At 67.7% G+C, this 115343-nt stretch carries 90 protein-coding genes and 12 pseudogenes (1 of these 102 running past the window's edge); 45 read left to right on the top strand and 57 right to left on the bottom strand.

Annotation, left to right across the window (positions count from 1 at the left end; genetic code table 11):
* Positions 1-35: 35 nt before the first annotated feature.
* Both ACQY0Z_RS32050 and ACQY0Z_RS32045 read right to left on the bottom strand, forming a co-directional pair.
* A complete protein-coding gene (locus ACQY0Z_RS32050) occupies positions 36-3506 on the bottom strand; it encodes a DEAD/DEAH box helicase (RefSeq protein ID WP_439813256.1) in 3471 nt (1156 codons plus the stop codon).
* Between the two features lie 68 nt (positions 3507-3574).
* Positions 3575-4468, bottom strand: a complete 894-nt coding sequence (locus tag ACQY0Z_RS32045) for a hypothetical protein (protein WP_439813255.1) — start codon at positions 4466-4468, stop codon at positions 3575-3577.
* Between the two features lie 185 nt (positions 4469-4653).
* Here ACQY0Z_RS32045 and ACQY0Z_RS32040 point away from each other — a divergent pair, with 185 nt between their 5' ends.
* Both ACQY0Z_RS32040 and ACQY0Z_RS32035 read left to right on the top strand, forming a co-directional pair.
* Positions 4654-4863 carry a hypothetical protein gene (locus ACQY0Z_RS32040; RefSeq protein ID WP_439813254.1) on the top strand — a complete coding sequence of 70 codons (210 nt, stop codon included), beginning with the start codon at positions 4654-4656 and terminating at the stop codon, positions 4861-4863.
* A gap of 49 nt (positions 4864-4912) precedes the next feature.
* Positions 4913-6185, top strand: a pseudogene (locus ACQY0Z_RS32035) (IS256 family transposase).
* 648 nt (positions 6186-6833) lie between these two features.
* On the opposite strand, the gene ACQY0Z_RS32030 reads toward ACQY0Z_RS32035, so the two are convergent.
* Positions 6834-7769, bottom strand: coding sequence for a hypothetical protein (locus ACQY0Z_RS32030; RefSeq protein WP_439813253.1), 936 nt, complete (start codon positions 7767-7769; stop codon positions 6834-6836).
* A gap of 608 nt (positions 7770-8377) precedes the next feature.
* Positions 8378-8569, bottom strand: a complete 192-nt coding sequence (locus tag ACQY0Z_RS32025; protein WP_439813252.1) for a hypothetical protein — start codon at positions 8567-8569, stop codon at positions 8378-8380.
* A 508-nt stretch (positions 8570-9077) separates the two neighbouring features.
* On the opposite strand from ACQY0Z_RS32025, the gene ACQY0Z_RS32020 reads away from it, so the two are divergent.
* The gene (locus ACQY0Z_RS32020) at positions 9078-9677 is read left to right on the top strand and encodes a sigma-70 family RNA polymerase sigma factor (RefSeq protein WP_439813251.1); all 600 of its coding nucleotides are present in this window, start codon (positions 9078-9080) and stop codon (positions 9675-9677) included.
* Between the two features lie 4 nt (positions 9678-9681).
* On the top strand, positions 9682-10386 hold the full coding sequence (locus ACQY0Z_RS32015; RefSeq protein ID WP_215188314.1) for a hypothetical protein: 705 nt from the start codon (positions 9682-9684) through the stop codon (positions 10384-10386).
* 610 nt (positions 10387-10996) lie between these two features.
* On the opposite strand, the gene ACQY0Z_RS32010 is transcribed toward ACQY0Z_RS32015, so the two are convergent.
* From ACQY0Z_RS32010 to ACQY0Z_RS31995, 4 genes are all read right to left on the bottom strand, one after another.
* Positions 10997-11491 (bottom strand): hypothetical protein, encoded by a 495-nt coding sequence (locus ACQY0Z_RS32010; protein ID WP_439813250.1) that lies wholly within the window; start codon positions 11489-11491, stop codon positions 10997-10999.
* 142 nt (positions 11492-11633) lie between these two features.
* Positions 11634-11954, bottom strand: a complete 321-nt coding sequence (locus tag ACQY0Z_RS32005) for a hypothetical protein (RefSeq protein ID WP_439813249.1) — start codon at positions 11952-11954, stop codon at positions 11634-11636.
* Entirely contained in the window at positions 11951-12337 is a 387-nt protein-coding gene (locus tag ACQY0Z_RS32000; protein WP_439813248.1) for a hypothetical protein, read from the bottom strand. The genes ACQY0Z_RS32005 and ACQY0Z_RS32000 overlap by 4 nt, the downstream gene beginning before the upstream one ends.
* Positions 12294-12527, bottom strand: a complete 234-nt coding sequence (locus tag ACQY0Z_RS31995; RefSeq protein WP_439813247.1) for a hypothetical protein — start codon at positions 12525-12527, stop codon at positions 12294-12296. Before ACQY0Z_RS31995 ends, ACQY0Z_RS32000 begins: the two co-directional genes overlap by 44 nt.
* Positions 12528-12683: 156 nt before the next feature.
* Here ACQY0Z_RS31995 and ACQY0Z_RS31990 point away from each other — a divergent pair, with 156 nt between their 5' ends.
* Positions 12684-13172, top strand: a complete 489-nt coding sequence (locus ACQY0Z_RS31990) for a hypothetical protein (protein ID WP_439813246.1) — start codon at positions 12684-12686, stop codon at positions 13170-13172.
* Between the two features lie 462 nt (positions 13173-13634).
* Positions 13635-13760, top strand: coding sequence for a hypothetical protein (locus ACQY0Z_RS31985; protein ID WP_285801605.1), 126 nt, complete (start codon positions 13635-13637; stop codon positions 13758-13760).
* A 660-nt stretch (positions 13761-14420) separates the two neighbouring features.
* Here the strand turns inward: ACQY0Z_RS31985 and ACQY0Z_RS31980 are convergent.
* Together ACQY0Z_RS31980 and ACQY0Z_RS31975 are read right to left on the bottom strand one after the other, a co-directional pair.
* On the bottom strand, positions 14421-15314 hold the full coding sequence (locus ACQY0Z_RS31980; protein ID WP_439813245.1) for a hypothetical protein: 894 nt from the start codon (positions 15312-15314) through the stop codon (positions 14421-14423).
* A gap of 292 nt (positions 15315-15606) precedes the next feature.
* The gene (locus ACQY0Z_RS31975) at positions 15607-16266 is read right to left on the bottom strand and encodes an HNH endonuclease family protein (protein ID WP_439813244.1); all 660 of its coding nucleotides are present in this window, start codon (positions 16264-16266) and stop codon (positions 15607-15609) included.
* Positions 16267-16479: 213 nt separating this feature from the next.
* On the opposite strand from ACQY0Z_RS31975, the gene ACQY0Z_RS31970 reads away from it, so the two are divergent.
* Positions 16480-16773, top strand: coding sequence for a DUF6207 family protein (locus ACQY0Z_RS31970; RefSeq protein ID WP_439813243.1), 294 nt, complete (start codon positions 16480-16482; stop codon positions 16771-16773).
* Between the two features lie 32 nt (positions 16774-16805).
* Here ACQY0Z_RS31970 and ACQY0Z_RS31965 read toward each other — a convergent pair whose 3' ends face one another.
* Positions 16806-17003, bottom strand: coding sequence for a hypothetical protein (locus tag ACQY0Z_RS31965; RefSeq protein WP_439813242.1), 198 nt, complete (start codon positions 17001-17003; stop codon positions 16806-16808).
* Positions 17004-17591: 588 nt separating this feature from the next.
* Between ACQY0Z_RS31965 and ACQY0Z_RS31960 the strand changes: the two genes are divergently transcribed.
* Positions 17592-21182, top strand: coding sequence for a LamG domain-containing protein (locus ACQY0Z_RS31960; RefSeq protein ID WP_439813241.1), 3591 nt, complete (start codon positions 17592-17594; stop codon positions 21180-21182).
* A 154-nt stretch (positions 21183-21336) separates the two neighbouring features.
* Complete coding sequence (locus ACQY0Z_RS31955) at positions 21337-27792, top strand: RHS repeat-associated core domain-containing protein (RefSeq protein WP_439813240.1); 6456 nt, start codon at positions 21337-21339, stop codon at positions 27790-27792.
* 59 nt (positions 27793-27851) lie between these two features.
* Here the strand turns inward: ACQY0Z_RS31955 and ACQY0Z_RS31950 are convergent, their stop codons facing one another.
* Positions 27852-28523 (bottom strand): hypothetical protein, encoded by a 672-nt coding sequence (locus tag ACQY0Z_RS31950; protein ID WP_439813239.1) that lies wholly within the window; start codon positions 28521-28523, stop codon positions 27852-27854.
* 242 nt (positions 28524-28765) lie between these two features.
* On the opposite strand from ACQY0Z_RS31950, the gene ACQY0Z_RS31945 reads away from it, so the two are divergent.
* A complete protein-coding gene (locus ACQY0Z_RS31945) occupies positions 28766-28975 on the top strand; it encodes a DUF6207 family protein (protein ID WP_439813397.1) in 210 nt (69 codons plus the stop codon).
* A gap of 203 nt (positions 28976-29178) precedes the next feature.
* Complete coding sequence (locus tag ACQY0Z_RS31940; RefSeq protein ID WP_439813238.1) at positions 29179-30459, top strand: MFS transporter; 1281 nt, start codon at positions 29179-29181, stop codon at positions 30457-30459.
* Positions 30460-30756: 297 nt separating this feature from the next.
* Here the strand turns inward: ACQY0Z_RS31940 and ACQY0Z_RS31935 are convergent, their stop codons facing one another.
* On the bottom strand, positions 30757-31350 hold the full coding sequence (locus ACQY0Z_RS31935; protein WP_439813237.1) for a hypothetical protein: 594 nt from the start codon (positions 31348-31350) through the stop codon (positions 30757-30759).
* A 309-nt stretch (positions 31351-31659) separates the two neighbouring features.
* Between ACQY0Z_RS31935 and ACQY0Z_RS31930 the strand changes: the two genes are divergently transcribed.
* Positions 31660-32220 carry an RICIN domain-containing protein gene (locus ACQY0Z_RS31930; protein WP_439813236.1) on the top strand — a complete coding sequence of 187 codons (561 nt, stop codon included), beginning with the start codon at positions 31660-31662 and terminating at the stop codon, positions 32218-32220.
* Between the two features lie 162 nt (positions 32221-32382).
* Here ACQY0Z_RS31930 and fxlM read toward each other — a convergent pair whose 3' ends face one another.
* Positions 32383-33588 carry a methyltransferase, FxLD system gene (gene fxlM / locus ACQY0Z_RS31925; protein ID WP_439813235.1) on the bottom strand — a complete coding sequence of 402 codons (1206 nt, stop codon included), beginning with the start codon at positions 33586-33588 and terminating at the stop codon, positions 32383-32385.
* Positions 33589-33601: 13 nt separating this feature from the next.
* On the bottom strand, positions 33602-33826 hold the full coding sequence (locus tag ACQY0Z_RS31920; protein WP_437003066.1) for a hypothetical protein: 225 nt from the start codon (positions 33824-33826) through the stop codon (positions 33602-33604).
* On the opposite strand from ACQY0Z_RS31920, the gene ACQY0Z_RS31915 reads away from it, so the two are divergent.
* Entirely contained in the window at positions 33819-34010 is a 192-nt protein-coding gene (locus tag ACQY0Z_RS31915; protein ID WP_439813234.1) for a hypothetical protein, read from the top strand. The genes ACQY0Z_RS31920 and ACQY0Z_RS31915 overlap by 8 nt on opposite strands.
* A 582-nt stretch (positions 34011-34592) precedes the next feature.
* On the opposite strand, the gene ACQY0Z_RS31910 is transcribed toward ACQY0Z_RS31915, so the two are convergent.
* Positions 34593-34778 (bottom strand): hypothetical protein, encoded by a 186-nt coding sequence (locus tag ACQY0Z_RS31910; RefSeq protein WP_439813233.1) that lies wholly within the window; start codon positions 34776-34778, stop codon positions 34593-34595.
* 163 nt (positions 34779-34941) lie between these two features.
* Between ACQY0Z_RS31910 and ACQY0Z_RS31905 the strand changes: the two genes are divergently transcribed.
* Positions 34942-35490: a TerB family tellurite resistance protein gene (locus tag ACQY0Z_RS31905; protein WP_019524906.1), complete on the top strand. Its 549-nt coding sequence runs from the start codon at positions 34942-34944 to the stop codon at positions 35488-35490.
* Between the two features lie 185 nt (positions 35491-35675).
* Here ACQY0Z_RS31905 and ACQY0Z_RS31900 read toward each other — a convergent pair whose 3' ends face one another.
* Positions 35676-35957: a hypothetical protein gene (locus ACQY0Z_RS31900; RefSeq protein ID WP_439813232.1), complete on the bottom strand. Its 282-nt coding sequence runs from the start codon at positions 35955-35957 to the stop codon at positions 35676-35678.
* Between the two features lie 6 nt (positions 35958-35963).
* On the opposite strand from ACQY0Z_RS31900, the pseudogene ACQY0Z_RS31895 reads away from it, so the two are divergent.
* Positions 35964-36023: pseudogene (locus ACQY0Z_RS31895) on the top strand (hypothetical protein); the annotation flags it as partial.
* Positions 36024-36148: 125 nt separating this feature from the next.
* Here ACQY0Z_RS31895 and ACQY0Z_RS31890 read toward each other — a convergent pair.
* Positions 36149-36628 (bottom strand): ATP-binding protein, encoded by a 480-nt coding sequence (locus ACQY0Z_RS31890; RefSeq protein WP_026243836.1) that lies wholly within the window; start codon positions 36626-36628, stop codon positions 36149-36151.
* A gap of 162 nt (positions 36629-36790) precedes the next feature.
* Between ACQY0Z_RS31890 and ACQY0Z_RS31885 the strand changes: the two genes are divergently transcribed.
* Positions 36791-37168 carry an anti-sigma factor antagonist gene (locus tag ACQY0Z_RS31885; RefSeq protein ID WP_019524903.1) on the top strand — a complete coding sequence of 126 codons (378 nt, stop codon included), beginning with the start codon at positions 36791-36793 and terminating at the stop codon, positions 37166-37168.
* Positions 37169-37468: 300 nt separating this feature from the next.
* Here the strand turns inward: ACQY0Z_RS31885 and ACQY0Z_RS31880 are convergent, their stop codons facing one another.
* The gene (locus ACQY0Z_RS31880) at positions 37469-38707 is read right to left on the bottom strand and encodes a PP2C family protein-serine/threonine phosphatase (protein ID WP_439813231.1); all 1239 of its coding nucleotides are present in this window, start codon (positions 38705-38707) and stop codon (positions 37469-37471) included.
* 669 nt (positions 38708-39376) lie between these two features.
* Between ACQY0Z_RS31880 and ACQY0Z_RS31875 the strand changes: the two genes are divergently transcribed.
* The 3 genes from ACQY0Z_RS31875 to ACQY0Z_RS31865 all read left to right on the top strand — a co-directional run bounded on the left by ACQY0Z_RS31875 (position 39377) and on the right by ACQY0Z_RS31865 (position 43238).
* Positions 39377-40528 (top strand): tyrosine-type recombinase/integrase, encoded by a 1152-nt coding sequence (locus ACQY0Z_RS31875; protein WP_439813230.1) that lies wholly within the window; start codon positions 39377-39379, stop codon positions 40526-40528.
* Positions 40525-40851 carry a helix-turn-helix domain-containing protein gene (locus tag ACQY0Z_RS31870; protein ID WP_439813229.1) on the top strand — a complete coding sequence of 109 codons (327 nt, stop codon included), beginning with the start codon at positions 40525-40527 and terminating at the stop codon, positions 40849-40851. Before ACQY0Z_RS31875 ends, ACQY0Z_RS31870 begins: the two co-directional genes overlap by 4 nt.
* A gap of 182 nt (positions 40852-41033) precedes the next feature.
* Positions 41034-43238 carry a site-specific integrase gene (locus tag ACQY0Z_RS31865; RefSeq protein WP_439813228.1) on the top strand — a complete coding sequence of 735 codons (2205 nt, stop codon included), beginning with the start codon at positions 41034-41036 and terminating at the stop codon, positions 43236-43238.
* A gap of 235 nt (positions 43239-43473) precedes the next feature.
* Here the strand turns inward: ACQY0Z_RS31865 and ACQY0Z_RS31860 are convergent, their stop codons facing one another.
* From ACQY0Z_RS31860 to ACQY0Z_RS31850, 3 genes are all read right to left on the bottom strand, one after another.
* Complete coding sequence (locus ACQY0Z_RS31860) at positions 43474-46404, bottom strand: tetratricopeptide repeat protein (protein ID WP_439813227.1); 2931 nt, start codon at positions 46402-46404, stop codon at positions 43474-43476.
* 256 nt (positions 46405-46660) lie between these two features.
* Positions 46661-47137 carry a trypco2 family protein gene (locus ACQY0Z_RS31855; protein WP_439813226.1) on the bottom strand — a complete coding sequence of 159 codons (477 nt, stop codon included), beginning with the start codon at positions 47135-47137 and terminating at the stop codon, positions 46661-46663.
* Positions 47138-47590: 453 nt separating this feature from the next.
* Positions 47591-48175 (bottom strand): DinB/UmuC family translesion DNA polymerase, encoded by a 585-nt coding sequence (locus ACQY0Z_RS31850; RefSeq protein WP_439813225.1) that lies wholly within the window; start codon positions 48173-48175, stop codon positions 47591-47593.
* A 567-nt stretch (positions 48176-48742) separates the two neighbouring features.
* On the opposite strand from ACQY0Z_RS31850, the gene ACQY0Z_RS31845 reads away from it, so the two are divergent.
* The 4 genes from ACQY0Z_RS31845 to ACQY0Z_RS31830 all read left to right on the top strand — a co-directional run bounded on the left by ACQY0Z_RS31845 (position 48743) and on the right by ACQY0Z_RS31830 (position 51599).
* Positions 48743-48946, top strand: a complete 204-nt coding sequence (locus ACQY0Z_RS31845) for a cold-shock protein (RefSeq protein ID WP_003974279.1) — start codon at positions 48743-48745, stop codon at positions 48944-48946.
* Positions 48947-49292: 346 nt separating this feature from the next.
* Entirely contained in the window at positions 49293-50789 is a 1497-nt protein-coding gene (locus ACQY0Z_RS31840) for a DEAD/DEAH box helicase (RefSeq protein WP_439813224.1), read from the top strand.
* Between the two features lie 46 nt (positions 50790-50835).
* Positions 50836-51240, top strand: coding sequence for a CBS domain-containing protein (locus ACQY0Z_RS31835; protein ID WP_215188984.1), 405 nt, complete (start codon positions 50836-50838; stop codon positions 51238-51240).
* Positions 51241-51287: 47 nt separating this feature from the next.
* Entirely contained in the window at positions 51288-51599 is a 312-nt protein-coding gene (locus ACQY0Z_RS31830) for an SCO5918 family protein (RefSeq protein ID WP_439813223.1), read from the top strand.
* Positions 51600-51744: 145 nt separating this feature from the next.
* Here ACQY0Z_RS31830 and trhA read toward each other — a convergent pair whose 3' ends face one another.
* Positions 51745-52374 (bottom strand): PAQR family membrane homeostasis protein TrhA, encoded by a 630-nt coding sequence (gene trhA / locus ACQY0Z_RS31825; RefSeq protein ID WP_439813222.1) that lies wholly within the window; start codon positions 52372-52374, stop codon positions 51745-51747.
* Between the two features lie 484 nt (positions 52375-52858).
* Between trhA and ACQY0Z_RS31820 the strand changes: the two genes are divergently transcribed.
* On the top strand, positions 52859-53506 hold the full coding sequence (locus tag ACQY0Z_RS31820; RefSeq protein ID WP_439813221.1) for a hypothetical protein: 648 nt from the start codon (positions 52859-52861) through the stop codon (positions 53504-53506).
* A gap of 502 nt (positions 53507-54008) precedes the next feature.
* Here ACQY0Z_RS31820 and ACQY0Z_RS31815 read toward each other — a convergent pair.
* On the bottom strand, positions 54009-54164 hold the full coding sequence (locus tag ACQY0Z_RS31815; protein WP_019522970.1) for a hypothetical protein: 156 nt from the start codon (positions 54162-54164) through the stop codon (positions 54009-54011).
* A gap of 117 nt (positions 54165-54281) precedes the next feature.
* Between ACQY0Z_RS31815 and ACQY0Z_RS31810 the strand changes: the two are divergent.
* Positions 54282-54491: pseudogene (locus ACQY0Z_RS31810) on the top strand (IS701 family transposase); the annotation flags it as partial.
* Positions 54492-54529: 38 nt separating this feature from the next.
* Here the strand turns inward: ACQY0Z_RS31810 and ACQY0Z_RS31805 are convergent.
* From ACQY0Z_RS31805 to ACQY0Z_RS31730, 16 genes and pseudogenes are all read right to left on the bottom strand, one after another.
* On the bottom strand, positions 54530-55771 hold the full coding sequence (locus tag ACQY0Z_RS31805; RefSeq protein ID WP_439813220.1) for an MFS transporter: 1242 nt from the start codon (positions 55769-55771) through the stop codon (positions 54530-54532).
* Positions 55772-56195: 424 nt separating this feature from the next.
* Entirely contained in the window at positions 56196-56534 is a 339-nt protein-coding gene (locus ACQY0Z_RS31800; RefSeq protein ID WP_215188398.1) for a MerR family transcriptional regulator, read from the bottom strand.
* A 494-nt stretch (positions 56535-57028) separates the two neighbouring features.
* Positions 57029-57523 carry a hypothetical protein gene (locus tag ACQY0Z_RS31795; protein WP_439813219.1) on the bottom strand — a complete coding sequence of 165 codons (495 nt, stop codon included), beginning with the start codon at positions 57521-57523 and terminating at the stop codon, positions 57029-57031.
* Positions 57508-58410: an urease accessory protein UreD gene (locus ACQY0Z_RS31790; protein WP_439813218.1), complete on the bottom strand. Its 903-nt coding sequence runs from the start codon at positions 58408-58410 to the stop codon at positions 57508-57510. The genes ACQY0Z_RS31795 and ACQY0Z_RS31790 overlap by 16 nt, the downstream gene beginning before the upstream one ends.
* Positions 58407-59150 carry an urease accessory protein UreG gene (ureG, locus tag ACQY0Z_RS31785; RefSeq protein ID WP_439813396.1) on the bottom strand — a complete coding sequence of 248 codons (744 nt, stop codon included), beginning with the start codon at positions 59148-59150 and terminating at the stop codon, positions 58407-58409. Before ureG ends, ACQY0Z_RS31790 begins: the two co-directional genes overlap by 4 nt.
* A 25-nt stretch (positions 59151-59175) precedes the next feature.
* On the bottom strand, positions 59176-59829 hold the full coding sequence (locus tag ACQY0Z_RS31780) for an urease accessory protein UreF (RefSeq protein ID WP_439813217.1): 654 nt from the start codon (positions 59827-59829) through the stop codon (positions 59176-59178).
* Positions 59830-59837: 8 nt separating this feature from the next.
* A pseudogene (locus ACQY0Z_RS31775) lies at positions 59838-61004 on the bottom strand (urease subunit alpha); the annotation flags it as partial.
* A 36-nt stretch (positions 61005-61040) separates the two neighbouring features.
* A complete protein-coding gene (locus tag ACQY0Z_RS31770) occupies positions 61041-62288 on the bottom strand; it encodes an IS256 family transposase (protein WP_439812191.1) in 1248 nt (415 codons plus the stop codon).
* 118 nt (positions 62289-62406) lie between these two features.
* Positions 62407-63129, bottom strand: a pseudogene (locus ACQY0Z_RS31765) (amidohydrolase family protein); the annotation flags it as partial.
* A 29-nt stretch (positions 63130-63158) separates the two neighbouring features.
* Positions 63159-63737, bottom strand: coding sequence for an urease subunit beta (locus ACQY0Z_RS31760; protein WP_439813216.1), 579 nt, complete (start codon positions 63735-63737; stop codon positions 63159-63161).
* A 10-nt stretch (positions 63738-63747) separates the two neighbouring features.
* Entirely contained in the window at positions 63748-64134 is a 387-nt protein-coding gene (gene ureA / locus ACQY0Z_RS31755) for an urease subunit gamma (RefSeq protein WP_189906831.1), read from the bottom strand.
* A gap of 677 nt (positions 64135-64811) precedes the next feature.
* Positions 64812-65215, bottom strand: a pseudogene (locus ACQY0Z_RS31750) (hypothetical protein).
* On the bottom strand, positions 65212-65514 hold the full coding sequence (locus ACQY0Z_RS31745; protein WP_439813215.1) for a hypothetical protein: 303 nt from the start codon (positions 65512-65514) through the stop codon (positions 65212-65214). The pseudogene ACQY0Z_RS31750 and the gene ACQY0Z_RS31745 overlap by 4 nt, the downstream one beginning before the upstream one ends.
* A gap of 380 nt (positions 65515-65894) precedes the next feature.
* The gene (locus ACQY0Z_RS31740; protein WP_439813214.1) at positions 65895-68075 is read right to left on the bottom strand and encodes a hypothetical protein; all 2181 of its coding nucleotides are present in this window, start codon (positions 68073-68075) and stop codon (positions 65895-65897) included.
* Positions 68076-68743: 668 nt separating this feature from the next.
* Positions 68744-69013 (bottom strand): hypothetical protein, encoded by a 270-nt coding sequence (locus tag ACQY0Z_RS31735; RefSeq protein ID WP_439813395.1) that lies wholly within the window; start codon positions 69011-69013, stop codon positions 68744-68746.
* Between the two features lie 97 nt (positions 69014-69110).
* Positions 69111-69459: pseudogene (locus ACQY0Z_RS31730) on the bottom strand (transposase); the annotation flags it as partial.
* 173 nt (positions 69460-69632) lie between these two features.
* Here ACQY0Z_RS31730 and ACQY0Z_RS31725 point away from each other — a divergent pair.
* The 5 genes from ACQY0Z_RS31725 to ACQY0Z_RS31705 all read left to right on the top strand — a co-directional run bounded on the left by ACQY0Z_RS31725 (position 69633) and on the right by ACQY0Z_RS31705 (position 79380).
* Positions 69633-71273 (top strand): TIGR02677 family protein, encoded by a 1641-nt coding sequence (locus tag ACQY0Z_RS31725; protein ID WP_439813213.1) that lies wholly within the window; start codon positions 69633-69635, stop codon positions 71271-71273.
* Positions 71270-72595 carry a TIGR02678 family protein gene (locus ACQY0Z_RS31720; RefSeq protein ID WP_439813212.1) on the top strand — a complete coding sequence of 442 codons (1326 nt, stop codon included), beginning with the start codon at positions 71270-71272 and terminating at the stop codon, positions 72593-72595. The genes ACQY0Z_RS31725 and ACQY0Z_RS31720 overlap by 4 nt, the downstream gene beginning before the upstream one ends.
* Positions 72592-76830 (top strand): TIGR02680 family protein, encoded by a 4239-nt coding sequence (locus ACQY0Z_RS31715; protein ID WP_439813211.1) that lies wholly within the window; start codon positions 72592-72594, stop codon positions 76828-76830. The genes ACQY0Z_RS31720 and ACQY0Z_RS31715 overlap by 4 nt, the downstream gene beginning before the upstream one ends.
* Entirely contained in the window at positions 76827-78098 is a 1272-nt protein-coding gene (locus tag ACQY0Z_RS31710; protein WP_439813210.1) for a TIGR02679 family protein, read from the top strand. The genes ACQY0Z_RS31715 and ACQY0Z_RS31710 overlap by 4 nt, the downstream gene beginning before the upstream one ends.
* Before the next feature lie 769 nt (positions 78099-78867).
* Positions 78868-79380 carry a hypothetical protein gene (locus tag ACQY0Z_RS31705; RefSeq protein WP_439813209.1) on the top strand — a complete coding sequence of 171 codons (513 nt, stop codon included), beginning with the start codon at positions 78868-78870 and terminating at the stop codon, positions 79378-79380.
* A 230-nt stretch (positions 79381-79610) separates the two neighbouring features.
* On the opposite strand, the gene ACQY0Z_RS31700 is transcribed toward ACQY0Z_RS31705, so the two are convergent.
* The 3 genes from ACQY0Z_RS31700 to glpX (ACQY0Z_RS31690) all read right to left on the bottom strand — a co-directional run bounded on the left by ACQY0Z_RS31700 (position 79611) and on the right by glpX (ACQY0Z_RS31690) (position 82390).
* The gene (locus ACQY0Z_RS31700) at positions 79611-80081 is read right to left on the bottom strand and encodes a ribose-5-phosphate isomerase (protein WP_019524887.1); all 471 of its coding nucleotides are present in this window, start codon (positions 80079-80081) and stop codon (positions 79611-79613) included.
* 121 nt (positions 80082-80202) lie between these two features.
* Positions 80203-81288, bottom strand: a complete 1086-nt coding sequence (locus ACQY0Z_RS31695; RefSeq protein WP_439813208.1) for an HAD-IIA family hydrolase — start codon at positions 81286-81288, stop codon at positions 80203-80205.
* Between the two features lie 115 nt (positions 81289-81403).
* Positions 81404-82390: a class II fructose-bisphosphatase gene (gene glpX, locus ACQY0Z_RS31690; protein WP_439813207.1), complete on the bottom strand. Its 987-nt coding sequence runs from the start codon at positions 82388-82390 to the stop codon at positions 81404-81406.
* 75 nt (positions 82391-82465) lie between these two features.
* On the opposite strand from glpX (ACQY0Z_RS31690), the gene ACQY0Z_RS31685 reads away from it, so the two are divergent.
* Positions 82466-82618: a hypothetical protein gene (locus tag ACQY0Z_RS31685; protein WP_439813206.1), complete on the top strand. Its 153-nt coding sequence runs from the start codon at positions 82466-82468 to the stop codon at positions 82616-82618.
* Positions 82619-82622: 4 nt separating this feature from the next.
* Here the strand turns inward: ACQY0Z_RS31685 and ACQY0Z_RS31680 are convergent, their stop codons facing one another.
* From ACQY0Z_RS31680 to ACQY0Z_RS31670, 3 genes and pseudogenes are all read right to left on the bottom strand, one after another.
* The gene (locus ACQY0Z_RS31680) at positions 82623-83600 is read right to left on the bottom strand and encodes a class I fructose-bisphosphate aldolase (protein ID WP_026243828.1); all 978 of its coding nucleotides are present in this window, start codon (positions 83598-83600) and stop codon (positions 82623-82625) included.
* A 98-nt stretch (positions 83601-83698) separates the two neighbouring features.
* Entirely contained in the window at positions 83699-84706 is a 1008-nt protein-coding gene (locus tag ACQY0Z_RS31675; protein WP_026243827.1) for a LysR substrate-binding domain-containing protein, read from the bottom strand.
* A gap of 415 nt (positions 84707-85121) precedes the next feature.
* Positions 85122-85367, bottom strand: a pseudogene (locus ACQY0Z_RS31670) (IS5/IS1182 family transposase); the annotation flags it as partial.
* A 528-nt stretch (positions 85368-85895) separates the two neighbouring features.
* Between ACQY0Z_RS31670 and ACQY0Z_RS31665 the strand changes: the two are divergent.
* Positions 85896-86981 (top strand): S-(hydroxymethyl)mycothiol dehydrogenase, encoded by a 1086-nt coding sequence (locus ACQY0Z_RS31665; RefSeq protein ID WP_439813205.1) that lies wholly within the window; start codon positions 85896-85898, stop codon positions 86979-86981.
* Positions 86981-87610, top strand: a complete 630-nt coding sequence (locus ACQY0Z_RS31660) for an MBL fold metallo-hydrolase (protein WP_189906816.1) — start codon at positions 86981-86983, stop codon at positions 87608-87610. Before ACQY0Z_RS31665 ends, ACQY0Z_RS31660 begins: the two co-directional genes overlap by 1 nt.
* Positions 87611-87865: 255 nt before the next feature.
* Here the strand turns inward: ACQY0Z_RS31660 and ACQY0Z_RS31655 are convergent.
* The 6 genes and pseudogenes from ACQY0Z_RS31655 to pqqB form a co-directional block, all read right to left on the bottom strand.
* A pseudogene (locus tag ACQY0Z_RS31655) lies at positions 87866-88669 on the bottom strand (integrase core domain-containing protein); the annotation flags it as partial.
* A gap of 112 nt (positions 88670-88781) precedes the next feature.
* Positions 88782-91304, bottom strand: coding sequence for an aminopeptidase N (gene pepN, locus ACQY0Z_RS31650; RefSeq protein WP_205526131.1), 2523 nt, complete (start codon positions 91302-91304; stop codon positions 88782-88784).
* 24 nt (positions 91305-91328) lie between these two features.
* Positions 91329-92453 (bottom strand): pyrroloquinoline quinone biosynthesis protein PqqE, encoded by a 1125-nt coding sequence (gene pqqE, locus ACQY0Z_RS31645; RefSeq protein ID WP_254587711.1) that lies wholly within the window; start codon positions 92451-92453, stop codon positions 91329-91331.
* A complete protein-coding gene (pqqD, locus tag ACQY0Z_RS31640; protein WP_019524876.1) occupies positions 92450-92725 on the bottom strand; it encodes a pyrroloquinoline quinone biosynthesis peptide chaperone PqqD in 276 nt (91 codons plus the stop codon). The genes pqqE and pqqD overlap by 4 nt, the downstream gene beginning before the upstream one ends.
* Positions 92725-93420, bottom strand: a complete 696-nt coding sequence (gene pqqC, locus ACQY0Z_RS31635) for a pyrroloquinoline-quinone synthase PqqC (protein ID WP_019524875.1) — start codon at positions 93418-93420, stop codon at positions 92725-92727. The genes pqqD and pqqC overlap by 1 nt, the downstream gene beginning before the upstream one ends.
* Positions 93417-94313: a pyrroloquinoline quinone biosynthesis protein PqqB gene (gene pqqB / locus ACQY0Z_RS31630; protein WP_439813204.1), complete on the bottom strand. Its 897-nt coding sequence runs from the start codon at positions 94311-94313 to the stop codon at positions 93417-93419. Before pqqB ends, pqqC begins: the two co-directional genes overlap by 4 nt.
* A 438-nt stretch (positions 94314-94751) precedes the next feature.
* Here pqqB and ACQY0Z_RS31625 point away from each other — a divergent pair.
* The 7 genes and pseudogenes from ACQY0Z_RS31625 to ACQY0Z_RS31595 all read left to right on the top strand — a co-directional run bounded on the left by ACQY0Z_RS31625 (position 94752) and on the right by ACQY0Z_RS31595 (position 103404).
* A pseudogene (locus ACQY0Z_RS31625) lies at positions 94752-95331 on the top strand (IS5/IS1182 family transposase).
* A gap of 279 nt (positions 95332-95610) precedes the next feature.
* Complete coding sequence (gene hxlA / locus ACQY0Z_RS31620) at positions 95611-96240, top strand: 3-hexulose-6-phosphate synthase (RefSeq protein WP_020700116.1); 630 nt, start codon at positions 95611-95613, stop codon at positions 96238-96240.
* Between the two features lie 355 nt (positions 96241-96595).
* Positions 96596-98665: a transketolase gene (gene tkt / locus ACQY0Z_RS31615; RefSeq protein WP_037954398.1), complete on the top strand. Its 2070-nt coding sequence runs from the start codon at positions 96596-96598 to the stop codon at positions 98663-98665.
* Between the two features lie 603 nt (positions 98666-99268).
* Positions 99269-99913 carry a 6-phospho-3-hexuloisomerase gene (gene hxlB / locus ACQY0Z_RS31610; protein ID WP_347224592.1) on the top strand — a complete coding sequence of 215 codons (645 nt, stop codon included), beginning with the start codon at positions 99269-99271 and terminating at the stop codon, positions 99911-99913.
* A 226-nt stretch (positions 99914-100139) separates the two neighbouring features.
* Positions 100140-101060 carry a class II fructose-bisphosphatase gene (gene glpX, locus ACQY0Z_RS31605; RefSeq protein WP_205526756.1) on the top strand — a complete coding sequence of 307 codons (921 nt, stop codon included), beginning with the start codon at positions 100140-100142 and terminating at the stop codon, positions 101058-101060.
* A gap of 209 nt (positions 101061-101269) precedes the next feature.
* Entirely contained in the window at positions 101270-102649 is a 1380-nt protein-coding gene (locus tag ACQY0Z_RS31600; protein WP_019527363.1) for an ATP-dependent 6-phosphofructokinase, read from the top strand.
* A gap of 152 nt (positions 102650-102801) precedes the next feature.
* Positions 102802-103404, top strand: coding sequence for a nitroreductase family protein (locus ACQY0Z_RS31595; RefSeq protein WP_019527362.1), 603 nt, complete (start codon positions 102802-102804; stop codon positions 103402-103404).
* A gap of 275 nt (positions 103405-103679) precedes the next feature.
* On the opposite strand, the pseudogene ACQY0Z_RS31590 reads toward ACQY0Z_RS31595, so the two are convergent.
* Positions 103680-103990, bottom strand: a pseudogene (locus tag ACQY0Z_RS31590) (IS30 family transposase); the annotation flags it as partial.
* Positions 103991-105301: 1311 nt separating this feature from the next.
* On the opposite strand from ACQY0Z_RS31590, the gene ACQY0Z_RS31585 reads away from it, so the two are divergent.
* The 3 genes and pseudogenes from ACQY0Z_RS31585 to ACQY0Z_RS31575 all read left to right on the top strand — a co-directional run.
* Positions 105302-105853, top strand: a complete 552-nt coding sequence (locus ACQY0Z_RS31585; RefSeq protein ID WP_026244199.1) for a manganese efflux pump MntP — start codon at positions 105302-105304, stop codon at positions 105851-105853.
* A 213-nt stretch (positions 105854-106066) separates the two neighbouring features.
* Positions 106067-108304 (top strand): catalase/peroxidase HPI, encoded by a 2238-nt coding sequence (katG, locus tag ACQY0Z_RS31580; RefSeq protein ID WP_439813203.1) that lies wholly within the window; start codon positions 106067-106069, stop codon positions 108302-108304.
* 969 nt (positions 108305-109273) lie between these two features.
* Positions 109274-109656 (top strand): annotated as a pseudogene (locus ACQY0Z_RS31575) (integrase core domain-containing protein); the annotation flags it as partial.
* 53 nt (positions 109657-109709) lie between these two features.
* Here ACQY0Z_RS31575 and ACQY0Z_RS31570 read toward each other — a convergent pair.
* Positions 109710-110003 carry a transposase gene (locus tag ACQY0Z_RS31570; RefSeq protein WP_254588152.1) on the bottom strand — a complete coding sequence of 98 codons (294 nt, stop codon included), beginning with the start codon at positions 110001-110003 and terminating at the stop codon, positions 109710-109712.
* Between the two features lie 50 nt (positions 110004-110053).
* Positions 110054-110554 (bottom strand): helix-turn-helix domain-containing protein, encoded by a 501-nt coding sequence (locus ACQY0Z_RS31565; protein WP_439813202.1) that lies wholly within the window; start codon positions 110552-110554, stop codon positions 110054-110056.
* Here ACQY0Z_RS31565 and ACQY0Z_RS31560 point away from each other — a divergent pair.
* Positions 110553-110864, top strand: a complete 312-nt coding sequence (locus tag ACQY0Z_RS31560) for a hypothetical protein (protein ID WP_051101727.1) — start codon at positions 110553-110555, stop codon at positions 110862-110864. The genes ACQY0Z_RS31565 and ACQY0Z_RS31560 overlap by 2 nt on opposite strands.
* Positions 110865-111269: 405 nt before the next feature.
* Here the strand turns inward: ACQY0Z_RS31560 and ACQY0Z_RS31555 are convergent, their stop codons facing one another.
* Both ACQY0Z_RS31555 and ACQY0Z_RS31550 read right to left on the bottom strand, forming a co-directional pair.
* Entirely contained in the window at positions 111270-112949 is a 1680-nt protein-coding gene (locus ACQY0Z_RS31555; RefSeq protein WP_019527358.1) for a PQQ-dependent dehydrogenase, methanol/ethanol family, read from the bottom strand.
* A gap of 16 nt (positions 112950-112965) precedes the next feature.
* Entirely contained in the window at positions 112966-113421 is a 456-nt protein-coding gene (locus ACQY0Z_RS31550) for an MSMEG_3727 family PQQ-associated protein (protein WP_019527357.1), read from the bottom strand.
* A 1277-nt stretch (positions 113422-114698) separates the two neighbouring features.
* Between ACQY0Z_RS31550 and ACQY0Z_RS31545 the strand changes: the two genes are divergently transcribed.
* Positions 114699-115343 carry the 5' portion of a DNA-binding protein gene (locus tag ACQY0Z_RS31545; protein WP_189906880.1) on the top strand. Its footprint extends 804 nt past the window's final position, so the window shows 645 of its 1449 coding nt (coding positions 1-645); its start codon is at positions 114699-114701; its stop codon lies off the right edge, out of view.

Genomic DNA, 115343 nt, shown 5'->3' with positions numbered 1-115343 from the left:
CCGCAGGCTGGAGACTGCATGCGGCAACGTCCGGATTACTGCTCCGCGGTCTGGTGGGAAATGTGCAGTCGGCCGTTGTGCAGGCGTGTCTCGATCACCAGGCCGCTGCGCAGGATGGCTTCAACGTCGGCGTGGTTGCCAGCGGTGATGCGGGCGATGGTGGTGCCCCGGGTGTCCGTGATGAGGATCTCTCGTGCTGGTTTGGCGTCGTGCCAGCTCAAGTGCACGCTGATGGGGGTGAGCGGAACCGGATGGCGTGGTTCGATACTGAGATCGACATGGCCGTCGGCGAGGAGGGTGCGCAGCGGGCTGCTTCGGCGTTCGCGGACGTACTCGATGAGATCGTCGATCTCCAGGGCGGTGGCCCGGTACCGCTCCTGCCATCCGGGGATGTGCTGGTTGGCCAGCCAGGCGCGGAGTCCGTCGGGGGCGATGCCGTTGGCGGCTGCTTGCTGGCCGATCTTGTAGGCGAGGGTGCGGGAGCGGACGCCGTGGATGAGCAGGTGCAGAGCCTGCTGGGTGTCCACCCCGTAGCGCAGGCACCAAGCGGTGGTGGCCTGTAGGCGCACTGGGGCGAATTCTCGGGTCAGCTGTTCGTTGATCATGTTGATGAGGGCGCCGAGTGTCCAGGACAGGTAGTGTTCGAAGGCAATGCTGATGTTGGAGACGGTCTGCTCCAGAGCCCAGTCGATAGCTGCGCCGGGTAGCCACCGGCGTGCCATCTCAGGAATGGGAGTGCCGGTGACCCAGTCGCTGATTGCCCGAGGAAGGTCGACGTCGACTATTTGGCGGTTCCTGCCTCTGCGGCGGTCGTAGAACCGCCAGGCGCCTTCGCGCTCGGGCATCTCCAAAAGGGCTTCGAAGACCTCTTCCTCCTTCAGGATGCGCAGTGTCCCGGCGAGAGGTATGTCGACGGGGCTGAGCTGGGCCCACACGTCGAGGTCCTCCAGGGACGCCTCGCGGGCCATGAGCCGTTCGGTGACCTGGCGGGCGAGCGCATCCAGCGTGCGGGCGCTGCGCAGGCTGGTGCCAGCACTGGTCCAACGCCGACGGGTCGCCGGGTCGGTGCGCTCGTAGCGCCGATGAGTGGTCTCGGCCAGGGCTTGCCAGCGTTCCTTGTCCGGTGATGGAAGCTGTTGCATGGCCAGCAGTTGGTCGACTGCGCTCAGCGGGTCGGGTATGCCGGCTTCCAGGTGGGCGTGGGCGTCGAGCACGAACCACACGAAGCTGATGAAGTCGGCTGCCATGCCATGGGCCACCGCCATGATGCCGTCGGCGCTGGATGCTACAGCCTCTTCTGCGGCTGCCAGGGCTTCCAGGGCTTTCTGATCGGCGAGGGCAGAGAGGACTTGCAGCTGTTCGCTGCTGGGGGAGAAGAGGTCGTAGTCCTCGACGCTGGTTTCGCGGTTGAGGGCGAGCAGTATCCACCCTTCGCTCTCCTGGCCGGCGCGTCCGGCCCGGCCGACTGCATTGAGGAGCCGTGCGGCGTTCAGCCCAGGCGTGTGGGTGGCGGGCTCCTGTGATCCGTCCTCGAGCTCCGCAGTTATCAACACGGTGCGCACCGGTAGGTTCACGCCGTCGGTCAGCGTGCTGGTGCTGGCCACGGCCAGGAGGCTGCCGCTGCGTAATGCGTCCTCAACTGCTTCCAGGACGTCGTTGGGCAGTGCGGCGTGGTGGAAAGCGACCCCGTGACGCGTGCAGCTCACCAGGGGATGTTCCTCGCCGAGCTGCTCGCCGAACAGCTCGGCCAGCTCCAAGGCCGGTTCGTGTTCTGGCAGGTGCTCGGCCATGGCCAGGGCGGTGGACTGGGCTCTGTCTCGCGTGCCTGCGACCACCAGCATGGCGCCTGCAGGCAGAAGCAGGGCCGCCGCGGCGGCGAACATCTTGTATGCCGCGGTGCTCTTGTTTTTGTCCTTCTCGCGTCTCTTCATGCTGTCCCTGGCGCCGTGCTTGATGACCAGCTCGCCGACTGGGTGAGTCGACAACCAGGTGGGGTGCATGGACTCCGCAGGACGCAGGCTGATGCCCATGGACAGGGGCACGCTGGTTTCCCAGGGCCAGGTGGCGGAGCGTCGGCTAACGGTGGTCTTCTCTTCCCAGGAGGCCGAAGTGGACAGCAGGCCGTGCAGGCGTCGTGGTCCTCGCCAGTCGGAGGTGTAAAGCACTTCGGGACTGTCTGGGTCGAGCCAGGAGGCCAGGGCCGCCCCATTGCCCACGGCGGCTGACAGCAGGACCAACCGAGGTGTATCGGGATGGGTCTGGCAAAACGCCAGGAGCCCCTCGAGGAGAAAGCCTCGTCGTCCCTGGGCGATGTGGTGGGCCTCATCCACCACGATCAATGTCACGTCCCTCAGCGCCTGCTCCGGGTTATTGCGCAAGGCGTGCATTAGACGCTCGGGCGTAATGACCTCGATGTCCGGCAGTTGCTCTTCCTGGCCCGGAAGCTCCCAGGGACCAGGGAACTCGGGGAGGTCCGCTCCCAGTTCACGATCCAAGATTCGCAGTCGGCCGCGCAGGGAGCGGCGCATCTCTCGCGTCAAGCTGCGCAGTGGGGAGACGTAGACCACGCGTCCAGGGACGGTAGCCAGGTGCGAGCACATGATCAGTTGGGATATCAGGCTCTTCCCAGCACTGGTAGGCACACTCACCAAGAGTCGGCCGGTCGCAGGATCCAGCGGATTGGCGGATCCGCGGCTGAGGAGTTCGCGCTGCGGCTGCCACAAGGTCAGAACCGCCGGCGAGGTGAGGGTGAAGGCCTGCGCCACCGCACGCCGTGCATCAGGCGGCAACAACTGGTGCAGGCTGCCCTCACTGAGCTCGCCCAGCAGACGCAGGAGGTGAGCCGCAACCCACTGCGCGTTGAGGTCACCTCGGCCGCTGCGTCCGCTCACCACCCGCTGCAGAGCCTGCTCTGCGCGCCGCAGCCGCTCACGCGCCCCGAAGACCAGGAAGTTCGTCATGTCCGCGACCGCGTTCACCACGTCCTGTGTCGGCCCGAACAACGTGCCCTGCAGGTCGTCCAGTTCGAGCAGGTTCTGCAGCTCGCGCAGCTGACCCCGCCAGTGCCGCAGCAGCTCCCACAGACGCCCGGTGTCAAAACCGAGGAATGCCACCCCTGCTTCGACGGCGAGTGTCTCAAAGGCGCCCACCGCCGGAGGCTGCTCATCCGTGTTCAGGCCGGTAGGAGCCGGGCCGTGGCACAGGCCAGCAACGCGACGCCAGACTGCCGTGGCGTTCGGCTCCTGATCCGAACGGCGGTAACCGATCTGGGCGGCAAAAGCTAGGGACAGACGCTCAGCGGCCACTCGATCCGTGTTCGCGAGCGCCAGGTCGAAGATATGTGCGCTGACTGCGAAGGCATGCCGCTGGCGGGTTGTGGTGTACAGCTCCGCAGCCTCCGGGAGCGCGGTCACACCGTGCAGGTACCAGGCAGTGCGCAGAACCGCGTCGTCGACTTCGAAGCGGTTCATCATTGCCCGAACCTCGATGTCGGCGATCAGACGCATTAGCTCCTCAGCGGTTGGGAGCAACGCTGAATCCAATGGCCCCAGCGCATCCCGTAGGACGGGCAGGCTTAGAGTGCGCTCCACAGGTACTCCTTCACCAGGTTGGCAAACGCAGCGAAGTCGTCCACAGCGACGATGATCCCCTGGAGCTGGCCGGGGTGCTTGAGCTGCGGAAGGTGGCCGGGCACCTGAGTGAAGGCAGCCTGCCGTGGCACAGAGTGTCTGCTAGTCGACACACTCACGCCGACACCGCCCCGCGGATCGGCCTGGGTCCACAAGTCCGTCAGTTGCGCCATGAATTCGCCAAGATCACCGGGCGCGTCTGCATGCACGCTGCAGATTTTCGCCAGGTACTCAAGGCCCCGATCATTGAGTTGGGAGGCGGCCTTGGTGATCGTTGCGTTGATGGAACCCGCACCAGTGAACTTCTTGATCTCCCAGAGCCGGAACAGCAGCGAGGTATCAGCACCGCCGGTGAGCCGGTGCACTACGAATCCGTCAGCGCCTCCTTCAGTGACGCTCCAGCCCGGCGGCTCAAGGAACGCGACTTCCCGGTCCTGCGGTTCTTCCTCGCGCATGAAGAGGTACCACAGCCACTCGCCCACGTATCCGGGTACATGGTCCTCGGCGTTCTTTGGGCGCGCTCGAGTCCCGAAGACTGACTGCATACAAGCAGCGACTTGGCGGGCTTCGTCTCCGGCAAGCCGTTCGCCTGTCAGCGCTGCGGATCTCCACCGGCCGTAAGCGGGAGAGCGGCCGCAACGTTGCTGCATGACCGCGTCCGCGACGATCCAGGCAACTGCTGCTCGCTCCTCCGTACCCTCGGGGGCTAGGGAAACTAGAGACCAGGGGCAGGCAGCATCTTCAGTGTGGGGCGTGCGCGTGAAGAAAGAAGACACCCGATAGTGCGCTTGGGCAGCGAGCGCATCGGCCAGTGCAGTTTCCTGGATGTTGATGGTCATGGCTGCTCGGACCCCCTAACCCGAGAGAAAGCAGATCATCTCACGGCCAGAACCTCCAAGTAAGCGGCTATTGGACGAGATCAGACACGGCAGCTGTAGTTCTTGATCATCAGTCTGCCCATGCTGGTCGGGTGGTCGCCGGGTATCTACGCGCAGAGGAACGGCCACCGTGATCATGATCGTTTGTGACGACGATCAAGGACCAGGTGGCCGCGGAGGCCGCGATAGCCGAGCGTGAGTGGATGGATGTCACAGGGGCGGCGATGGCCGCGGTGGCGGACTGCTTCACCCGGCGTGAACCCCGCGGGTTGGCACGGGGGATGTGCGAGGCGATGCTAACCTCGAAGTTTCGTGACGGGCCGCCGACGGAGTCGGTGGCCCGTTTTCGTGCGTGAGCGGGTCTGTCGGTGAGCGGTGTAACTGCCGAGCTGGAAGCGACAGTTGATGGCTGACGTGACGAGTGGCAGCGAGGCCGGGAAGGCCGCTGTGAGTGGGACGGGCGCCGTGGGTGACGGGCTGGTCGCCGAGCTGGTGGCCCGGGCCCAGGCCGGTGGGGTGAAGCTCACCGGGGAGGGTGGCCTGCTGCAGCAGCTGACGAAGCGGGTGTTGGAGTCCGCGCTGGAAGGCGAACTCACCGATCATCTGGGCCACGAGCGCGGTGAACGGGCCGAGGGCGGCCGGGAGAACTACCGCAACGGACACCGCTCCAAGACGGTGATCACCGAGTCGGGGCCGGTCGAGATCGCGGTGCCGCGGGACCGGGCCGGGTCGTTCGAGCCGCAGCTGGTCAAGAAGCGGCAGCGGCGGCTGGGCGGTGTGGACGAGATGGTCCTGTCGCTGTCGGCGAAAGGGCTCACGCACGGGGGAGATCTCCGCGCATCTCGCCGAGGTCTACGGCGCGGAGATCTCCAAGTCCACGATCTCCACGATCACCGACAGCGTGATGGCCGGCATGAGCGAATGGCAGAACCGTCCCCTGGCCAGCGTCTACCCGGTCGTCTTCATCGACTGCGTGAACGTGAAGGTCAGGGACGGGCAGGTCGCCAACCGGCCTGTCTACATGGCGGTAGCGGTCACCGCCGAGGGGCACCGGGACATCCTGGGCCTGTGGATCGGCGACGGCGGGGAGGGCGCGAAGTACTGGCTCCAGGTCCTGACCGAGATCAAGAACCGCGGCGCGGCCGATGTCCTGATGCTGGTCTGCGACGGCCTGACCGGCCTCCCGGACGCCGTGAACACCGTCTGGCCTGCGACGATCGTCAAGACCTGCATCGTTCACCTGCTGCGGAACAGCTTCCGTTATGCGGCCCGGCAGGACTGGGAGAAGATCGCGAAGGCGCTCCGGCCCGTCTACACCGCGCCGACCGAGGACGCCGCGCTCGAGCGGTTCGTGGAGTTCACCGACGCCTGGGGCGGGAAGTATCCGGCGATCGTCCGGCTCTGGGAGGCGGCCTGGGCGGAGTTCGTGCCCTTCCTCCGGTTCGACGTGGAGATCCGCAAGATCGTCTGCACCACCAACGCGATCGAGAGCATCAACGCGCGCCGCAAGGCCGTCCGGGCCCGAGGACACTTCCCCACCGACCAGGCCGCCCTCAAATGCGTCTACCTGGCCGTCATGAGCCTGGACCCGACCGGCACCGGACGCAAACGCTGGACCATGCGCTGGAAGGCCGCACTCCAAGCCTTCGACGGCCGGCTCAGCGCCGGACGCCGCTGAACAAATCCGACTGAGTTCCACCGTTCGCTACACAGACCCGTACCTGCCTGACTTCTGGCTCCCTGAGGTGGGAACATGGCTGGAGGTCAAGGGACCGAACACACCCCGGCGGGAGAAGGCGACAGAACTCGGCAAAAACCGCGCCTGCCATTGCAAGGGTGCCTGCAGCTGCCGGTGGCCCGGTGGCCAATTGGTCCTGCTGGGCTGGCCCTCACACCGCAGCCCGAACCGGCCTGGGTACCGCGCCCGTTACGGTCACGCATGGTGGGGCGCAGCATACGGTCCAAGCGCCTATCTCATCGAGTGCCCGTCGTACGTCCGCGCCCACTGGGTCACCCTGCGCAGGCCGTGGCGGTGCCGCGGTTGCCGCGCCAGCCTCGGCGCCACACCCCGTTTCTACAGCCCAGCAGAACAACTGATCCGATTTGGCGAAAGGGACTCGCTCGCGTCGGCTCTCCTCGAAGAGGACATGCGGCGGCTCGCGGAGAAAGAGCGGCTCGCGGAACTCGGAGACGATGGCGACTGGTGACCCCTGCGGCTTCCGCACGATCACCCTAGACGATCAGTGCATTCCTTCCAGCGCACCCGGAAGGAATGCGACTGCGGTTGCCGGGCGGATTCGGCCGGCAACCGCAGCAGAGCCTGGTTTCAGGCGGAAGGAAGTCCGGGAAGGGCGACGCCGGCGTATGTGGCAAGGACACTGCCCAGTGCCCCGCTGACTACGGGCGATTCGAGGATGCCAACGGCTTGGCTGCCCCAACGCCGGAACCTGCTGGGGTTGGGAGATTCGCTGACGGCTTCGGTTTCGAGACGCGTGGCGAGTTCGGTGAGCTCCTGAGCGTCGTCCTCCGGCAGACCCAGCACTGGGGCGGCCTGGCGCAGGGCGCGGGCGAGCATGACGACCGCGGCGGGGTCGATCCCGTCCTTGCTGGTCGTGGTGTTCATGGTGAAGTCACGGCTGTTGGCGGCGATGTTGCCCGTGTTCTCGCCGATGTTGAACGTTGTGTTGCCGCTGCTGTTCCGGCGTTCGTAGGCGCTGACGTCACCGTCGTAGTGCTCCACGCAGTCCTGCCCTTCCGCAGTGATCTCAGCCCGTACGGGCCCCTCGGTCTGACCGGTCTTGATACCTGTGATCAGTCCTTTGGACATCAGGTAGGCCCCGGCGCGGTCGAATTCGGCTGGTGTCAGTCGCTCCCCCGCGAAGAGTGAGAGCGGGGACTGGAGGATGGCCTCGACATTGGGGTGCCCCACACCGTCATTCTTCTGATGCCACAGCCACGTCAGCAGGCCTGTGCGCGCGGCTACGGCGCGCGCTTTGGGGTCAGCGCGCTGGCGTTGGCGTTCTTGCATCCACTGCAGTCCGCGTGGTGTCAGGTTGGCCGCCGGGTCACCCATCGTGGCGTAGTGATCGCTCAGCAGGCCCCATTCCTTGCACGTCTCCAGGAGCCGGAAGGACTGCTCCTCGTTGAGACCGTGTAGTTCACCGAAGGGGGTGATCGTCACGTACTGGGATGCATCCGCGGCCGTCTGGTCGTGGACCCATTCCACAAGCGGCTCATGTAGAGCAGCGAAGTCAATGGCCATGGACACACACTCTCCTTGCTCAGCGCGATGAGCTCATGAGCTTAAGGTGGACCACTGACAACGCTGGATGAGCGGCCTGCCCGCCCGGACGCGACGTGAAGGCCCCGGCGTTGAGCGGCGAGCTTGGACACGCCAGCGTGCATAGACCCCGGGCGGGTAGTTGCTCGGGGTCTCATGCTGTCTCGTCACGGCGAGGGGCCGCCTTCTCGCGGTGGATCAGCGCCGTTCGATGGTCTGTCCCCTGGCGACCGTCATGTGGCGCGGAGGTTTGCCTTCGTTCCTCTTCTCCGTGCCCACGAGAGCGGGATTGGCGAGGGAGTCAGTGAGGCTGGAGGGAGGCGGGGGCGGAGGAGGGGGAGGAGGAGACTGGTTCCCCTGGTTCTGTGCGTTTGCCATGGTCGCCGGTGTGCAGCACGAGACTGACAGCCGAGAGGAAGATCCCGGCGACAACAGCGATCAACGTGACCGTCGAGCTCTTGCGGCGTCATCGCCGGAGGCGGGGTTGGTGTGGCGGCCATCTGCCGATGATGCCTCACGCCTCTGACAGCCCGGCAACATGCTTGCTATGCCGTGCACCCTGGCTCCGTGGTCGCCCGGGTGCACGACAGTCAGACGGCCGAAGGGACAGGCATCCCCGGGAACGCGGGGCTGAGGCCGCTGCCGTTGCGGGACTGGAGATGCGTATGGCCGCCGGGTCCGGCGAAGAGGAGCGCGCGGTAGCCGTCGGGTTTCTGCTCGAAGGCCAGACCGCCCGGCAGCGCCCGCTCGGGCGGCAGCTCGGAGCGGGCCTCGGCAAGCATCGACTGGACCGGCGGAACCAGGAGGAGGTCCAGGTCTATGCCGACCCGTCCGGGAGCGCGACCGGTGCAGCTGCACCAGCGACAGGGGACCCGCTGCGGGCCACCACGGCTGAGGACTCGACGCCACGGTGGCCCGCGAGGGCGGGCGCGGTGTGCGTCCGTGAGGCTGCCTACCTCCCGGTCGTCAACCAGTTCCGCGTATTCCGCTCGTGCGTGTCACAGCCCAGCTCACACCCCCCCCACGCGCGCCGGTGTGAGCTGGGGCACAATCGCGGGGGCTCGATCCTCTCACCGTTCATATGGCTAATTGAAAACAGCAGATCACTGCGTGTTACCAGACGGTAGTTTAGTACTGAATGTCTTGCCCGTGATCATGAGGGCGGAATTCGCCTGCTCGTCCATGAGCGATCGGACGTTCGGCGCGCTTGAGTAGTCGTCATGTAGGCGCGGCCCAGGCGCTGTTGCCCGGGCAAGGGGGGCGCTATCTGTCCTCGCGCGAAGAGGAGACATGAACGACAACGAGTACGCAGAGCACGCCAGTGCTGGCAGCGGTGGTGACCCGATCGGCACCTACACCCACCTGCCCCTGAGCTACCAGGCGCTGTACCTGTCCGACCAGGAGGCCTTCCACGACTACGCCTTCGTCGTCCTGGAGGACGACGAGGCCGCCGAGGAGGCCGTGCACACCGCAATGACGCGGGTGCGGGACAACTGGGAAGAACTGCTGGTCGAGAGCAACATGCAGCAGCAGGTCTGGGCCATCATGCGCCAGACCGTGGAGGAGTACCGGCAGGCTGCGGAGGAGCGCGCCGCAATAGCCCGGAGCCTTCACACCTACCGGCAGGGCCTGGGCCGCCTCAACAGCGAGCAGGGTGTTTTCGAAGCCCTGGCCGGTCTCCCGCCCCAGCAGTTCGACGCCGTCGTGCTGCGCTACATCCTCCGGCTCTCGGCGCAGCGCATCGGCGGGTACATGGGCCTGAGCGAGCAGACAGTCAACTACCACTGCCGCCAGGGAAAACAGCGCATCGAACAGGCCGTGCCCACGCTGCTCAAGAAAGACAGCGACGCCATCACCGGCGATGGCAGCGAGACGGACACGAAGGACTGACGCCGTGAGCAGAGCAAAACTCAACCGATCCCGTCCCGCCGACACTGTCGAAGAGATCCTTGCCAAGGCCGGTGACGCCCTGCGTGCCCGCCGCCGCCCGTTCAACGAGGCCGACGGCCTGCGCCGACTTGCCCGCAAGTCCCCGCTCCCCCGCGCTCAGGAAACCGCCCTGGTTACGCGGGCCCGCCGCCAGCTCTCCGTCCTGACCCGCCTCTACCTCAAAGACGCCCAGGCGGCCCGGCATGTCGAGGAACTCGCCGCCAGCCTCGGCGACGACGGTGACGGCAACCGCCACCCGCCCTTTGAAGACCTCGACATCGACGGCGCCCAGCTCTTCGGCTGCATGCTCCACCTCGCCGGCCACCCCCAGAGCGCCCAGTTCTGGTGGGAGCTGGCAGCAGGTGCAGGCCACCTCGGCGCCACCTACTGCCTCCACCTGCATCACACCGCACAAGGAGCCCGCGCCCAAGCCATCCACTGGCTGGACCAGTTCCGTCTGCAGGCCATCGACCTCGACGAGGAGTTCCTTCTCGGCACCGCCCGCTTCACCCAGTGGATGCACGAGCACTGGCCCCCAACCGCGCACCCGTCCCTGCTCGACGAGGTCCTACGGCTGGCCCTGTACCACAGTGACGACCAGCCCCTGGTGTGCCGACCCGAACGGCAGATCGCCGACCGCCTCCACCACCTGGCGGACCATCGCGCCTGACCCGCACAGCAGACGAGGAGCCCTCCCCTCCGTCGCGCCACCCTGACCCGCTACCTGCTGCGCGGCGCCGCCTACAGCACCGGCTCCGGCATCATCGGCCTCCTCTTCTGGTCGCTACGCCTCTGGATGACCTAGAAGACGCCTCCCCCGACCGCTCACCAGGAGCCACGCGGCCGTGACCGGCCTGGAGCTGATGACCGCCCTGCACCCGCCGACGTGGCCTCCCCCAGGACGCGGGCGAGCTCCGCTGGCGAGAGCTGCCCGGTCTCACCCAAGTGCCGGGCGTCCAGCGCGTTCCAGCATCCTGCGCGCCCAGCGCGACGCCCAGCACGGCGCGGTCACCGGCGGCTCGACCACCATCGGCGAACACCCCGTCCCCGTACGATCGATTTCAGGCCGGCAGCCGGACGGTGGTGTCGCCTCTCAGGAGAAGACGACGGAGCACAGGAGCAGGCGGTCGGATGCGCCTGAGCCGGGCCCTTCCTGCCCTTGCCGTGCTGCCCGTCTCCAGGAACGGACCTCGTCGACAGGCCCCCTCGCCTACGGACGATTCCCGACGGCCGCGCGGGTGGACGTCGTGCCGGACCAGCCCGCGAACGTGCGCCGGCAGCTACTTCTTGTCCTTGATGGTGTCGTCGATGACGATCTGCGGTTCCGGGTCATCCGGGCTCGTAGCAGCTTCGATCTTGTCGATGGCCGGGGCGACGGCATCGTAGACACGGCGGGATGCGGCAGTGTTGTCTCTCTCGCCGTTCCACTTCGAGGGGTGGGCGTTGAAGTCCAGCTCCTTGAGGTAGGAGACGAGGTCGGTACCAGTCATGGTGACCCTCACCAGCCCACGGCCTGCGCGCGGGCCCGACGTTATCTCCGAGACCTTGGCCTTGACCTCATTGGCGCCCTCTGGCTTGGTCTCCTCCCACAGGCCCTTCGGGCACACGATGGTCACGCGTGCCAGGCCCGCAGCCTTACTGAGACGGTCATCATGTCCCGCCGGGGACTGGGTGCATGCGGTCAGCATCAGGGCGGCAACCAGCGCCCCAGCTCCGACAAAGGCCTGTGCAGGGGAAGTCAGTGGCAGTTTCACCCCGACATCCTTGAGCTGCACTGCCAGCCAGTATGCGTAGTGTGCAGATTTCGACCGAAAATGCTGCCGTCAGGCCGGGAGTTGCCCACCCGGGCCGTGCAGCGGCGGGCAGCAAGCCCGTGTTCGAGGGGTACGCCGCCTTCGTTGTCAGAGGACAGCGGGATCAGGGCTCGATGAACGGCAGGGCTACGGCGGACAGTTTGGTCTGCAGGTTGATGTCGCTGGTGGCGACGTACCACGCGGAGCCGGGGTGGCGGGACTGCAGCAGCAGGGTTGAGGCGACGAAGCGGTCGTCCGGCACGGTCAGGTCCAGCCAGTCGGGCAGCGCGTCAGACTTGGGTTCGATGTGCTCGAAGACGGCGTGGACGTCGCCGGCGACCCTGACGCCTCGGGTGACGTCGCCGTTGGTGCGTAGCCCCTTCAGGCGGCGGTCGGCCGTCTTGGCCGCATCGCGCAGGGTGTCGGTTCGGCCGGCGCGCTTCATGTCGTCCAGTTCACGACCGGCAGCAGGTGGGCCATGTAGCGGGGGCCTATCTGGCCGGTGTAGGCGGCGAGGTCGGGGTTGTCGATCAGAGCGTTTGTGTCGATCACCAGGCGCACCGGCCACGGGTCGGTCGGCAGCAGCAGGTCGGTCAGGCTCCGCAGCTGCTGGACTGACGCTTGCAGCAGCTTCACAGCCTCCGGCTTGTGCTGCGGGACGGACCAGTCGGACCACGTGCCCTCGCGAACCAGCCAGCGCTCCAGATGCTCCAGGCTCTCCTTGAGCTTCTTGGCTGCCTCGGGAGTCGGGGGCGGGAACAGCAGCCGGAACCGCGGCTCCCAGTCAGTCCCGCAGGCGCCGCAGCAGGTCCATCCGCTGGGACTCAAGCGCCGGGCCGCTCGGTGCCCATCCCCAGTCCGCGGCGCCGAGGATTATCAGGCTGTCTCCCGGGTGGTTCGGGTTCACGTACTGGATCTCGGAGGCCTCCAGCACGGCGAGGTAGTCCCGCTCGATCGCATCGAGCTGCTCCACCAGGCGTTCGGTATAGGTGGGCGGGAGGGGCTTCTTCTGCGGCATCCACCGATGATGGCTCACCCCACTGACATCGCGTCCCTGGCGAAGCGTCTCCCCTGTACCCGGCGCGCCTGGAAGGGTGGGCTCTTGATCGAAATAGTGGTCGGCGCCGCACTCGCCGTAGTGACAACGCTCTTGGGTACGGGGTTCGGTGCCTGGTTGACCCAGCGCCACCAGCGGGCCCTTGCGGCGACTGCGGAGCAGGAACAGCGGCGCGCGCAGATGCAGCAGCTGGTCATCGCCGTCTCCGAAGTGATGGCCGCGCGCGCCCTGTACCGGGAGACGTGGCTGAGCCGTACGACGCGGTGGCGCGTGGGCGGGATGGCCGCGATCGAGTTCTGGTCCGCATGGCGCGCGTTGGGCGGCGACTGGGAGGCCGCGGTGGCCGCGCTCGCGCCGTCGGCACGGGTGATCGAGCTGTGGCAGCGGCGCAGCGTCGAGGAAGCCGCCGCTCTGGCGCCGTACGCGGCCAAGGTCGCCGCGGCCGGCCTGCCGATGGGCATGGTCGGCGATCCGGAACTCGCTGCGGCCGCGCAGAAGCTCCTGGACGCCTGCCTCGAGGACCAGGGCGAGGACGCGGTGCGGGAGGCCATCACGGGGCTGCGCGCGGTGTTTCACGAGCCGGACCCGGAGCCGCCGACTTCGTGAACCCTTCAGCGGAAGTCCTCGAATGCCCTGTTCAGCGCCTTGGTACGCGCGGATCGTGTGACTCCCAGGGGTGTTTTCGCGACTCCTGCGGGTGCTGGATTGGCATTACCGCCGCAGGTGGGTGCAGGATGCGCAGCGACGGGTCCGACGTCAACTGCTGGTGCCGTTCGGCATTCTGGGCCTGTTTGCGGGGGGTGGCGGTCAGAGCCAGGGCACGTACCTCTCCGCCCGACCACGTGGTCCCAGTGCGCAAAAGGGGAGCCCCAACGGTCATGCCCGAGCTTTGGTCGGCGGAGGGCACAGCCGAGGACTCCCCGGTGTCGCGTTGAGATCGCACCAGCCCGAGTGAAATCACGAGAGATGAATCCTGCAGCGACACCTCGGAACGGTACACCAAGGGAAATGACGTCCCGCCTAACCCAGGTCGGACGGGTAGCACCTGCCCTCACCGCCCTCTTGGCCATGGTCGCCATTTGCCTCCTGGCCGCCCTCGGGCACCCGGAGCAGATCACTGCTGTGGCCTTGTTCGGCGGCGCCGTCTTCGCCGGCGGCACGATCGTCAACGTGACCGTCCATATCCGACGCTGAGCCCGGTGGGCAGGCGCGGCTAGCATGCGAGGCGCCCTGTCCCCGGCGCTGGAATGCCGGGGACAGGGCGTAATCACTGGTGGCCATCCGAGCCAGGTGATGGTGAGGACGGACAGGCGGCGCAGGGGCCGGTTCACCCAGTAGGTGAGGGAGAGCTGGCCAACGGAGGCGTGGCGCACCTCCTCGCCCTCGCGGTCGTCGGCGTTCCACTGCCCAAAGCTTTACGGATCGGCCGCGGCGGCGTCCAGGACGTCCCAGACCGTGTCTTGACGCCTGCACCGCTGCGCTGACACCCACTCAGGCCTTTCAGGCAAAAGCCTGGGTAGTGCCGCACGACGCGATACAGTGGGAATACCGGGAGCACTCGCCGACGCTGCACGTGCAGGGGGACGGCACTCCCGTATGGGCCGACCAAGCCTAGAAGCAGCCCGACCGGGGCGGCCAAGGCGTGGTCATCGCGGGCCTCGTATTGGTGATGTGGATTTGGCAGCGGGCCGCCGCCAGAGCACTGTATGGCGACCCGCCGGATACTGTGGCTGAGCACTGTAGGTGGTCAGTCTGAGCATGCCAGTTGGCCACGCCGCCTGACTTGCTCAAGCACTTCACAGCCGTGGCAGGTCCGCAGTCTCTGCCGTCACAACCCAGCGCCTCTCGAGAGCGTTACCCGGCCGCTCGCTGATCGATCACCTTTTCGCGCATCAGTTCCTCCAGCTCCGTGTCCGACAGTGGGTGCAGTGTGTGCAGAAGACGGCGCAGGCCGGGTTCGTCCAGCATCTTGCTGCTGACCGCCACCTCAGCGTTGCGGTAGCGGCGGGTGAGAGTGATGACGCCGCCGGGGAAATCGCGGAGCGTACGCATTTCGCCGTGTCCGTCCACCGTGCAGGTCATCTCCTTCTCCACGGGTTTGGGGCTTTGGAGTTTCGGCGTGAGCGGCGAGCGCACCGCGAGGGCCACGTACGCGTCCTGTTGAACGGAGTGGTACTCAACGTAGAAGGAGGCGGGACCGACCTCGGCACGAGCTACCCGCATGCCAGGCGGCGTAGCGATCACGTACAGCAGTTCCGGGTGCTCCCGGTACCGTGCGACCTCCGCTGCGTGCTGGCGCTGGCGTGACTGCGTCGGGCCGATGGAGCCTCCGTAGGCCACCGCGGCGGCGAGGGCGGCCACCGCCCCGAGCCTCACCCACCGGTTTGGTACGAAGAATGCCGCAGCCACCGCGTACGGCACCCCCGTCAGCGCGACTCGGGTACCAGCACTCCCCAGGTCGACGTCCCCGCTGTAGGCGGCCAGACCTGCCAGGACGCCGAGCGTGCCCAGGACGAACACCAGGACCGCCCAGCCGAGCCGCTGCGACACGGAGCCGCACAGTGGCACCACGGCCCGCACCGGTATGCCAGTTGTGGCCAGCAGGCCCACTGTCAGCGGCACACCCAACACCAGGGCCAGCACCACCGCCCCGGCCCCACCGCCCCAAGCCGTCACCAGCAGCCAGAAGCCGAGCGTCGGCACCGCGGCCACCATCGTCGCCCAGACCAGGAAGAGATGCAGGGCCATCTGCGCCCCTCTGCTGCTCGTCATACCGTGGAGCCTGCCAGCCAGTGTGCTGCCGCACATGAGTTTCTCTACTCAGTACGCCCTTGCCACTCTGCGGAAGGTGACGCCCGCCCTTGCCGAGGGACCGTCACCACATGGAATCAGCTGGCCGACCGGGGCGCTCAGCGTGGTCAGCTATCGCGTGGAGTGGCCAACTACGGCGCTCAGTCGCAATTGGGCCGAAGCATGAGATCTGTGACTGGCGGAGCCGAACGGACTGGCAAAGGTGCTGGGTCGAAGTGGCATGGTTGGGTCATGCTGCGGGTTCGTAGGTGACGGTCTGATCGGGGCAGTCGGCCGCCGTCTCGCGCAGGGCCGCCACCTCGGTCTCGTCGGCCGCGAGGCTCCAGCGTAGTTTCGTGCCGACCCACTCCGCGGCGTATCGGCAGTGCACCTCGGCCGCCGGCGGCAGCCACTGGGCGGGGTCCTGGTCGGCTTTGGAGCGGTTCGAGCGGGCGGTGACCGCGACCAGGCTCGTGGCCGATCCCTGGTCGTTAGCGTAGGCCTCACGCCGCTGTGCCGTCCATGCGGACGCCCCGCTGTCCCAGCTTTCCGCGAGGGGCACCATGTGGTCAATGTCCAGGCCGGAGGCGGATGTTACCCACACCTGGTCGTAGTACGACCACCAGCGCCCGCCCGACAGCCGGCAGCGGGGCCCGACCGTGGGTGGCTCGACGGCCTCGTCGAGCAGCACCTCCGCGCGTGTGTTGCAGCCGTCGGACGGATCATCTCCGGTGTTCCAATGGCGGAAGGCGTCGCGGTCGTAACCGTCACGGGACTCGGCCTCCACCGGCAGACGAATAACGGCCTCGGCCAGCGGGAGCGTCTCCACCGCATGAGCAGGCGCAGGAGCGGTGAGGGGCAGGAGGGCTAGGGAGGCGGCGGCCAAGCAGCGCAGTGCAGCGGTGAACATGAATCATTGGTAATGGCCCCTCAGGGGGCGCTGTCAGGCGTTCCTCGAGTGCGCCGCCCGTATGGGCGCAATAGTCGCACCGGAAACCGGGCTGCACGGCCTCCCCGCAGCCCTCACTCCGAGCGTGCCCTGCCCTGGCTCCCCCGACTTGCCTGAGGACAGCGGCCCTGGTTGGGCCCCGTAGGCCGGGTGGTTGGGTCGTGGAATGTCAGCATGTTCGGTCTGCCGTACCCGGTCCGGGTGACACTGCCCGAGCGGGAGAACTCCAGCAGGCAGCCAAGCGTCGTGCCGGGCATGAAACCGATCAACGACGCGCACGTGACGGAACCGGGACTCGCGGTGGTGGAAGTCGCGGCCGCGGACGACGAGACCGCCTTCGCCGTCCAGGAACTGCTCGCAACCCGGTGGGTAACCGCGCTGGCGGACCGCACGGTCCGTGAGCCGGGCGAGCCGGGCGTACGGCTGCGCTGCTACCTGGACTTGCGGCAGGCTGCCGCCGCCGCCTGACCCGGGACGCTGGCGTCGCCGTCTCGCCCGTGTCAGGCGGGAGGGGCGGCGACGCATTGCGCGGTCAGCCGCGGCGGCGGAACAGACCACTGCGGGGCTTGCCCGGCTCCCGGTCGTGCTCCGGCTCCGATTCCGATGGTGTGGCCCTGGCGGCCTGCTTCCTCGGGGACCTTCACCGTATTGTCGACCTGCGCCTTGGCGACGTCGGCGGACACGAACGCGAGGAGCACCAGGCCCTCCTGGCTGGTCGGCGGATAGATCCGCCCCCCAGCCGCTTCTCGTGCTTGACGTTCTCGATCGCGTCCAGCCGGGAGCGGACCAGGCGTGCACTGTGTGCTTGTCCGTTCCCGCGGCAGTATCTGGCCCCACTCTGGGGCGGTCTCGTCCTTGAGTTTTGAGCTCTTTGTCGAACACGGGACATCCGAGGTGCTGGCTCCTCCTTGTCGAGGCGGCCGGTTCGGACAGAAGACGGCTGATGTGCCCGTTGCCGTGTTTTTTGGCCGCTCTCTGCCGGTGTGTCAGGAAGCACGAAACGGCTGGTCAGGCCACATTCGGACATTTGTTTTGTTGCCTGCGTCACAACTATTGACCGGCTCTGTTATCACGTCTTTACTCTCTGCGTTCTATGTGAACGCTGTGGTCTGGGGATGGGGATTGTGAAAGCTTGGTGGGGCGGGGAGCCGTCGCAGTGGCTGCGAACACTAAGAGCAGGGGTTCTGGGGGGTGTAGCCACCTCACTGATCCTTACGGCGCTGCCTGTTCTGCCGGTATCGGCGACGGCAGTCAGTTCCGCAGCCGCGGCTGAGGCCTCCTCAGGAGTGGTGGACGAGGCCACGGCACTTGCCGAGGCGAAGGCCTCTGGGCAGCAGGTGGAGGTGACGGCGGCTCGCGGCGAGTACACCACGACGCACGCCAACCCCGATGGAACCCTCACGCTGACACAGTCCACAACTCCCCAACGTGTCAAGCAGGACGACGGCACCTGGGAGGCCGTCGACGCGACACTCGAGCGGCGTCCTGACGGGCGGATCGGTCCGAAGGGGGCAGTGGTCGATCTGTCGTTCTCGGGTGGTGGCCCCGGCGCAGGCATGTTGCACCTGGGTAAGAATGGTCGGTCCATTAGCCTGGGGTGGCCGGGTGCGCTGCCGGAACCAGTTCTTGAAGGCGCGACGGCCACTTACCCGAACGTTCTGGACGGCGTGGACCTGCAGCTGACCGCCACGGCTGAGGGCTACCGTGAGGTTCTGGTCGTCAAGACACCCGAGGCTGCCCAGCATCCGGAGCTGGAGTCGGTTGAACTCACAGCCCGCGGTGACGGGCTGACGGTGGTGCCGGGCGCCGGGGGCGGTTTGCGCGCCCTTGATGATGACGGCAACGCGATCTTCCGTGGGCCTGCCGGCCAGATGTGGGATTCCGCCGGCACGGCCGAGTCAGGCCCTCAGCCGCAACTGCTGCATACAGCCGCTGCCACCGAGGACGGCGAGGGCGGGGGCGAAGACTCGTCGGAGCCTGGTAAGGGCGACGCCAGCGCGATCCTCCCGGTGCGTGTGCAGGAGGGCTCTGTCATCGTGCAGCCCGACCTCGAACTCCTACGCGGGGCCGAGACCGTTTACCCCGTGTACATCGACCCGCCGATCGGCCTGGGCGCACAGGAACGCACGAAGATTTCATCCGATGGCGACCGTTTCTGGATGTTTGACGGTGACAAGGGTGTCGGCAAGTGCGGCACCGCGGACGGCTACTCCTGCGGCAGTGGATACGTCGACCGGATGTACTTCGAGTTCGCACCCACCGCGCTGGCCGGCAAGCAGATACTCGATGCCACCTTCCGTGCCCGCGAGACGTGGTCGTTCAACTGTGACGCCCACACCGTCGACCTGAAGCGCACCAACAACATCTCCGAAGCCACTCGCTGGCCCGGACCGTCAACGCTGGACCATCTGGGCGACCGCAAGGTCTCCGCGGGCCGAAGCACTCAGTGCTCCCCGAGTCAACCCGACGCCTGGGTTGAGTTCCACGACAACCCCAACGAGACCGACGAGAACCTTACTCCCACGGTTCGCTCCTTCGCGGCCGGCTCCTTCAGCCGCCTTACCCTAATGCTGCGCGCCAACGACGAGACCGAGCCCCGCGCCTGGAAGCGTTTCGACGACAACGCCGAGCTGCAGGTCATCTACGCGTACAAGCCAGGCGTGCCGACCAACGTCGGGATTATTCCGGGTACGGGCACGACGGCGTACTGCAGGACGTCCGCAGACCCCTTGGTGGTCACCATGGAAAAGCCGACGATTCAGGCTCGGGTCCAGACCCAGGTGCCCTCGACGTCGGGTGCTCTGCTGCAGGCTGAGTTCGCTCTGGAGCGGCGTGGCACGGACAACGTGTGGCGTCAGATCTGGGTCGGTGATGCGCCGGATTCTGGCTGGGATCCTGACAACACCCTTGAGCGAATGGCGACACCGCAGCTCGCAGATGGCTACATGTACCGGTTGAAGGCACGCACGCAGTCGCACTGGACATACCTGACCGTCCCCGATGACCTCTGGTCCGCCTACAGTTCCTGGTGCTACTTCAAGACGGACTCGGCCGCGCCGAAGGCACCGCGGATCACGTCGGTTTCGCCGTACACCCTGTGCTCCACCGTCTGTGAGGGCAATGGCGGCCCGGGAGTACCGGGAACGTTCGTCTTCGAGCCGAACACCGCAGACATCACCAATGGCACCACCGACATCACGGCCTACGAGTGGAAACTGCTGTCCACCGCAGCCCAGAAAGTGCCCCGCGGAACCACCCTCTCGACGACAGTGAACACCGTCAGCCCACCCCTCGCGGGAACCCAGGTGCTGTCCGTCAGAGCGAAGGACGTGTACAACCGATGGGGCGCTCCGCAGGAGTTCATCTTCAAGGTGGCCCCGGCAGAGGGAGCTGTCGGCCGCTGGCATATGGACGGTGTCCCCGGTTCCGGCACGACCACAGCTACTGACACGGCGGAAGCAGGCTCCACACGCAATCACGCCACTCTCGACGGAACCGGTACCGGGTGGTCCTCCCGGGCTCGGCGAGGCGAGGACGACTATTCGCTGCGGCTGAACGACTACACGGCAACGCCTACTCAGACCGGTTACGCGGCCACGTCCGCACCTGTCGTGAACACTCGGGACTCCTTCACTGTCTCGGCCTGGGTGCAGCTGACCGACGCGTCCGCCAATCGGGTTGTGCTGTCCGCCCCCGGGACGAACGGCAGTGCCTTCGCGCTGTACTACTCGAGTGCCTTGAAGAAGTGGGTCTTCAACCGGATCGACAAGGACGTGGCCGGCCCGGCCTACATCCGGTCGGTCGCGGACCAGGAAAGCCCACAGCTGAACGTGTGGACGCACGTCGCGGGGGTGTTCAAGACAGAGGGCGACGACAACCTCCCTGACACCGACCCCGCCAACGACACCATCCAGCTGTTCATCAACGGCCGTCCGCAGGGACAGCCTGTCGTCCTCCAACAGACGGCCGGCACCTATACCCCGTGGACCGCGACCGGTGGGCTGCAGTTCGGCCGCTTCAAGTCGGCCGGCGCCTACAGCTCCTACCACGTCGGCCTGATCGACGAGGTCGCTGCATGGCAGCGTGCGCTCTCCCCGGAAGACCTCCTGCAGGACGCTCAGGTTCTGCAGGACGGGGAACCTGCCAACGAACTCGTCGCCCACTGGGACGCCGCCACAGCCACGGGCACACAGATTCCGGAACGGTCGGCCTACCCGGTTCCCGCCATGACGGTGACCGGGACGACGGTCAGCGAGGAGGACAACGCGCTGGTGCTCGACGGTACAGCCGGCTACGCCTCCGCGGCGGGACCGGTGGTGGATGAGACGGGGTCGTTCACCGTTGCTGTCAGTGTCCGGTTGGACTCGGCTGCCCTTGCCGGCAAGCCGGCGGGGTATCGCGCGCAGGTGGCCGGGCAGCGTCTGGGCGGGGAGTCCTCGTGGGCGCTGTGGGTCAACAAGCTGGACGAGGGCGTGCACCTCTGGGAGTTCACACGAACGGCGGTCGGACCGGACGGGAAGGTGTCCCAGAGTGCCACTGTGTCCGACGACGCCCTGGCGGACATGGACAGCTTCGTGACGCTCACCGGAGTCTTCGACGCCCAAGAAGGCTGGGAGTCGATCTCAGACGACGGAAGCAGTGAAATCCGTTACGGAAAGCTCCATCTATACGTCCGTGAGGTGCTCAAGCCCGACGTTGAGAACGCAGGCTTCCCCCACCCTCAGCAGGGCAGCGGCGAGCTGAGCCTGGGGCGGGGAGCAGCGGCCGGTGCGGTGGGCCACTACCTGCCTGGCGCACTGGAGAGCCTGCGCGTGTGGACCGGTGCCATGACGCTTGACCAGGTCAGCTCCCAGGTTTTGGATCCGGCCGGCACCTGATCGACCTTTCACCCGCTGTGAGGGCGGTAGGCCTTCCGTGCCGCTTCCGCCCTCACAGCCCTCACCCTTCCGCGCCTACGTCGCGCGGAGATTTCCCGTCTCTCGTCCAAGACCAGGCACTGGTGCTGCCTGGTCCGAATCAGGAAGACATCACGTGAATCCCTTCGGCATACCCCGGCGAACCCCGGGCCGCGGGAGCGGAAGCAGCAGACGCTGGACCCGGCGCTTGGCCACCCTCACTGGCCTGTCCCTGCTCCCCGGCCTGCTCACCCCGGTCGCCTTCGCCGCTGACGAGCCCGATCCCCTGGGCCCTCCTACGCTGGAGGCGCCCCGCTCGGCGAAGGTGACCCCCTTCGTTGCGAAGGTGAACAAGAAGACCGCCGCTATCGTGAACGAGGCCGCCCAGGCTGATCGCACCGCGGCGAAGCGCGCCCGCCGAGACCAGCAGCACACCACGACCTGGCCGACAGCCGGCAAGGCAACTCTGCGTCTCGCGACACATGCGACAGCCCGGACGGAAGCAGGCGACCTGCCCGTCACAGCCACCGCCCCTGCCAAGGGCAACAAGGCACGCTCCCTCACGGTCGAGGTCCTGGACCAGAAGGGCGCTGCTGCGCTGGGCGTCAAGGGCGTCGTACTCAAGGTCGCCGCTACCGACGGCGGCCGAACCCGCGTCGGCGTGGACTATTCCGCCTTCGCCTCCGCCTACGGCGGCGACTGGGCCGGACGCCTGAAACTGTTCCGCCTGCCCGACTGCTCCGACACCACCCCTGCCAAATCCGCCTGCCGCACCCGCACCGAGCTCGGATCCACCAACAACCGCGCGGAGCAGAACGTTGCCGCCACGCTGAGCCTGCCGGCCGACGGCGCGCCGATGATGCTGGCGCTGGCCGCGGGTACCCAGTCGGGCGCAGGTGACTACAAGGCCACTCCCCTGTCGTCGTCGTCCACCTGGGAAGCGGGCGGCGGCTCGGGAACGTTCACCTGGAACTACCCCCTGCGTGTCCCGCCGGCTGCAGCGGGCCCGACGCCCGATCTTGCGATCTCCTACGACTCCGGGAGCATCGACGGCCGCACCGCCAGCACCAACAACCAGGGCAGTCAGGTCGGCGAGGGCTTCGACCTGACATCGTCGTACATCGAGCGGAAGTACGGCTCCTGCGACGACGACGGTCACGCGGACAAGTTCGACCTGTGCTGGAAGTACGACAATGCCTCCCTTGTCCTCAACGGCAGGGCCACCGAACTCGTCAAGGACGACACCACCGGCACCTGGCGGCTGAAGAACGACGACGCATCCACCGTCAGCCGCTCGACCGGCGCCGAGAACGGCGACGACAACGGTGAGCACTGGACCGTCATCACCGGCGACGGCACCAAGTACGTCTTCGGTCTGAACAAGCTCACCGGAGCGGGAGCCGACGACCGTACCAACTCCGTGTGGACCGTGCCGGTCTTCGGCGACGACGCCGGCGAGCCCGGCTATGCCGACGGCACCAGTTTCTCCGGCCGGGTCAAGACACAGGCGTGGCGGTGGAACCTCGACTACGTCGAGGACACCCACGGCAACGCCAGCTCCTACTGGTACACCGCCGACACCAACCACTACGACCAGCTCGGCGACGACACCATCGGCACCCCCTACGTGCGCGGTGGCTACCTCCGGGAGATCCGCTACGGTCAGCGCGCCGGAGCTCTCTTCGCCACCCCTGCCGCCTCCAACAGGGTCGTCTTCAGCTACGAAGAGCGCTGCCTCGCCTCCGGCACCGGCTGCGACTCCCTGACCGAGTCCACCCGTGACAACTGGCCCGATGTGCCCTTCGACGCGGTGTGCAAGGCCAACGTCAAGTGCACAGGCAACAACGGGCCCACGTTCTTCACCCGCAAGCGTCTGACCGCCGTCACCACCTCTGCCTGGAACGCGGCCGCCGCCACCCCGGCATACGAAGAGGTGGACACCTGGACGCTCGAGCACCTCTACCTCGACCCCGGGGACACCGGCGACTCCACCGACCAGACACTCTGGCTCGACGAGATCCGCCACACCGGCAAACGCGGCACCGACCTCGCCCTGGACCCGGTCAAATTTGGCCATGAGATGCTGGCCAACCGTGTCGACGGCCCCGACGACATCCTCCCGCTGCACAAGCCGCGGCTGAAGACCATCACCTCCGAAACCGGCGCCCAGACGACCGTCACCTACCTGCCCGCCGACTGCGCATACGGGCAGACCATGCCCAAGGTCGACACCAACACCAAGCGCTGCTACCCGGTGTACTGGGCACCCAACGGTGAAGACGAGCCGATCCTCGACTGGTTCCAGAAGTACCCCGTCAGCGCCGTCTCCGTCACCGACCCCCACGGCGGCGGCCTCGCTGTCCAGCACTCCTACCAGTACTCCTCCAGCGGCGGCGCCTGGCACTACAACGAGGACCCGCTGACTCCCGCCAAGGAACGCACCTGGTCCATCTGGCGCGGCTACGAGCGCGTCACCCACCTCACCGGCGTGTCCACCGGCACCCAGAGCAAGACCGTCACCGTGTACCTGCGAGGCATGCACGGCGACCGTGTCCTGGGCACCGACGGCAAGACACCCGACCCGACCGCCCGCAAGACCGCGACCGTCACCGGCGTCAAGGCCGCCCAGATCACCGACCTCGACCAGTACGCCGGCTTCACCCGGGAAACCGTGACCTACAACGGCAGCGCCGAAGTGGAAGGCACGGTCAACGATCCCTGGTCCAAGCGCACCGCGACCCAGCACAAGTCGTACGCGGACACCGAGGCCTACTACGTCCGTACCGGTGCCACACACACCCGCACCAACATCACCAGTGGCGTCACCCCCCGCGACCGGATCCGCACCGTCCGCACGACCTACGACGACTACGGCATGGCCGAAGCCGTCGAAGATGCAGGCGACGTCTCCGTGACGGGTGACGAGAAGTGCACCCGCAGCTGGTACGCGCGCAACGATGCCGCGGGTATCAACTCCCTCGTCTCCCGCAGCCGGACCGTGGCCAAGCCCTGCGCGACCGCGGACGCGAGCCTCGACCTGCCCGCCGACGCCGCTCGTCCCGGCGACGTCATCTCCGACATCGCCACCGTCTACGACAACCCCACCGCAACCACCTGGACCGCCACTCAAAAGCCCACCGTAGGGGAGGCGACCTGGACGGGTCGCGTCAAGGGGTACGGCACGGATGACTCCCCCGTGTGGCAGAAGGTGTCCACCGCCACCTACGACGCCCTCGGCCGCACCCTGATCGTCAAGGACACCCACGGCCAACTGGTCTCCCGCACCACCTACACACCGGCGGCCGCAGGGCCCTTGACGACCACGACCGTGGAGAACGTCAAGCTTCACAAGACGACCACCACGGTCGATTTCGCCACTGGTGCGACCACCAAGGTCACCGACCCGAACGGCAGGGTCACCGAGTCCGAATACGACAGCCTCGGACGTGTGACCAAGGTCTGGCTGCCGAACCGCCTCAAGATCCTGAACAAGACGCCCAACTACGTCTACGCCTACAACGTCACCAGCACCGGCATGTCCTGGGTGTCCACCAGCACCCTCAGAGGCGACGCATCCGCATACAACACCACCTACGCCTTCTACGATTCTCAGCTGCGTCCCCGGCAGACCCAGTCACCCACGCCTCAGGGCGGCCGCCTGATCACGGTCACCCTCTACGACACGCGCGGCATGGTGGTCAGCCAGCACAACGACATCTGGGACAGCACCTCCCTGCCCGCCTCGACTCCGGTCGCCACCTCCGGCGGTCAGGCTCCGATTCAGACGGACACCACCTACGACGGCGCCGGCCGCGCCACGAAGGCGGAGACCAAGGTTTACGGTGTCACCCGCTGGACGACCACCACCACCTACGCCGGCGACACCGTGTCCACCAGCGCTCCCGACGGCGGACAGGCCACGGCTGTGGTCACCAACGCCCTGGGCCAGATGACCGAGCGCCGCGAATACGCGGGCCCACAGCCCACCGGCACCGAGTTCACGCGCACCCGCTTCACCTACCACCCGGCCGGCCAGCAGAAGACCGTCACCGGCCCCGACGAATCGCAGTGGACGTACACCTACGACCTGTTCGGCCGACAGGTCGCTACCACCGACCCGGACAAGGGCAGCTCCGTCACCGAGTACAACGACCTCGACCAGGTCACGAGCACCACTCCCAACGCCGACGTCAACAAGAAGCTGCTGTACGAGTACGACGAGCTCGGCCGCAAGACGGGCATGTGGCAGAAGGACAAGACGGACGCGAACAAGCTGGCCGCCTGGACTTTCGACACCGCCGCCAAGGGACAGCCGTACGAGGCCACCCGCTTCGACGGCGGCGCCGCCACGGGCAAGGCGTACACCAAGAAGATCACCGCGTACGACTATCTCTACAACGCCACCACCACTGAACTGCTGCTGCCTGAGGGGGACTCGCTGCGGGCAGCAGGGGTAGGGCCTACGCTCACCTCCACGGCGGCCTACCGGATCGACAACACGGTGAGCCAGACCGGTTCACCGGCTGTAGGCGGGCTGCCGTACGAGGCCGTCGAATACAAGTACAACGCCACCGGCCAACAGATCACCACCAGGGGATCCTCCTACTACCTGCAAAAAGCCAACTTCTCCCCGCAGGGTGACCTCCGTGATCTCTGGCTCGGCACCGGCGAAAAGCTGATCTACGTCACCAACTCCTACGAGGAGGGCACCCGGCGCCTCACCGGAATCAAAGTGACCGACGATGTCAACAGCTTCCCGCTGCAGGACCTCGCCTTCACCCAGGACGACGCCGGCAACGTCACCTCGATCTTCGACACCACCACCCTCGGCGGTGCCGCCAAACCCGACCACCAGTGCTTCACCTACGACGGTTACAGCCGCGTGACCGAGGCCTGGACTCCCAAGACCGCAGACTGCGCACCGGCTGGACGCACCACCGCCAACATCGACGGCTCCGCCCCGTACTGGACCTCCTACACCTACAACGAGGCCGGCCAGCGAGCCACCGAAACCACACACACATCGACCGGCGACAAAACCACCTCCTACGTCTACAACGACACAACCAAGGACACCAAGCCCCACACACTCGACAAAACCACCGGCGCCCGCACCGCCGGCTACACCTACGACAGCAGCGGAAACACCACCTCCCGCCCCGGCCCAGCCGCGCAGCAGACCCTCGCCTGGGACGCGGAGGGCGAGCTGTCCAAGGTGACGGAAGGCACCGCGCAGACCGGTTACCTTTACGACGCTAACGGCGAACTGCTCATCCGTCGCGCCTCCGGCAACGGCGATACCATCCTCTACTTCGGCAACACCGAAGTCCGCCTCACCGTCAAGGGCACAACCAAAACCGTCAGCGGAACCCGCTACTACACCGCCAACGGCCAGACCATCGCCGTCCGCACCGCGGTATCGGGAACCTCAGGGACCAAGCTCAGCTTCCTGGCCGCCGACCACCACGGCACATCCAACGTCGCAATCGAAGCTGGCACCTTCGCCCCGACGAAGCGCTACACCACACCCTTCGGCGCCCCCCGCGGCCCGCAGCAGTACGGCCCCTGGCCCGACGACAAGGGCTTCCTCGGCAAACCCCGCGACACCAACACCGGCCTCACCCACATCGGGGCCCGCGCATACGACCCGGAAACCGGCCAGTTCATCAGCGTCGACCCCCTCCTCGAACTCGACAAACACCAAACCCTCAACGGCTACTCATACGCAGCCCAGAACCCCCTCACCCACTCCGACCCAACCGGAATGGGCCTTGCCTGCGGCGGAGCCGGCGGAGCCGGCGAAGCATGCCCCACGAACCCAGGCGGGGGCTCGAAGGGACAGCCGAAGATTGTCCGAGGCGCGGACAGCCGAGGTAGCGGCAACGGAAGCGCGAATGCCGATGGCACGGCGAGTTCAGGGTCCTCGCTAACCATCCTTGAGTACGACGATAACCCGAAGGGTGGATGCGAATGGGGCTTCCTGTCCGGAGTTTGTAAAGATGTCGGGGAAAGCTTCTACGGGCTCGTCAGTAACGTCCCCCATATGGCGGAGTACGCCGGATGGATCTTCGATGAAGATTGCCGAGACGGCGGCGGTCCAGGGTATGTCGGCTGTGACTACGGAAGTCAGTTCGACAACTGGATATCCAGCTACGGTTACGATGTTGGTGGCGATGAGTACCTAGTTCCTAGCGCCATCGTTGCCATCCTTGGGCACCGCGAAGGCGGAGGATGGTCCGGTAAGCCCAACACCAAGGGCGCATCGCTTAAGTCTCTCCCGAAAGACTGGTCTCGACGAACAGTAGGAATAATAGACGTCGGCGTTGAGCAGATCCCAGTCCTCAGCGGACCCGGCATGAAGCCCAGCAAGGTAAGGGTTCCTGGGCGAGTGAAGGCGAATGAGGATCACGTGGAAACTTACACAGCAGCATTCATGCGGCAGAATCCAGCCATCAGAAAGGCCGTGCTTTACATCGACAACGATGCAGGTACGTGCGGCACGTGCCGTCGAACTCTCCCGGATATGCTCCCCGAAGGGGTCAAACTTTGGGTGATTTCGCCGCGTAAGACTGAGGTTTTCGAAGGCGATTGATGCAGGGCGCCTAGCGGCCCGTCCGTCCCCGGACGGGCCGCTACTGCTGCATGGGGCGCCTACCAAGGTGGGTCTTCGGATGTCGTCGACGGTCGTGGGGCTACATAGGTTCGCCACTTGACCGAACCTGATCCCCGAACCCATTCCAGATGTTCCGGCGTCGTTGCCGCGATCATTAGATCGCATTCATCTTTCGAGTCGCCTGGATGCACCAGAGCGAGCCATTCCTCGCTCGCGAGGATCCGCGAATCACGTGTCGGCCAATTCCAAGCCACAAAGGGGATCTCGTGAGCTTGCGAGGAAATCCAGTTTACATCGACACCTTGGGCAACCTTCATCACGGGAGCTCCGAAGATTGCCTCGACCACTGTGGCATGCAGCAGAAATGTCGACAGTGATTCTCTAGTCGAAGTCCAAGGGTTACTCCGATTGGATGGATCCTTTTCGTAGACGAGGCGATTCTTGTCGGTTTGGTCAAAAGCCCACAGTCGACTTCCCTGACTCTCAACCCAGAATGGCACCTTCCCTTCCTTCGCCGCCAGCTCGCAAAGGGGGATGGCGTAGTTTTGCGTGGTTATTCCCCCATCCCATTGGCTTGAGATGTGGTGCCACTCAGTGAGTTCCGGAGTCAGCGAAGGGGTTGGTGTGACGTTAGGCGATGTGGGCGGCCCATACCACGCCCGCACGAAAGAACGCAAGTTCTTGTTGATCAATGGTTCTAGGTAGTTCATGAGAACCATTATGCCCCGCTGACTTGGATCTTCCAGATGAGATTACCTATCGGATTAGCCTCGATGTTTCGTGACGGTCCGCTGGCGGAGTCGTATGGGCGCAATGGTCGTACCGGAAATCGCCGCGGCACCACGCTCATCAGCTCCCGGCGGATGGTCAGCACGCCCCTCTCGCCGTACCCGGTTGGGTGACGCTGCCCGGACGCGCGAACCCCGGCAGGTGCGTGTGCGTCGTGCCGGGTATGAAGCCGATCAACGACGGGCACGTGGCCAAGCCGGGACTCGCGGTCGTGGAAGTCGCCGCTGCCGATGACGAGACAGCGTTCGCCGTCCAGGAACTTCTCGCCACACGGTGGGCGATCGCGCCGGCGGACCGCACCACCCACGAGCCCGGCGAACCAGGCGTACGACTGCGCTGCTACCTGGACCTCAAGCAGCAGCCTGAGACGTAGACGGGGAACCGGAGGTCGTGGCCAGGATCGTGCAGCTGCGCGGCCCAGGCCGCCCTCAACGAATCGATACGGCGTGTGCATCCAGCAACGACAGGACTGAGCAGGCTTGGGCCCTGTGACCGACCGGCTTTGATGGCCTGATCACGAGGTGGTCTCTGGTCCGACTGACTACGCTGAGCGCCCTCGCGCGTCGGGAGGTTCGGTTGGTACGGCGGAGTACGCTCGGGCAGGACTTCCGGCGGTTGTGGGGCGCCTATGCGGTCAGTACAGCAGGCAGTGCCGTCGGCATGGGGGCGTTGCCGCTGATCGCCCTTGTGGTGCTGGATGCCTCGGCGTTCCAGGTCTCTGTGCTGGCTGCGTTGTCTGCGGTGGCCAGTGCGGTGATCGCTCTGCCGCTCGGTGTGCGTATCGAGCACCAATACAAGCGGCCGGTCATGATTGCCGCCGATCTGGCCCGCTGCGTGCTGCTGACCAGCATTCCCCTCGCCATGGCTTTCGAAAGGCTCACCTTCACCCAGCTGTGCGTCGTCGGCGCTCTCCAGACGGCCGCGTCTGTCGCGTTCGACGCGGCCAGTGGAGCGCATCTGAAAGCACTCGTCCTGCCCGAGCACCGACTACGTGCCAACAGCCTCTTGGAGACGACCAACTGGATCAGCGTCAGTGCCGGCCCGCCCGTCGGCGGGCTTCTGATCGGGGCACTGGGCGCGGCGGCCACGATGGTGGTCGATGCTCTGTCCTTCCTCGGGTCGGCTGTGGGCATCCGTCGTATCCGGCAGCCCGAACCCGCACCACCGGCACGCGCCGCCGCCGCTCCCCTGGGCCGGGACATCGCGGCCGGCTGGCAGTACCTCCTGCGCCACCCAGGACTGCGGCCGCTGTTCTTCAACGCGCTGCTCTTCGGCGGATCCGTCATGATGGCCTCGCCGCTGATGGCCGTCCTCATGCTGGACGACCTCGGTCTGGCACCGTGGCAGTACGGACTCGCTCTGGGACTGCCGTGCCTGGGCGGTGTACTGGGCTCACGCCTGACTCCGCTCCTCACCCGGCGATTCGGACAGCGCCGCATCCTGCTGGTGTCCGGCGTTGCGCGCACAGTGTGGACGATCCTGCTGCCGCTGACGCCCTCCGGTGCCCTCGGCCTGTTCGTCATCGTGGCCGCCGACTTCGGGCTGCTCATCTCCGCCGGGATCTTCAACCCGTCGTTCACCACCTACCGCATGGAGGCCACACCGGACGCGTACATGTCCCGGGTCGGCACCTCCTGGTCGGTGGGCGCGAAGACATGCCAGGCGGCCTTCGTGGTCGCCAGCGGCCTCATCGCCACCGCCGCAGGCGTACGCGGCGCCCTGCTTGTCGCCGGCCTGCTGTGCATCGCGAGCGCGCTGCTTCTGCCATGGCGAAGGGCGCGCTTGTCCAGCGGGCATGTTCCCTTGCCTACGACAGGAGCGGTTGCGTCCCCGGCCACGGACAGCCCGGCCGCGTAGCAGCTTCTCTGGCTGCAGGGACGACTTCGTCAGCCCGGTCAGGCATCCGCGCCTTTGGTGCCGGCCCACGGGGCCACAAGCACACCATTCGACCAGTTCTGCAGGCGGCGCAGCGGCGGTCGCAGCAGGAGACTCGCCGACCTTACGGACCTTCCTCCATAGCCTTGCTCAGGGCCTCGGCACGCTTCCCTTTTTCCGCGCTTTGCCGATCAAGAAATCCACCAATGGCAGCTGCGGATCCCGTCGGCGGCTTGTGTCGCGCCGTCCCGAGCGAGGCCGTGACGGCGCGACTGGCCGTCACGCGACCAGGAAGGGCACGGTGGTGGCTGCGCCCAGGGCGGCGCCCGCCACGGTCTGCGCGATGGTGTGGTAGGCCAGGGCGACGCGGGACCAGCACACGGCCACGGTCAGGGCGTAGGCAAGCAGCCACCAGGGGGAGTGGACGCACGCGAGGATCGCGGGGACCGCGGAGGCGACAGCGCTGTCCACGCTGATCTTCCAGCGGCCGGCGTTGTTGACGGCGAGCAGTCCGATGGTCATCAGCCACAGCGCGAGCATGGCGACGAGAATGCCGGCGGGGGCGTTGCCCATGACCATGATGAGCGAGCCGATCCCGATCGACCCGAGGATGACGAAGAAGATGGGAGTGCGCTTCGCGCGGTCGACGACGTGCCGGTCCCCCCAGGTGCCGCGCTTGCGCTCCCACTCGATGTAGGTGGCGGGGATGAGCCCTGCACACAGGGCGGCGAGGAGTCCCCAGGGGATGCCGCTCCAGCCGCCCGCGGCGGCCCCGATTCCGGTCATGCCGACGAGGAGGACGTTGCGGGGCTGGAGCACGTCGGTGACGGTGCGGGCGGTTGGGTGGTCGGTGGCGGTGTTATGTGTAGTCATGCGAGGGCTCCGGCTGCGGCGAAGGCGTCATGCGCCTGAGTGAGGATGGTCTGCCTATACGCCCTGGCGACGCGGCGCAGCCAGACGACCGCCGTAGGAGTGGCTGGCCCGCTGCTGCTCGAAAGTCGCCACGGGGCCGGCCGGAGTGCGCCCTGCCTGCTTGGCGGAGACCACCGGCACGTTCCTGACACGGAGTTGGGCTGTCGGCGGTCATGTGCTGCTGAGTACGGCGGCTGCCCTTGGAGTACTCAGGCAGGGAGTTTCAAGGCGTCGCCCTCCAACTGGGGACGCACTCCCTAGGCTGGTTCTGTGACAGACGCAGACGGCCGAATCGGCGCGGAAATCAGCCCCTTTCCGCCTTTCCTGAAGATCACCACTACCGATGTTGGCGCGATCTTCCGGCGGCGTCGGCGCAGCATCACGCAGACCGGGCCATTTCTGATCATATCTGTGGATTCCGGCCTCGCGATGGACACGGCCTTCCGAACTGAGGACGGTTCGCATCCGCATCTGTGGACAGCACACGGTCAGGCTCATCAGTTGTGGCGGCTCATTCCCTCGGGGCATGAAGGCGAAGCACGCATCGTCTCACTCAGCAACAACTTGTTCCTCGACGGCCGCGGCAGCCACGAGGGGGACCACCCGCAGATGTGCGCTGAGACCAATGAGCCACGGCAGCGGTGGCGCCTCAAGCCGGCCCCCGGCCATCGCGCGCACTATCTTGAGAACGCCGCAACCGGTCTGGTGCTCGACAGGCCGCATGACGCAGAGCGCGGCACCTGGCCGGTACTGTGGAGCGAACACAGCGGCGTAAATCAACACTGGCTGCTCGTTATGCCCTTCGCCGCACCGTCAGACCGCACTGCCTGACGGGTTGGCCTGCGGAGAGGCAGACAGCAGCGAAGTCATCCAGGGCTCGAGAACTTGCTGCCCGCCGTTACATCCACGGCTTTTGCCCCCACTGTTGGGGCGCCAGGAGCGGTGGAGCAGGAGCATGGGCAACCGTCGCACGCAGCCTTGGTGCAGGCGGCGTCACGACTGGCCGTGCCTCATCAGGATGCGGCTCTCGGGCTTGCTGATCGCGTGGTTCGCGGTGGAGGCATAGTCGGCGGGTGTGACGGTCATCCGCGGTACGGCCAGGCGGTCGGAGCCCCAAGCGTCAATCTGCGCGACGAGGTCCCGTGCGAGCTCCTCGGCCCGCGGACCACAGGCAGCCGCGCCGAGGCGGAACGGGCGCTCTGCCTCGGCGCCCTCGCGCGTGATGGTCAGATAGGCCAGGGAGTTGCCCTCGACGAGGGCGGGGCTGCGGACGGGGACGGCGGGCATGCGGAGCAGTTCCTGTTCCAGGGCCCTCGGGGTGACTTCCAGTCGGCACACGCGGTCGTCGCCGGCCGTGGCGCGCAGCCACACCCCATCGAACGGCTCCTCGCCGCCGACCCGCTGGGCGAAGGGCACCTCGAGGGCGGACTTGCCCGTTTGCCGGGTGGCGGCCAGGCCGTTGGGGTCGACGTTCTGGTCCTCGTCGTAGTGCACGCGGAGGGTGTCGTCCGTGTTGAGGGGTGAGGTCTTCTCGCCGTTCTGCCCGATGACCGGGACGAATCCGCACAGCTCCATGCCGTCGGAGACCAGTTGGTCGCCGCGGCGGGTCAGCGCGACCGATCGGGTCTGTCCGCGCCAGCGCAGCGGCAGGACCAGGCGGCCGCCGTCCTTCAACTGGTCCCACCAGGCGGCGGGGATGTCCCAGACGCCGACCGCGGCGATGATCCCGTCGTACGGGGCGTTCTCGGGCGCGCCGAGCAGTCCGTCGCGTTCGATCACGGTGACGTGCTCGTAGCCGGTGGCGTTGAGGCGGGTTCGGGCGTGCAGGGCGACGTCGGGGTCGATGTCGACGGTCGTGACGCTGCCATGGTTGGCGATCTCGGCCAGGAAGGCGGCGGTGTAGCCGGTGCCCGCCCTGATCTCGAGGACATCGTCGGCCGCGCGGGCGTCGAGCTGCTCGAGCATCACGGCGACGACGGACGGCACGGAAGCGCAGGACAGTGGCAGGGGCTTGCCGGGGTTGTCCTTGATGGTCACGGCCTGGTCCGTGTAGGCGTTCTCGAGCTCGAGGCCGGGCAGGAAGGCGTCTCGGGGCACGGTGCGCATGGCCCGTTCCACGGTGGCGGGTACGCGCCGCTCGGCGAGGATTGCGTCGACGAGCCGGTTGCGGAGCTGGTCGGCCGTAGGGGTCTGGCTCACTGTCACATCGCTTTCATGGGGTGAGGAGTAGGCAGGTCTCCCACTCCGGATCAACGGGGCGGGCGGTGGTCAGGGTGTGCAGCGTGAGGAGCACGCCGGGGGCGCCGGTGAGCAGTCCGGTGTGCTCGGGCGCCGGATGGTGCCGGGTCCCGGTGGTGAGGCGGTCTCGCAGCGCAGGCAGGGCGTGGCGGAGGTCCGGCCGTGCCGCGTCGGCGGCAATGCGTTCGGTGGTGAGCACGAGCCCCGCCCCCCTGTGGCAGAGCGATGTGTCGGTGATCTGCCTGGTGTGCCGGGCCTACGGCACCCCCGGCATCGCACGCGCCCTGCAGCTCGCCGCCGTCGCCCTCAACGACAACACCGCGCGCCGCCTCGCCGAGGGAGTCCACGTCAGGCCACTCATCCGGACGGGCCCCGACGGGTAGGCCGGCGGCGTGCAGGACCAGCACGTAGCCGTGCCTGCGATAGAAGTTTCGGCTCATCAGCCGGTGTCCCTCCGGGAGGTACGCGGTGGTGCGGACACGGCATGCGTGCCCGCCCCACCGCAGGTCGGGTCAGCTCGAGATACAGGACGATGCGCAGGTGCTCTTGCAGCCGTCACCTCACCCGAGTCGCAGGCCTCGATGATCGGGACCGGCGACCTGGTGACGGTGGTGGTCAGCTCCCAGTCGACGGGGAAACCCTCGTCGTCGGGCTCGATCGGCTGCTGGGGCTGAGAGAGCGTGTTCAACACGGGTTGCTCCTTCGGTAGTTGGACCACCCCCGAGAGAGATGGTGGAGAGGCCCAGGGCCCCTGCTGAGGGCTGCTGGTCTTCGGCGCAGCCGACAGCGCAGGTGTCCCGCGCCGGAATGGATCGCTGGAGCCTGCCCGGGGCCGTGCGGGGATCGCCGAGTCCGACTCCGGAGGCGGTAACCGTCACGGGCGCGGCCAGCGAGCTTTCACCATCAACGGCGTCACGTACGGCGCTATCGGTCGGTCTGGACGTACAGGCCGCCGAGCACAGGCTTCATGCAGCGCGCTCCAGTTCGGTGAGGAGCTCGGCCAAGCTGAGCAGCCGGAAGGCGCCAATCCTGCGAACCATCTGCGACGCGAGAATGGTCGGCATCAGCGGATGGCCATATGGGACCGGCCCGGCGGGACGCTCCACGACCTGCACGCTTCCGTCGCGGACGCCGTAGCCGACGCCGTTCACCCCGATCACCGGGTGCGGGCAATCACCGTTTCGGGCGCCGGAGAAACAGGTGATGGAAAAGGTGCGCGTTTTGCGGAACCTTTGCCCGGGGGCGGGCGTTGGGCCAGTGAGCGCGCGGGAGCGGGTTCGCGAGATGACTTCCGACGATGACCGAGGTGACTCAATGGCAGTCTGGGACAAGCTCAAGGACCAGGCCAAGGCTCTTCAGCAGAATCAGGGCGGGCGTGGCGCCACCGGTGGGCGGAGCGGGGGGACGAGGTCCGGCGGTGGCAGCAAGGCCCAGCTGATCGGTGTGCTGAAGACGCAGCTCGGCTCGCTGAAGACCGAGTTGAAGAGTGGTGCCTACCGGGACGCGAGCATGGCGGTGTGCGCGCTGGTCGCGGCGGCCGACGGGCAGGTGGATCCGGCCGAGCGGCAGCAGGTCGAGTCGATGATCCTCAGCAACGATGTGCTCCAGAACTTCCCGCCGGAGCAGCTGCGGGAGCGTTTCAACAAGCATGTCGACCAGCTCACGATGAACTTCCAGCACGGCAAGGCCGAGGCCATGCAGGAGGTCGCCAAGGCCGCCAAGAAGCCCACCGAGGCCCGGGCCGTGATCCAGACCGGCATGGTCATCGCCGGTGCCGACGGCCACTTCTCTCAGGCAGAGGCGACGGTCCTGCGCGAGGCCTGCGCGACGCTGGGGCTGTCCCCGGCCGAATTCCAGCTCTGAGTCCCGGTTCTGATTCGACCCTTGGTTCCGCTCTGATCAGCGATCCGGCTAGGGCCTGTGTGAGGTCGTGATCCATGTCGGGTTTTGATCCCTTGCGGGGCAAGGCTCGGCACGCCCCGTGCGGCGCCGTGGTCGGGGGTCGCACTCGGCGTGGTCGACCTCATGGTCGGGGCGAGCACGCGGGCTCAGCGGCGGCGGAGTTCCTCAGCCCAGTTCTGAAGCGGTCCTTCGAGGACCAGGTTGTCTCCGCGGGCCACGGTCTGGAGCAGCTGGGCGCACACGGTCGCTTCAGCGGCGAGGCCGGCCGGACTGCCCAGCACGGGGAAGGCGGTACGGACGCGGGCGGCAGTGTCCGGCTGGAGCAGCGAGTAGGCGTAGAGCGTGGCGGCGTCGAACCCCTCCGGGGCCGTGCCCCGTCCTTCCCAGTCCGGCAGGCGCAGCGGTTCGGTGAGGTTCGCCCAGTGCACGTCCGCATGGGCTGTCGTCCAGCGGGAGAGGGCCGGTGCCGTCCGGTCACCCGGCAGCAGGCGATCGAGGCACTGCGCCAGCAGGTACCGGCGTGCGTCCGCTGCCGGCCGGACACGGCTCTGGGCATCTTGGACTGCTCCTGCGGCCTTGTTCCGCGGCCGACCGCCACCGGGTGCCCCAGGCGACGACGCTACAGAGGGCTGCGGCCAGTGATGGCCCCGCCAGGGTCGTCCAGCAAGGCGATGCGGGCGCTGATGCGCTTGCCGACCGGCTCCCGCTGGATTTCGAAGCCCTGGGCGACGGCCATCACGATCTCGAGCCCATGCTGCCCCACCCGTCCGGCGTCCGCGGCCCGGGCCACCGGCAGCACCGGATGGGAGTCCCACACCACCACCTCGACCATGTCGCCCACGATGCTCAGGTCCATCAGCACCGGGCCGGGCGCGTACTTGCGGGCGTTGGTGACCAGCTCGCTCACCACCAGCTGCGTCAGGTCCAGCGCACGCTGCGAGACTGGCAGGCCCTGTTCGGTCTGGGCCCGGGTGAGGAACTGCGTTGCCAGGTGACGGGCCTGGGCGATGACCGTGCCGTCACCTTCCAGGGCCACCGTGGTCTGCATGGCCTGCTCGCCTGGTGCGGTGCCGTCCTCATCCACAGGGGCTGATTCCATTACGGCCCGCTTTCGCTACCCCGTTCACACCCCCGCGCGTACCCGCGCCCGCGCGGCACACGCTCCACTCTCCTGCGCCGGCTCCCCATCGGCACAGCAGCATCGCCCGGACGTGCAGGGCAGCACCTCGGGCAGAAGGTCTTGGTGTGCCAGTATCACCGAATGGCCGAGGGACGAAGGACAGACACCGGGCAAGCCGAACAGGTCGGCGGGCTGTCGGTCGTGACCACCGCGACGGGCGGCGTGCGCGTGATGGCACTGGCCGGGGAGATCGACCACCACACCGGCGGCCAGCTGAGCCGCGCCCTGGACGTCGCCGGCGCAGAGCGGCCCCGCATCGTGATCGACATGCGCCAGGTCACCTGCATGGACTCCACCGGCATCAACATCCTCATCGCCGCCTACCAGGCCGTCACCGAAGTCGGCGGCTGGCTCCGCCTGGCCGGACCCATCGACTCCGTCCTGCGAGTCCTGCAACTCGTCGGCGTCGACGACATCGTCGAATGCCACCCCACCCTCCACGAAGCCCTGGCCGCCTGAGCCGCTCAGACACCATCACCAGCACCCGGGGGGCTGACGGGACACGGGGAAGGCATCCGGACATGTCCTGGAGGCTGCCCAAGCCCATGCTCGCCACGGCCGTGAACAGCCCTGACCTAACGCCGGGCTGGGCGGCCGAGCCGAAGTGGGACGGTTCTGCGGACACCTCGTGATGTCTCATTCGGTGAGGTCCCCGGGCACCCTGGCAGCGGGGCGATGTAAGAACTCAGGTTTGCGAGGAAGGGCGAGGTGCGAGAGTCGCGCACCGGTCGCCTTGCCCCGTCCAGGAGAGCGCCCGGGTCACCGCTCCTGCTTTGTGCGGCTTGCTGAAGCCTGCTGAGTGGCCGCGCCGGAGCTGACCTGCCGCAGGGTCTGCTGGGGGCCGTGCCAGTCCAGGCACATCACGGTTGCGTCATCCGCGAGCTGGCCACCGGCGGCGTCCCGGACAGCGGACGTCAGCGCCAGCGCAGCCTCCCGCGGGTGCAGATCGCGGGTGCGCTTCAGCAAGGCGGGCAGGTCGACCTTCTCCCCATGACGTTCGAGCATGCCATCGGTCAGCATGAGCAGACGGTCACCCGGGCGTAGGTCGATGTCCTGGACGCGGTAGGGGTGCGGCACGGACACGGACAGCCCGAAGGGGTGGTCCACCTCGCAGTTGATCGCTTCCGCAGTACCGTCGCGCATGCGTAGTGGCCAGGGGTGTCCGGCGTTAACGAGCTGGGCACGACCGGTGTGGAGGTTGATGCGCAGCAGTTGCCCGGTGGCGTGACCGTGGCCGTGGTCGGCCAGGGCCTGGTCGGCCCGGTGGGCCTGCTCGGCGAGGCCGGCTCCTGCTCGACGGGCGCCACGCAGGGCGCTCACCAGCACTGTGGCGGCCAAGGCAGAATCGATGTCGTGGCCCATTGGGTCGGTAATCGACACGTGCAGGAAGTCGCGGTCCAGCGCGTAGTCGAAGGTGTCGCCGCTGAGGTCTTCGGAGGGCTCCAAGTGCCCGCACAAGGTGAACTGCGCTGCCTCGCACGACAGTGACGGGGGCAGCATCTGGTACTGGATTTCGGCGGCCAGTGTGGGAGGCCGGGAGCGTTTGCCCCAGGTGTAGAGGTCGGTGAAGCGTCCGTTGGCGATCACCACGTATGCCAGGATGTGGGCGGTTTCTCCGACCTCGTCGAGAACCTCGCCGCCAGGATCGGCGGGTAGGAGCAGCTCCAGCAGCCCGATGGCGTCCCCCCGGTTGGTGACCGGCACGATTACCCGTTGTCCCTGGCCGCTGGCCTCCTGATACAGCCGCTGGGTGCAGATCACCTGCTCGTAGACGCTGCCGAACATCGGAATCCGCTCCGCTTCCCGCCCACCCTCCACCCCGGTGGCCGTAGCCAGCCGCGCCACCGCCTTCCCCGTCAGGTCCACGATGAGGAACGACACCTCCGTGGCTCCGAAACGCCGCCGCAGGTCCTCAGCGACCACCGCGACGGCATCCACCGGCGCTGCCCTCTCCACCGCGGTCAGCAGCTGGGAAAGGCCACTCTGCCTACCGCTCACGGCCACGGCCCCTTCCACCAGCCCCTTCTACAGCTTGGGGACCGGCACGGCAGGCGTCAATCCGTGCGTGATCACGTCCAGCGGCAAGCCGTACGTACACGCGTACACGGAGACGAATCGCCCTGGTTTCTGTTTGAGGGCGCCGTCGGGTCGCGCAACTCGACGAGGCGCTGAGGTATTCGGTCCTACTTCCGCAACCGCAGGTTCCAGTCATTTCGACGGGCCGCTGTCTCATGAGACACGGCAAAGTCTGGAGAACGACGGCTACCGTGTCCAGCTCGCCGTGCACGCTGACCGGCGGGTGCTGCTGCGCTCCAGGCAGGACACGGATATGACCGGCTCGTTCCCCTGATCCGGACTGTGGCCCTCACACAGCTACCGGCGGGCACCGGCCTGGACGGCGAACTGGTCGTGTGGGAAAAGGGCCGACTCGAGTTCGAGCGGCTGCAGCAGCGTCTCGCCCGGCGCGGGACCGGTGCAGCTGAGGCGGCGCGTCAGTGGCCAGTGCACTACGTTACTGGAGTACGCACGGGTTCCGGACTGGTGGATGAGGGCCTGAGCGAGGGAAGGCGACAGGTGGGCAACCCTTGTTCGAGGCGTCCCACGGCGGCGTGAGATTTCTGCAATCACTCGCAGATTCCAGGAGCAACGCTCGTAATCTGCCGGTTCATGGGGGAATCCGAAACCCGTTCCCTGCCTCCTGTCCGTGAGTCGGCCAGTCTGGCGGAGGTCTTCTCTCTCCACACCTATCGGTCGAGCCGCTCGGGGCAGCGGGATGAGCGGTCGTACTTCTTCGACACGCTGGCCGAGTACCAGTGGGCGAGGGATGCTGCCGGGCTGATGCCAGCCTCGATCGATCAGCTGGTCAAACCGGTGATCGAGGTGTGCGAGCACTACAACGTCGTGCCGTGGCAACTCACCCCGGCGGCCTTGGACCGGTACTTCGCCGGTCCGGGCAAGCGGGCTCGCTCAACGGTCCGCGCGAAGATCAACAAGATCGACGCGTATTTCGCGTTCCTTGAGCAGCGGTACGCCGGGGAGATCCACCGGCTGTTCGGCTCGGTGGTGGAGTCGCCGGTCGACCTGTTCAACCGGCCGCGTCACCGCGGTGACTTCGGGCTGCGGGTGCCGCCTTCACAGCGGGCGATGCGGGAGTTCTTCGCCGCGTGGCGAAATGCGCTGCCTCAGGCCCGCAAGGAGGCGGTGGCGTGCAGGGACTACGTCATGGGGAAGATCGCCTACCTGTCCGGGGTACGGGCTGCGGAGCTGTGCGGTGTGGCACTCGGGGACGTGCACTGGGAGTCGGGGCGCTGGGGCCGGTTCGTGGTTCAGGGCAAGGGCGCGCGGGGGTCAGGGCCCCGGCCGCGGGAGGCGTTCCTGTTTGCGGAGGGGCGCGAGCTGCTGTGGTGGTACGTGGAGGAGGTCCGTGGGCTGTTCCGGGATGACCCGGAGCACCCTGCGGCGCCCTTGTTTCCTTCCGAGCGGCTGCCGAAGCCGGTGGCGGCGCTGAACATGCCCATCGCGCCGGCGGTGGTCCCGGCGACGTTCCGCCGGGCGCTGAAGACGGCGTCGCGGTTGTATCTGCCCGGGCCGGTGATTGAGCTGTTTCCGCATCTGCTGCGGCACGCGTGCGCCACCCACAACTACGAGCGTGGGATGACGCTGTGGGAGGTACAGCGGCTGCTTGGGCACTTCTGGACGACTACGACGGTGAATTACCTGGCGACGGCCCAGGCCGATCCGGAGCAGGCGGATCGCTGGCGGGCGTCGGCGGCGCGGGCCGGGCAGCGGCTGGTCGCGGATAGGGGGAGTTTGCGGTGAAGTGGAATCTGCGCTGGGCGGCCGCCAAGCGTGACATCTGGCGGCCGGTCGATCTGCAGGCGGCGTTCGCGAAGGTGGGGTTCACGCCGTCGCTGAGCAAGGTCGCCGCCTTGTGGGGTGGCACGCCGGTGACGGTGCGGCTGGACGACCTGGACAAGATCTGTGCGGCACTTCAGTGCACCGTGGCAGACCTGTTGGAGGCCGAGCCCGTAGCCGCCGCGCAGAACTTGGAGGAACAGGATCGGGTAGTCGGCGGCGAGGCGGGTCCGGTGCGCCCGGTGCCAAGGCGGGAGGGTCCGCGTCGGCTGCGGCCGCCGAACTGATGGCGGTGGCCATGAGGGTAGTTCGGCAATGCCGGCTGTGTCTGGACTGGGGCGTACCCCGTCTGCGCGAGGGACTGTGCTGGAGCTGTTTCCACTGGCTCAAGCAGCGTCCCGGCCAGGCGGTTTGTGCCCGATGCCGTCGGACACGGCATGTGGATGGCGATGGCCTGTGCCGTCCGTGCGTGATCGCGGTACGGGAGGAGATCCGGTTGGGGATCGCTGCCGTCTTCCCGGCGCCGACCCAGCTGCACCTCTACGTACCGGGGCTCGGCCAGCAGGGCGGACGAAACCTCCCGCGCCCGCGCGGGGCAGCCAGCCCCTACCTTGGGCCGCACGCGGTACGGCGGCTGGTAGATGACCCGCGGATCTGCCCGGCGGCGATGCGCGGGCAGCAGACGCTGTTCCCCCTCCGTCGTCGCATCGAGCGCGAGCACGCCCGGCGGATCAGCGCCCGGACCTGGCCCGAGGAAGCAGCCCTCCACGCACTCGCCGAACAGCGGGCGGCGAAGGCAGGTTTGGCAGCGAACTGGCCGTACATGGTGATGCGGCTGATCCGGTGCGCGCTGGCGATCCGGGATACGGAGGGTGAGGCTTTGGTCGCACCAGAGATGCTCGACCAGGTGCGGCTGCCGCTAAAGGTGACCGCAGCCGAGATCCTCGCCGAGGCCGGTTTGCTGCGCCCCCGCACGGCTCCACCGCCCGCCTTGTGGCCGATAGGGGCATGCACGGACTGCGGGTGCTGGGGAATCACCAGGACTCGATGCGGCGGCTGCGGCGAGTGGCGGCACAATCCCAGCCTCTACCCGCCGGGCCGGTGTCCGCGCTGCTGCCGGGAGCACCTGCCTCTACACAAGGAGGGGCTATGCCGTGGCTGCCTGGCCTACGTGCGGGAGCGCGGCACGGAGCTGACTGCGGTGTCCTTCACACAGCTCGCCTTCGCCGGGGTGTTCGCGCACCAGCTGAAACGGCGGTCTGGCGAGCTGGGGTTCGTGGTGCACATGCGGTCCGGCCCCGTCAGCCGCGCACGTGATCGAGCCCGGACGACCCTGGCTTCCAAGGAACAAGTGACATCGGCGTTGATGCATCCTGGGCAGCTGACCCTGTTCACTATGCCTCGCACCTGGCAGCGTGAGCAGCACGCCACCACTGCCTTGTCCCCGCTGCCAGCCCCGGCGCAGAAGGTCTTGGACGCGTTTACCGCCGGGTATCCGAGGTCCTGGATTGGCGACAAGCACAGCGTGGTGGGCGGTGCGGCGCTGGTCCTGCATACCCTGTTGGCCCGGGTGGGGCCGCACGCGCCGATTCTTGAGCGGGATGTGCGCTCCCTGGCTGGGACGGTGGAGGCCGGCACCGCCGCGACCCGCTGCGTGATCTCGTTTCTCGACGGTCAAGAGCTGCTGGAGGAGGACGAACTCTTCGAGACCCCGGCCCAGTTGCTCACCGGTGTCCAGCGCCAGGTGCACCCTCGCGTCCCGGACTTGGGTACGGAGCGGAAGGACCGCCACGACGAACGGGCTCTGTACGAGCGGATCGCGCAGCTGCCCGAACCGATGGCTGACCAGGTACGAACCTGGGTGCGGGTCATGCGGGGCCGCGGACGGTTCCAGCATCCTCCGGTCGGCTACCGGCGCATCCGCCACTATCTGCGCATCGCCTGGCCCGCCCTGAACTCCTGGGCCGCGGCCGGGGCGCATCTGCGCCAGATCACCGCCGACGATGTCCGGGCTGAATTGGCCCGGCACCAGGGCAATGTCGCTCGCGGGCTGCTGAGCGTGCTACGCAGCATCTTCCGTGCCCTGAAGCAGGAGCAGCTGATCTTCCGTAATCCCACCGCCGGCATCCAGGCGTCCGCCGGAGTCCACTTGCCGTTGCCGCTGTCGAGCGACCGGCTGGCCGGGGTGCTGGACCGGCTGGATGGGCCAGCCTCTCGGCTCATCGTCGGCCTGGTCGCCATCCATGCCGTGCGCGCTGTGGAGGTCGCCCGCCTCGACCTGGCCGATGCCGACCTGGCCCGGCGGACGCTTGCGGTGCACCGCGGCGAGCACACCCATACCGTCTATCTCGACGACCTCAGCGCCCATCTCGTGGCCGACTGGCTGCGCGAGCGCAGACGCCGCTGGCCCCAGGCCACCAACCCGCACCTGATCATCACCACTCACTCCTACCGGCATCCGGCATCGCCGCAGCTCAGCTACTGTGCCCTGCGGTCCGCCTTCGACCAGGTCGAGCTGCTGCCCCGGCAGGTGTGGGCCGACCGCATCCTGTACGAGGCACAGGAGACCGCCGACCCGGTCCATCTCGTCCGGCTCTTTGGTATCCACCCCAATATCGCCGTCAAATACGTACACGCCGCACACCCGGACAAGGCCCTGCCAAAAATCCGCTGAACAGATGAACCAACTACCTCCCGCCCCTTCTGATGGCTGATGGCCGTCACGTTTTTCGCTCATCGCCGCCCTGGCAGCAGCTCCCGGTACAGCTGGTCGATCCGGTCTTGGTCGCCGAAGTCACGGTCGACGCGCCCTCGGACATGTCCGGACATGGGCGGCATCTAGTCTGCCTCGTGCGTCTTCGCGCCGATCTTGCGCCCACTGACACCCGCTCTTCGGCGATCAAGACTAGTCAGACCGACCGTGAGGTGGTCGCATCCCCGCCGTTCGCTGCACTCGCAGCACGCCAGTAAGCGAGGTTGTCGCGGGTGATCAACGTGTTTGGGTGGTCCGGGCCCAGCACCCGCAGTCGGTCCGCCAGCACATCTTCGAGCGCGGCTACTGCGCCGAGCGGATCCCCAGCCTCTCCCTGTACGAGGGCAAGACTATTGCGGGTGGTCAGCGTGAGGTGGTGGTCGGGGCCGAGTACCCGCAGAATATCGGGGAGCAGAGTCTCGAACGCGGCCACCGCGCCTGCTGCATCCCCAGTTCTTCCTCGCCAGTGGGCAAGGTTGTAGCGGGCGGTAAGAGTGCTGGGATGATCGGGTCCCAGCACCCGCAGTCGGTCCGCCAGCACCTCCTCGAATGCGGCCACCGCGCCGACCGGATCCCCGGCCCGTCCCCGCCATGAAGCGAGATTGCTGCGGACGACCATTGTTTGGGGGTGGTCGGGGCCGAGCACCCGCAGCATGTCGGGCAGCAGAGCCTCAAAGGCGGTAACCGCACCTTCTGCGTCCCCGGCCTCGCCCTGCCAGCGGGCGAGGTTGTTGCGAGTGAGTAGCGTGTGCAGATGGTCGGGACCGAGCACCCTCCGGGCGTCCGGGAGCAGCTTCGCATAGGCGGCTGCTGCACCGGCCGGGTCTCCGGCTATCCCTCGCCAGCGCGCGAGGTTGCCGCGAGTGGTAATGATGTCACGGTGGTGGGAGCCCAATACTCGCAGCTGGTCAACTAGCAGGAGTTTGTACGCGGCTTCCGCACCAGCCGGGTCTCCGGCCTCCCCCTGCCAGTGGGCAAGGTCGCTACGTGCAGTAAGGGTATCGCGATGGTCAGGCCCCAACAGGCGCAGCCGATCGGCCAGCACGCCCTCCAGTGCGGCCAGCGCGCCTCCCAACTGTCCAGACTCGCCCTGCCATCGGGCGAGGTGGAAGCGGGTGCGCAGCGTATCGGGGTGCTCTGGGCCGAACCGCCGCAATGATTGCTCAGCCATACGCGTGAAGTGCTGGGCCGCTGCATCCACTCCGCCGGCTGCGCCCAAGCTCTTGCCATGGATGTACAACACCTCATGGGCAGTGGGCTCCCAAAGCGTTCCCATCTCGACATCTGCTTCTTCAAGCGCGGCCGCATTTGCGCGCAGGCGCTGTGCGAGTGCTTGGGCGCCTCCAGTCTCAAGACTGTGCTCAGTGTCCTGCCACACCTCCACCAGTGCGTCCGCACCAGCCCGAACAGTTGCTGACGGGTCAGAGTCCGCCTCACGCACCGCTCGTTGGATGAGCTGGTGCATTCGCACCATGCGCTGCTCGCTCACCTCCCCGTCTGCACCATGCGCTGCGTCGATCGGTGCTTCAGCAGGGTTGATCAGGTTCAGCCGGTCCAGTACGGCAAGTGATGTGTGCATGTCCTCGGCGTCGACCTTCCGTATCGCGCCGTGGCCAGGGGTGCGGGCGGCCTGCAGGTAGGCCAACGCCGCTTCGCTCGCGGGCAGATGAGCCGGGATGCCTGATCCATCGAGGACGGACAGCAGTTGTAGTAGCGGTCGGGCCACGCCCGCGGGTTGCCGACTATCGGCCAGTGCGACTGACTCGTCCCACAGCGCCGCAACGGTGCGGCGCTGCTCGTCGGGCAGCCCGCCGATGTCCGGTGTGATCTCCCGCAGGTTCCTTGCCCGGTCCGCCAGCAAGTCCCGGTACGCGCGCACGCTGCGGCCGGTGTCCAGCAGGAACGCAGCCGCCTGCGCAAGAGCCAGCGGCAGGCGCCCGAGGTCTTCGGCAAGCCCCGCCAAATCCTGGTCGTCATCGGTGTGACTGGCCCGGCTGGGATCGTCCAATGCACGGCGCAGGTAGTTCAGGGCTTCGTCAGGGGTGAAGAGCCCGACGTGGATGAAGGTGCCGTGGTGAGTGAAGGCCGCCTCCCGGCTGCGGGTGGTCACAATCACCCGTCCGCGTCCCCCCGTGGATGGCCACCAGCCAGCCAGAACGCCGGGTTCCGGCACGTCGTCCAAAATCACCAGCCAGCGACGGGCGGTGGTCTGCGTCCAGGCCAGGAACCGGCGGGCGGCCTGCTCCTGTTCGTCGCCACCCCCGTTGCCTGCGGTGGGGGCGTCGAGGTCGGTAACGGCGGCAGCCTGCGCGAACGCGGAGATCACAGCTTGGCGGCTGCCTGCATCCACCCACACGAGCAGGTCCGCCCCGTCCACATTCTCGGCACTGCCTCCAGGGGTAGTGAGCCAGCCCGAGGCGCGGCGCACCGCAGTGGCATAGTGCGCGGCCAGCTGAGTCTTGCCGACTCCGCCGGTCCCTGCCACCACCTGCGCCCTGCTCCCAAGAGAGACCGAGTGCTGACCGAGAACGGCCTGCCGGCCACCGTCCAGGGCTCGGGCCAGAGTGTCCACCTCCGCGCGGTGCTGAAACAGTCCGCTAACTTGAGGGACCACCCCGACCTGCCGCGGCCAGTCCACCGTGGCGTCCCCAGCCTGCATCTCCTCGATCAGTGGCAGTCGGCCCAGCCCGCCATGGCGCTCCAGCAGATCCGTGAACCCCGGGTCCGTGAACAGCTCATCGACGGGTTCCGCGTATAGACGCCGCCACCCCAGTTTCGGCCCATCCTCCACCGCCACGCCCACCAGCCGGCCATGGCAGAACACCGCACTGCCCGATGCACCAGCCCACGGCCGCTCACCCCGACCACTAGTCGGCCACGCCCGCGTGTCCAGCACCCGCAGCCGGCCACCGGTGGCCACGGGTAGCAATTCTCCACGCAGATACTCGAACTCGGGCTCACCCGCCTCTCGCGCGAACAACGGAAAACCCGCACCCTCGTACCGCACCGGCTCCGTACCGCCTACCCTTCCCCAACGGACCGGCACCCCGTCGACCTCGACTGCCTCATGCAGCCACACCAGCGCCACGTCCGTACCTCCCGGCTCGGGTGGCTCTTGACGCGGATCAGGCCAGCACACCTCCGCGCTTCGCTCCACCGGCCCGTCCCCGTAGCGCGGATGTCCAACCCGCACAACCACGTGCGGCAAAAACCGGTTCTCCCCGTCCATCACGACATGTAAGGCGGTCAGCACTAGATGCGGGCCCACCAGGTACCCCGACCCCTGCGCTGACGGCGCAGCCGTCCACCCGGCCCGGATCAAGGCCACACGTGCAGGATCCATCTCACCGATCCCACGGCCGACGCGGCTGCATGGTCTCACTCTCCACTGGGCTGCCGCCCTGCGTCGGTTCCCCGGCATCTGATGCCCCTGGCTCCGGCATTGCGCTGTCGTCTGCGGTGAGCCCACCATCGCGCGAGCCCTGCTCGCTGTGGCGGATCCGAGCTCGCTGCCCCCCGACGGCTTCATCCAGGATGTTCAGCGTCAATGTCAACTTCTGCGTACTGGTGTGCTCGGCCCCTCCCCCACCCTCAACACCAGCTGGCCCAACCGACACCTTTACCTTGCCGGAGCCTTCTTTGCGGAACTGCACCGTCACCTCCAGCTCCGCCTTCTCCACTTCGAACTGAACCTGCTGCCCAGCCCCCGAGTCCTGCGCACGGTACAATTCCTCGCGCAGTTCCTTCAGTGCCTCCGACAGACTGATCGCCACAACAATCCCCTCCCCCCGGAACACCTCCGGGTGATCAAGCGACTTCAACCCAGCAGTGTGCCGCATCCCAGCGACTCAGTAGCTCAACATCGGGCGCTTACCGTGATCCAGTCCCGGCTGAGGCCGCGTTCCGGACCACACGAAGCGGTGCCCTGGTTTCAATCGCGCGCTGAGGCGTGTATCCGTGGCGAACTCACCAAGCCAGTCGGCGATCTGAGCAAAACGACACACAGGTTCGTCCAAGGACCCGTCCGAGAATCCGCGAACCCACGCGCTTCCGCCTTCGACCTGGTCCACCAAGGCGACACCGACCTGACCAGCTCGCCGTACGAGCGGCGGCGCACGGCGCTGGAGGCGCTGTTCGCCGACCATCGCCTGGAGGCACCGCTGACGTTGTGCCCGTCGACGACCGACCCAGCCGTGGCACGAGGGTGGCTGGAGTGGACGGCGGCCGGACTGAAGGGGCTGTGCTTCAAGCAACGTGTTCATCCCTGATCGGCCTCATGCTCTGGTCGACGTCCACGAACTGACGGCCGATTCATAGGGGACTGGGGTGTTCACCCGGCTGAGTGGCAATGGCCGACAACCGTCACGGAGTCGCCGCTCCAGTCGAAGCGGGCCGGGTTCAGGAGGCGCGGCGGGTGGCGGCCGGCCGATGATGCCGGGCCCGTACTTGTCGCGGATGCGGTCCATGGCGGCTTCGGCGGCCAGGCGGGCCTCGCGGGCGGTGTCCAGGCTGATCTGCTGGGCGACCTGGTCGGCGTCGACGAGGTCGTCGCCTTTCGGGGCGATGCCGGTGAGGCGGCCGCGTTGCAGGCCGACGGCGCCCATCAGCTGGTAGGCGAGGAGGCGCAGGTCGTCGTCGTGAGCGGACGGCTCGGTCAGGCGGCGCGTTTTCTCCCAGCCGGTGCCGCCGGCGAAGCGCAGGGTGAGGGTCAGGGCGCGGGCGGCCTGGCCGCGGCGGCGCAGCCCCCGCCCCAGCTGCACGACCAGTTCGAGGAGGCTGGCGCGGACGGTGGCGCCGTCCAGGGTATGGCGGTCGAAGGTGTGCCGGACGGTCGCGGAGGAGGGCAAGGCCCTGGGCACGACGGGGCGCGGGTCGATGCCGCAGGCCCGGTCGGTGGCCGTCCGGCCCGCTTTGCCGCCGAGCAGGCGCTGAATGGTGGCGGGTGAGATGGCGGCGAGCCTACCAACGGTATGGATGCCGTAGCCGTCGCCTGCGAGCTGTAGTCCTCGCTGCGGGCCTGTACGCCGATCACCGGCCAGGGCTCGCCGGTCAGCACCGGGTGCCGGAGCTCGGCCACCGGCTCCTCCGTGCCGCTGGGATCACAAAGGCGCAGGCACGTCAGACATGACGTCGCACGGGTATGTCAATATCTGTGCCCGCGGATTGAGATTTCAGCGGAACAGGCAGACAGATTATTTGCCGCAATAAGCCGAGAGGAATTCTCACCCCGCACTCGCCGCAGCGGTGTGCTACTGTCGATCTCAGTTGCAGTTGTGGTTCCCGAAACTTCGAGTGCTCCCAGTTGGCCATCGCGCCACTGGAAGCACTCTTGCGTATCCGGTTTTTTTCCGGGCGGGGTGATCATCGCGGCGACACGGCGTCTGCACGGTGCGGACTCCGATGCACTGCCCCAAAGGAGAAATGACATGGCTACTGGTACCGTGAAGTGGTTCAACGCGGAAAAGGGCTTCGGCTTCATCGAGCAGGACGGTGGCGGCGCTGACGTGTTCGCCCACTACTCGAACATCGCCGCTCAGGGATTCCGCGAGCTGCTGGAGGGCCAGAAGGTGAACTTCGACATCGCGCAGGGCCAGAAGGGCCCGACGGCTGAGAACATCGTTCTCGCCTGACGCTGACTGTCGCGTACTGGTAGCTGGGGCCCGCATCCCTTGGGGTGCGGGCCCCAGCTACATGCGTTTTCACAGCAGTTTGCCTGCGGAAGACAACCAGGACATCTGTAGGCTCACCGCACACAGATCGCCCTCCAGGTGAGTGCAGACGCACCCCTTCACAGCGCAGTGGACGCTACGAACATTGACCCTACATCGCGCCGCTTGATTCAGCGCTTGCAAATCCTGCGACGGTTAAAGCCGTTCGAGTGCAAGCCACCACCCCATCGGTTCATTCTTGCAATTCTCCGTGCGGCTCACCACTACGGGAATTCCTTGCTATGTGCCGTATCGAGGAAGGTTCCGTATGAACCGCACACGCAACAACGACCGATACGCCCGCACCCGTAATGGCAGTGCCGACTCCGGCAGGGGCGGCAGCCGCTTCGGTTCGCCGGCCCCGCGCCGGTCGACCGGCGCGAGCCGCTCAGGCGGTTACGGCCGTCGGCCCGCCGCCGTCCAGGGTGAGTTCGCGCTGCCCCGGACGATCACTCCCGCGCTTCCCGCCGTGGAGGGATTCGCCGATCTCGACATGCCCGGGGAACTGCTGGCCGCACTCGGCAAGCAGGGTGTGACCGCGCCGTTCCCAATCCAGGCCGCGACCCTGCCGAACTCCCTCGCCGGCCGCGACGTCCTCGGCCGGGGCCGCACCGGTTCCGGCAAGACCCTCGCCTTCGGGCTGGCCCTGCTCGCCCGCACCGCCGGGCGGCGCGCCGAGCCCAGGCAACCGCTGGGGCTGATCCTCGTACCGACGCGTGAACTGGCGCAGCAGGTCACCGATGCGCTCACCCCGTACGCCCGCTCCGTGAAGCTGCGTCTGGCCACCGTCGTGGGCGGGATGTCGATCGGCAGACAGGCGAACGCGCTGCGCGGTGGCGCCGAGGTCGTCGTCGCCACCCCGGGACGCCTCAAGGACCTCATCGACCGTGGCGACTGCCGGCTGAACCAGGTCTCCGTCACCGTCCTCGACGAGGCCGACCAGATGGCCGACATGGGCTTCATGCCGCAGGTCACCGCCCTTCTCGACCAGGTCCGCCCCGAAGGCCAGCGCATGCTGTTCTCCGCCACCCTCGACCGCAACGTCGACCTGCTCGTACGCCGCTACCTGACCGACCCCGTCGTGCACTCCGTCGACCCCTCGGCCGGCGCCGTCACGACGATGGAACACCACGTACTCCATGTCCACGGCGCCGACAAGCATGCCGCCACCACCGAGATCGCCGCCCGCGACGGCCGCGTGATCATGTTCCTGGACACCAAGCACGCCGTGGACCGGCTGACGCAGGACCTGCTGAGCAGCGGCGTACGGGCCGCCGCCCTGCACGGCGGAAAGTCCCAGCCTCAGCGCACCCGCACCCTGACGCAATTCAAGACCGGGCACGTCAACGTGCTGGTGGCGACCAATGTCGCGGCGCGCGGCATCCACGTCGACAACCTCGACCTCGTCGTCAACGTCGACCCGCCGACCGACCACAAGGACTACCTCCACCGCGGCGGCCGCACGGCCCGCGCCGGAGAGTCCGGCAGCGTCGTCACGCTCGTCACACCAAGCCAGCGCCGCGGCATGGTCCGCCTCATGGCGGACGCCGGGATCCGGCCTCAGACCACCCAGGTCAACCCGGGCGACGAGGCCCTCAGCCGGATCACCGGAGCGCAGACCCCGACCGGCATCCCGGTCGTCATCACCGCCCCGGTGGCCGAACGTCCCAAGAAGCGCGGCGCCACCTCTCGCGGCCGACGCCGCCCCGCCTCGGCAACCCGGCGTTCCGGCGCACTCCAGCCCACGGCCGCTGCGGCCGCATAGAACCGCCGTCGGTCCGAACACCGCCCGTCTGCGCAGGAGGCACCTTTTGACGCTGGGACAGTTGCAGGATCGCCCCGTAAGCCCTCGCCCATTGACCGGCACGGTGATCGACGTCATGGACGCGGCCGGCCCGCAGGTCTGGTACGACATGACCATCGAGGTGGCGCTGTCCGTGATAGCCGCCGCACGTGCGGAGCATCTGATCATCTGCGACGACGACGCCCGGTGCGTCGGCCTGGTCACCCAGGCCCGGCTCACCGCCGTCCGGGACAGCTCCGGATACACCGACCGGCTCCGCCTGGGTGACATCACCGACGATGGCGGGCCCTTCATCTCACCCTCGGCCACGAGGGAAGAAGCCGAGGACGCAATGCCTTTCGGGCGGCTCGGGCTGGTGCCCGTGGTCGACGAACACGGCAGCGCCCTGGGCGTCCTCGCTCTCTCCCGCTGAACCACCGCACGGCGGTCAGCCCCATTTCCTTTTGCCCGTGAGGCGCCATGCGCTGTGTCATTGCCCGCTTCCCGTTCGACCTGACCAAGAGCGGCGTACTGGAATCGATGAAGGGCATCAAACCCGAACCGGTCACCGGCGATTCCGTGATCATCGGACGACGCCACTACCCCCCCAAGCAGGTGGGCCAGGTCATCACCCGCCAGGACCGCCGCGACTTCAGCACCGGCGAAGTCCTCAGGGCCATGGCCCATCTCGGCTTCACCTGCCGCATCCTGCCCGAGACCACCCCCGCGCGCATCGAAAGTCCGTTGCAGCGGGCTTCCGCGATGCTCGGCGCCCCCCACCTGTCCGTCTGACCGACGCGACAGGCGCACGCCGACACCAGAACAGCAGTGAGGGCCCGGCCGGCGCGCGCCGGCCGGGCCCTCACTGCATACCGCACTCTCCGGTCGGTACAAGAGGCGACGGCCCCGTGACACAGGAGCGATTCCGCTGCTGGGGTCAGTAGACGGCGAGGGAAATGGCGATGTAGTGCGCGGTGAAGGCTGCCACGGTCAGAGCGTGGAACACCTCGTGGAAACCGAACCAGCGGGGCGAGGGATTGGGCCGCTGGACCGCGTACACCACCGCCCCGGCACTGTAGAGGAGACCACCGGTCACTATCAGGGTGACTACGGCCGCTCCACCGGCGTGCAGAAAGTCGGGCAGGTAACGCACCGGTGCCCACCCCAGGGCCAGGTAGCAGGGGGTGTACAGCCAGCGGGGAGCGTTGACCCACAGGACACGGAAGGCGACTCCGGCCAGCGCGCCCGTCCACACGATCCACAGCAGCAGAGCCTGCCGGTCAGATGAAAGGAGCACGGCCAAAGGCGTGCAGGTTCCCGCGATGATCAGGAAGATGTTGGCGTGGTCGAAGCGACGCAGAACGGCCTCGCCCAGCGGCCCCCAAGTACCCAGATGGTAGACGGCGCTCGTCCCGAACAGCAGCCAGGCAGTCACGGCGTACACAGCGCACGCCAGAACCGCCTGCCCGGTCCGGGCCAGGCAAACGAGGACAATGCCTGCGCTCAACGAAGCCGGGACCATCGCGGCGTGGAGCCAGCCACGCAGCCTCGGCTTGACCGGCTCCACCAGGTCCGCCGCCCACCCGGCAAGGTCGGCAACAGGACGAGAGTCATCCCCGACATCGCCACGGTGTGATCCGCCGAAGAGACCGGCTACAGCCTCCCCCTCCCCAACTCCCCGTACAGTCTCGCTCCTGCGGGGACCATCAAAAATCATCCGATCATGTTAGGGCCTGTATCGAAAGTGCTGGTCACAGCCACTCGTTGAGGACTGCGATCAGCACGGTCGCCTCGTAGCGGCGAGCTCGTATCTCGTGGCGACCGCGCGGTGGCGCTTGAGCCGGTTGATGCCGTCCTCGCTCGCGGTTGGGTGCGGGCGGCAACCTCGGGCACCACTCCGCCGAACCGAGCGTGCTCGTCCATGCTCGACTTGAGCGGTGCTCGCGGCGCTTTCGCATCACGGCCAGGCAGGGAAGCTCTCGACTCATCAGAACCACTGCCAGCCTCTACTCACTAGAGTCAGGGGCCTTGGAGAGTCAAGGGGGAGCTTCGTGACCTTAGCTGTGGGTTTCTTCGATCTGTTCACCTACGGGATACCAGGAGCACTGCACCTATCCTTGATCATTTACGTGCTCACACGCTTGCAGATCATCGATCTCACAAGTCTGGCCTCGGCACCGTCAGCGCTACAGGTGGTCGGAGTCGGCGTTGCCAGTTACCTGTTGGGGCATCTCGCCTATCCGCTGAGTGCCCTCCTGGACAAGGTGGCACCGCGTTGGAACTGGAGTGTCGAGGACGCTCGTCTTGATTTCGTGGCCAGAGTGCCCGAGTCCCGGGACCGAGCCTTCGTGCGCACTGACACATCTCTGCTGTTGGCTGCGGTGGAACTCCACGACAAGGAGGCAGCGGGCGAGATCACTCGGCTTCAAGGCGTCGCGTTGATGCTGCGGAACTCGGCCCTCGCCCTGGTGTTCGCGCTCTTCATCGCGGTGATCGAGATCGTCGTAGGATCCGATCGTGTGCTGGCGGGGTGCTGCGCGGCACTGCTACTCGTGAGCCTGACTGCAGCAGTCAGACACGGGCGCCGTGTGCGGCACTGGGACCGCCTGAAGACGTTGGAGCTGCTTCTGGATCCCAGACATCGACGACAGATTCAGCTCCAACCACCAGTGATCACAAGCGCGCATCCGCGGGCCTGAGGCTCCAACCTCAGAGCCTAGAGGCCTGCCCGAACCAGCCTTGCCGAAGGCCGAACTCCCATCGCCAGACCGGCATCGCCAGGCGGGAGCAGTACTGCCGTCAAGAACGCGCCACCCTTGCCCGCCTGCCACCGCTGGGTCAGTGAACGCCATGTAAGTCGGATGACCGACGAGGACACCTCGGTCGCCTTCGGCGAGCCCGTCCTTCACCACCTGCTCTGCACCCGGCAACGCACGCCAGGCAGGATGCCAACGACTCCTCCCTCGGTGATCTCGTGGACAGCCAGCAGACGCACCAGGCTGCGGAACGCGGCGCGCGGCCTCTTCCACCCTGAGCGGCCTCGACCTCGTCGCAGAGACCACTACCGCGCCTCCGCCCCAGGCAATTGACGCGTATAGGTGGCGCCATGCACCGGTGCGGGGTTCGTACGGCTGGTTCCGGTCATGGTCGACGCTCAGGAAAGCACTGGAGGATGATACGGGTTACCTGCGTTCGTACAGGTCAATCTTCCGGCATCTCGGCCCACACACGGGCGGCCATTGCCTCGGCCTCGTCCTGCGGTGTTCCCGCCCGCACCAAGATGATCCCGCGAGACTGGTCCGGGAACGTGACCTCCCGCATTGCCATACCCAACGGCCCCGTCGGATCGTCCGACATGGCACCTCCCAATCGGCAGCTGCCGCCCACGCTAAAGGGATGTCGCCCAAAAGACGAGGACCCTCGTCCAGACGGAGGACAGTCCCGGGTCGCGGACAGCATGGAATCACCTACCACCTGACGGACACCCAGCAGCATGAAGTCGGTTGCTGGGCTGATGAGTTGGAGTCGGTGTTCGCCCGGGTGGCGGGCCGGTTCGCTTGGGCTGATCTGCGGTGGCGGATGCGGGACTACGTCCGCGGTCTGCTGGGCCAGACTACAAGGAGGAACGGCTGGCAGCTCGCTGAATGGGCAGGCCACCGCACCTCCGACGGCTTCCAGCGGCTGTGGAAGGGGACCCTGGGTGCCCGGGCCGGGAGCCGGAGTCAGTCCGCGGTCTTCGTGAAGTCCAGGTCGGCATGGCGGACGGCGTGGGAGGCGGTGGAGACCGTGGCGCCGAGCATGCTGATGCAGCCGAAGAGGAGGAAGGTGGGGCCGGCGCCCCACCCTTCCACCACGAGGCCGAAGAGCGGGAACATCACTGGGGTGATGCCGACCGCGCTGAGCGCTTGGACGGAGGCGACCCGGCCCTGGAAGGCGAGGGCGGTGTTGGCCTGCATCAGGGCCAGGGCCAGACCGCCGCAGAGGCCGGAGACCAGGCCGGAAACGAGCGCCACGGCGACCGCGAGGGCGAGGTTCGGCATGACGCCGATCAGGCCGATGCCGGCGGAGGCGACGAGCAGGGCGATGTTGTGCCAGTGGCCGGCCCGAGGGAAGCGGCCGCGCACTACGAGCAGGAGCGAGGTCGTGCAGACGCCGGCGCTGAGGGCTGCGTTCACCCAGGCACCGCCGGAGGGGCCCCAGCCACGTTCCTCGGCGAGCACGATGACGCCGATCGCCATCGGCGGGATGCAGCCGAGCATGGAGAGCAGTCCGGAGAGGACGAGCGGGCCGACGACGGGCTCGTGGCGCAGGTAGACGATGCCGTCGACCAGGTCGCGGCGGGCAGTTGAGTCCGCGGCGGGCTGTTCCTCGGGCGGCAGCGGGGCGAGCCGGATCGCGACCAGGAGGAGCAGCGAGAAGGTGAAGAGGACGCCGGTCACGGCGAACGCGGCGGCGGGGCCGCCGAGTCCCATTGAGAACCCGGCGAGCGGCGGACCGGCGATGTGGCCGGACCGCTGCACCAGATTGCGCAGGCTCTGCAGCCGCATCAACTGGTCGCGGCCGGTGAGCCGGGGCGGCATCGCTCCGACCGCCGGCATGAACAGGGCGTCCACGACGCCGAAGACGAGGGCGAGCGCGACGAGCACCCAGAGGCCGGGCGTGCTGAACGCGAGCGCTGCGGCGGCCGCGAGGATCACCACAGCGCGGGCCGCGTCGGAGGAGATGACCACCCGACGCGGGCCGAACCGGTCGGCGATCACACCGCCGCCGAGCATGAGGATCGCCCGGGGTATCGCGCCGACCGCCATCACCAGGCCGACCTGGGCCGGTCCGGCCACCTTCTGCGCGGCCCAGCCAAGCGCCACGAAGTAGGCGGCGTCGCCGACCACGGAGAAGGTGTAGGCGATCAGCCAGCGCAGGACGTTGCCGTCCCGGTGCACCGGGGTGGAGGGGGTGACGGCCATGACGGGGACGGGCGGGGCCGCTTCGTCAATGGGTTCATCTGCTCGCGAGGTCACAAACGCGCATGATCTCCCACAACGTCGGCCCCTACAACGAAGTTTCCGGGCCGGATGCCATGACCCTCCGGCGGCGGACTGCGGCACCTCCCTGGTGACGTCCGAGGCAGGTCGCCCGCGCTCTCGCGCTCCGGGGCCGCCGCCGTCAGCCGCTACCAGCGGACAGGGATACTCCGGACGTCACGGATGAGGAGGCCGGGGATCTAGGGAAGCGGCGGTCACCCTCGCATCGTTCCTGCTCTGGGCAAGATCCGTTTGAAGACGGACCCTAGCCCGGACCGGGCGTAGCACATCGGCGCGGATGGCTGTCTCCTCGGTTACGGCACGAGCTTCCCGCCTGGCCTTTACCGACCGGCTGGCAGACGCGGTCTCAGCCGTCGGCCTGGTCCACAAGGCCGACGGGGTGCCTCTGCAGTTCCGCGTTGATGCGCCGTGCTTCTTCGAGCTGGTCCTCCAGGATGACGATGCGGCAGGCCGCCTCGACGGAGGTGCCCTGGTCGACGAGTTCGCGGGCGCGTGCTGCGATGCGCAACTGGTAGCGGCTATAGCGGCGGTGGCCGCCCTCCGAGCGGAGCGGCGTAATCAGCCGGGCCTCCCCGATGGCCCGCAGAAAGGCGGGGGTCGTGCCGAGTATCTCGGCCGCTCGCCCCATGGTGTAGGCGGGGTAATCGTCGTCGTCGAGACGGCCGTACGAATCGTCTGCTGTCATCTGCACCTCTCTGGAACGCATGGAGGGGCCCTGGTGCCATACGGCTCCAGGGCCCCGAAGGAACTACACCATCTGCCGACCCTGATACTGCGTCGGCCTTCTGTGTCCGCCCGCCCGGCCTGGATGCTGTCGGGGGCGCGGGGATCGCGGTTGCTTGACCGGAGACCACCTCACTATCGATGTCCTGCGGTACCCGGGCCAAGACTGCGCCCGGGCGATCCTGATGGCGCTTCGTTCCTCCGTTCTTCCCTCTGGTACTGCTCTACTACTGGTAACGCCGACGCCCTCATGGACCGGCTCCCCGAGAGCGAGCGGTCGGACACGTGACTGACGTACGGCGAGCAGAAGCACCACGTCCACCTCAGCCACGCCTTCACCACCCTCGGAGACACCCGCCTCGCCCGCATCAGCCAAGAGCGCGCCTTGGAGCTGTCCGCCCCGACCAGCACCATGACACGCACCTTGCTGAACATCGACGCGGCGGCGTGCTCCCATCACGACGCAATACCGAGCAGGCGTGCCGCCGTACGGTCGATGCCCTGACCGCGCTGCCCGTCCACTACCGCACCGGCCTGGTCCGCCGCCGCGCCCTGGACCTGTACGAGGCGATCCCCGCCCAGCACCCCCGCGAGCACGCCGTACGCGAGTTGCGAGACGTCCTGACGCCTGGTCGGCTGCGGCAAGGAGGCTGTTGATGCGGCGGGCGGACTCGTGGCCGGGCAGCGGGAGCTCGGTGTCGGGCTCGCGGAGGTAGCCGGCCCGGCCGTGACGGCCGTGGGGATGTAGGCCATGACGGTCAGTGCGTTGGCGTCCTCGCGTTCAGCCAAGGGCCGCAGCAGTTCGTCTCGGTCGGCCGGGAAGTTCGGGGAGCGAGTCGGTTCTCGCAGCCGCCCACCGCGCAGCATCGTCGAGGGGGCAGCGCCGATCTCGTCCGTTCCGAGAGGGGCCGCGTGTGGATCGATCTGCCATCCGGTCAGGGAGCGCAGCATGTCCCGGCACGGGGCCGCCCGGCCGCGGCGTCCACTGCGTCCACTGCGTCCACTGCGTCCACTGCGTCCACGGTTGGGCCAGTATCAGCTTCTCCGAGGCCGGTCTCCTCCTCTGCGTGACCCAGGTGCCGTGCGGCGTGTCGGTGCCGGTAGTCGCGCATGGCTTCCTCGCGCCAGGCGGCGAAGGTGGCGTCGCACAGCTGGTCACGGAATCGGCCGATTCCCATCCAGCGCAGTGCGGCCCCGGACCGGTCCAGGAGGAAGTAGGTCTCCCCGGGCCCGGTGGTGCCGGCCTCTGGTTCACCGGTTGGCACCGGTGTCCATCCCAGGGCGGTGACCGTGTCCATGGAACGCAGGTTTCCTAGGATGCCCGGCATCCGACGGGTCTGCTGCCCCAGGTTCAGGTGTTCCACCTGCAGCGGCCCGGTGTCGTCGCTCGCCTTCAGGGACATGCTCAGGTCCCCGCCCAACTGCCCGGCACGTCCCAGTACGACCTTCTCCTGCATCAGCACCTTGCCGGTGCCGTGCAGCCGGATCCGGGTCCTGCGGTGGGTGGCGATCTCGTCCGAGACCACGAACGGTTTGCCCGCCCAGGTCAGGACGGCTCCGTCGCCCACGGTGGCGTCGACCGTCCAGGACGACGGTGCCTCGCCTTCGTAGGCGACCGTGCCGGTCGTCTCCACGACGTCGAGCCAGGCGCCGGCAGCGACGTCCACCTCGATGCGGACGTCGTCGCCGGACAACAGCAGTGCCTGGGTGGCGAGCAGGCCCACCCTGGCTCCGTCCGCGTCCTGGTCCATGACCCGCACCGTGAGGTGCCCGGTCGTGTGGTGGACGCGGCTGCGGCTCCCCGTGGGGGCGACGCTCAGGCGGGTCGGGCCGGTCACGCGCTCTGCCCTGCATTCGCCGCCGCTTGGTAGTGCGCGTGGTCGGTGCCGTCGTCGTGGGTGTGCGGGTGACTGCCCTCGCCGTCCTGGTCGGCGTGGAAGTGCGGGGCCATGGGGCCGGGGTCGACGGGGGTGTGCTCGCCGGTGCGGTAGTGGGTGAGGGTGTCGCGGACCCAGCTGGTCAGCACCCGGATGGACGCTGCGTCGTGCCGGGACAGCGCCACCACCGGGGAGCCTCGGCGGGCTTCGCGGCCTTCGCGGGCCATGCGCTCGACGTCCACGCCCACGTAGGGGCCCAGGTCGGTCTTGTTGATCACGAGCAGGTCGGCGCGGGCGATGCCGGGGCCTCCCTTGCGTACGACGTCACCGCCGCCGGCGACGTCCAGGACGAACAGTTGGGCGTCCACCAGGGCCGGGGAGAAGGTCGCGGTGAGGTTGTCGCCGCCGGACTCGATGATGACCAGGTCCAGCGGGCCGAAGTCGGCTTCCAGGTCCTCGGCCGCCAGCAGGTTGGCGGTCACGTCGTCGCGGATCGCGGTGTGCGGGCACGCGCCCGTCTCCACCGGGCGGATCCGTTCGGGGTCCAGCACCCCGGCGCTCTTGAGGAAGCGTGCGTCCTCGTCGGTGTAGATGTCGTTCGTGATGACACCCAGGCGCAGTTCGCCGGAGAGTGCCTGGCACAGTGTCGCGATCAGCGAACTCTTACCGGTGCCGACGGGACCGGCTACGCCCAGACGCATGGCGCGGGTGGGGGCGGTGGTGTTCTCAGGCACTGAAGAGTCTTTCTGTGGTGGTGTCGTGGGTCTCGGCCCAGCGCTCGATGAGAGGAGCGCCGTGGGCCGGGATCTGTTCGGGGGTGTGCAGGGGGGCGACCTGAGCGGCCATCTCGTCGATGTCGGGCAGCAGGTCCTTCACCCACGCGGCGATGACCAGCGGATCCTGCGGCTCGAGTTTGAGCAGGGCCGCCGTCACGCTCTGGACGTCGTCGTACCCGACCAGGCGGGCCACGTCGGCGGGGGCCATCGCGGCGCGGTGGGCGAGCAGGCCCAGCACGACCGGGCGCGACCAGGTGCCTGCGCGGGCGTCGAAGGGGCCGGGCCAGAGCGTCTGCAGGACGCGCAGGTACCCGCGCCCCAGGCGCCGCCCGTTGGCCCTGAGCGCCTGACTGGGGGTCCGGGCGGCCCAGGCGGCCTCGACCTCGCCGAGGTCGCCGCCGCCCGCTGCCACGGCACGGGCAACGACGGCGGTCCCCGCCTCGACACGGATGACCGTACGAAGGCGGGCACGCAGATAGGCGGGAACCTGGGCAGCTGTCGTGCCGGCCCGCAGGGCCGGCTCCAGACCGGCGGACTGCGCGTGTCCCCCGGACGGCAGCCGGGCGTCGCCCAGGAGGGTGAGCAGGAGCGGGGAGGTGCTCACCGGGCGCCTCAGAACATCAGGTAACGCTGGGTGAGCGGCAGGTTCTCCGGCGGATTGGGCTGGTCGAGATACCAGAAGCCCACACGGCTCCTGTGCTTGGTGAGGCTGTGATTGTGTGTCGTGGCGAGACCCGGGATCTCCACCGCGATCTTGAATGTGGTCGGGTCGATGTCGATGCCGAACTGCCCGGCGTTGAAGACCATGTCCGCCTTCTTGACGTCCTTGACGGGCTTGGCGCCCTTCAGTTCACGCCGCAGACCGAGGGTGGCCTTCAACGAGTCCTTGAATACGCCTTGGCCGCCGACCGTGCCGTACGGGTCGGTGCCGGAGGGCGGGTTGAGGGCCTTGTCCGAGACGAACGAGTAGGACAGCTGGGAGGCGAGCGCGTCGGCCATCGCCGGGCGCAGGAATGTCGGCTGCGGCGTCGACACCGACCCGTTGGGATCGCCCAGGTTGCCGAGCACCATGGCGCCGCCCTTGATGACCATCTCGGGCCGTACGGCGAAGAACCGCGGGTCCCACAGCACCAGGTCGGCCAGCTTGCCCACCTTCACCGAACCGACGTACTCGTCGATGCCGTGGGCGATGGCGGGGTTGATCGTGTACTTGGCCACGTAGCGCAGTGCACGGGCGTTGTCGCCGGCTCCCCGCTCGGTCCGGTAGAAGAAGTGCGCGTCCTCGAAGGTCTTGTGGCTCCACTCCTTCATGACGTGGGCGACCTGCCAGGTGCGGGTCACGACCTCACCGATGCGGCCCATGGCCTGGGCGTCGGAGGAGGTGATGGACATCGCGCCCATGTCGTGCAGCACGTCCTCGGCGAACATGGTCGTGGAGCGGATGCGGGAGTCGGCGAACGCCTGGTCGTTCTTGTTGCCGAGGTCGAGGTGATGGGCGGAGGCCAGCATGTCGATGTGCTCGGCCACGGTGTTCCTGGTGTACGGCAGCGTCGGGTTCGTAGAGGCGGGCAGAACGTTCTCCTCGGCGGCCACCTTCATGATGTCGGGGGCGTGCCCGCCGCCGGCGCCCTCGGCGTGGAAGACGTGAACGCCGCGCCCCCCGATGGCATCGAGCGTGGTCTCGACGAAGCCGGCCTCATTGAGGGAGTCGGCATGCAGGGTGACCTGCAGGCCCCACTCCTCTCCGGCCTTCAGAGCGGCGTCCAGAACCGCCGGAGTTGGAGTAATTGTCAAGACTTGTGGGTGAGTTGAGTTTCAGGCGGCTTCGAGGTCCTCGACGAGGTGGCCGTTTTCGAAGCGGGCGCCGGAGCGGACGAGGGCGACGAGGTGGGGTGCGGTGACCGCCCGCCAGCGGGCCTGGGCGGCCTCGGCGAGCTTGAACACCATCGCCAGGGCGGCGGCCGGGCTGCCCGCTCCTCGGGTGACCTTCGTCCGCAGCCTGATCGTGGAGAACGTGGACTCGATGGGGTTCGTGGTCCGCAGATGGATCCAGTGCTCGGCGGGGAAGTCGTAGAACGCCAGGAGCTCGTCCAGGTCGTCGGTGATCTTCTTCACGGCCTTGGGCCACTTCGCCCCGTAGGTCTTCTCGAACGCGCGGGCCGCCTTCTCGGCGTGGGTGCGGTCCTCGGCGTTGTAGATCTCCTGCAGGGCCTTCTTCGCTCCGGGCTGCGTGGACTTCGGTAGCGTGTTCATGACATTACGGGTCTTGTGGACCCAGCACCTTTGGTGCCTGGCCTGCGGGAACACCTCCGCCAGGGCCCGCCACAGGCCCATGGCACCGTCGCCCACGACGAGGGCCGGATCGCGCATGCCACGCCGTCGGCAGTCCCGCAGCAGGTCGGCCCACGACTCCGTCGACTCCCGCAGCCCCTCGGCCAGCGCGATCAGCTCCTTGGTGCCGTCCAGACGCACGCCCATCAGGACCAGGACGCAGGAGTGGGCCTGGCCGAGGCGGACCTTGGGGTGGACGCCGTCGGCCCACACGTAGACGTAGTCGGTGCCGGACAGGTCCCGGTTCTGGAAGGCCGTGTGGTCGTCCTGCCACTGCTTCGTGAGCCGGTTCACGGTGGCCGCCGACAGGCCGGCCGCGGAGCCGAGGAACTGCTCAAGGGCGGGCACGAAGTCACCGCTGGACAGCCCGTGCAGGTAGAGCAGCGGCAGGACCTCGCTGATCTTCGGGGACTTGCGGCACCAGGGCGGAAGGATTTTCGAGGAGAACCGCTGCCGTTCACCGGTCGCCTCGTCGACGCGGCGGTCGTTCACTCGCGGGGCGCGGACCTCGACCGGGCCGGCCGCTGTCGTCACGGTGCGGGGACGGTGGTGACCGTTACGCACCACCAGACGGTGGCAGCGTTCGTCCCGCTCGGCAGCCAACTCGGCTATGTACTGGTCGACTTCCGCTTCCAGAGCGGCGGCGAGCATCCGGCGGGCGCCTTCCCGCACGATCTCGTCGATCAGCGAACCGGTAGCGGTGGAGCCGTCTTCGTTGACTACGCTGAGCACGGGCGTGCCTTCCCGACCCGCGCTGCGAACGCGGGCCTGACTTGGTGACCGATACAGGATCATTCGGGAAGGTACGCCCTTCGCGTGCCGTCCCGAAGACCGATCCACAAGTCATGAGCATTGCTCCCGGAGTTGCTCCCCAGTCCTCGTGGATCTTGTAACCGCCGGCGCCCGCCAGCGCCTGCTCGTCCAGGCCGTCCTTGCTGACAGTGTTGCCCTTGGCCAGCAGCATCACGTTGACCGGCAGGTCGTCGAAGCTGCGGTGCAGGTTCACCAGGTGCTGCGGGCCGGGGGTCACGGTGGTCGCCTTGGACCCTTCGGAGGGGCCCACGCCGCCGCCGATCAGCGTGGTGGTCCCGGTGGCCACGGCCTCCATGACGGCCGAGGGGGAGATGTAGTGCACATGGGTGTCGACGGCGCCGGCGGTGAGGATCTTGCCCTCGCCGGAGATCACGTCGGTGGAGGGACCGATCTCCAGCCCGGACGTGACCCCGTCCATGACGTCGCTGTTGCCGGCCTTGCCGATCGCGACGATCCGGCCGCCCTTGATTCCGACGTCGGCACGCACGACGGCGTTGCTGTTTCCCCGCTCCAGGGCGGGAGCGACATCCAGGATGATCACGTTGGTGATCACGGTGTCGGGGGCGCCCTGCGCACTGGTGGTGGTGCCCTGCAGCATCGACTCGCGAATGGTCTTGCCGCCGCCGAAGATCGCCTCGTCACCGCCGAAGGTCAGGTCTTCGGTGATCTCGGTCCAGAGGTTGGTGTCCCCCAGACGGACCTGGTCGCCCACGGTCGGGCCATAGGACTTTGCGTACTGCTCGCGGGTGATGTTCGCCATAGCTTTCCTCCTGGGTTTCGAGGGCCCTGTCAGCCGAGATCGACGTCGCCGGCCTGCTTGTCCTTGCGCAGGCCCGGCACACGTCGCCTCCCGCCGATCGGAACGACCTCGATGGCGTCGCTGGGCGCGTTCTCGGGGCTGAACCGCATGGAGTCCCCCGGAGGAATGTCGAGGCGGTAGCCCCAGGGGGCCACTCCCGGCGTCTTCGACCGTTGGTGTGCCAACTCGCGGGCCTCGGCGATCCGTTCAGGCCAGGCGCGCTCAGGGTCGGTCAGGACGGCCTCGGCAGCGGTGGCGGCCTCCTGGTCGGTGAAGAACAGCAGGTCCTCGTTGACGTCGGCCAGGTGGATGTGCGAGCCGATCTGGATGTCGCGGTCACCGACGTTGACCACGTAGACAGTGGCCTTGCCCTCTTGGGAGTTGAGGACGTGCTCCGCGGTCGGGTCCTTGACCCACACTCCGCCCACCTCGTACCGGGAGAAGCAGTGGTCCTGGCCCGGGTCTAGATCGGAGGGCGGCAGGAGTTCGGGAGAAGCAGCGCAGTCGGGGCACGGGTCCGGACATACGACTGGCGTGGGCTTCGCCGGCAGCGGCTGGAAGTACGGCATGGGTTCGTCCTCAGTGGATCGGGGCGGCCCTGGGGGTGATCTTCGGGGCGCGGATCGGGTTGTAGAGGGTGACGAGCTTGCGGCCGTCGGGGAAGGTCGCCTCGATTTGGAGGATGTCGAGCATCTCGGCGACGCCTTCCATGACGTCGACCGTCGTGAGGACACTCTCGCCCTCGCCCCGGGTGTCGCCCTTTCGCTCCTCCAGCGGACGACCGGCGTCGCTCATCATCTGGTCGACGGTGTAGTTGCCGGCCCGGGCCTCCTCGATGACCCAACAGCTGATGTAGGCCACGGCCTCGGGGTAGTTCAGCTTGATGCCGCGCTCCTTGCGGTAGCTGGCGAGCATCCCCGCCACGCTCAGCAGCAGCTTTTCCTGCTCTGACGGAATCAGGTGCATCCGTGCTCCTCGGTAGTGGTGATGGGGTCTCCGGCCCCCGGTGGCCCCGGCTCAAGAAAGGCAGCCAGGACACCTCCGGGCCGACGCCCGTAAGGCGGGCGGGCAAACTCGTACTCGAGAAGTGAAATGCCGACCGCCTTCCCCGGATCCAGCCAATGGCAGTCCGCAGCGAGAGGCGGGACCACCGGGCCCCAGCTGAGCCACACTGCGCCGTAGGTGATCATCCTGCAGCTGGCCGGGAGGCTGCCGCACGATCCGTCTCGGACCCCTCAAACGGATGCCGACGCGAGCGTTTGAACGAACCCGACGGCCGCGAGAAGGGGTGCGTTCGATGAGCTTGCACTCGACGGTGCCGCCGCTGACAAGGATGGAGCAGGAGGTCTCGGCGCCGGTCGTGGCAAGCCGCAACGCGCGCGTCCCCTCAGAGTGCTGACCCACACTTCGGTGGTTCGGATTTTTCTCAGATAGTCGCTCGTGGGATTCTCGTCCCGTGCCGTCGCCGACCCAGGTCAGTCAGCAAACAGAAGGACACCGAGACGAGTCGGGCACAAGGACTACGTCCCCAAGTTCGATGCCGCCCCGGCCTCTTGGCAACGCGACGTCAGCCGGCCGCAGGTTCATCTACCGGCCGCTCAAGGAGCACGGCGTAACCGCGTGACGGCCTCCTTCTTCTCTCTTTAGCCGCCTGAGGAGCGGAGCGGGATGACGTTGCCAGAGACAGGCTGGTCCTGGCTGTGGTTGCCGGAGGATGAGGACGGCTGCCGCGAGGGCCATCCGCTCCGCTCGATGCCGGGATGCGGCCTCGGCGACCCGGGAGTTTAAGAGCTCCCTTCAGGCGGACGACCTCTTTGCGAAGCCGCTTTTCGACTTCGGAGGTCTGGTGCGTTTCCGCGCGGACCCGCACGTAGAACTCCTCCTTGAGGTCGGCGTGGCGCTTCTGCAGAGCCATGCGGTGAACACCGGCTTCCGCGGCGAGCGCAACAACAGTGAAGCTGCCATTGGAGCTGGTGGGCTGTCCGGCCAGGAGGCGGTCGATGGCCGCGCGGATGCGGGTCCGTTCGTCATGGTGCTGTTCGTTCATGCGATGGCTTCCTCGGCGGTCTGGGCAGCGGAGTCGTGGGCGTCGGCGAGATCGCGGAAGCGGTTGGCAGTCCGGCGGAGCCGGTTGCCCAGAGGCTGGGGCACGTTGGCTGCTTTCCCATCGAGCCGGTCGGCATGCTCTCGTGCCGCGCGTGCGTGGCTGTCGGGACGGACTGCGTTGCCGCAGCCGAGCTGGCAGGCGAACTTGTCCGGCGCCCTCGCTCCGGGGTCCGGATCACACAGGGCAGTGTCGCGCTTGAAAGCGCAGATGAGAAAGGAGTCCGGGTTGTCGAAGAGCACGAGGCCATCGCGTTCGAGGAACTTGGCGGCGGCCTACGGGGTGGTCAGAGCGCCTTCGAAACTGGGCATAGAGGTCACCCGTTCTCCCGGATCCGCAGCAGCGCGGCCCGGAACTGCCGCTCGGCGGCCAGCAGCACCTGGTCGCGCTCGACGGCCGGTAAGACTGCTTGGACGGCTTGCCCTTTTTCGGGACCGGGCGGGCCAGTCCTTCGGCGGCCAGGCCCTTCGCCAGCCGCGACTCCCGCCTGAGCAGCGTACGCATCTTCGCGAGGGCCTCGCGTCCACCGGGGGTGTCCTTGTGGTGGTTGCGCCAGAGCCGGAGCGTGGCCGAGGTGAGGTCACCGAAATCCTCGGCCGGGTACCCCTGGGCTTTGAGGGCTTCATCGCCTCTTCTTCCCTTGCTTGCGTAGGAGTTCCGCGAGGCGGGCGCCGACCGGGGTGATGCTGGGCAAGGGCTCGTTGGCGAAGTGCTTCGCCTTGCGGCGGCGCAGCAGCTCCTCCCCATCGCGCTCCCAGGCGAAGGTGGGCTTGCGCAGGAGTTCACGGAAGACGGCGTCGGCGTTGTCGGGATGCCGCTGGACCAGTCGGCGGATGACCATCGGAGCGACGGAGTCGTCGTTCAGGTAGTGCCTGAGCCGGCTCAGGTAGGTGCGGTCACGGGCCAGGGCGGGATCGGTGAACAGCGCATCAAGGTGGCCGAAGTCGGCGTAGTAGCACAGGCCTTCGGTCTCGTCGAAGATCACGGCGACGGTGTCCGCGTCGCGGAGTTCTTCGGGCAGACTGCTGAGTTCGTCGAGAGAGGGCGTGGGGTTGATCGCCTTGGCGGCGGTTTCGTCGTCGAGTTCGGCCAGCGCCTTGTCCTGCCGGTATCGGTGGTACTCCCGCATCCGTTCGGGCGCCTCGCCGGCATCCAGGACGAGCAGGTCGGTGCCGAACACCTCGATGAAGTCGGCGCGGGCTTCGGCCTGCATCTCCCACGCCTTGCGCAGCATCTGGGGATTGCGGCGCAGCAGCTGCGGATGGGCGGTGAGCGTCTGGACGGCGAGCTGGGCCAGCTGCGGTCCGTCGCCGCGTGGGTAGGTGGTGAGGTTGCCGCTGACCAGCCAGGCGTTGGTGTCGGGGTGGACGGGCACGATCCGGCCGGCCACGAACATCCCTGTGCTCAGTTTGCCAAGGGCGCGCCGTCCCAGGTTGGAGTGGACCTGGTAGTCGAGGTCATCGAGCAGGTTGTGCAGGACGACGGCATCCCCGTGAGAGCCCTGTACTTCGAAGACTGCCTCCACCACGTCGCGCCAGCCGAGCAGCATCGCCCGCTCGTCCTCGTCCAGCGGAGGCCGCCGCTGAGCGACAAACCGCTCCAGAACGCTCGAGCCGTCCGCCAGCCGGTGCTGCAGCACGAAGTGGTCGATGGTCTGGACGGCCATCGCCTCATCCAGGAAGCCGAGCTGGTCCGCTGCCTCCTCGAGCCGGGCGTCCAACCGCCGGGCGAAGCGCGGAGTATGCGCGAAGGCCACCAGCTCGCTCTTGAGGTCCCCGCTGCGTGCCACCAGCCGGGCGATGCGGGGCAGCACCCTGGGGGAATCACCGTGTTCCACTACTGCTTCTTCCTGCCTGCTCTTGCTGTGGGGTGGTTGTCGCGAGCCCCCCTGGGGGGGACGGCGTGGTCCGTGCCTGGACACCGCGGCGACGACGGGAGCGATCCACGGCGTGGGGACGCCGCGTTCGGTGAGCGCGAAGGTCACCCATCGCTTCAAGACAGCGGGCAAAAGAGCGCGGTGTGCCTGATCGAGTACCGTCTTGCGGGGCAGCCAGTCCCCCAGGAAGACGGCGATCTGGCCGGGGCTCCAGCACAGCGGCCCGCGGCTGAGGTAGTTCCCCGCGTAGTCCAAGAACAGCTCGGCCAGCGACCGGGCGGTGCCGGCTTCCTCCGCCGCAGGGGCACCCACCTGTGCGAACGCATCGAGCACGCGGGCCCGCTCGCCCTGTACAAGCGGCTGGTGCTCGGGCCAGTCTGGCAGGTGGTCGCGGCAGCGTGCCCAGGCCAGTGCCCGCAGGGCGATGACCTCCTCATCGTCGGGGCGAGGCCAGGTCAGGTCCGTCAACCGCAGCGCCGCGGCAAGATCGGCGAGTACCTCGGCCGCGTCCTGCTCGACAAGCAGCATCGGCACTTCGTCCTCGCCCCGCATCCCCTCCCAGGCGTGGGCCGCATGTGGCGTAAGCAGCGCCAGCTTGTCCACCAGCGTGCCGCCGACCTCGCCGATATGCGCCATCAGCGTGTGCGGGACCGGGCCGTCGTAGTCGATGAACAGCACCCGCTCGCTGTCCCACACGTCCACCGCGCACCAAGCCCCCACCGGGCGGTTCGGGCCGGCCGCATGCCACGCCGGCACCGGCTGCGATGCGGCCAGAACCTCCATCGTCTCCTGCAGCATGGCGTGGCCGGCGTGCGGGCCGACTCGCTCAAGCGCGGCGAGGGCGGCAACGCCGGACGGGGACGGTTTCGTCGAAGCCCGTCCCGCCACCTCACGACATAGCACCAGTTCCGGTTCGCGTTCGGTCATCCCTGCGCCCGACCACGCCTCGCCCAGGCAGCCACTCGCCCACGCCTCCGCGGCAAGGACATCTGTGCCTTCAAGGCGCAGTGTTCGGGCCTGCCGTAGCACACGGTCCGACAACCGCACAGGGCCTGGCGAACGGCGGACTGACTGTTTGCCGCCACACGATGTGCGGCGGCCACGACTCTTCGGCACGCCCTCAAGTCTGGCAGAGCAGCATGCGGCGCGGAGCGAGTAGTTCGAGGACAACCTTCGCCAGGGTGATGGCGGCCGACTTCGCCGCTTCAGCTCAGGCCGATGATGCGATCATGGGCTTCCTCGGTGGTCAGCAGGCCAAAGCGCGTGGGTGCTCACCGCAGCTTGCGGCCGGTGACACAGTTCCGCTCCCCGTCAGGGCTTCAAGATCAACTCTGGCGGGCTTCTGGACTTCCTCCGGATACCCGGTGACCCCCGGCGGTCGGGGACAGTCGCACCCCGTCAAAGACCTTGACAGCTACGTATCTGTTCCGTTCCTGAAGTCCTCGAGGTCGGCGGCTGCCAGCTCCTCCTCGAATCGCGGCCAGGTCCTCGACCGGCTCTGCGGCTGCGGTTCCCTTCTCCGTCAGGTTCCTGTCCGTCCCGGCTGGTCAAGGCCGTGCAACCGGACCAGGGCCAGCCTGTCACGTCGCGGACCTTTACGATCTTGCAGACATGCTCTGACCTGATGGCTTCGACGCGAAGGGACGGGCGAGCACGGCATCGTGTTCCTGGTGAAGGACATGTCCCCCCGCTCCCAGTTGGGGATCACAACCAGCCGGCAGGATACCGAGAGGAACAGCTGAGGGTGAGTCACCTGCCGCATGGACGACGTCTGCGTTCATGGCGACGAGTTCAGCCCCGTAGGTCTGCTGCACAGTAGCGGCGACGTGGAAGCCAGCGGTGTCCAAGTCGCCTGCGTAGCGCAGATGCAGGCCCTGGTCGGCTGTCAGTTGAAGGAGGGCGTGGTCGACGGCGCGGCTGACGGGTGTGTCAACTTAACGGCTGATCTCGGTTGTTGAGGTGTCAGATGTTGCTCGGGGTCAGGCGGCCCTCGAAGGCGATCTGGAAGGCGTTCAGGAGTGCCTTCCAGCGCATGGTCCACCGCTTGCGGCCCTCCCGTCGTGCTGCAGATGACCTTGCGTATCTCGACGTCGAAAGAGAGGAAGGGCACGAACTCGGCCCAGGCGTCCGACCACAGCTTCACGATCGCCGGATACTTGGTGCCCCAGGACTCCTGGAACTCCAAGAACCGCTCCGTGGCCGCGTCCTCGCTGGGCGCCGTATAGACGGGCTTGAGGGCCTTGGCGACCTTGTCCCAGTCCTGACGGGCGGCATAACGGAGCAGCAGGTGAACCACACACGTCTGGACAATTGGTCAGGACCCCTGTCATTGCGTGCTGTCAGTCCTGGTTGTCGTGATCGTGCGCGGCACACCCCCTTGCCGCGCAGGCCGCTGTCGAGGGAACGGCCGCATGCCGGCGCACGTCTGTGGCGTTTTCGGCCACTCAACGGCGACGGCTGGATGCGACGCGTTAACCTCGCAGGATGGAGGCACCCGCACCCGGCGCAGCGCAAAACGCCGCAACGCAGGATGTCCACAGCGAAGCTCGCCGCCGGCTGGACGCCTACACCTACCTCAGCGCGCCCGAGCGGCTGGAGCACCTCGCGATCATGCGGGTCTTCTGCGGGACCCTGCTGGCGGACCTGGCCGTCTCGGACGTCCTGGCGAAGCTGCGGCAGGCCGGGGGCCCTGCCGCCGGGCTCGACGCCGACACCCTCACTGTCCGGCTCGAACAGTTGGTGAAGTGGGGCAACCTACTGCGCAGCAGTCACACCGTGAAAGCGTCCAGCATCAGCGAGTACCAGCGGTCCCGTGCTCGCTACCAGCTGTCGAAGCTGGGCGAGCGCATCCAGCGGGACGCCGATGGGGTCCTGGCCGAGGCGGACGCGGCCCGCGAGGTGAGCAACGAGCTGCTCGCCCTGGTGGAGCGCGGGCTCAGGGAGCTGGCCGAGCTCGTGACCGCGCCCGGCGGCATCGAACCGCAGGGTGGGCTGGAGCGGGTCAGCACGCTGTTCGTGCAGTTCACCGAGTTCGCGGATTCCATCCGGGACTTCTACGCCTACCTCGGCCAAGTTCTGGCCCGGTACGACCTGGACAGCGCCGAGTACCAGGGCTTCAAGGAGCTGCTTCTCGACTACGTCGAGGCGATCACTGAAGACGTGGCGTTCCGCGCGCCCCGGATCTCGGCGGCACTGAACAAGCTGTGGCCGCACGTCCCGGGTCTGCTGGCCCGGCTGGACGCCCACGCACAGGGCCTCACCGGGCTGTCACCGCGGAGGGACGGCCGGCTGGAGACGCGGGTGCAGCGCAGCCGTGGGCGTGAGTTCGCTGACTGGGAGGGCCTGCGCGGTTGGTTCAGCGACACCGACGGGCAGGGCAGTCAGGTCGATCAACTGCGGGACGCCACCCTGCGCGCGTTGCAGTCGCTGCTGGCCAACGCCAAGCGGATGCTGCGGTCGGCCACCGGGGAGATGTCCCGGCGCAAGGACCTACTACGGCTGGCCCGGTGGTTCGAGGAAGCGGCGCCGCAGGACGCGCATGACATCGCCGTCGCCGCCTTCGGGCTCTACGACGCTCGCCATCTGGGCATACCTCCGGCCACCGACGAGGTGGTGCCCGCCTACACGAGCTGGTGGACCGGGCCGGTGGTCGAGGTGCCGGTGGCCCTGCGGGAAAGGGGCAGCCGCGCCCAGCGGGGCCGGACCGCCACGGTGGAGGACCACTCCGCACAGAAGCGGCGGCTGCGGGAGGCCGCACGTGAGCGGGCGGCGGCCAGGGCAGCAGCGGCGGACGAACTGCGCAGCGCCTCGGGCCGGTTCGCCGAGGTGCGTCTCACCTCCGCAGCGCTCGGTCTGCTCCTGGAGCTGCTGGCCACCGCACTCGGGAACGCGCAGCTGAGGCGTCGCGCCGACACGGACGGGGCGGGCGCGACGGAATACGACCTCGACCAGGCGCACAGCGAGGACGCCGAGCTGGGGATCCGGCTCACCGTGCGACGCACGGTGGGCACCCGGTGCGTCTTGCACTCGGTCGACGGCGACCTGCTGCTGGACGACCTGGAGCTGGACGTCGGCCGTGCCTCCTCCGACGTGCCCGACAGCGATGCGGAGGTGAGTGTGTCATGACCCTCCCCTCGACACACGACGTCGCCCTGGCCGCCGAGCGCCGCAACGCCGCCCGGCTGCTGCTCGCCCACCCGCTGGTCACCTCGGACGGCCCGCACGCCGACCTCTTCCCGCTGATCCGCAGGCATGCCGACTGGCTGGGCAAGCGGTTCCAGCAGGTGCTCGGCTACCGCCTGCTGGTCGACAGCTCCTACGCCCGGCTGTTCAAGGCGGGGCTGGGAGCAGGCGCGGGCCGCCGACTGGAGCGCGCCACCGGCACCCCCTTCACCCCGCACACCTACGCTTGCCTCGCGTTGGCCCTGTCCGTGCTGGTGACCGCCCCCGAACAACTTCTGCTGTCACAGCTGGTGGCCGACATCAGGGCCGCCGCGGCCGACGCGGAGATCGAGCTGGAGGGGACGGACAGGGCAGCCGGGAAACGGACCTTGGTAACGGCCCTGCGCCAGTTGGTCGAATGGGGGGTCCTCATCGAAACCGAGGGCCATGTGGCCGCTCTCGCGCAAGATGCGGGCGGAGAGGCCCTGATCACAGTGGACCGCGAGCTGGCCCGCGTCGTCGTCGCAGGCCCGCTCGCCCTGGCCCATGACGGGGCCGACCTGGTCCGGCGGGCAGCGGACCCGGGGTTCGGCGGCCCTCGCACCTATGTGCGCCGGATGCTTGTCGAGACACCCGTCGTCTACCTCGACGAGTTGACCGACGCCGAACGCGACTGGTTGCGCACCCGGCAGCGCCGCGAAGCGCAGGCGTTCTCCGAACTTCTCGGCCTGGAGATGGAGATCCGCGCCGAGGGAGTGGCGCTGGTGGATCCAGAGGAGGAGCTGACGGATCTGCACCTGCCCGGCACCGGCACGGTCGCGCAGGCCGCGCTGCTGCTGGTGGAACGGCTGGTGGAGCGGCTTCGGCCGCAGGAGCCCGGGCACCCGGCGACCGGAGGGACGCTCGTCATCGGCGTGGCTGTCCCGGACGGCCTCGTGGACGAGCTGCTGGCCGAATTGATCGCCGAGTACGGACAGCGCAGCAACTGGCAGCGCGGCTACCTGAAGGACATCCCCGCCCTGCGGGAGGCCGTGCTGGACCTGCTGGCGCGCATGCGGCTGATGGCCCGGACCGGGCGGCTCCGCTCCGAGGGGGATGGTCTGCCGGAGGGGTACGCCGAAGAGGCACCGCAGGGGCGCACCGTGACCGATGTCCGCAGGGCACGCCCTGGCGGTGACAGCTGGGTGCTGCTGGCCGCGGCGGCACGCTACGCCACCCACGTGACTGTGCGCCCGGCCACCGCAGTCGGCAAGGGCGTTGACGTTCAGGAGGAGTTGCCGCTGTGACCACCGATGCGCGTGGCCTCGTTCCCCTGCCGCGTTCCGGCCCTGCGACGACCGCCGGCACCCGCTTCCGGCTGCACCGGGCGGGCATCCAGAACGTGTGGCAGTACGACGAGCAGGAGTTCGTCTTCGGCGACGGACGGCTACTCCTGCGCGGCAAGAACGGTGCGGGCAAGTCCAAAGCCCTGGAAATGCTGCTCCCGTATCTGCTGGACGGCGACTCACGGGCACTGGACGCGACGGGCACCGGCCGGACCACTCTCGCCTGGCTGATGCTGGACGGGTTCGAGCAGACCAACCGTCTCGGCTACCTGTGGGTGGAGTTCCGGGGCACGACCGACGGCGGCGACCATCGCCACCTCACCCTCGGTGCCGCCATCCGCGCCTCGAAGTCGACACAGAAGGCGCTGCCGACGTTCTTCGTCACGCCGCTGCGCGTCGGTGGGGACCTGCACCTGGTTGAAGGCGGAAGGCCCCTGCCGGTCGACCGGCTCAAGGAGATCGTCGGCTCCGACAACGTCACCGACCGCGCGGTCGTCCACCGCTCGCGGGTGGCCCGGGAGCTGTTCGGCATCACCGACGCGACCCGCTACCGCAACCTCACCCAGCTCCTCCACCGGCTGCGGCGGCCCACGGTCGGGGACCGCATCGAGCACGGTGGACTGGCCTCCCTGCTGAGCGAGACCTTGCCGGGACTCGACGAGGACGTGGTCGAGAAGGTCGCGCGCAACCTCCACGACCTCGACGCCGTACGTGACGAACTCGGCCGCCTGGAACGCACCGATACGGCACTGCGCACCTTCCTCACCAGTTACCGCGGCTACCTGTCCGGTGTCCTGCGCGCCTGCGCGCAGGCGGTGAGCCGGGAGCTGGAGGTCCTCGTGCAGCGACGCCGGGCGGCCGGAGACGCCGCGCAGCGGACCAGCGAGCTGAGGACGCAGGAGGAGGAGTCAGAAGCCCGGCTGGAAACCCTGCGCGAAGAGGAGGAAGCCGCCCGGACCGACCTCGCCGCCCTGCACGCCAGCCACGCCTACCGCAGTCTGCGCGAACTGTCGGAACGCCGAAGCACGGTCGAGGCGCTGCACACCGCCGCCGTGTCCGCCTTCACCGCCCTCAGCAACGCACACGGCGCAGAGGAGGGCACAGCCGAGCGCCTGGCCGACGGTGTCGACCGCCTCGGGAGCCGGCTCGCCGAACTGGGCACCGATCACCGGGAACTGCTGACGCAGGCGGAAAAGGCCGGGCTTCCCACCGGCCATCTCGGCGAGGCAGTCGCCCTGCCCCGCACGATCCGCTCCCAGGCCGGCGAGACGGAGCTGACCGCTCCGGACGGAAAGACGCACATCGTGCAGCACCGGTCGGCCGTCCGTGTGGACACGGCGGCGGTGCAGGACGGACTGCGGTCCTGGCAGGGTCAGCTGGAGGACGCCGAGACAGTCGTGAAGAACCGGACCCGGATGGTCCAGGAGGTGACGCGTCTCACCGCGCAGGCCGAGAAGGCCCGAAGCCGGGCGGAGCAGGCCGACACCGAGCGGGAACGGCTGGAGGGCGAGACGGAAGAGGCCGCCGGCCGTCTCGACGCCGGCCGCGAGAAGGTCGCCGAGGAGAGCGGTGCCTATGCCCGCCAGGTCGCCGAGTGGGTCACCCGCACGCGGGCCGCCGTCGGGTCCGACTGCCCGCCGCTGGATGCCGTCCACGCAGTGGTCGCTCTCGAGAGCTCCGCCGACGCCCCGTTCGCGGACCGCACGCTCCCGCCCGACACCGACAGCCAGGCGTGGCAGGCCGCCCATGCCGCACTGGAGCCGTACAGCGAGGAACTCACCAGACGCCGCGACGCCCTCGCACTCACCGTCGGCCGGCTCGATGAGGAACTCGGCCGCCTGGCGCGTCACAAGCGTGACTGGGAGCGACGTACGGATCCCGAGCCGCCGGTCCCCCACCACCGCGTCGCCGAAAGGACACCAGGCACCGGAGCGCCGTTCTACCGGCTTGTGGACTTCACGGATGATCTGAGCCCCGCACATCGGGCCGGTCTGGAAGCAGCGCTTGAAGCCAGCGGAATCCTGGACGCGTGGGTCGGCGCGGACGGCGCCCTTGTCGATCCCGGCACTCGTGACACTTTGCTGCGTCCCGGCCCCGCGCTGCCGGCCGGGCCGACCCTCGCCTCGGCCTTGCGCCCAGCGCCGCAACCGGGATGCGGGATCACGTCCGAGCAGGTGGAACACCTGCTGGCCGCCATCGCGCTCGCACCGGCCGAGGAAACGACCGCTCATGACGCGGTGTCCTACGACGGAAGCTGGCGTCTGGGGATCCTCAGCGGCCGGCACCACAAGAGTGACGCCGAGTACGTGGGGGCCGCCGTACGCGCCGAGACCCGACAGCGCATCCTGGCCGAGCTGGAACAGCGGCTCACGCAGACGGAGCAGCGGCTGGCCGACGCCCGTCACGAACTCACCGAGGCCGACGCCCGGCGCCGGGCCCTCAGGCTCGCGGAGCAGGACTTCCCCCGGGCACGCGGTCTCGCCGATGCTTGGAGCAGAGCCGAGTCGGACAAGAGGACACTGCGTGACCTGACCGCCAAGGCCACCCGCGCGGCACGGCTGGCCGAGGAGGTTCGCGGCCTCGCCGTAGCCGCCCGCGCCGAGGCGGATGCCACCGCCTCCGCCCACGACCTGCGCAGCGACCCCGCCGAGCTGGAACGCGTACGCACCGCGCTGGCTGCCCTGCTGACCGGCATCGGGCATCTTCGCCGAGCGGTCGGCAGCACGGGCGAGCGGCTCGGCACCCATCACGCCGATGCCGAGCGATACGAACGCGCCCGAAAAGAACGCCTGGCCGCGGAGGAGAACTACCGGCTCCGCCTCACCGGGCTGCGCACCGCGCAACAGGACCTGCGCACCCGCGAGGAGGCCATCGGGGCGACCGAAGAAGAGATCCTCACCCGCGAGCAGGAAGCCAGACAGCGCATTGCGCACGCCGCCCAGGCCGTCCCGGCGGCACAACGTATCCGGAACGATCTGCACGACCGGCGCGTGCGCGCGGAAGAGGAGGAGAAGCGCCTGCGCGAGGACCTGACCGCCCAGGAGACGGCGGTCATCGCAACCGGCGGCGCCCTTCGCGGCGCACTCGGCCGACCGGAGGTGGTGCGCGGCGCCGGGCTGGACCGGTCCGCACTGTCCGAGGACGTGGTGGACGATCCCGGCTCGGACGTCCGCAGCCGCCTGCGCGCGCTACAGGCACTGGCTGACGCGGTACAGCAGGCGCTCGGCCGTCCGAAAGGCGAGGTGTCGGACAGTACCCTGCTCAACCGGCACACCGATCTGCGCGATCAGCTGGCCGGCGGCTACGACGCGCAACTGGAGGAACGCGACGGGATCAAGGTATGCCGCCTGATCGACGATCACGGTTCCCACGATGTCGCGGCCGTGGGCGAGCGGATCGCCGTCCAGGCGGCAGAGGCCCGGGGACGGCTCACCGAGCGCGAACGTGAGGTGTTCCAGCGGTTCCTGACCGGCGAGCTCGGTGACCACCTCTCGGTCCAGGTCATCACCGCAGCGAACCTGGTCGCGGCTCTCAACAACACCCTGCGGACCGTGCGCACCTCCCATGGTCTCGGCGTGGAGCTGTTGTGGAAGCTGGACGAGGACGTCGACGCGGACGTGCGGGCGGCCGTGGAGCTGCTGCGCAGCCCGTCGAGCCTGCGCGCACGTGAGCAGACCGAGCAGCTCCGCGAGGTGCTGCAACGCCGGATCGAGGATGCCCGACGGGCCGATCCCTCAGCCGGTTACGCCGCCCACCTGCGGACCGCGCTGGACTACCGTGACTGGTTCCGCTTCCACACCTTCGTGGTCGAGGACGCCGCTCCCAAACGGCGGCGGAAACTGACCGGCCGCACCGGGCTCAGCCAGGGCGAGCAGCGAGTGCTCTCCTACCTCGTGCTCTTCGCCGCAGCCGCCGCCCACTTCACCAGCCTCGCCGAGTCGGCACCCCACGCCCCGCGGTTGATCCTGCTCGACGACGCCTTCGCCAAGGTCGACGAACCCACCCACGGGAGGCTGGGACGGATCCTCGTCGATCTCGATCTCGACTTCGTCCTCACCAGCGAACGACTCATGGGCAACTGGCCGGAGGTGCCGTCCCTGCACATCTACGAGTGCCTCCGCGATCCGCACGTGCGCGGGGTGGCCACCCTGCACTACACCTGGAACGGTCGGCACCGGCGTCTGGTGTCCGTATGAGCAAGCTGCCCGCGGCGACACGGGACTGGCTGGCCGGTCCCGGGCTGGCCAGGCTCTGGAAAGCGGTACGCAAGCGCCTGGAAAGCAATGGTGTGCAGGCCACCGGTTCCCTCCGACTGACCTCGGTGAGCACCCAGGAACGCAACGACCTGTCGCTCCTTCTGGGCAAGCCCGTCACGGGTGCTGTCGTGACTGTGCACCTCGATGCGCTCGACACGCGGTTGCGCGCCTCCGCGGCCGGACTCGGGCTCAGGAACGTCTTGGCGGAACTCGGCCCTCCGCTCACCGACCGCCGTGCCGTCCGCGCGGGTATCGCGGCACGGCGCGAGCACGTCTGGTCGTCGCTCGCCTCGGCGCTGGACGCCTCTCCGCTCGCCGGCCAGGAGTGGACTGGCCAATGGTACGACCTGCTGCGCCGTACCGGCGTACCGAGAGGAGTACCACCTGAAACGGCGATACGAACGCTTCAGCAGGCTGTCCAGCTCCTCACCGTGCTGCTCGGCCCGGAGCGGGGCGGCACCCGAGGCCGAGGCGAACTCGCCGCCCTGGCGACCGGATCCGCACACGGCCTGGACGACGGCACCTGGCTCGCACGCCTCGTCCAACGTGGCATCGCCCTCGCCCACAGCACCGAGTTCCCCGGCGACGCGGCCGGCCGGCGCGCCCTGTGGCGTCTGGTGTCCGTCACACCGGACGAGGTCTCCAGCACAGTGCTGACCTACGGGCTGCGGCCCGTCGGCGCGGGCTGGCGGGAGCAGGCCCTGAGGCAGCGGGCCGACCATCACGCCGAAGCCCACCTCACCTCCCGGGACCTGCACGACCTGCAGCTGCAACTACCTGCCGGGACGGTGATCCGCATCTGTGAGAACCCACGCGTAGTAGAGGCTGCGGCGGACGCTGCCTGCGTCCATGCCCTGGTATGCACCTCCGGCAGCGCTGCCACGGTGGTCCTCGCACTCCTCGACGCCCTCGCCGCCACCGGCTGCCGTTTCGCGTACCACGGCGACTTCGACTGGCCGGGCATCGCTCTGGCGAACCGGATCATCCGCCGTTACGGAGCCCAGCCATGGCGCATGGGCTCCGAGGACTACGAGCATCTGGCCGCTCGCAGTCAGGCCGATGGAATTCCTCAGCTGCCGCTCGACGGCCACCCCGTCAGCGCGGCCTGGGACCCGGGCCTCGCTCCTGCCATGACCGCCCTCGGCGTCGCGCTCCACGAGGAGGTCACACTCGATCTCTTGGTGGGCGACCTGTCGCGCCAGGCATAGAGTCGTGCCCGCGCCTGCGGGGGTTGCTCCTGACATGGTGACTCTGCTGAACGGCGTGGGAACTACCCCCATCACCAGACGCCGCCCCCCCCTGGTCCGAGCGGAAGGCCCTGCCCCGCTTGCAGCGTCCGACCCTCCTGGTGCCCCTGCCCGCCCCGTGGGCCTGCTGCTCGTCGGCCGTCGCGTGAGCTGGCTGCCAGCCATCGTCACACGTGGTTGCGTACGGCGAAGGGCTGGGCAGCGTCCCGGGCTGGGCAGCCCGGAACACATTTGCGTGAGGTCGATGAGCCCCGCTCTCAGGAGCGGTGCTCATCGACCTCACGTTTATGAGAACAGGCTGGTGGGCTGGGCGGCGGCGGGGCGGCTACCCCGCGCCCGGGCCCAGTAGGGCCGTTCGAGAGCGCGCGCCGAAGAGCGCTGGCCTGGCGGCGGCACACCCGCGAGGTGGACTCCGGCCTGCCCGGCGAGCCCGGCACAGGCGGGGTGCCGCGGGCGGAGTACGACCCCGGCCGGTTCACGCTCGCCCAGCGTGAGGAGGCCAAGGCCGCGGAGCTGACCGCGATCGGGTTCGGACAGGTATCGCGCACCACCGTGCAGCGCATGCGCCTGGCCTACCGCAAACAGGGGTTGTGGGGCCTGGTCGACCACCGCACCACCTGCTCCGCGCCAGCCCCACGGGCGCACCGACGAACGCGTCGTCACCGCGATCGAGGAGGCCCTGCGCCGCCAGCGCGGCCGTTCCAAGGGCGCCATCAAGGGCCTGAAGCCCATGGTCACGCGGGTCCTGGACGACCGGTACGGGCGCGGCACGGTGCCGGTACCGTCCCAGGCCACCTTCTACCGGCTCGTCCACCAGTTCGCCGGGCCCGCCGGACACCCCCGCCGCCCCGCCTGCACGCTGCCCTCCCCCACCGGCGGGCGGGCGTTCACTCCGACCGTGGCGCTGCGTCCGGGCGAGCAGGTCCAGGTCGGCGCCACCCGCCTGGACGTCCTGGCCGTCTTCGACGACGGCACCACCGGCCGCCCCGAACTCACGCTTGCCGTCGACGTCGCCACCCGCGTCATCCTCGCCGCCGTCCTGCGCCCAAGCCGGCACCAAGGCCGTGGAGGCGGCCCTGCTGCTGGCGGAGAGGGCCGCCCCCCACCCGGCCCGCCCGACCTGGCCCGACGCCCTGCGCCTGGGACACACCCAACTCCCCCAGTGTCAGCGGCTGCTGGCCCTGGACGAACGGCTCGAGGGCGCGGCAGCCCGGCCGGTGGTGGTGGTCCCGCGGCCACCTAACCTTCCCCTTGAGCGGCAGCGACTGCCTCGAACTGCTTCCGGTGCAGGCAGTGAGCGCCGGCAACCGTCCCGCCTCGCGCCTGTGATGCCTACCGGTGGTCGTGCACGAGCGCAGCAGTCATATCGTGTGGCAGGAGGTGGCGAGGCAGCCTACGACCGCTTCCGTCCTTGGAAGCCGCGGCGCCGTGCTCGGCGAACTCGGCGTTCCCCATGCATCATTGCCCGGCCGGTCATTCTCCTGGCAGAGCGGGCGGTTCACCGGAGAGCTCGTAGTCCAACAGCAGGTCGATCCTGCGCTGGTGACGGCCGCCCTCGAACTCGGTGGTGAGGAAGGCGTCCACGATGCGCTCGGCCTCCTCGACCGTGTGCATCCGAGCGCCGATACCTGCCAGGAGTGCGTTGTTGTGCTGGCGGGCCAGTCTGGCGGTGTTCACGCTCCAAATGAGCGCGGCGCGGGCGCCGGGGACCTTGTTCGCGGCGATCTGTTCCCCGTTGCCGGAGCCGCCGATGACGAGACCGAGGCTGCCCTTGTCCGCCACAACGCGCCGTGCCGCCTCGACGCAGAACGGTGGGTAGTCGTCGTCCGCGTCGTAGACGGTGGGACCGACGTCGGTCACCTCGTAGCCGAGGTCGGAAAGCCTACTGACGAGGTGGTTCTTGAGTTCGAATCCGGCATGATCAGAGCCAAGGTAGATGCGCACGCTGACAGTGCTCCTCATTTCGCGGATCGGTGGGTGTTCGGTGGATTGGCGTGGGAAGCAGGTCGGGACTACTGGGGGTGTCGGGGTCCTGATTCAGGCTCACGGGATGGCACCGCACGCCTCAATGTCCGGCTACTGATCGGCTCGTCTGTTGCGTGGCTTGTTTCGGCTGGACAAGTCCGAGCTGTCGTTCGATCGTTGCCCACAGGCCGGCATGGTCGGAGACCGCACGACCCTCGTCGCGAGCGGCCCACGCCATGGTGACAACGGATTGCAGCCGTGTGCCGTTGTCGCCGACACTCGGCACACGTGGTACGGCGTCCGGCCCGAGTTCGACGAGGTGGTCGGGTGAGGTGGTGTGCAGTGGCAGTCCGGGCGCGAGCAGTCCGCTCAGGTCGGCGGCGACATAGGTTGGACGCGAAGACCGCTCGGCGAATGCCAGGTCCCGCAGGCGGGAGGCCCCGCTCAGGACGAAGAGCGAGTCGAGGCCGGCCGAGTTGGCGCCCTTGATGTCGGTGTCCAGCCTGTCCCCGCACACAAGGGTCTCCGGCTGAGCGGTGCCGAGCCGGGAACGTGCCAGGTCGAACAAGGCTGCCTGCGGCTTGCCGACCACGTGCGGTGATGCGCTGGTCGCCGTCTGCACCAGCGCGACCAGCGCACCGTTGCCAGGCGCTTGCCCGTACGGCGTGGGCAACGTGAGGTCGACGTTGGTTGCTACCCAGATGGTTCCGGCTTCGACGAGGTAGCCCACCGCCGTGAGCTCGCTCCAGGTGACGTCGGTTCCCAGTCCCTGAACGACTGCCTCGACCGGCGTGTCGCCCAGATCCGCGACGCGGACCGGGGTCAACCCGGCTTCGGTGAGTGCCTCAGCGACACCCGGCCCTCCCACCGCACACACCGGCGCTCCTTGAGCCAGACGCTCCGCCAGGTGTGCCGCGGCCGCCTGGGAACTAGTGACCACCGACCAGCCCTGCTGTGCGATGCCCAGCCCGCGGAGGTGGTCGCCCACGCTCCGGGGAGAGCGGGATGCATTGTTGGTCGCGAACACGACCGGTACGCCGTGCGCCGTCACCCGGTTCAAGGTCTCCACCGCATGAGGAACAGCCGTGGCGCCGCGGTAGACCACACCGTCGAGATCACAGATCAGTCCGCGGTAGCGCGTGATGACGGGTTCGGCCCGGACGGACGTCGTGGTGGTCTCACCCATCATTCGAATCGGTGCTCCTCTTGAGTGCGTTTGCGGTTTTCGTCAGCCTCGCCATCGTCGGGGTGGTAGCTACTCGGCTTCCGGGGAAGAAGTGCGGGAAGCCGGCCTTTTCCACTCACCCGAATCCATCCCGAGGTGCTCGCGCCACCTGCCGGTGTTCGGACTTGACGAACCGCATTGTGTGCGGACTCGAACACATCACAAGGGACTGTGTAGTGGTGCGGCCCGAGTGGTGCTGTACACCGCTGAGCAGTTCGCTGCCGGTCACTCCGGTGGCGCAGAACAAGACGTTCTCTCCGCGCACCAGGTCGCCGGTGCAGAGAACGGTGTCGGCGTCATGGCCGGCTGCGGGCTTCTTTCCGCCTTGCTCGAAGCCGTGGGGCCGTAGCCGGGCCTGCAACGATCCACCCATGCAGAACAGGGCAGCCGCGGCGATGACTCCCTCCGCTGCTCCCCCTGTGCCCCACAGCATGTCCACCTGGCTCTCGGGACACGCCGCGGCAATCGCGCCCGCGACGTCGCCTCCCTCCATCAAGTGGACCCGCGCACCTGCCTCGCGGATTTCGCGCACGAGCTCGTGATGCCGGGGCCGGTTGAGAACGGCAACGATGACATCCGGCACTCGAACGCCCTTGACCGTGGCAACCGCTCGCAGGTTCTCCACGACCGGACGGCTGATGTCGACGACGTCGACGTAGTCGGGGCCGACGGCCAGCTTCTCCATGTGGAGAACCGGCGACGGGTCGTACAGGGCACCGCGCTCGGCTGCCGCGGCCATCGAAAGGGTGCCGTCGTCTGCGCTGATCCCGATGTCGCATGCCGGCCCGTCCCCATCGCCGACGCGCTCCCCCTTGAACAGGACAGGCGTATCTTTCTTCTCGCCCTCGCCAATCACCACAACGCCGCGCATCGGCACCGGCATGATGAGTCTGTGCATCGCATCGATGGCAGCGGCCTTGCCGCTGTTCCTGGCGCCGCGTCCGGCCCACCTGTCGGCCGCGATCGCGGCGGCCTCGGTGACACGTACGAGTTCGAGAGCAAGAGTGTGATCGGGTCCCGAGGTGCCGGCGGATGACACTGCGCCACATTCTGGAGTCCTCATCGGCATCCATTCCACCGGACGAGCAACGGCACGAGACTGTGCGAAGGGTCTGCAACGCACTCGGCCACGACGACCATGGACATCAAGCCGCGGGCGACCGGACCGGCGACTCACGTGGCCGATCCGGTCGCCCTCTTCATCGAGACGCAGGCCGCCGGCGAAGTGCAGCAACAGGCATCGACGGGCTGCCGGCTCGAAGAACGGAGCCGGCAGCATCGGGCCGGCTGACCCGTCAGCGGGCGGCGGCGTTCGCGATGGCTCGCTCGGAGAGCGCCTTCTGGGCGGCATCCCAGTTGGCGTTGTCGCCCCGCCATGTCTCCAGAGCCGGCCCGACCAGCGCCCTTCCGAACGAGTAGGTGAGCTCCCAGGGAAGCGGACTGAGACCCTGCATCGCCCCGAGGTGCTTCGTCGCTACTTCCGGACTCTGTCCACCGGAAAGGAAGGCGATGCCCGGCACGGACGCCGGCACCGTCTCCCGCAGGGCGTCCACCGTGGCCCGGGCGACGTCTGTCACCGAGGGCTGCTCCGAGCTGTCGGTCCCGGCAACCACCATGTTGGGCTTGAGGACGATGCCGTCGAGCTGCACCTGCATCAGGTCGAGCTCGTCGAACAGCGACTCCAGCACGGCAGTCGTCACCTTCTGGCACTGCGCCAGCGAGTGGGCACCGTCCATCAGCACCTCGGGCTCCACGATGGGCACCAGGCCTCCTTCCTGGCAGAGGCCGGCATACCGCGCCAGCGCGTGCACGTTCGCTCGCACTGCACGGTCCGACGGCAGATTGTCACCGATCTTGATCACCGCGCGCCACTTGGCGAACGTCGCGCCGAGGCGCACATAATCCTTCACTCGCTCGCGCAGCCCGTCGAGACCCTCGGTGATCGTCTCGTTCGGGGCTCCCGCCAGCGGCTTCGCTCCGGTGTCGACCTTGATTCCGGTGAGAATCCCGAGATCGGCGAGGAACTCTGGAAACGTGCGCCCGTTGGACACCTTCTGACGGAACGTCTCGTCCGCGAGAATGATGCCGCTGATCGATTCCGAGAGCCGAGGGGTCGTAACAATCAGCTCACGGTACACCCGACGATTTTCCTCCGTTGCCGCGACCCCCACCTTCTCCAGCCTGGAGGACATCGTCCCGATACTCTCATCGGCAGCAAGGATTCCGCGCCTGTTGGAGACAAGTGTACGCGCAATTTCATTCAGAGCTGACATCTGTCGTTAATCCTCCTGTGCTCGGCACCGAACGGTGTGGCATGTTCGTGATGGGTTCGACAATCCGGTCATCGACGCGCTGGGAACAGACCGTGACGCTAGATCGCTGTGGCGACGTTCGCCTCCGCGAGTTGAGCACCCTGGACTTTCTGTCCAGTCTTGACGACTCGCATCGGACTACCCTTCGACGCTGCAGTCTCCACAAGTTCCCGCGCATACTCCGGGAGACCCCGGCGTTCACTCCAAGCCGCATAAATGGGTTTTGCCGGCATCTCTTGGTCAACGGCCACCTGATGCAGCCGGCCTTCCGCGAGTTCGGACCTCACGGTGGAAATATTCAGCACTGTCACCCGCTGGCTTGTAGCAACTGCCTGCTTGATCGCAGCGTTAGAGGGAAGCTCAATGTAATTTCGCGGGGCGCGTGCAGCTCCCAGTAGCTCGTCTGTGAACTCCCGGAGTCCTGAGCCGCGCTCGCGCAGGACAAGTTGAGCGTCTGCCAACTCCTGCACCGACAGGGGACTGGGCCTCATGGCCCACGGGTGCCTCGAGCCGACCACCACGGCCAGCTTGTCGTCGCATATGTACCGGGTGACCAGGTCTTCGCGATAGCTCTTCTGCACCTGGCTTCCGGCCTGACACCAGCCGTCGATGAACGCGAGGTCGACATGGCTCGCAAGGATCAGCTGGTGAAGCGTGTCGACACTGCCGGTCTGCACCTCGACACGTGCCTCGCCGAACGAGAACCCGGAACGGTTCAACCATTCAGGGATCAAGTGCTCCGAGACAGCCGGGCTGGCCGCAATCCGTAGACGTTTCACATCGGAGGAATGGGACCCGGGCCCAAATTCCAGCAGTTCTCGTGCCGCATGCATCAGATTACGGGCGTACTTGGCCAGCATTTCTCCTTCCTCGGTGAGCTTCGAACCGGCAGGAGAGCGGTCCAGCAGCCGAAGACCAAGGCGACGTTCCATCGCTCTGATCCGAATACTGGCGGCCGGCTGTGAAAGGTTATGCGCTTGAGCTGCCTTTCCTACGCTGCCATAGCTCTCGACCGACAGCAGCAAATCGAGGTCGGCGAGCTGAGGCATCTTTGATGGAAGCACCATGTTTTCACCTCTCGCTCCAGACTGACCTGTCGTCAGCATGCGCGGCGTGCGAAGCGTGCCGGAAGCAGGCGTCCCGCGACGCTTCAAGTCCCGCAAGGAAAAGCCGGACGACACTGTCGGTCTACCGGTTGAGTACAGCTGTGCCGCATTGCTGCAGCAGCACAACTGGTCGCGCCAAGCGCATGAATCCGCTTGCTATGCCTTCCCCGTCTCGAGCTCACAGTTGTCGGCTGCACCTGAGGCGGTGTGCAAGAAGCCTGCAACGGACCTCAATGAGTGGTCAATCTCTTGGCCACGAACGCGCGCCGAGCGCGTATGAACGGTGTCCACATGGTTACCTGCGGGCCATAAGCCCTTGTTCAGCGTTGTACCTGTGCAGGGTGGCGACGGGGGCCTGGTGATGACGGTTGTGCGGTCACCGGCTGATGCGGGCCCGGACTTCGGGCCGTGCCGTGCCGCGTTCGACGGGGCGCTCGGTCCTGGGCCAGTGCACGGTCGACGGTTTGTGGTGTGTGGGGTGGGTAGCCGCCGGGTGGCCGTTTGAGCCCGGTGGTGACCTGGGGCCGGCGCCCTGTCCGGCGCGGTCGGGCCAGGCGGGGACGCCCTGTTGCCCGCAGACCCGGATGATCCGGGCCGTGGCCGGGCCACGGGTGCGGCCCGGCCGGCCCGCGTCGCGCGCGAGGGTGTCGTGACGGCGCAGGTGGACCGGAGCGTCCGGCGCACGCCGGTGCGGTGGACGCCACACCGCCGGCCACCCTCCACCGCGGCTGAGCCACCCGGAGTTGCCGTGCCCGGCCGTCGCGCGGATTTTGCTCGGCTTCTGCAACACGGCACGTCCGCGCCCGATACTGCGAGTACAGTGCGGTTACGAGGGTAATCAAGCGCGTCCATACAAGGGACCTTGGGCACCCTCGCCTCATGCCCGCAGGCATTCGGGAACCTATCGGCGCCACGCCGCACCATGTCACCGCGGATCTCGACGAAGGGCCCATCACCGAGCAGGAGATGGTCCGGATGGACCACGCCCTCGGTTTCGAGGAGACGGCCGCCGCCGGCCGTGACGCGGAGTCTGTGGCATTGGCCCACGCCGTGCAGTGGCACGTGGGACACCGGGTACTGCGCAAGGCACCGGTACGGTCGTCCTCCGCTGACCGTACCCGACATAACACGCGAAAGAGGGAACTCCGACATGACTCACGAGGTGCGCGGCGTCGTCGCCCGGAGCAAGAAGGCGCCGGTGTCGCTGGAGACGATCCTGGTCCCCGACCCCGGTCCCGGCGAGGCGCTGGTGAAGGTCCAGGCTTGCGGGGTGTGCCACACCGACCTGCACTACCGGGAGGGCGGAATCAACGACGCCTTCCCCTTCCTGCTGGGCCATGAGGCGGCCGGGGTCGTGGAGGCCGTCGGCGAGGGCGTCGACGAGGTGGCTCCCGGCGACTACGTCATCCTCAACTGGCGCGCCGTGTGCGGCCAGTGCCGCGCCTGCAAGCGCGGACGCCCGCAGTACTGCTTCAGCACCCGGAACGCGACACAGAAGATGACCCTTGAGGACGGCACCGAGCTGGAGCCGGCCCTGGGCATCGGCGCCTTCGCGGAGAAGACCCTGGTCGCCGCCGGCCAGTGCACCAAGGTAGACCCGAGCGCCGCGCCGACGGCCGCCGGCCTGCTCGGCTGCGGCGTGATGGCCGGCCTCGGAGCGGCGATCAACACCGGCAACGTCGGCCGCGGCGACTCCGTTGCCGTGATCGGTTGCGGCGGTGTCGGCAACGCGGCCATCGCCGGCGCCCGCCTCGCCGGCGCGGCGAAGATCATCGCTGTCGACGTGGAGGAGAGAAAGCTGAACTGGGCCAAGGGCTTCGGCGCCACCCACACCGTCAACTCCCGCCAGACCGACCCGGTCGAGGCCATCAGGGAGCTGACCGGCGGCTTCGGCGCCAACGTCGTCATCGACGCCGTCGGCCGCCCTCAGACCTACGAGCAGGCCTTCTACGCCCGCGACCTGGCCGGCACCGTCGTCCTCGTCGGCGTACCCACCCCGGAGATGAAGCTGGAACTGCCGCTGCTGGACGTCTTCGGACGCGGGGGCGCGCTGAAGTCCTCCTGGTACGGCGACTGCCTGCCCTCCCGCGACTTCCCCATGCTCATCGACCTCTACCAGCAGGGCCGGCTCGACCTGGACGCCTTCGTCACCGAGACCATCAAGTTGGACGAGGTGGAGAAGGCGTTCGAGAAGATGCACGACGGCGACGTGCTGCGCTCGGTGGTGGTGCTGTGATGACCGCCCGCATCGAACGCCTCGTCACCTCCGGCACCTTCAGCCTCGACGGCGGCACCTGGGACGTCGACAACAACGTCTGGATCATCGGCGACGACGACGAGGTCCTGGTCATCGACCCGGCCCACGACGCGCAGGCCGTCCAGAAGGCCATCGGCGGCCGTCGGGTGACCGCCATCGTCGCCACCCACGGCCACAACGACCACGTCAACGCCGCCCCCGCCCTCGCCGACCTCACCGGCGCCCCGGTCCACCTCCACCCCCAGGACGAGGTGCTGTGGCGCATGACCCACCCCGACCGCCCCGCCGATCGCGCCCTGGCCGACGGCGACGTCTTGGAGGTGGCCGGCACCGCTCTCACGGTCATCCACACCCCGGGCCACGCACCCGGCGCCGTCTGCCTGTACGCGCCCGCGCTGCGCGCCCTCTTCTCCGGCGACACCCTCTTCCAGGGCGGTCCCGGAGCCACGGGCCGCTCCTACAGCGACTACGACACCATCCTGGCCTCCATCCGGGACCGGCTGATGCCGTTGCCGGGAGAGACCGTCGTCCACACGGGTCATGGCGACACGACCACACTCGCCGCCGAGGCGCCCCACCTGAGGGAGCTGCTCGCCAAGGGCTCCTGACCGAGCCCCTCCCGTGCCGGGGGGGGCGGGCCCGTCCGTGCGGGACCCGGTACGAAGATGTCTCACGTGGCGAATCGCGAGCTTCCTGGAGCAGGGTGAGGCGGCGGCGAGGCCACGTCTGGCAGGCACGCGGGTTGGCCGGTGGGCCCGTCCGGGCAGGGGCCCGGCGAGCAGAAACAGAGGGTGACACCGTGACATAGCGGTGTTGTTGCTGTTCGTAAGGCCGGCGTCGCCTGCCGGTGGCAGCCGGCCCTGGGTGTGTTGTCCGGACAGGTTGGTGACGTGGCCGGCTGGGGTCTGGCTGTCGATGCCGGTGCGGGGCCGGTGGTGGTTGTACCGGTCCAGCCGGTCAGGAACCGCTGTCTGCCGTTCGGTCTTTGAGGTGTAGGGCCGCTGGTGGGCCCGTTCCTCGAGCAGGTGCGGTGGGAACGTTCGCCTTGCCGTTGGTCTGCGGCCGCCAGGGCCGGGTCCAGTGAGGGCTGATGCCCTGGTCGGCGAACCAGGCCGTGGCGCGGGTGGGGAAGGAAGGCAGACGTAGCCTGCCATGGACGGCTTCCGGTTGGCGCGACCCGCCTGGTGGCCGAGGACCTTGTGGCCGCCGCCGTCGGGGATGCGGCCGGGCTTTTTGACGTCGATGTGGACCGGCTCGCCGGGGCGGGCGCGTTCGTAGCGTCGACGTCGACGGGGTTGCCGGTGGCCCGGTCCGGCACGGCAGGCGCAGGCAGGCCGTGGCGGCGCAGGATGCGGTAGGCGGTGGAGGATGCGACACCGGCACGGGCCGCCGGCCGCGCAGGTCCGGTGCGGTGCTCGCGCCGCAGGTGTACGACCCGTGGCTCCACGGCGGCCGGGGCGCGGCGCGGGATGGTGGTGCGGACGGCTGAAACGGTCGTGCATGCCCTCGGTGCCCAGCTGCCGGTAACGGTCCGTTCAGCGGGCCGCGGTCGTGCGGCTGACCTGGAAGCGTTCCGCTGGCTGGCGCAGCGGCCGGCCGTCGTCCACGACACGCCGGGCCAGACGTGGTCGGCCGGTCGGCGTCAGCGGGGCATTGCGACGGCACATGGGGGCCTTCTGGAGGCCGGTTGCAGGTGTCGCCATCCACACCGGCCCCGGAAATGCCCTCACCCGTTCCAGCATCCGGCACGCGTGTCACCGACGTCCCGGCACACCACGCCTAGCCCGTTCTGTGCGCCGCGTCGCACGCTCGTGCTGCCTGCATGATGAGGAGCTCGGTTCGCTCCTCTCTGACGGCCTTCAGCACGTTTGCGGAGAGCAGCTTGGTGTCCAGCAGGTCGTCCGTGCCCGCCAGCACGCTTTGCTCATCGTTGGTGAAATGAGGATAGAGCGCGCGGGCGAACGCCAACACGAACTCGGGCGCGGCGGTTCCTGCCATGCTCTGCAACGCCCGCAAGTAGCGGTCCGTGTACGGAGTGAGCAACGCCTCCTGTGCCGGTTGCCGCAGCCCCGCCATGATGGCTTTCCGTTCTGCAAGGGAAAATCCATCGCTGAACAGCCGGGTCCACGCTTCTTCTTTGGCGGCACGGGTGGGGCGTGCGGCTTCCACCATCAAGGCGTTCCGGCGGCCGCTGTCCCCCGGGTCGGCTTCCATCGCGACGTGCAAGAGCCCGTCGATGTCGCCTCCGGTCGACGCGAGGCGGAGCAGTGCCCGCCACCGCAGATCTCGGTCGACCTCGAGTCCTGCCCAGGGGGACCGCCCACACACTATGTCGCTCAGCAGAGCGTGGCCGTCGGCCTGGAGGACACCCGCGAGGATGCGGGCAAGGACCAGTTGGTGATCGGTGCCCGCAGCGGCGCCGTCCAACTGCTCACGTACGTGGCGCGCCAGGACCGCGAGCATTCGGCAACTGCTGATGGGGTCTCCGTAGACCTGCACCGCCCGCACCGCCCGCTCCAGGAGCACTTGCAGGACGCCGACGTCGCTCTCCAGCACTCCATGCGTGAGAACCGCGGCTGCGTAAGTCCGCGCGGGCAAGCGTGCGTCGAGCACGTCGTCCCACAATGCTCCCCAGACGACTGCCCGCGTTCGTCGATCATCCAGTGCGGACAGGCTGCACAAGGCCGTCCGTCGAGATCGTGGGTCCAGCCTGATCTTGACATGACTCACCGCATCGTCATTGGGCACCAGCAGGTCCGGGCTCGCGTCGAAGACGGCGAGTTCACCTTCGCGTCTACGGGGACTGAGCGACACATGCGTGCGTTGCCGCAGCACCAACTTGGCATCGTGGTCGTCGAACGCGGCGATCCGCAGATTCAGGTGACGCGGCGGAACATCGGGATCGGGACACTGCGCCACCCGGTCGCCACCCGCATGGCGGACCACCTCCACCGTGTTGACACCGCGGCGCAGCAGCCATTCGTCCACCCACCGGTCCACGTCTTCGTTCGACACCTGTCGCAGCGCCGCCACAAAGTCATCGAGGCCGGCGTTTCCCCACGCATGCGTCCGCAGATATGTCCGCACACCGGCGACGAAAGATTCCCAGCCCAAGCGCTCCGCGAGGTCATGCAGCACCGCTGCGCCTCTCAGGTAGACGATCGGGCCGAGATTCGACCGCGCAGCATCGGTGTCGGCGGTTTCCACCCGGATCGCGTGGCTGGTGGGCAGCTGGTCGGCATGTCGAGCTACTGGCAGGGCGTGGTGTGCGAAGGCGGTCCAGCCTTCCCCGTACCGCGTCGTTTCAGCCTGTGCGACGACCGCCATCATCGTCGCGAAGGCCTCATTCAGCCACAGATCGTCCCACCAGCGCATCGTCACGTAGTCGCCGAACCACATGTGCGCCATCTCGTGCAGCAAGACGTCGGCTCGTCTTCGCCGCGCGTCCTCAGTGACACGATGCCGGAACAGGAGTCCCTCGTTGAGCGTCACACAGCCCGGATGTTCCATTCCTCCGAAGGCGTACTCGGGGGCGAAGACGTGGTCGTACTTGGTGAACGGGTACGGAAGGTCGAACAACTCGCTGTAGTGGTCGAGGCCACGGCTGATCACGTCGAACAGTTCGGGCGCTTCGCCGGCGAGCTCCTCGAAGAGCGAGTTCCGCGCGTACAGCGCCAGCGGCACTCCGCTGTGACGGGAACGCAGTCGCCGGAACGGGCCGGCGGCGAAGGCCACCAGATACGGCGGCAGCGGTGGCGTGCGTCCGAAGCGCCACGTCGAACGCTCCTCGCCTGCGGGCGACGGCGGCTCCTCGTGGTCGGTGTTGGCAACCACGACCCAGTGGGTGTCAGCGGTGACGGTCAGGTCGACCGTTGCCTTGAGATCGGGCTGGTCGAAACAGGCGTACACCGTGTGCGCCGCGAAAGGTTCGAATTTGGTGTGTACGTAGACCTGTCCGTCAAGCGGGTCGCGGAAACGGTGCAGCCCTTCACCCGTTCGCGAATATGAAGCGGAACCGACCACTCGAACCGTGTTCTCACCGGGGCGCACGTCGAGCCGGACACGCGTCCCGTCGTGCGCGTCCGGCCCGAGCGCACGGCCGTTGCACTCGACCGATTCGACCTCCCCCGCGAAGTCGAGAAAGATGAACGCATCCCCCGAACAGGCCTGGAAGCGAGCCACAGTACTCGTCGCGAACTTCCGGTCACCCACGGTCAGGTCGAGTTCCACCGCGTAGTGGACGTCGGAGATCTCGGCCGAACGCGCTGCCGCCTCTCCCTTCGTCAGCACGTTTCTGGACACGGCGCGGCCTTCGCCCGGCATACGTCAGTTACCGCGCGCCGACCCGTGCGGGCGGCGGTAGACGAGCTCCTCGCGGATCGTTTCGCCGTCTGCCGCGACATCCGCCTGATGGGCGCGAACGAGAGCGTCCTGCACCAAGTGGTGGTCGGGTGAGTGCATGCAAACCGGATCGGTGCGCGCCGGATCGCCGGTCAAGGCGAAGGCCTGGCACCGGCATCCGCCGAAATCCATCTCCTTGCGAGGACAGCTACGGCACGGATCAGCCATCCACTCGGTTCCCCGGAATGCCTCGAACGCGTCGGACTTCGACCAGATCCACGCGAGGTCGTGGTCGCGAACCGAGGAGAAGTTCATCGTCGTGATCTCCGCAGCCACCGGACACGGATACACGGTGCCGTCGGGTGCGACGGTCAGTGCCGTCTGCGCCCATCCGCCCATGCACGGCTTCGGATAGGGCTCGTAGTAGTCAGGGAGGATCCAGAGGAGTTCCATGCGCTCCCCCAGCTCGGCCTTCCGGCGTTTGTAGACGCCCACAGCCTCCTCCAGCTGTGCCTTGGTCGGCAGCAGCAGGTCGCGGTTGCGAAGAGCCCAGCCGTAATACTGGGTGTTGGCGAGCTCCAGTCGCTCGGCGCCCCACGCCACACAGACGTCGATGATCGCGTCCAGACGAGGCAGGTTCATCCGGTGCAGAACCACATTCATGTTCAACGGCAGTCCGGCCTCGCGGATGATGCGCGCAGCTTGCTCCTTTTTGTCGAATCGCTTGCTCGCTGCCACCAAGTTCGTCGACTCAGCGGCGTCGCCCTGAATGCTCAGCTGGGCGCTGTTGAGCCCCGCCGAAACGAGCGACCTCGCACGGCTCTCCGTAAGCCCGAGGCCGCTGGTGATCAGGTTCGTGTACAGGCCGAGGCGACGGCACTCGGCGACCAGCGTCTCCAGATCGCCGCGAACGAGCGGTTCACCGCCTGAAAAGTGCACCTGTACGACCCCGAGGCCGGCTGCATCGCGGATCACCCGCAACCAGTCTTCGGTCGCGAGCTCGTCCTGCCGACCGAGCAACGCCAACGGGTTCGAGCAGTAGACGCAGTGCAACGGACACTGGTGCGTGACTTCGGCCAGCAGGGCGTACGGATGCGGCATACCGTTCATGTGACCACCACCCAGCCCCGTTCACGCGCATCATGAAGGAATGTCATTACGTCGTTCGTGAGATCGGCAACCTCGAAATCTTGCTCAAGCTGGGTGACCACCTGCCGCACGGTTCGGCTGCCGTCGCACAACCCCAGGATCGCTGCCCCAGACTTGTTCAGGAGAACGACCCTCTCCGGCAGCAACAGCAACTCCACGCCTCGGACGCTGTCGTGTCTGAGCATCGCCTTGGTCGCCAGCCGAGGAATGGCCGTCAGCTCGGATTCGTCCATCACGGCTTCTTGCTGTACGCGAGCTGCACGGAGTCAAGCAGGCTCCAGAGGACATCACACTTGAACTCCAGCGCTCGTACGCAGGCGTCCTGCTGCTCCCTGGACTTCGCGTGGTTGATCACCAGGTCGAGCAGATGCGCAATGTCTTTGGGCTGCTGGGTGAGTCGCGCACGGAAGTACTCCAAACCTTCCGTTGCGATCCACGGGTAGTGCTGCTGGACGTCGGCAATCCTACGGCTGAGCAGATCCGGCGCGAACAGCTCGGTCAGGGCCGATGCCACGGCCTCCAGCCACGGCTTCCGGTGACAAAAATCGACGTAGGCGTCCACGGCGAACCGCACTCCGGGCAGCACCGAGTCGCCGTCGAACAATTCTCGACGGGTCAATCCGACAGCTTCACCGAGGCGGACCCACTTTTCGATACCGCCTTCGTCTCCCGTCCGCCCGTCATGATCGATGATGCGCTGAATCCACTGGCGCCTGTCCTCCCGACCAGGAAGCTTGGTCAGGATGAAAGCGTCCTTCACCGGCAGGTTCACCTGATAATAGAAGCGATTCCGCACCCAACCTCGGAACTCCTCCTCGGTCAGCAAGCCCGCGTGCATTCGCTCGTTGAACGGGTGCAGATGGTGGTACCGCTTTTCCCCGATCGACCGCAGCTGCGCTTCGAACTCCTCAGCAGACCAAGCGTTCATATTTCCACCTCCAAGCCGGCTCGACCAACCTCGATACCCAAGCCCGTCAGCCAGCGCCGCTCCTTGGAATCTTCGTCGAGGATAGGGTTCGTGTTGTTGATGTGGGTGTAGATCTTCCGTTTCGCAGGAAGCGCAGCCAGAGCGCGGGCAGAACCGTCCTCGCCACTGATGGGCATGTGCCCCATGGAACGTCCGGTGCGACTTCCTGCCCCTTGGCGGGACATTTCGTCGTCCGTCCAGAACGTGCCGTCCAGGAAGACGCAGTCAGCCGACGCAACCTGCTCGGTGAACTCCTCGTCCCACCGGGGCAGCGTCGGCGCGTACACCAGGGTCCCGCCGGTCACCTTGTCCTCCAAGCGGAAGCCCACCTCCCACTCCGACCCGCCAAGCCCTGAACCTCCTACGTAGCGAGGCGGCTTGGATCCCGTCAGAAAGGCAGTCGCGCGCAACCGATCGTCCAGGTCAACCGGCTTGCCGATGTCAACCGGACACCATGAGAGATCCGCGTAGTCGCTCAGCAACTCCCGAACCGGGAACCGCCGGGTCAGCGCCTCCAGCACGGGGTTCGTCCCGTACACCGTCAGCGACGACTCCTCACGCAGCATCAGCAAGCCGATCGTGTGATCGAACTCTGCGTCCGTCAGCAGCACACCGGCAACCGGCGTCGTCCGAATACCGGGACCCGGATGCAAAGAAGGATCCGCCGCTATCTGATGATGGACGTCCGGCGTGGCATTCAACAGAAGCCACCGCTCGCCGTCTCCGGAAACCGCAATCCCTGCGTGTGTCGTCGCGACTTCAGGCTTGACGCGGGCCTTTCGGCACCCCGCGCAAGCGCAATTCCACTGCGGATAACCTCCGCCTGCCGCCGCCCCGAGGCAATGAATAAACACAGTATGAAAAACAATCTGTTAACGCCGGCGCAGGCGGTCGCCAGCTTCAGAGTACGCCTCGACCACCGAAAGAACAGGCGTTTCCCACCTCATGGCGTCCTCCTCAAGTTCGACCATCGACAATGGCCGTACAACAACAGGCACCGTTGCCTGTCGAGGGTTTGGTCAGGGCGACCATCAGTTACAGTCGTCCTGAACTCACCTTTTCTTTTCACAGCTTATTCGTCCTCGCCCACCTGACAACCGACTGCGAACGAACGGCACCGAACCGCTGACGGACGGCTGCCGTGCCGCCACGAGCGGACTGCTGCAAACACTGAGCGTTTTCAGCGTGGCCACCGAATCGGGTGATGACCACGGTGCCCGCAACGCACAGGGCGGCTCCCACACCGACGGGTGCGGGGTTCGAAGCCTCAATCTGTTGGCCCGGGAGCCTGGTTGGTCCCCTGGTTTGCCGCACTCGACCTGTCGCATGCGCTGGTCAAGTGGGTCACAAGGCTCGTCGTCACCAGTGAGGGTGGTGCGGCGCTGCAGGCTCCCGCCGCCCCAGCATGCCCTCGTCGGCCTGGTCCACCTGCGCCGTCACGACACGCTTGGGCAGATCGCCGCCGGGGTCGGCATATCCGCCTCCAGGCCGTCACCGACCCCGAGGGCCGGCTTCTGTGGCTCTCGCCGACCCGGCCGGGCCGCACCCGTGGCCCGACCACGGCCCGCGGCCCGCGGCCCGGATCAACCGGATACACGAGCAACAGGACGTCCCCGCCTGGCCCGACCGCGCCGGACAGGGCGCCGGCCCCAGGTCACCACCGGGCTCGAACGGCCACCCGGCGGCGAACCACCCCACACACCACAGCCGTCGACCGCGCACTGGCCCAGGACCGAGCGCCCCGTCGAACGCGGCACGGCACGGCCCGAAGCCCGCCCCGCATCAGCCGGTGACCGCACAACCGTCATCGCCAACGCCGTCCCCACCCTGCACAGGCACAACGCTGGACAAGGCTCATCGCAGGAGCGCTGACTTCCGGTATACGACACGCTGCGCTCCCCCGCCCTGCGGCCGCACGCGATCCAAACGGAAAACTCAACCGGCGGTGACGGGTGGTTATTTATTGTGCGCATCACGGGATTGTGCTTTCGCATGACGCGGGGTGTTGCCGGGTTTTGGGCGGTGGGCAATTGTTGTGAGGGTTGGTAACCGATCTTGTGCTCGGTGGCGGGTGTGCGGATGTCCATGCCCTTAGCCCGAGGTGTGTACCGACGTGTGCGGAGCACCGTCTTCACCGATGAGGAGAATGTAATGCAGTTGCAGGTTGCGCTGGATGTCCTTGACCTTCCCTCGGCGCTGACTCTGGCGAATCAGGTGTCCGAGCACGTGGACATCCTCGAGCTGGGGACGCCCCTGGTGAAGTCCGTGGGCATCGGCGCGGTGAGCGCGATCAAGGCCGCGCACCCGGACAAGCTGGTGTTCGCCGACCTGAAGACGGCCGACGCCGGCGAGCTGGAGGCCACTCTTGCGTTCGAGGCGGGAGCGGACCTCATCACGGTGATGGGCGCGGCCGACGACGACACCGTGCGCGGGGCGGTGTCGGCCGGCCGCAAGTACGGCAAGAGCGTCGTCGCCGACATGATCGCCGTGGTGGACGGCCGGGTGGAGCGGATCCGCGAAGTGGCCGAGCTGGGCGTGACGTTCGTCGAGATCCACGCCGGCCTCGACGAGCAGGCCCGGCCCGGCTACACGATCGACACCCTGCTCGAGGACGGCCGCCGGGCCGGCGTCCCCTTCTCGATCGCCGGCGGTGTCGGCATCGGCACCATCGCCTCCGTCCGGGAAGCCGGGGCCACCGTGGCCGTGGCCGGCGGAGCGATCTACAACGCCCCGGACCCGGCCGCGGCCGCCTACGAACTCAAGAAGCGCGCAACCGCCTGACACGACCCGCCCCAACACCGCATCCCATTCCATGTAGTTTCGAATTTGACCGGAATGCGCCGAGTGAGTCTCGAGCTGAATCGTGACTTCGGTCCTTGGCGCGCTGTCTGCGGCGGCGTCGGGGCGGTGCCTGCGACGCCAGGCCGTCCTTGATCTGCTTGAGCGCATTTCCCAGGGTCTTGCCCCGCCCTTTGCAGGCCCGATCGAAAAGGGCGGTTGCTGGCGGCCGTCATGACGGATTCCCCTCGGTACGAATTCGAGAAAAACCGAAATTATTCAGGAGTGCGCGTCTATGGCAGCGAACGAATCGATCTCCAGTGACCACGCGATCGAATCAACTGACGAGGTTGTTCGCTTGACTACCAAGCGACTCCCCGAGGACTGGACCGAGTTGGACCAGCGCGCGGTGGACACCGCCCGCGTGCTGGCCGCTGACGCGGTCGAGCACTGTGGGAGCGGACACCCCGGCACGGCCATGAGCCTCGCGCCCGTCGCCTACGCGCTGTTCCAGCGGGTCATGCGGCATGACCCCAACGACGCGCAATGGCTGGGGCGCGACCGGTTCGTGCTCTCAGCCGGCCATTCGAGCCTCACCCTGTACATTCAGCTGTTCCTGTCCGGTTACGGCCTGGAGCTCGATGACCTGAAGGCCTTGCGGAAGTGGGGTTCGCTGACTCCTGGTCATCCCGAGTACGGGCACACCGTGGGCGTGGAGACCACCACCGGCCCACTCGGCCAGGGCCTGGCCAACGCGGTCGGTATGGCCATGGCCGCCCGCCGCGAGCGTGGCCTGCTGGACCCGGACGCCGAGCAGGGCAGGAGCGTGTTCGACCATCAGATCTACGTGATCGCCTCGGACGGCGACATCGAGGAGGGCGTCACCTCGGAGGCTTCGTCGTTGGCCGGCACCCAGCAACTCGGCAACCTCACGGTGATCTACGACAGCAACGAGATCTCCATCGAGGACGACACCCGCATCGCGCTGTCCGAGGACACCGCCAAGCGCTACGAAGCCTATGGCTGGCACGTCCTCACGGTGCACGGCGGCGAGGACGTGGCAGGGTTCCTGGACGCGGTTGAGCAGGCCAAGGCCGAGACCACCCGCCCGACCCTGATCGTGCTGCGCACCGTGATCGGCTACCCGGCGCCGACCAAGATGAATTCCGGCAAGGTGCACGGTGCCGCGCTGGGCGCCGAGGAACTCGCCGCGGTCAAGCGCGCCGTCGGGTTCGACCCGGAGCAGAGTTTCCAGGTCGACGACGAGGTCCTGCGCCATGCCCGCCAGGTGGCCGAGCGCGGGAGGGCCGACCACGAGAAGTGGCAACTGGAGTTCGATGCCTGGGCGAAGGACAACCCGGAGCGTAAGGCGCTGCTGGACCGGATCAGCAAGCGTGAGCTGCCCCCCGGCTGGGCCGACGGTCTGCCCGCCTGGGAGGCCGGCGCCCAGGCAGTCGCCACCCGCAAGGCGTCGGCCGCGGTACTGGCCAGGCTCGGCGAGGTGCTGCCCGAGCTCTGGGGCGGGTCGGCGGACCTTGCCGAGAGCAACAACACCACGATCAAGGGTGCGGACTCCTTCGGCCCGGCCGAGATTTCCACCAACGCGTGGAAGGCCCATCCCTACGGTCGCACGCTGCACTTCGGTATCCGCGAGCACGCGATGGGCTCGATCCTCAACGGCATCGCGCTGCACGGCGGAACCCGCCCGTACGGCGGCACCTTCCTCGTCTTCAGCGACTACATGCGCCCGGCGGTACGCCTGGCCGCGCTGATGCGGCTGCCGGTCATCTACGTGTGGACGCACGACTCGATCGGCCTCGGTGAGGACGGCCCGACCCACCAGCCCGTCGAGCACTTGGCCTCGCTGCGTGCCATCCCCGGAATGTCGGTGGTGCGCCCCGCCGACGCGAACGAGACCGCGCACGCTTGGAAGGCCGTGCTGGAGGACACCAGCGGCCCGGCCGGGCTGGCGCTTACCCGGCAGGACGTGCCGACACTGGAGGGCACCTCCGCCGAGGGGGTGGCCCGCGGCGGCTACGTACTCGCCGAGGCGTCCTCGGGCAGCCCCGAGGTGGTGCTCGTCGGCACCGGTTCCGAGGTCCAGCTGGCCGTTCAGGCCAGGAAGATCCTCGAGTCCGAAGGGGTTGCCACCCGAGTGGTGTCGATGCCCTGCATGGAGTGGTTCGACCGGCAGGACCGGTCCTACCGGGAACAGGTGCTGCCTCCGTCGGTGCGCGCCCGGGTCGCCGTCGAAGCGGGTACGGCGCAGCCGTGGCACCGGATCGTCGGGGACGCGGGCGAGATCGTGTCGTTGGATCGGTTCGGTGCTTCGGCAGACTACAAGACCCTGTTCAGCCAGTTCGGCATCACCACCGAGGCCGTGGTCGAAGCGGCGCGACGAAGTGTGCGGTCCGTGCAGCCGAGTTGATGCCCGGCCGCAGGCGGCAGGAGGTGTCCGTGATCAGTCCGGAACCTGCTGGACGAGGCTGATGGGATCTCCTGGACAGCGGTTGCACCAGCGGCCCCGGCGAGAAGCCGGGGCCGCTTCCTCTTCCCGGTCTGCTCCCGGCCGCATCGCCTGCGAATAGGTTCTTGCGAACGGTTGGCGGTGGGCCGGCGGTCCTCGAAGCGTCGGTGAACGGCACGGTGACCGCCCTCGATGGCGTCCTGGGCCGGGTTGGCCTCACCTGGCTGCCGGGGCCTTCGCAGGGGGGCACAGCATGCTGTTGCAGCTGCGCCCGCACATACCCCACCTTCGCCGACCCGCAAGACGGAGCACCAGCAATGATGCCGACCGTCATTCATTATCCTAATCACAGGATAATGTTTCTCAATGTCGCAAGCCTTGCCGGTCAGTACGCAGATGGACAATTATTTTGCCCACGTAGATTATCCGCACTCTGGCCCGCGGGTCTCCTGCTGAAGCAGGAACTCCGTCCATGGAGAAGGTGCGGTGTGTCTCTCAGACGATCCGTGCGATGGCTGTCCTGGCCGCAGCGGGCAAAGGGTCCTCTCTGGAGGATCCGGATCCGTGGCAGCGCAAGTGACCAACGAATGCCATCCGCCCCGCAAGTGGAGGACGATCTCGTTGACGCAGTCAATATCAAAGGAACTCGAAGTCGGTCATTTCGTGGATGCAACGCGTGCTGTTGTCGCCGAGGTGGAAAAGGTGCGTGTGGGGGTGCACTCCCCGTCCTGGATCCGTGCCGGCGAATTGCTGCTCAAGGCGCCGAAGGTGTTCACCATCGGCACCGGGCGGAGCGGGCTCGCCCTGCAGATGGCCGCGATGCGGTTCATGCACCTCGGACTGTCCACCCACGTCGTCGGTGAGACGACTGCTCCGGCGATCGGCTCGGGGGACGTCCTGGTGGCGGCATCGGGCTCGGGGTCGACGGCCCGGGTGGTGCGGGCGGCTCAGACTGCTCGTGATCAGGGCGCGGACGTGATTGCGCTGACCACGGCGGCCGATTCGGCGCTGGCTGAAACCGCAACCGAAATACTCATCATTCCGGCTGCGGACAAGCAGGACTTCGACGGTACTGCCTCCGTCCAGTACGCCGGCAGCCTGTTCGAACAGTCTGTCCTGCTGATCACTGACGCGCTTTTTCACACGCTGTGGAAGACCAGCGGGACCCGGGCCCGCGAGCTGTGGCGCCTTCACGCGAATCTCGAGTAACCGCTACGCACTCTGTGAGGCCGGCGCTGAAGGAACGGTGTGATTCGCGCTCGGCGCATGGAAGAAGGAGCAGGCGGTTCATCGAGCTGGTCGCACGGTTTGGATCAATCGAGTATGTGCCGCGATCTCTCTGTCCTGAAGCTACACACAAGAATGGGAGCCCAAAATGCAGTGTGGGAGTGAGGTCGCACCGCGAGCCTGCGTCGATATCCATACTTTGGAGGCGGTGGCTCTGGCGGCTACCCGCAGCGCTGCGGTGGCCAGCTACGCCTGGGTAGGCCGGCACGACCAAAAAGCCGCCGATGCAGCGGCGACGACGGCCATGCGCGAGGCGTTGGCCGATGCACCTGGGCGAGGAACGGTGGTCATCGGGGAGGGAGAGAAGGACGACGCCCCGATGTTGTTCAACGGTGAAGTCGTGGGCAATGGGCACGGCCCGGACTTCGACATCGCCGTCGATCCCCTGGAGGGAACCTCGTTCTGCGCGAAGGACCTGCCCGGTGCCCTGGCCACGATCGCGTTCGGCGAACCAGGAACTCTGTGGTCACCTGGTCCCGGCTTCTACATGGACAAGATCGTGGTGCCTCCCCGGGCGAAGGACGTCATCGATCTGAGCGACCCTCCCGAGCGCACCTTGGTCAAGGTCGCCGAGGCTCTCGGAAAGAAGGTCAGCGAGCTCCGTGTTGTCATCATGGACAAGCCGCGGCACAAGGAGCTGATCGCACGGGTGCTCCGGGCGGGCGCGGCCGTGCAGACGCCGGCAGGAGGCGATGTCGGGGGGAGCCTGGCGGTGCTCCTGCCGACGCTCGACGTTGACCTGCTCCTCGGAGTCGGCGGAACGCCCGAGGGAGTGATGACCGCCGCGGCGGTCCGTGCCCTGGGTGGCGGCATGGTGGGCCGCTTGGCCCCTCAGCGTGACGAGGAAGCGGAGGCCATCCGCGCGGCGGGCATGTCTGTCGACCGCGTCTATCGCTGTGACGAGCTCGTAGCCGGCGATGCCTTCTTCGTTGCCACCGGCGTCAGCGGAGGACCCCTTCTCGGACGTCCTCGGGAATGTGACGGCACGACAATCGCCGAGTCGCTCCTGATCTCCAAGGGGCAGGTTCGCCATGTAACACACACCACCTTCGAAGCGTTTCCCGCATAGTGCGCGCTGCGGTTTCCGGTTCTCCGTGGCGTCCATTCCCGAGCGGACACGTACCAAGTCGCTGCAGATAGCCGTGCCGTGCTCATTCGCCGCTGTTCATCGGCTTGAGGGCGGGGCACACAGACGCCGGCACTGCACCGTGATCAAGGAAGCTCAGCCACGACTTTCTGCAGCTGCCGCACATACACCATCACGATTGAGGAGATTCGGTGACGTTGCACCTGGACGACCTTCGCGTGCGCCGCCTGGGCGAGTGCCGTTACGATTCGCCGTTCTCCGAGGTGCTCTCCACCAAGCAGACCTCTCCGCATTACGTTGCGGAAGGTGACCGCGTCCTGCTCGAGGACACGGTTTCCATGCTTACCGAGCACAGCCTTCCTCCCGACCGCGTTCCGAGTTTCGAAGCAGCCGGGCCGCGCCGGAAGATCTATTTCGACCCCGCGAACGTGACCGCCGGCATCGTCACGTGCGGAGGGCTGTGTCCCGGCCTCAATAATGTCATCCGCGGTCTCGTCCAAGAACTCTCTGTACATTACAAGGTCAAGCGGATTCTAGGGTTCCGGAATGGCCTCAAGGGCCTGACGGCCGAACACCGCAATGACACCATCGAATTGACGCCTGATCGAGTTCGCGACATCCACAACGCCGGCGGCACCATTCTGGGCAGCTCACGCGGTGGCCAGGACGCCGACGAGATGGTCGACAGCCTCGTCATGCGAGGCGTCGACATCCTGTTCGTCATCGGTGGCGACGGGGGGATGCGCGCCGCGACGTTCCTCAGCAAGGCGATCAGGATGCGCGGTCTCGACATTGCTGTCATCGGGGTGCCGAAGACGATCGACAACGACCTGCCCTTCACTGATCAGTCGTTCGGGTTCCAAAGCGCGTTCGCGCGGGCCACCGACTTCATATCCTCGGTCTCCGTCGAAGCTGCAGCCAGCCCGAACGGCGTCGGGATCGTGAAGCTGATGGGTCGCCACTCCGGGTTCATCGCAAGCTACGCTGCGCTGGCCGCCAATTCCGCAGACATCGTCCTGATCCCTGAAATCCCCTTCGCCCTTGGGGGAGCTGACGGCCTGTTGGCCCACGTCGAGCAGCACGTGCGGTCCAAGGGCTTCGTGGTCATCGTCCTCGCCGAGGGGGCAGGCCAAGACCTTTTCGAAAAGCACGGCCTGCATCAGTACAACGGTCGCGGAACCGATGCCTCAGGCAACGTCAAACTCGGCAACATCGGGGAGCTGCTCAAAGAGAGCATCACGGCCCACCTGACTGCGGTCGGCCTTGCCCCCTCGATGCGCTACATCGACCCGAGTTACGCAATCCGCAGCGTCGCCGCCAACGCTTATGACAGTGTCTACTGCCTGCGTCTGGCCCATGCCGCGGTGCACGCTGCCATGTCGGGGCGTACCGAAGCCGCTGTCGCGCGCTGGCGGCGACGCTTCGTGCATGTCCCGTTGTCGCTGATGACCAGCCGTCGCAACCAGGTCGACCCGGACGGTGACCTGTGGATGTCCGTGCTCGAAACCACCTGCCAGCCGGCCAGATTCGGTCCGGCGCCAGACCGTGGTGAGCTGCACCGGGTTTCGTAAGACGGCGCGGGCCGTGGTCCAGGCGGTGCGCAGGTCTTCCTGGCAGGCTTCGCAGTAGTCGCATCCGTACTCGGCGGGCTACGCAGCCGGGGGCGGAGTGGAGACGTCCCTCGGTGTGTACGCGCCCCATGAATCGAAGAAGGACAGGACGCATGTCGCCTCGCACCGCGAACACGGCCGTGGCCGTCCACCCGCTTCTCGCCGAGCGCTGGAGCCCGCGCTCGTTCGACGCGACCCACACGATCACCGACGAAGAGCTGGTGTCTTTGCTGGAGGCGGCCCGGTGGGCACCCTCCGCCCGCAACTCGCAGCCGTGGCGTTTCCTGGTCGGGCGGCGTGGCGACACGACGTACCGGCGCATCTTCGCCACCCTCGCGCCCGGCAACCGGCTGTGGGCAGGCAACAGCTCGCTGCTGGTCGCGGCGGTCGCGGCGGAGCGCCTCGAGAGCGGCACGCCGCACCCCGGCGCCGCATACGACACCGGGCTGGCGGTGGCCCAACTGTCGCTGCAGGCCCGCGCATTGGGGCTGCACGCCCACCAGATGGGCGGCTTCGACCCTGAGCGGCTGCGCACGTCGCTGGGTGTTCCGGACGGCTACCAGCCTCTTTCCATCACCGCGATAGGAGCCCTGGCCGCGCCGGAACTCCTCCCGCAGGAACTGCGGGACCGCGAAACCGCCGCCCGTGAGCGGCGCCCTCCTGCGGAAACCTTCTTCGCACAGAGCTGGGGCAATCCGCTTCCCGTCGGGCCCTGAACCTCGCCCCCTGCCCGTGCCCGCGTATCCCCCTTCGACCACCAACGCCGTATTCCGCGCTGTCCCAGGCGACACACATCGCAGGCATCCCAGCGGCCCGCCGGCCGCTGGGGCGTGGTGCAGCTCGGGCCGGCGCCGGACAACGCCGCCGTGGAGCCGTTCCCCTCGGTTCTCGAGGTCGAGTACGTCGGCCGACGCACCTTCGCCACGCGGGCGAGGCGAGGCTCAAGATCGCGACGTGGATCGCGGACTTCTGCAACAGGGTGCGGGCCGGCTGCCTCGGCGCCGCGGCCGGCCACGGCGGGCCTTCTTGACGCATGGCTCGACGCCGTGGCCGTCCATCCGCGGCAGGTGCAGCAGCATGGCGAACCGCGTCGTGCGCTCCACGAGCGCACCGCCCGCGGACCGGCCGGTGCCTGTTATCAGGTCGTCCTCCCCGTGTCCTGGGACCGCGCGATCCTCGGCAGGCCGCTCGTTGATCATCACCTCGGATGTGGCGTGACCGTTGGGGCGCCGCCGGGCGCCCGCGGGACCGCGGCATACGCCCGGTGCACAGGCAGGCGACCAGCTCGCGCTTGAGCGTGCCACTGACGTTGACCGATTACGCCAAAGCCGTGGTCTTCTGCTCGAGGCGTTCGTAGGGGGCCCTGCCGCCGGGGCCCCCGTGGGGGCGGGGTAGTTGCCGCAGTCCTCCCCTCGCGCAGCTTCTCGTCGAGGACTCGGCGTCGTCGATGACGACGTCCGTCGAGCAGCCGGTAGAACTCCTCGGCGTCGATGCGGTGAGAGCGTTCGACCTTGCCGTTCAGCCGCGGAGTGCGGGGCTTGGTGCAGGGTGCGGGCGATGCCCTTGTCGAGAGCGTGCCGGCAGAAGGCGGACAGGGACCCGGCGCGGTTCCCGCTGACTTCTTGGACGTGGCGTACCGCCGCCAGGCGCCGCTCGGCCTCATGGCCAAGCGGCGGAGTGGTGGGAGGGGACGTCGGCTTGTGGATCTCTGCAGTGACCGGAGCCCCAGGTGTCAACGATGACCGCCAGTTCCGACCGCCGGGAGACGGTCGACGGCGACCGGCTCGGCCTGCGCGCGATCTCCCGCCCCCTACCTCCTGGGCGTTGAGCCACGCGCTCTTCTCGCGCTCCTCGAATGACAGGTACCGGCCCGATGACGGGCTGCGCTTGACCGACGGCATGCGCCACTGCCGTCGCCCACCCTGTCGGTCTTCTCACGCAACACCTCCGCGACCAGGTGTTGCGACGACCACTGGAATCGACCTGCGCGCGCCGTGTGCCGTCGGTTCCCGTTCGTAGGCTCCAGGGTGCCGTTCGACACCGGTTACCGCCCGCTAGTGGAACGCAAGTTGTAACTCTGTTAAATCAAAGATACGGTTTCGAAAACGCGGAATTTCGAGACGCGGTCCTCGAAATTGCGCGGATCACGTTGCCCGATTTTCGCCCAGTCTTCGGGTACAGCCAGCAAGAGGAGGAAGTTATGACGTGGGAGACTCCGGAATACACGGTCATCGAGGTTTGCGCTGAGGCCAGCGGATACTTTTACCGGGGCTGACAGCCGGACTCAACGGGCCGTCCTGCCCGATTTCCCGTAGTCGCGGCAGGTGACTGAACCCTGCGACGGGACTACGTCTGCGTTGGCGCAAGGCCCCGGAGCATCGACAGCCCAGGGGCCTTGCGTCATTCGCTGGAAGCGGGTTCGACGTGCCACGTTCTAACGCCAATCGCATCCGTGATCGGATCCGCGAAGGTGCAGGGCTCAGGCGGGGTGCCCCGCAGCAATGCCGCACGTGGCCGGGGTTCCGGCCGGGAAGAGCGAGCACACCCCAGCAGCAAGTGAGTTCTGGCTACCGAAACAATCTGGATTGTCGTTGAATCTTTGGGGTGGTTCAGATGGCTCTCGAATTTATTCCGCTGGTAACGCTCGCTTTTGGGCTCAGTCTTGACAATTTTCGCTCGGCGATCGCCATAGGGACCATTCCGTTCGGCTGGCGCCGCGCCGTGCAGATATCCCTCATCTTCGGGATATTTGACACTGTGGGCCCGCTATTGGGAGGACTGGTCGGCCACTACCTGGGTGGTTTTCTGGGTGACTGGGCGGAATACATCGGGGCGGCCGCGCTGGGGGTGTACGGTCTGTGCTTCCTTGTCAGCGCGATCCGGAATCCGGAGCCGAAAGAGATGGACCATCCGTGGGTGACGCTCTTCGGCATGCCGCTCACACTGAGCATCGACAATTTCCTCGCAGGCACCGGTCTGGGGATCGCCGGGTTTTCTCTCGTGGTCCCGATGCTGACTTTCGGTGCCATGACGGTGGTCATGTCGTTGACCGGACTGTTCGTGGGGCGGATGGCCGCCAAAGTTGTCCGGATCCGTTCCGACTTGTTCAGCGGTATCTCACTCGTCGGGGCAGCGATCCTGCTGCCACTGGCCTTCAACGGCTGAACGGCGGGCGCCACCGCCGCGCCGGCCCGTTCTCCGGGTTCGCCCTGACCGGGTGCTGAAGCGCCCGGTCAGGGCGACATCCCTGTTCAGCATCTACAAGGGCGAATCGTCGGCCGCGGGCGGCCGGGCGAACCGTGGCCGCGGTGCCGGTCTCCCGACGCGATGCGCCCAGGCACCGACATCTCAGGCTCGGCAACACCTGGGAGGACTTCCATGCCCGAGAATCCCGACACCCACGTCTACCGCACCTACGACAAGGTCTTGAACGAGGGGCAGCCGGCGCGGCGGCGGAATCATCCGACGGCCAGTGGAAATCCCAACGACTGGTGGCCGGACCGGGTCAACCTGAAGGCGTTGCACCGGAACCAACCCGCAGGCAACCCTCTGGACGCGGACTTCGACTACGCCGAGCAATTCAATACCCTGGATCTCGACGAGCTGGCGCGTGATCTCGACGAGGTGATGACGACCTCGCAGGACTGGTGGCCCGCCGACTTCGGTCACTACGGTCCCCTCATGCTGCGCATGGCGTGGCATGCCGCGGGTACGTACCGCGTCAGCGACGGCCGGGGCGGTGCCAGCGCCGGGATGCAACGTTTCGCCCCGCTGAACAGCTGGCCGGACAACCGCAACCTGGACAAGGCGCGCCGGTTGCTCTGGCCGGTGAAAAAGAAGTACGGGCGCAAGATATCCTGGGCGGATCTGATGATCTTCGCCGGCAACCGGGCACTGGAGTCGATGGGCTTCAAAACGTTCGGGTTCGGCGGCGGCCGTGCCGAGGTATGGGAGCCCGACGAGACGTACTGGGGTCCGGAACGCAAGTGGTTGGCCGAAGAACGGTACAGCGGTCTGCACGAACTCGACGAGCCGCTGGCGGCCACCGAAATGGGCCTGATCTACGTCGATCCGCAGGGCCCGGCCACCAATCCCGACCCGGTCCTCGCCGCCCGCGACATCCGGGAGACCTTCAAACGGATGGGGCTGAACGACGAGGAAACGGTGGCGCTCATCGCGGGCGGGCACACCTTCGGCAAGACACATGGTCCGGCGGACCCGAACGTGACCGGCGGCCCCGAGCCCGAGGCAGCGCCCCTCACCGCGCAGGGCCTGGGCTGGCTCGGCGGGTACGGCAGCGGCAACGGGGCGGACACGGTCACCACCGGGCTGGAAGGGATGTGGACGCGCACGCCCGTCCAGTGGGACCACACCTTCCTCGAAACGTTGTACGAGTACAAGTGGGACGTCGAGCTCAGCCCGGCGGGCCTGTGGCAGTGGGTCCCGAGCGACGGCCAGGGCGAGGGCACCGTGCCGGACCCCTTCGACCCGGACAAGAAACACCACCCGGTCATGCTCACCACCGACCTGTCTTTGCAGCAGGACCCGAGTTACGACGCGATCGCGCGGCGGTTCCTGGAGCACCCGGACCAGTTCCAGGACGCGTTCGCACGGGCTTGGTTCAAGCTGACTCACATCGACATGGGACCGATCCAGCGCTACCTGGGGCCGCTCGTCCCGGCCGAACGGCTGATCTGGCAGGACCCGGTGCCCGAGCTGGACCACGGGCTCGTGGACCCCGACGACGTCGCCGCCCTCAAGCGCGAGATCCTCGGATCGGGGCTGACAGTCGCGCAGCTCGTCTCCACGGCGTGGGCGTCGGCTTCGACGTACCGCGACAGCGACAAGCGCGGTGGGGCGAACGGGGCGCGGATCCGGCTCGAACCGCAACGCAGCTGGCCGGTCAACGAACCTGAGCAGCTGGCTGTCGTCCTGTCCTCACTTGAGGCGGTCCAAGAGCGCTTCAACGCCTCCCAACGGGGAGACAAGCGGATCTCGATGGCCGACTTGATCGTGCTCGGCGGCTGTGCCGCGGTGGAAAAGGCCGCCGCGGCCAGCGGCCATGAGGTCGCCGTTCCGTTCCGCCCCGGGCGCACCGACGCCACCCAGGAGTGGACCGACGTCGAGTCGTTCGACGCGTTGCAGCCCACGGCGGACGCCTTCCGCAACTACCTTGGCAAAGGCTTCCGGATGCCGCCGGAGCACATGCTGGTCGACCGGGCCAGCCTGCTGACCCTGAGCGCGCCTGAGATGACCGTGCTGCTCGGCGGGCTGCGGGTACTCGGAGCCAATTACAGAGGTTCCTCCCTGGGTGTGTTGACCTCGGCGCCGGGGTCGTTGACGAACGATTTCTTCGTCAACCTGCTGGACATGGGGACGGTGTGGGCGCCGAGGCAGAACGGGCACGTCTGGACGACGATCTACGAGGGCCGCGACCGGGACACCGGCGAGGTGAAATGGACCGCGAGCCGGGTCGACCTCCTCTTCGGTTCGCACTCCGAGCTGAGGGCGCTCGCGGAGGTCTACGCGAGCGAGGACGCGGGCGAGAAGTTCGTCCAGGACTTCGTCGCCGCGTGGGTGAAAGTCATGGAACTCGACCGCTTCGACCTGCGCTAGGGGAAGACGGGCGAAGCCGCCTTGACCGGGGGTCGAGTGTGTACGTGGGGCAGGGGCGGGATGTGCGCGGCCTGCGTGACCGGCGCGTTTGGGCCCTGCGGGTTGCGCGCGGCACGGAGGACACCTGTTCGTCCCGGTCGCCGAAGGTCTTCCCGGGACGGGAACCCGGCGCGCTTGTGGCGGCGTGGTGTGCAGGTTGACGCGGTCGCGTCCAGCGGCCCCTTCGGCCTGCTGGATGCGCACGGCCTCGGCCGGGTCCCGGCGTCGGACCTTCACGGTGGGGATCGCCCGGCGAGATGCGGCGGATGTGAGGGGATGTCACGCGGCGGGTGAGGGCGATCGCCTCGGCCAGCGGGTCGCCGGCGGAGCGGTGGACCTGGCGGAGCGGGATTACCAGATCGGTCCTGTTCGCGGTGCCGGTGTCGGATACAGGGGTGGGGCGAGGCCGGGTGTGGCCCGTGGAGGTGCCGGGCTGCAGGCTGTGGGTGTCACTCGCTGGGGTCGGCTCGGCGGTGTTCAGGTCGGCCTGGTAGTCCAGGACGAGCGGCATGCCCTCTCGGGGAGGAGGCCGGTGACCGCGGCGTGCGCGGCACGCGGTCAACTGCTGCTCGGGGTGCGGCTTTGACAAGGTGACGTCCTCGGCCGTCTTGGCCGCCTTGACTCGGTGAGTGCTGGAGGCTGCGGCCGGCGATGAGCCAGGTCGCGGCATCGGGGTCATCGTCAAGAACGCGGCCTCGGCGCCGCTGGTGGCTTGCGGGATGCGCTCACCGCGCCGGATCCCCACGTCATCGCCGCCGAGCGCTACCCCGAGCGCGCGGACATGGACGTGCCGCGCGGTGCCGGCGGCCTGGGTGGCGTTGCCGTCCGTGCCGACGGCGGTGACAAGGCCGATCGCCCAATCCCGGTGCCGGTGCCGGTCTCGGGGGGCCTCCGAGGCGGCCACTGCTGCCTCGCCTGCAGCGAGATCACACGGACGAGAGGAAGGAAACCGCCACCGGCTTATGGGAGCCGTGCCCAAGCGTTCTTCACCCAGGCCGGGATCACCGTTGAACGGGTACTGACCGACAACGGCGCCTGCTACCGCTCACACGACTGGCGCGACACCCTCGCAGCGGCCGGGATCACCCACCAGCGCACCCGGCCCTACCGCCCGCCAGCCAACGGCAAGGTCGAACGCTTCCACCGCACCCCGCTCGACGAGTGGGCCTACGCCCGCCCCTGCCGGTCAGAAGCCGAACGCCGCCAAGGGTTCCCGCAGTGGCTGCACACCTGCAATCACCACCGCGGCACACCGCCCTGCAAGCCGACCACCCGCCAGCCGCGTCCCCCACCTCACGGCTCAGTACGCCTAGCGGGCTCGTGCACGGTAGGCGGTGAGGCGTCGATGGCGGCGGGGGCTCGGTGTTCACCTCTGCCGCGCCGACGTCAGGTCCCCGCTCTGCTGGTGGAACAGCAGACCGGCGACGGTCTGGTCGGTGTCGCTGGTGTGCTCGCGGCGGCCGAGGCGGCGGGTCAGAGCTCGCCAGTTCTTCAGGTGGGCGATGCTGTGCTCGAGGCGGATGCGTCGTGAGGATTGTGCCTTCCGCTGCCGCTCGCGTATCTCCTTGTACCAGTCGGGGGTGTTCTTCTTGAACTTGCGGTGCGGCGGTGTCAGCACCCGACCGCTGGTCTGCGCCGCCCGGGCCCTGGTAGCCGGCATCGGCGAGAAGTTTCCACGGCGGGCCCGTGGGCCAGGAGCTTGACCGGCCCTCACCGGCGGGCGTGGGTGATGTCCGCGCAGCTTCCGGGCTTGGTCGGGCTGCAGAACAGCACCCGGCCGTCCCCGTCCGTGAGCACCCATGGTCTTGGCGGCGTTCTGCTTGCTCCTGCCGGAGATGAACCTGTCCCGGTTCTTGCGCCCGGAGGCGGGATCTCGATGGCGTCGACGATCCCGGTCCTCCCCCTGGAGCCGAGGTGGTCGACGACCTCGGCCGGCGTCCGCAACCGCACGCCGGGACTGACGGTGCAGCCTCGCTCGGCGAGCAGGGGCCGCACTGCGCCGATGGCACGGGTGATGGTGGAGCGGTCTGCGCCGAACCCGCAGGCGAGCACGTCGTGCGGGGGCCCGTGACGGAGGTGCACGAGCGTGGCCAGGAGCCCGTCGACGAGGAGCAGCCGGTGCTTCGTGCCGGCACCGATCGCCGGCTTCCGTGGCCGGGACGCAAGTCTGGCCTGGTGCCGTTCGTGCCACAACGGGCCCAGGTCGGTCATGAGTTCGGCGATCGCGCCGGCCGAGAGGCCCGTGATCCTCCGGTCGCTGATGATCGCGATCGCTGCACGAGACGCGTTCGTCGGCCACACGGCGATGGTCGACGATCAGGAACTCGACGCCTCACGGCCTACCGTGCACGAGCTCGTCAGGGGGCTTTCCGCGGCCGCCGTCACCCGCCCGGTGGGAAGGCAGTTCTTCTCCGGAACCTTCTCCGTGCATGGGACGTACGGCTCGGCACAGCCGGCTTGCTGCAGGCTGCGGGGGCTTTTCAGCCTCGATACCTGTGCACGTCGCACACGCAGTACATGAGACGGCAGCTGAAGCACGGGGGCTTGTCGACGCACGTGATACAGGGCCCGCAGTGCACCGGTTCGGTGTGCCGCGCGTGATCGCCGGGTTCGTAGGCCTCTCCGCAGTAGTGGCACGGCCCACGCTCGGCAGTGTCCTGCTGGGGCACCGGCGGCTGGTTCATCAGATCACCTTTTGTTTCCTCAACTTGGCTTCCCCACGGCCGAGGTGCGGGGCGCAACATCCACCACCGGCGAGACTACGGCGGACCTGGCGTAGCCGTTCTCCTCGCCCGTCGGTGCGAAAACACTGGCCCGGTGATCGCGACGTCACCGGGACGACTCGATCACCGGGCGGGTGAGTGGGGAAACCACCGGGGAGTTACCTCGTGTCTCGCGTCCGTGCCACGTCAGTGGCACCGCCCTGTCACAGGGAGAACGTGATCACCGCGGCACCGTGGCCCTGACCGGACAGGCCGGGCACGATGCCTTCGAGCCAGCCACCCCAGCCGACCGGCACCGTGATGTACTGCTTGCCGTCGACCATGTAGGTACTCGGGCTGCTGTGGTGACCGCTACCGCACTGGAAGCTCCAGAGCTTCTCTCCGGTCTCGGCATGGAGCGCCATGAACTCGCCCGCGGGTGTTCCCGCGAACACCACGTTGCCCGCGGTGCTGAGGGTCGACGCGGCCATCGGCATGTCGAGCCGGTAGCGCCACTTCTCTTCACCGTGCGAGTCGAACGCGCTGACCGACCCGGCCATGTTGTCGATGTCGACCTCGACGGCGGCGCCCCAGTAGGGCATGCCTTCCTTGAACTCGCGACGGCGTCGGGTGGCGGTAGCACCCACGTCGGCCACCGGAACGTAGAACAGATCGTGGTCCGGGTTGTACGACGCGTGCGTCCATTCCTTCGCACCGGCGGGGCCGGGGAAGAAGTGGACGGGCTCGCCTTCCTTGTCCGGGTACTTCCGCGGGGTCACCTTGCCGTCACGGGTGATGACGCCCCAGTCGATCCGGTCGACGAACGGCGTGACGTGCTGCAGCTCGCCGTTGGTGCGGTCGAGGACGAACATGTACCCGTTCTTGTCGAAGTGGGCGAGCAGCTTCTTGCCGTCCCGCTCGAACAGGGTCATCTCCATGGTGGAGTCGTAGTCCCACAGGTCGTGGGGGGTGAACTGGTAGTGCCACTTGATCTCGCCGGTGTCGACATCCAGCGCGACCACGCTGTCGCTGTAGAGGTTGTCCCCCTCACGGACCTCGCCGTCGAAGTCGGGAGCCGGGTTGCCGGTGCCTGCGTAGTAGAGGTTCAGCTCCGGGTCGTAGGTTCCGGTGACCCAGTGGTTCGCGCCTCCGCGCTGCCAGGCCTCCCCGTCGGCGGGCCAGGTCTCCGAGCCGGGCTCACCCGGCTTGGGCACGGTGTAGGTGCGCCAGCGATGCTCACCGGTCTCCAGGTCCCAGCAGTCGATGTGGCCACGGACGCCGTACTCGCCGCCGGCGGAACCGGTGATGAGCGTGTCCTTGATGACCAGCGGAGCGATCGAAGCGCTCTCGCCCGCCCGCACGTCGCCGATGGTCTTCTGCCAGACCTTCTGGCCGTTGGTGGCGTCGATCGCCACCAGCTGGGCGTTCTGGGTCACCATGTAGACCTTGCCGTTGGCCACCGCACAGCCGCGGTTGACGTTGGCGCAGCACAGCGTCACGTCGAAGGGAATCGCGTGCTTGTAACGCCACAGCTGCTCGCCGGTCGTCGCGTCGAGCGCCCAGAGCCAGCCGTCCCAGCCGGTGACGAACATGACGCCGTCGACGACCAGCGGACAGGCCTCGAACGCGTAGGTCGAGGTGGAGGCCATCATGCCGGTCGCGCTCGCCTGGTGGATCCAGGCGACCTTCAGGTTTTTGACGTTCTCGGCGTTGATCTGGTCGAGCAGGCTGTGCCGCTTGCCGTCGTAGTCGCCGTAGTAGGTGATCCAGTTCTGCGGTTCGCTGCGCGCCTGGAGGATGCGCTCGTAGTTGATGCCGCGCGTCACGTCCGGAGCGCTGTGCGGCATGTTGGAGAGCTTGCTGTGGTTGAACGCCTCGCCGGCGTCGACGTATTCGACGGTCATGGTGGTTCCTACCTTTCTACGGCCGAGGCTGGGCGGGTCGGTCGAGCTTGGCTTCCGGCGGTACTTCGCCGGTCACGACGATGGCGGCGGTCAGTCCCCTGCCCTCGTCGTTGCCGGCCGGCGAGCCGTACCAGTAGTAGCCGGGGCCGTCCAGTTCGAGCGTCGCGCGGCCCTTCGAGTGGTTCACCAGACCGATGAACTTCCTGTCGCCGTTACTGGGCAGCAGGCAGGCGTGGGTGTTCTTGTCGTCGTTGATGATCGTCAGCTCGACGGTGCCGGCGTGCGGCAGCACCAGGACCGCGGGCTCCCACGCCATCGCATCCTCCGGGATGCGGATGGTCGCCTCCATCGTCCCGTCGGCACGCTCGGTTGCCTTGGCGATTGAGCCGGTCCCGAGCAGGGCACCCATGGTCGCCTTGTTCTGTCCGCCGATTTCGGCCAGGAGATCGGCTTGTTCCTGGGCAGTCGTCATCGGACTTCACCTCCTCGTGAGCAAGAAATGAAAATTCTGACGGGTTTTCACGGGACATGTCACCAACGGAAAGCGTCGGCTCGTTGACGGCAACGTCGGAAACTTTCAAGCGCTACGCCACCCCGGCACGCCATTCCGATATTCGTCGCCACGGCCAGCCCGAGCCCGCCGTTCCCCCGGCAGGAGATACCGTTCGTGTCAATCCTGTGCCTGGGTCCAGGTTTAATCCCTGGTGCGGTCAGACCTATGGCGGCAAATCGCTGTCTCGGGGGGTAGGCCACGGAGGCCACCTTCACCCCGCATACCGCTCCCACGCCCTGTGCAGCGTTGCCTCGCCATGACTGCGAGAGGCCGGGTCGAGCCAGCGTACCTGTGCCATGTAGGACCGCCTTTGGTCTGTTGCCAACCCGGACGGCACACAGGCGTTTGGTGCCGATGATCGCTCGTGTGCTGTACGTATCGGGCCGGGCCGCGTTGCTTGACCTTTGACGTAAATTAAACTGGCCCTCGCTTTGAGGACAAGCAGAGCGGGATGAGTGCGCGCGAACAACCTACGAACGGTCGTGAAGCGGAGATCATCGGTGGGCATCCACCCACGAGCGGTCGACATGCCTTCGCGTCGGCTTGAGGTTGTTCTGGCCGATGTTTTGACGATTGGTCAGGCGTTAAATGAGTTGTCCGCCTTTGTGACTTGGCGGCCGGCTGCTACAAGCAGGCCCGTTGATTCGTGCCCCTGCCTGCGCAAGCACGTGAGGCTCGCGCGCAGGCAGGGGCGGGTTTCGGCGTCTCGGAGCCGACGGTCCGGCGGCATGTGGACGAGAGACTCGAGGCCCTGGCCGCTTGGGGGGCCGAGTCCCCATGAAGCAGCCCTGCCGGTACGGACGAGGGCGGCTTCGTCGGCGAACGGGCACCGTCATCCCGTGCGGTACACAGGACGCGCCCACGACCTGACCGCAGCCGGCGCCCACGGCGTCTGGCGGGCATGCCTGGCCCGTGGCAGGTTCTGATCCCGGTCGGCCGGGCCCGCCCCGGCACCGCCGTCCGCCCCCCCCCTGCCGGGCCGCCGCGCACTCGTGCCCCCGCCGGATCGAGGTCCTGGCGGGCACTGCGCGCCGCACGTTCCGTTCATCCCGGCCAGCCGCGCCGTCCAGGCCTCCGCACTCTCACGACCTGCCCATACACACGATGAAGACCGCACACACGTCTTGAGATGTCGTGCGCCATACGGTTTCCTGCTCAGTGGTTGGGAACCGCTACGCCGGGCAACAAGGAGTCACATGACCGGGACAGTGCCACCGCTGGCGATCGCACCGAGCCGGCCCAGTGAGGACTGCCGTATGGCGGATGGCCCTCTGGTGGCTACCTCATCGGCGAGAGAAGTAGCTCGTGCATGGGAACGCTTCGCCGCGGGTGAAGACATTGAAACGGGCGTCCGGCCTGAGATCCTCGCTTCGTGGTACCGATGCCGTGACCAGTACGAAGTGGACCGCAAGTTGGATGCCGCACCGGCGGCGCCGGCCGACGTCCACCGAACCGACACAGGCGTGATCTTCACTGCGCTCGGCGGCCTCGGCGCCATGGCCGGCAAGCAAGTGGAACGGGACGACGCCGTCGTCACCGTTACGGACGGGGACGGGCGAGTCCTTGGGGCATGGGGCGACCCTACCACACAGCGGCGGGCAGAGTTGCACAATCTCGCCCCATGGTCGTCGTGGTCGGAGGAGTGCACCGGCACGAACGGAATGGGAACCTCGTTCGAGGTGTCCGGCCCGGTGACTGTGACGGGGCCGGAGCACTGGTGCGAAGCCTTCCACCAGTGGTCCTGCGCGGGCATTTCCATACGCGACGTGGTGACCGGCTCGCCGGTCGCGTCGATCAACATCTCGCGATGGAACGCACCGCTCCCCACGTCCATTGCATCG

Origin of the sequence: Streptomyces sp. P9-2 (genome assembly GCF_051903975.1) — a bacterium.
GTDB classification, from domain to species: Bacteria; Actinomycetota; Actinomycetes; order Streptomycetales; family Streptomycetaceae; genus Streptomyces; species Streptomyces cellulosae.
Note: the sequence above shows the minus strand (reverse complement) of the source record. Positions and strands in the feature narration are given on the sequence as shown.

What these genes read in the sequence shown, in the direction of transcription:
- ACQY0Z_RS31595 (WP_019527362.1), top strand. Translation starts at nt 102,802, where the DNA reads ATGTCGCCTCGCACCGCGAACACGGCCGTGGCCGTCCACCCGCTTCTC.
- ACQY0Z_RS31720 (WP_439813212.1), top strand. Translation starts at nt 71,270, where the DNA reads ATGACCCTCCCCTCGACACACGACGTCGCCCTGGCCGCCGAGCGCCGC.
- ACQY0Z_RS31725 (WP_439813213.1), top strand. Translation starts at nt 69,633, where the DNA reads ATGGAGGCACCCGCACCCGGCGCAGCGCAAAACGCCGCAACGCAGGAT.
- ACQY0Z_RS31660 (WP_189906816.1), top strand. Translation starts at nt 86,981, where the DNA reads ATGACCGCCCGCATCGAACGCCTCGTCACCTCCGGCACCTTCAGCCTC.
- ACQY0Z_RS31830 (WP_439813223.1), top strand. Translation starts at nt 51,288, where the DNA reads ATGCGCTGTGTCATTGCCCGCTTCCCGTTCGACCTGACCAAGAGCGGC.
- ACQY0Z_RS31805 (WP_439813220.1), bottom strand. Translation starts at nt 55,771, where the DNA reads ATGGCCGTCACCCCCTCCACCCCGGTGCACCGGGACGGCAACGTCCTG.
- pqqC (WP_019524875.1), bottom strand. Translation starts at nt 93,420, where the DNA reads ATGAACGCTTGGTCTGCTGAGGAGTTCGAAGCGCAGCTGCGGTCGATC.
- ACQY0Z_RS31945 (WP_439813397.1), top strand. Translation starts at nt 28,766, where the DNA reads ATGAAGCCGATCAACGACGGGCACGTGGCCAAGCCGGGACTCGCGGTC.
- ACQY0Z_RS32050 (WP_439813256.1), bottom strand. Translation starts at nt 3,506, where the DNA reads ATGCGTCTGATCGCCGACATCGAGGTTCGGGCAATGATGAACCGCTTC.
- hxlA (WP_020700116.1), top strand. Translation starts at nt 95,611, where the DNA reads ATGCAGTTGCAGGTTGCGCTGGATGTCCTTGACCTTCCCTCGGCGCTG.
- ACQY0Z_RS31800 (WP_215188398.1), bottom strand. Translation starts at nt 56,534, where the DNA reads ATGACAGCAGACGATTCGTACGGCCGTCTCGACGACGACGATTACCCC.
- ACQY0Z_RS31975 (WP_439813244.1), bottom strand. Translation starts at nt 16,266, where the DNA reads ATGTTCACCGCTGCACTGCGCTGCTTGGCCGCCGCCTCCCTAGCCCTC.
- ACQY0Z_RS31665 (WP_439813205.1), top strand. Translation starts at nt 85,896, where the DNA reads ATGACTCACGAGGTGCGCGGCGTCGTCGCCCGGAGCAAGAAGGCGCCG.
- ACQY0Z_RS31935 (WP_439813237.1), bottom strand. Translation starts at nt 31,350, where the DNA reads ATGACTACACATAACACCGCCACCGACCACCCAACCGCCCGCACCGTC.
- ACQY0Z_RS31685 (WP_439813206.1), top strand. Translation starts at nt 82,466, where the DNA reads ATGGACATCAAGCCGCGGGCGACCGGACCGGCGACTCACGTGGCCGAT.
- ureA (WP_189906831.1), bottom strand. Translation starts at nt 64,134, where the DNA reads ATGCACCTGATTCCGTCAGAGCAGGAAAAGCTGCTGCTGAGCGTGGCG.
- pqqE (WP_254587711.1), bottom strand. Translation starts at nt 92,453, where the DNA reads ATGAACGGTATGCCGCATCCGTACGCCCTGCTGGCCGAAGTCACGCAC.
- ACQY0Z_RS32020 (WP_439813251.1), top strand. Translation starts at nt 9,078, where the DNA reads ATGAACGACAACGAGTACGCAGAGCACGCCAGTGCTGGCAGCGGTGGT.
- ACQY0Z_RS31875 (WP_439813230.1), top strand. Translation starts at nt 39,377, where the DNA reads ATGGGGGAATCCGAAACCCGTTCCCTGCCTCCTGTCCGTGAGTCGGCC.
- katG (WP_439813203.1), top strand. Translation starts at nt 106,067, where the DNA reads ATGCCCGAGAATCCCGACACCCACGTCTACCGCACCTACGACAAGGTC.
- ACQY0Z_RS31905 (WP_019524906.1), top strand. Translation starts at nt 34,942, where the DNA reads ATGGCAGTCTGGGACAAGCTCAAGGACCAGGCCAAGGCTCTTCAGCAG.
- ACQY0Z_RS31550 (WP_019527357.1), bottom strand. Translation starts at nt 113,421, where the DNA reads ATGACGACTGCCCAGGAACAAGCCGATCTCCTGGCCGAAATCGGCGGA.
- ureG (WP_439813396.1), bottom strand. Translation starts at nt 59,150, where the DNA reads ATGCGTCTGGGCGTAGCCGGTCCCGTCGGCACCGGTAAGAGTTCGCTG.
- ACQY0Z_RS31845 (WP_003974279.1), top strand. Translation starts at nt 48,743, where the DNA reads ATGGCTACTGGTACCGTGAAGTGGTTCAACGCGGAAAAGGGCTTCGGC.
- ACQY0Z_RS31705 (WP_439813209.1), top strand. Translation starts at nt 78,868, where the DNA reads ATGGTCACGCGGGTCCTGGACGACCGGTACGGGCGCGGCACGGTGCCG.
- ACQY0Z_RS31970 (WP_439813243.1), top strand. Translation starts at nt 16,480, where the DNA reads ATGTTCGGTCTGCCGTACCCGGTCCGGGTGACACTGCCCGAGCGGGAG.
- pqqD (WP_019524876.1), bottom strand. Translation starts at nt 92,725, where the DNA reads ATGGACGAATCCGAGCTGACGGCCATTCCTCGGCTGGCGACCAAGGCG.
- ACQY0Z_RS31950 (WP_439813239.1), bottom strand. Translation starts at nt 28,523, where the DNA reads ATGAACTACCTAGAACCATTGATCAACAAGAACTTGCGTTCTTTCGTG.
- ACQY0Z_RS31695 (WP_439813208.1), bottom strand. Translation starts at nt 81,288, where the DNA reads ATGGGTGAGACCACCACGACGTCCGTCCGGGCCGAACCCGTCATCACG.
- ACQY0Z_RS31985 (WP_285801605.1), top strand. Translation starts at nt 13,635, where the DNA reads ATGGTCGCCATTTGCCTCCTGGCCGCCCTCGGGCACCCGGAGCAGATC.
- ACQY0Z_RS31565 (WP_439813202.1), bottom strand. Translation starts at nt 110,554, where the DNA reads ATGACCGACCTGGGCCCGTTGTGGCACGAACGGCACCAGGCCAGACTT.
- ACQY0Z_RS32025 (WP_439813252.1), bottom strand. Translation starts at nt 8,569, where the DNA reads ATGCTTGCCGAGGCCCGCTCCGAGCTGCCGCCCGAGCGGGCGCTGCCG.
- ACQY0Z_RS31760 (WP_439813216.1), bottom strand. Translation starts at nt 63,737, where the DNA reads ATGCCGTACTTCCAGCCGCTGCCGGCGAAGCCCACGCCAGTCGTATGT.
- ACQY0Z_RS32005 (WP_439813249.1), bottom strand. Translation starts at nt 11,954, where the DNA reads ATGAAGCGCGCCGGCCGAACCGACACCCTGCGCGATGCGGCCAAGACG.
- ACQY0Z_RS31795 (WP_439813219.1), bottom strand. Translation starts at nt 57,523, where the DNA reads ATGCTGCGCTCCCTGACCGGATGGCAGATCGATCCACACGCGGCCCCT.
- ACQY0Z_RS31995 (WP_439813247.1), bottom strand. Translation starts at nt 12,527, where the DNA reads ATGCCGCAGAAGAAGCCCCTCCCGCCCACCTATACCGAACGCCTGGTG.
- ACQY0Z_RS31890 (WP_026243836.1), bottom strand. Translation starts at nt 36,628, where the DNA reads ATGGAATCAGCCCCTGTGGATGAGGACGGCACCGCACCAGGCGAGCAG.
- glpX (WP_439813207.1), bottom strand. Translation starts at nt 82,390, where the DNA reads ATGAGGACTCCAGAATGTGGCGCAGTGTCATCCGCCGGCACCTCGGGA.
- ACQY0Z_RS32030 (WP_439813253.1), bottom strand. Translation starts at nt 7,769, where the DNA reads ATGGCCATTGACTTCGCTGCTCTACATGAGCCGCTTGTGGAATGGGTC.
- ACQY0Z_RS31680 (WP_026243828.1), bottom strand. Translation starts at nt 83,600, where the DNA reads ATGTCAGCTCTGAATGAAATTGCGCGTACACTTGTCTCCAACAGGCGC.
- ACQY0Z_RS31840 (WP_439813224.1), top strand. Translation starts at nt 49,293, where the DNA reads ATGAACCGCACACGCAACAACGACCGATACGCCCGCACCCGTAATGGC.
- ACQY0Z_RS31570 (WP_254588152.1), bottom strand. Translation starts at nt 110,003, where the DNA reads ATGCCGGCTACCAGGGCCCGGGCGGCGCAGACCAGCGGTCGGGTGCTG.
- ACQY0Z_RS31980 (WP_439813245.1), bottom strand. Translation starts at nt 15,314, where the DNA reads ATGGCCCTGCATCTCTTCCTGGTCTGGGCGACGATGGTGGCCGCGGTG.
- ACQY0Z_RS32045 (WP_439813255.1), bottom strand. Translation starts at nt 4,468, where the DNA reads ATGACCATCAACATCCAGGAAACTGCACTGGCCGATGCGCTCGCTGCC.
- ACQY0Z_RS31675 (WP_026243827.1), bottom strand. Translation starts at nt 84,706, where the DNA reads ATGGTGCTTCCATCAAAGATGCCTCAGCTCGCCGACCTCGATTTGCTG.
- ACQY0Z_RS31710 (WP_439813210.1), top strand. Translation starts at nt 76,827, where the DNA reads ATGAGCAAGCTGCCCGCGGCGACACGGGACTGGCTGGCCGGTCCCGGG.
- ACQY0Z_RS31815 (WP_019522970.1), bottom strand. Translation starts at nt 54,164, where the DNA reads ATGTCGGACGATCCGACGGGGCCGTTGGGTATGGCAATGCGGGAGGTC.
- ACQY0Z_RS31560 (WP_051101727.1), top strand. Translation starts at nt 110,553, where the DNA reads ATGAGTTCGGCGATCGCGCCGGCCGAGAGGCCCGTGATCCTCCGGTCG.
- ACQY0Z_RS31740 (WP_439813214.1), bottom strand. Translation starts at nt 68,075, where the DNA reads ATGACCGAACGCGAACCGGAACTGGTGCTATGTCGTGAGGTGGCGGGA.
- ACQY0Z_RS31555 (WP_019527358.1), bottom strand. Translation starts at nt 112,949, where the DNA reads ATGACCGTCGAATACGTCGACGCCGGCGAGGCGTTCAACCACAGCAAG.
- ACQY0Z_RS31885 (WP_019524903.1), top strand. Translation starts at nt 36,791, where the DNA reads ATGGCCGAGGGACGAAGGACAGACACCGGGCAAGCCGAACAGGTCGGC.
- ACQY0Z_RS31585 (WP_026244199.1), top strand. Translation starts at nt 105,302, where the DNA reads ATGGCTCTCGAATTTATTCCGCTGGTAACGCTCGCTTTTGGGCTCAGT.